General features: G+C 34.8%; 105 protein-coding genes, 7 pseudogenes and 4 other annotated features (1 of these 116 running past the window's edge). Of the genes and pseudogenes, 80 read left to right on the top strand and 32 right to left on the bottom strand.

The features are described from left to right. Positions 1 to 26 precede the first annotated feature (26 nt). From I6L50_RS21165 to I6L50_RS21150, 4 genes and pseudogenes are all read left to right on the top strand, one after another. A pseudogene (locus tag I6L50_RS21165) lies at positions 27 to 440 on the top strand (adenosine deaminase); the annotation flags it as partial. 599 nt (positions 441 to 1,039) lie between these two features. After that, positions 1,040 to 2,848, top strand: coding sequence for a reverse transcriptase/maturase family protein (locus tag I6L50_RS21160; protein ID WP_219302876.1), 1,809 nt, complete (start codon positions 1,040 to 1,042; stop codon positions 2,846 to 2,848). 104 nt (positions 2,849 to 2,952) lie between these two features. Continuing rightward, positions 2,953 to 4,302: pseudogene (locus I6L50_RS21155) on the top strand (adenine deaminase C-terminal domain-containing protein); the annotation flags it as partial. 113 nt (positions 4,303 to 4,415) lie between these two features. Further along, on the top strand, positions 4,416 to 4,937 hold the full coding sequence (locus tag I6L50_RS21150; protein WP_219302874.1) for a hypothetical protein: 522 nt from the start codon (positions 4,416 to 4,418) through the stop codon (positions 4,935 to 4,937). 124 nt (positions 4,938 to 5,061) lie between these two features. Here the strand turns inward: I6L50_RS21150 and I6L50_RS21145 are convergent, their stop codons facing one another. Beyond that, on the bottom strand, positions 5,062 to 6,441 hold the full coding sequence (locus I6L50_RS21145) for a catalase (RefSeq protein WP_219302872.1): 1,380 nt from the start codon (positions 6,439 to 6,441) through the stop codon (positions 5,062 to 5,064). A 271-nt stretch (positions 6,442 to 6,712) separates the two neighbouring features. Between I6L50_RS21145 and I6L50_RS21140 the strand changes: the two genes are divergently transcribed. Both I6L50_RS21140 and I6L50_RS21135 read left to right on the top strand, forming a co-directional pair. Continuing rightward, on the top strand, positions 6,713 to 7,930 hold the full coding sequence (locus tag I6L50_RS21140) for an aspartate aminotransferase family protein (RefSeq protein WP_219302870.1): 1,218 nt from the start codon (positions 6,713 to 6,715) through the stop codon (positions 7,928 to 7,930). Positions 7,931 to 8,233: 303 nt separating this feature from the next. Beyond that, a complete protein-coding gene (locus tag I6L50_RS21135; protein ID WP_219302868.1) occupies positions 8,234 to 9,685 on the top strand; it encodes an MFS transporter in 1,452 nt (483 codons plus the stop codon). Between the two features lie 68 nt (positions 9,686 to 9,753). Here the strand turns inward: I6L50_RS21135 and I6L50_RS21130 are convergent, their stop codons facing one another. The 3 genes from I6L50_RS21130 to I6L50_RS21120 are packed head-to-tail and all read right to left on the bottom strand — an operon-like array spanning position 9,754 to position 12,927. After that, on the bottom strand, positions 9,754 to 10,863 hold the full coding sequence (locus tag I6L50_RS21130; protein WP_219302866.1) for a DUF4018 domain-containing protein: 1,110 nt from the start codon (positions 10,861 to 10,863) through the stop codon (positions 9,754 to 9,756). Continuing rightward, on the bottom strand, positions 10,838 to 12,001 hold the full coding sequence (locus I6L50_RS21125; RefSeq protein ID WP_219302864.1) for a DUF58 domain-containing protein: 1,164 nt from the start codon (positions 11,999 to 12,001) through the stop codon (positions 10,838 to 10,840). Before I6L50_RS21125 ends, I6L50_RS21130 begins: the two co-directional genes overlap by 26 nt. Then, positions 11,998 to 12,927: an AAA family ATPase gene (locus tag I6L50_RS21120; protein WP_003190194.1), complete on the bottom strand. Its 930-nt coding sequence runs from the start codon at positions 12,925 to 12,927 to the stop codon at positions 11,998 to 12,000. Before I6L50_RS21120 ends, I6L50_RS21125 begins: the two co-directional genes overlap by 4 nt. A gap of 204 nt (positions 12,928 to 13,131) precedes the next feature. On the opposite strand from I6L50_RS21120, the gene I6L50_RS21115 reads away from it, so the two are divergent. Further along, positions 13,132 to 13,449, top strand: coding sequence for a PadR family transcriptional regulator (locus I6L50_RS21115; RefSeq protein ID WP_219302862.1), 318 nt, complete (start codon positions 13,132 to 13,134; stop codon positions 13,447 to 13,449). 7 nt (positions 13,450 to 13,456) lie between these two features. Further along, positions 13,457 to 13,984: a DUF2812 domain-containing protein gene (locus I6L50_RS21110; protein WP_219302860.1), complete on the top strand. Its 528-nt coding sequence runs from the start codon at positions 13,457 to 13,459 to the stop codon at positions 13,982 to 13,984. 115 nt (positions 13,985 to 14,099) lie between these two features. Here I6L50_RS21110 and I6L50_RS21105 read toward each other — a convergent pair whose 3' ends face one another. Beyond that, the gene (locus I6L50_RS21105; protein WP_219302859.1) at positions 14,100 to 14,396 is read right to left on the bottom strand and encodes a hypothetical protein; all 297 of its coding nucleotides are present in this window, start codon (positions 14,394 to 14,396) and stop codon (positions 14,100 to 14,102) included. Positions 14,397 to 14,587: 191 nt separating this feature from the next. On the opposite strand from I6L50_RS21105, the gene I6L50_RS21100 reads away from it, so the two are divergent. Further along, on the top strand, positions 14,588 to 15,697 hold the full coding sequence (locus tag I6L50_RS21100; RefSeq protein WP_113937592.1) for a lactonase family protein: 1,110 nt from the start codon (positions 14,588 to 14,590) through the stop codon (positions 15,695 to 15,697). A 166-nt stretch (positions 15,698 to 15,863) separates the two neighbouring features. Here the strand turns inward: I6L50_RS21100 and I6L50_RS21095 are convergent, their stop codons facing one another. After that, positions 15,864 to 16,112: a hypothetical protein gene (locus tag I6L50_RS21095; RefSeq protein ID WP_002013535.1), complete on the bottom strand. Its 249-nt coding sequence runs from the start codon at positions 16,110 to 16,112 to the stop codon at positions 15,864 to 15,866. Positions 16,113 to 16,394: 282 nt separating this feature from the next. Between I6L50_RS21095 and I6L50_RS21090 the strand changes: the two genes are divergently transcribed. The 9 genes from I6L50_RS21090 to I6L50_RS21050 all read left to right on the top strand — a co-directional run bounded on the left by I6L50_RS21090 (position 16,395) and on the right by I6L50_RS21050 (position 22,388). Further along, positions 16,395 to 16,778: a VOC family protein gene (locus I6L50_RS21090; protein WP_113937591.1), complete on the top strand. Its 384-nt coding sequence runs from the start codon at positions 16,395 to 16,397 to the stop codon at positions 16,776 to 16,778. A gap of 15 nt (positions 16,779 to 16,793) precedes the next feature. Beyond that, positions 16,794 to 17,336, top strand: a complete 543-nt coding sequence (locus I6L50_RS21085) for a GNAT family N-acetyltransferase (protein WP_219302857.1) — start codon at positions 16,794 to 16,796, stop codon at positions 17,334 to 17,336. Beyond that, entirely contained in the window at positions 17,336 to 17,923 is a 588-nt protein-coding gene (locus tag I6L50_RS21080; protein WP_219302855.1) for a kinase, read from the top strand. Before I6L50_RS21085 ends, I6L50_RS21080 begins: the two co-directional genes overlap by 1 nt. A 35-nt stretch (positions 17,924 to 17,958) precedes the next feature. Then, positions 17,959 to 18,543 (top strand): HAD-IA family hydrolase, encoded by a 585-nt coding sequence (locus tag I6L50_RS21075; RefSeq protein ID WP_088039644.1) that lies wholly within the window; start codon positions 17,959 to 17,961, stop codon positions 18,541 to 18,543. A 212-nt stretch (positions 18,544 to 18,755) separates the two neighbouring features. Then, positions 18,756 to 19,490 carry a response regulator transcription factor gene (locus tag I6L50_RS21070; RefSeq protein ID WP_219302853.1) on the top strand — a complete coding sequence of 245 codons (735 nt, stop codon included), beginning with the start codon at positions 18,756 to 18,758 and terminating at the stop codon, positions 19,488 to 19,490. Continuing rightward, positions 19,490 to 20,806, top strand: coding sequence for a GHKL domain-containing protein (locus I6L50_RS21065; protein WP_219302851.1), 1,317 nt, complete (start codon positions 19,490 to 19,492; stop codon positions 20,804 to 20,806). The genes I6L50_RS21070 and I6L50_RS21065 overlap by 1 nt, the downstream gene beginning before the upstream one ends. 89 nt (positions 20,807 to 20,895) lie before the next feature. Beyond that, complete coding sequence (locus I6L50_RS21060; RefSeq protein WP_219302849.1) at positions 20,896 to 21,573, top strand: YhfC family intramembrane metalloprotease; 678 nt, start codon at positions 20,896 to 20,898, stop codon at positions 21,571 to 21,573. Between the two features lie 2 nt (positions 21,574 to 21,575). Continuing rightward, positions 21,576 to 21,962 carry a DUF3887 domain-containing protein gene (locus I6L50_RS21055; protein WP_088039640.1) on the top strand — a complete coding sequence of 129 codons (387 nt, stop codon included), beginning with the start codon at positions 21,576 to 21,578 and terminating at the stop codon, positions 21,960 to 21,962. A 114-nt stretch (positions 21,963 to 22,076) separates the two neighbouring features. Then, on the top strand, positions 22,077 to 22,388 hold the full coding sequence (locus I6L50_RS21050) for a hypothetical protein (protein WP_044438217.1): 312 nt from the start codon (positions 22,077 to 22,079) through the stop codon (positions 22,386 to 22,388). A gap of 42 nt (positions 22,389 to 22,430) precedes the next feature. Here the strand turns inward: I6L50_RS21050 and I6L50_RS21045 are convergent, their stop codons facing one another. From I6L50_RS21045 to I6L50_RS21035, 3 genes are all read right to left on the bottom strand, one after another. Continuing rightward, the gene (locus tag I6L50_RS21045; RefSeq protein WP_000974615.1) at positions 22,431 to 22,646 is read right to left on the bottom strand and encodes a helix-turn-helix domain-containing protein; all 216 of its coding nucleotides are present in this window, start codon (positions 22,644 to 22,646) and stop codon (positions 22,431 to 22,433) included. Positions 22,647 to 22,656: 10 nt separating this feature from the next. Further along, positions 22,657 to 23,139 carry a DUF2975 domain-containing protein gene (locus tag I6L50_RS21040; protein ID WP_002032872.1) on the bottom strand — a complete coding sequence of 161 codons (483 nt, stop codon included), beginning with the start codon at positions 23,137 to 23,139 and terminating at the stop codon, positions 22,657 to 22,659. Positions 23,140 to 23,903: 764 nt separating this feature from the next. Continuing rightward, a complete protein-coding gene (locus I6L50_RS21035; protein WP_219302846.1) occupies positions 23,904 to 24,494 on the bottom strand; it encodes a hypothetical protein in 591 nt (196 codons plus the stop codon). 618 nt (positions 24,495 to 25,112) lie between these two features. Here I6L50_RS21035 and desA point away from each other — a divergent pair. Then, positions 25,113 to 26,144 carry a Delta(5) desaturase DesA gene (desA, locus tag I6L50_RS21030; protein WP_219302844.1) on the top strand — a complete coding sequence of 344 codons (1,032 nt, stop codon included), beginning with the start codon at positions 25,113 to 25,115 and terminating at the stop codon, positions 26,142 to 26,144. A 539-nt stretch (positions 26,145 to 26,683) separates the two neighbouring features. Here the strand turns inward: desA and proC are convergent. Beyond that, positions 26,684 to 27,502: a pyrroline-5-carboxylate reductase gene (gene proC / locus I6L50_RS21025; protein ID WP_016091652.1), complete on the bottom strand. Its 819-nt coding sequence runs from the start codon at positions 27,500 to 27,502 to the stop codon at positions 26,684 to 26,686. Positions 27,503 to 27,841: 339 nt separating this feature from the next. Further along, positions 27,842 to 28,052: a binding site (T-box leader), on the top strand. Between the two features lie 299 nt (positions 28,053 to 28,351). Between proC and proB the strand changes: the two genes are divergently transcribed. Both proB and I6L50_RS21015 read left to right on the top strand, forming a co-directional pair. Next, complete coding sequence (gene proB / locus I6L50_RS21020; protein WP_219302842.1) at positions 28,352 to 29,455, top strand: glutamate 5-kinase; 1,104 nt, start codon at positions 28,352 to 28,354, stop codon at positions 29,453 to 29,455. A gap of 103 nt (positions 29,456 to 29,558) precedes the next feature. Further along, positions 29,559 to 30,806, top strand: a complete 1,248-nt coding sequence (locus tag I6L50_RS21015) for a glutamate-5-semialdehyde dehydrogenase (RefSeq protein WP_219302840.1) — start codon at positions 29,559 to 29,561, stop codon at positions 30,804 to 30,806. A 77-nt stretch (positions 30,807 to 30,883) separates the two neighbouring features. Here the strand turns inward: I6L50_RS21015 and I6L50_RS21010 are convergent, their stop codons facing one another. After that, on the bottom strand, positions 30,884 to 32,077 hold the full coding sequence (locus I6L50_RS21010; RefSeq protein ID WP_078203511.1) for a NupC/NupG family nucleoside CNT transporter: 1,194 nt from the start codon (positions 32,075 to 32,077) through the stop codon (positions 30,884 to 30,886). Positions 32,078 to 32,440: 363 nt separating this feature from the next. After that, the gene (locus tag I6L50_RS21005; protein WP_002084845.1) at positions 32,441 to 33,676 is read right to left on the bottom strand and encodes a helix-turn-helix domain-containing protein; all 1,236 of its coding nucleotides are present in this window, start codon (positions 33,674 to 33,676) and stop codon (positions 32,441 to 32,443) included. Between the two features lie 136 nt (positions 33,677 to 33,812). Here I6L50_RS21005 and I6L50_RS21000 point away from each other — a divergent pair, with 136 nt between their 5' ends. After that, complete coding sequence (locus I6L50_RS21000; protein ID WP_219302838.1) at positions 33,813 to 36,101, top strand: glycoside hydrolase family 3 C-terminal domain-containing protein; 2,289 nt, start codon at positions 33,813 to 33,815, stop codon at positions 36,099 to 36,101. A 286-nt stretch (positions 36,102 to 36,387) separates the two neighbouring features. Here the strand turns inward: I6L50_RS21000 and I6L50_RS20995 are convergent, their stop codons facing one another. Next, positions 36,388 to 36,879 carry a DinB family protein gene (locus I6L50_RS20995; protein ID WP_219302836.1) on the bottom strand — a complete coding sequence of 164 codons (492 nt, stop codon included), beginning with the start codon at positions 36,877 to 36,879 and terminating at the stop codon, positions 36,388 to 36,390. A gap of 354 nt (positions 36,880 to 37,233) precedes the next feature. On the opposite strand from I6L50_RS20995, the gene I6L50_RS20990 reads away from it, so the two are divergent. From I6L50_RS20990 to I6L50_RS20965, 6 genes are all read left to right on the top strand, one after another. Next, entirely contained in the window at positions 37,234 to 38,277 is a 1,044-nt protein-coding gene (locus I6L50_RS20990; protein ID WP_219302834.1) for an ArsR/SmtB family transcription factor, read from the top strand. A 57-nt stretch (positions 38,278 to 38,334) separates the two neighbouring features. Beyond that, on the top strand, positions 38,335 to 39,549 hold the full coding sequence (locus tag I6L50_RS20985) for an MFS transporter (protein WP_219302832.1): 1,215 nt from the start codon (positions 38,335 to 38,337) through the stop codon (positions 39,547 to 39,549). A gap of 97 nt (positions 39,550 to 39,646) precedes the next feature. Next, positions 39,647 to 39,973 carry an antibiotic biosynthesis monooxygenase family protein gene (locus I6L50_RS20980; RefSeq protein ID WP_219302830.1) on the top strand — a complete coding sequence of 109 codons (327 nt, stop codon included), beginning with the start codon at positions 39,647 to 39,649 and terminating at the stop codon, positions 39,971 to 39,973. Between the two features lie 184 nt (positions 39,974 to 40,157). Next, positions 40,158 to 40,595, top strand: coding sequence for a VOC family protein (locus tag I6L50_RS20975; protein ID WP_016091644.1), 438 nt, complete (start codon positions 40,158 to 40,160; stop codon positions 40,593 to 40,595). Between the two features lie 191 nt (positions 40,596 to 40,786). Further along, the gene (locus I6L50_RS20970; protein WP_219302828.1) at positions 40,787 to 41,491 is read left to right on the top strand and encodes a nucleotidyltransferase domain-containing protein; all 705 of its coding nucleotides are present in this window, start codon (positions 40,787 to 40,789) and stop codon (positions 41,489 to 41,491) included. A 207-nt stretch (positions 41,492 to 41,698) separates the two neighbouring features. Then, positions 41,699 to 42,118, top strand: coding sequence for a VOC family protein (locus I6L50_RS20965; protein ID WP_002066004.1), 420 nt, complete (start codon positions 41,699 to 41,701; stop codon positions 42,116 to 42,118). 500 nt (positions 42,119 to 42,618) lie between these two features. On the opposite strand, the gene I6L50_RS20960 is transcribed toward I6L50_RS20965, so the two are convergent. The 3 genes from I6L50_RS20960 to I6L50_RS20950 all read right to left on the bottom strand — a co-directional run bounded on the left by I6L50_RS20960 (position 42,619) and on the right by I6L50_RS20950 (position 44,997). Next, a complete protein-coding gene (locus I6L50_RS20960) occupies positions 42,619 to 43,077 on the bottom strand; it encodes an SRPBCC domain-containing protein (protein ID WP_002147085.1) in 459 nt (152 codons plus the stop codon). Positions 43,078 to 43,147: 70 nt separating this feature from the next. Further along, a complete protein-coding gene (locus I6L50_RS20955) occupies positions 43,148 to 44,122 on the bottom strand; it encodes a helix-turn-helix transcriptional regulator (protein WP_219302826.1) in 975 nt (324 codons plus the stop codon). Positions 44,123 to 44,394: 272 nt separating this feature from the next. Beyond that, positions 44,395 to 44,997: a hypothetical protein gene (locus I6L50_RS20950; protein WP_219302824.1), complete on the bottom strand. Its 603-nt coding sequence runs from the start codon at positions 44,995 to 44,997 to the stop codon at positions 44,395 to 44,397. Positions 44,998 to 45,229: 232 nt separating this feature from the next. Between I6L50_RS20950 and I6L50_RS20945 the strand changes: the two genes are divergently transcribed. Continuing rightward, positions 45,230 to 46,006: a class I SAM-dependent methyltransferase gene (locus I6L50_RS20945; protein ID WP_219302822.1), complete on the top strand. Its 777-nt coding sequence runs from the start codon at positions 45,230 to 45,232 to the stop codon at positions 46,004 to 46,006. Between the two features lie 166 nt (positions 46,007 to 46,172). Here I6L50_RS20945 and lsrF read toward each other — a convergent pair whose 3' ends face one another. From lsrF to I6L50_RS20925, 4 genes are read right to left on the bottom strand one after another with little or no spacing between them, the layout of a single operon-like run. Further along, on the bottom strand, positions 46,173 to 46,955 hold the full coding sequence (gene lsrF, locus I6L50_RS20940; protein WP_003190261.1) for a 3-hydroxy-5-phosphonooxypentane-2,4-dione thiolase: 783 nt from the start codon (positions 46,953 to 46,955) through the stop codon (positions 46,173 to 46,175). A 6-nt stretch (positions 46,956 to 46,961) separates the two neighbouring features. Next, positions 46,962 to 47,324: a cupin domain-containing protein gene (locus I6L50_RS20935; RefSeq protein WP_002147097.1), complete on the bottom strand. Its 363-nt coding sequence runs from the start codon at positions 47,322 to 47,324 to the stop codon at positions 46,962 to 46,964. A 25-nt stretch (positions 47,325 to 47,349) separates the two neighbouring features. Then, a complete protein-coding gene (gene lsrK, locus I6L50_RS20930) occupies positions 47,350 to 48,912 on the bottom strand; it encodes an autoinducer-2 kinase (protein WP_219302820.1) in 1,563 nt (520 codons plus the stop codon). Then, positions 48,912 to 49,844 (bottom strand): sugar-binding transcriptional regulator, encoded by a 933-nt coding sequence (locus tag I6L50_RS20925; RefSeq protein WP_219302818.1) that lies wholly within the window; start codon positions 49,842 to 49,844, stop codon positions 48,912 to 48,914. Before I6L50_RS20925 ends, lsrK begins: the two co-directional genes overlap by 1 nt. A 196-nt stretch (positions 49,845 to 50,040) precedes the next feature. On the opposite strand from I6L50_RS20925, the gene I6L50_RS20920 reads away from it, so the two are divergent. From I6L50_RS20920 to lsrB, 4 genes are read left to right on the top strand one after another with little or no spacing between them, the layout of a single operon-like run. Further along, on the top strand, positions 50,041 to 51,534 hold the full coding sequence (locus I6L50_RS20920; protein WP_219302816.1) for a sugar ABC transporter ATP-binding protein: 1,494 nt from the start codon (positions 50,041 to 50,043) through the stop codon (positions 51,532 to 51,534). Further along, complete coding sequence (locus I6L50_RS20915) at positions 51,531 to 52,499, top strand: ABC transporter permease subunit (protein WP_113735809.1); 969 nt, start codon at positions 51,531 to 51,533, stop codon at positions 52,497 to 52,499. The genes I6L50_RS20920 and I6L50_RS20915 overlap by 4 nt, the downstream gene beginning before the upstream one ends. Beyond that, the gene (locus tag I6L50_RS20910) at positions 52,496 to 53,494 is read left to right on the top strand and encodes an ABC transporter permease (RefSeq protein ID WP_219302814.1); all 999 of its coding nucleotides are present in this window, start codon (positions 52,496 to 52,498) and stop codon (positions 53,492 to 53,494) included. Before I6L50_RS20915 ends, I6L50_RS20910 begins: the two co-directional genes overlap by 4 nt. Then, positions 53,491 to 54,534 carry an autoinducer 2 ABC transporter substrate-binding protein LsrB gene (gene lsrB, locus I6L50_RS20905; protein WP_088039619.1) on the top strand — a complete coding sequence of 348 codons (1,044 nt, stop codon included), beginning with the start codon at positions 53,491 to 53,493 and terminating at the stop codon, positions 54,532 to 54,534. The genes I6L50_RS20910 and lsrB overlap by 4 nt, the downstream gene beginning before the upstream one ends. Before the next feature lie 63 nt (positions 54,535 to 54,597). On the opposite strand, the gene I6L50_RS20900 is transcribed toward lsrB, so the two are convergent. After that, positions 54,598 to 56,100, bottom strand: coding sequence for a malate:quinone oxidoreductase (locus I6L50_RS20900; protein ID WP_113937557.1), 1,503 nt, complete (start codon positions 56,098 to 56,100; stop codon positions 54,598 to 54,600). A 423-nt stretch (positions 56,101 to 56,523) separates the two neighbouring features. Here I6L50_RS20900 and I6L50_RS20895 point away from each other — a divergent pair, with 423 nt between their 5' ends. After that, complete coding sequence (locus I6L50_RS20895; RefSeq protein WP_219302812.1) at positions 56,524 to 57,570, top strand: DUF2332 domain-containing protein; 1,047 nt, start codon at positions 56,524 to 56,526, stop codon at positions 57,568 to 57,570. Positions 57,571 to 57,680: 110 nt separating this feature from the next. Next, positions 57,681 to 58,217 (top strand): DinB family protein, encoded by a 537-nt coding sequence (locus I6L50_RS20890; protein ID WP_219302810.1) that lies wholly within the window; start codon positions 57,681 to 57,683, stop codon positions 58,215 to 58,217. Between the two features lie 263 nt (positions 58,218 to 58,480). Here I6L50_RS20890 and I6L50_RS34975 read toward each other — a convergent pair whose 3' ends face one another. Beyond that, entirely contained in the window at positions 58,481 to 58,609 is a 129-nt protein-coding gene (locus I6L50_RS34975; protein ID WP_088039615.1) for a Xaa-Pro dipeptidase, read from the bottom strand. Then, complete coding sequence (locus I6L50_RS20885; protein ID WP_219302808.1) at positions 58,590 to 59,072, bottom strand: hypothetical protein; 483 nt, start codon at positions 59,070 to 59,072, stop codon at positions 58,590 to 58,592. The genes I6L50_RS34975 and I6L50_RS20885 overlap by 20 nt, the downstream gene beginning before the upstream one ends. A gap of 130 nt (positions 59,073 to 59,202) precedes the next feature. On the opposite strand from I6L50_RS20885, the gene I6L50_RS20880 reads away from it, so the two are divergent. The 4 genes from I6L50_RS20880 to I6L50_RS20865 all read left to right on the top strand — a co-directional run bounded on the left by I6L50_RS20880 (position 59,203) and on the right by I6L50_RS20865 (position 63,019). Next, the gene (locus I6L50_RS20880) at positions 59,203 to 59,781 is read left to right on the top strand and encodes a sigma-70 family RNA polymerase sigma factor (RefSeq protein ID WP_088039613.1); all 579 of its coding nucleotides are present in this window, start codon (positions 59,203 to 59,205) and stop codon (positions 59,779 to 59,781) included. After that, entirely contained in the window at positions 59,771 to 60,769 is a 999-nt protein-coding gene (locus I6L50_RS20875) for a hypothetical protein (protein ID WP_088039612.1), read from the top strand. Before I6L50_RS20880 ends, I6L50_RS20875 begins: the two co-directional genes overlap by 11 nt. Before the next feature lie 103 nt (positions 60,770 to 60,872). Then, a complete protein-coding gene (locus I6L50_RS20870) occupies positions 60,873 to 61,457 on the top strand; it encodes a TetR/AcrR family transcriptional regulator (RefSeq protein WP_219302806.1) in 585 nt (194 codons plus the stop codon). A gap of 11 nt (positions 61,458 to 61,468) precedes the next feature. Continuing rightward, the gene (locus tag I6L50_RS20865; protein WP_219302803.1) at positions 61,469 to 63,019 is read left to right on the top strand and encodes an MFS transporter; all 1,551 of its coding nucleotides are present in this window, start codon (positions 61,469 to 61,471) and stop codon (positions 63,017 to 63,019) included. Positions 63,020 to 63,340: 321 nt separating this feature from the next. On the opposite strand, the gene I6L50_RS20860 is transcribed toward I6L50_RS20865, so the two are convergent. The 4 genes from I6L50_RS20860 to I6L50_RS20845 all read right to left on the bottom strand — a co-directional run bounded on the left by I6L50_RS20860 (position 63,341) and on the right by I6L50_RS20845 (position 66,868). Continuing rightward, a complete protein-coding gene (locus I6L50_RS20860; protein ID WP_219302801.1) occupies positions 63,341 to 64,177 on the bottom strand; it encodes a COG4705 family protein in 837 nt (278 codons plus the stop codon). A 217-nt stretch (positions 64,178 to 64,394) separates the two neighbouring features. Continuing rightward, positions 64,395 to 65,732, bottom strand: coding sequence for an FAD-binding oxidoreductase (locus I6L50_RS20855; protein WP_219302799.1), 1,338 nt, complete (start codon positions 65,730 to 65,732; stop codon positions 64,395 to 64,397). A gap of 217 nt (positions 65,733 to 65,949) precedes the next feature. After that, positions 65,950 to 66,435: a GNAT family N-acetyltransferase gene (locus I6L50_RS20850; protein ID WP_088039607.1), complete on the bottom strand. Its 486-nt coding sequence runs from the start codon at positions 66,433 to 66,435 to the stop codon at positions 65,950 to 65,952. Positions 66,436 to 66,487: 52 nt separating this feature from the next. Beyond that, the gene (locus I6L50_RS20845) at positions 66,488 to 66,868 is read right to left on the bottom strand and encodes a VOC family protein (protein WP_002142261.1); all 381 of its coding nucleotides are present in this window, start codon (positions 66,866 to 66,868) and stop codon (positions 66,488 to 66,490) included. Positions 66,869 to 67,129: 261 nt separating this feature from the next. Here I6L50_RS20845 and I6L50_RS20840 point away from each other — a divergent pair, with 261 nt between their 5' ends. From I6L50_RS20840 to I6L50_RS20830, 3 genes and pseudogenes are all read left to right on the top strand, one after another. After that, positions 67,130 to 67,621, top strand: a complete 492-nt coding sequence (locus I6L50_RS20840; protein WP_219302797.1) for a nitroreductase — start codon at positions 67,130 to 67,132, stop codon at positions 67,619 to 67,621. A gap of 216 nt (positions 67,622 to 67,837) precedes the next feature. Beyond that, positions 67,838 to 69,418, top strand: a complete 1,581-nt coding sequence (gene entB, locus I6L50_RS20835) for a cell wall-binding protein EntB (protein ID WP_257475406.1) — start codon at positions 67,838 to 67,840, stop codon at positions 69,416 to 69,418. Positions 69,419 to 69,474: 56 nt separating this feature from the next. Beyond that, positions 69,475 to 69,774, top strand: a pseudogene (locus tag I6L50_RS20830) (hypothetical protein); the annotation flags it as partial. A 29-nt stretch (positions 69,775 to 69,803) separates the two neighbouring features. Here the strand turns inward: I6L50_RS20830 and I6L50_RS20825 are convergent. Next, the gene (locus I6L50_RS20825; RefSeq protein WP_002142252.1) at positions 69,804 to 70,304 is read right to left on the bottom strand and encodes a kinase; all 501 of its coding nucleotides are present in this window, start codon (positions 70,302 to 70,304) and stop codon (positions 69,804 to 69,806) included. Positions 70,305 to 70,524: 220 nt separating this feature from the next. Between I6L50_RS20825 and I6L50_RS20820 the strand changes: the two genes are divergently transcribed. Further along, entirely contained in the window at positions 70,525 to 71,064 is a 540-nt protein-coding gene (locus tag I6L50_RS20820) for a GNAT family N-acetyltransferase (protein WP_219302793.1), read from the top strand. 42 nt (positions 71,065 to 71,106) lie between these two features. Then, entirely contained in the window at positions 71,107 to 71,631 is a 525-nt protein-coding gene (locus tag I6L50_RS20815; protein WP_219302791.1) for a cysteine hydrolase family protein, read from the top strand. A 204-nt stretch (positions 71,632 to 71,835) separates the two neighbouring features. On the opposite strand, the gene I6L50_RS20810 is transcribed toward I6L50_RS20815, so the two are convergent. Next, positions 71,836 to 72,273: a YndM family protein gene (locus tag I6L50_RS20810; RefSeq protein WP_219302789.1), complete on the bottom strand. Its 438-nt coding sequence runs from the start codon at positions 72,271 to 72,273 to the stop codon at positions 71,836 to 71,838. A gap of 150 nt (positions 72,274 to 72,423) precedes the next feature. Here I6L50_RS20810 and I6L50_RS20805 point away from each other — a divergent pair, with 150 nt between their 5' ends. The 15 genes from I6L50_RS20805 (at position 72,424) to ltaS (ending at position 94,286) form a co-directional block, all read left to right on the top strand. Next, on the top strand, positions 72,424 to 75,936 hold the full coding sequence (locus tag I6L50_RS20805; protein WP_219302787.1) for a DUF4020 domain-containing protein: 3,513 nt from the start codon (positions 72,424 to 72,426) through the stop codon (positions 75,934 to 75,936). Between the two features lie 108 nt (positions 75,937 to 76,044). Then, positions 76,045 to 76,281, top strand: a binding site (T-box leader). A 54-nt stretch (positions 76,282 to 76,335) separates the two neighbouring features. After that, positions 76,336 to 76,570, top strand: a binding site (T-box leader). 194 nt (positions 76,571 to 76,764) lie between these two features. Continuing rightward, positions 76,765 to 77,841 (top strand): bifunctional 3-deoxy-7-phosphoheptulonate synthase/chorismate mutase, encoded by a 1,077-nt coding sequence (locus I6L50_RS20800; protein ID WP_002013433.1) that lies wholly within the window; start codon positions 76,765 to 76,767, stop codon positions 77,839 to 77,841. A 9-nt stretch (positions 77,842 to 77,850) separates the two neighbouring features. Then, positions 77,851 to 78,070 (top strand) — a binding site (T-box leader). A gap of 53 nt (positions 78,071 to 78,123) precedes the next feature. Continuing rightward, positions 78,124 to 79,296, top strand: coding sequence for a chorismate synthase (gene aroC, locus I6L50_RS20795; protein ID WP_002013434.1), 1,173 nt, complete (start codon positions 78,124 to 78,126; stop codon positions 79,294 to 79,296). Between the two features lie 18 nt (positions 79,297 to 79,314). Then, a complete protein-coding gene (gene hisC, locus I6L50_RS20790) occupies positions 79,315 to 80,415 on the top strand; it encodes a histidinol-phosphate transaminase (RefSeq protein WP_002136935.1) in 1,101 nt (366 codons plus the stop codon). Beyond that, positions 80,408 to 81,508: a prephenate dehydrogenase gene (gene tyrA / locus I6L50_RS20785; RefSeq protein ID WP_219302785.1), complete on the top strand. Its 1,101-nt coding sequence runs from the start codon at positions 80,408 to 80,410 to the stop codon at positions 81,506 to 81,508. Before hisC ends, tyrA begins: the two co-directional genes overlap by 8 nt. Before the next feature lie 16 nt (positions 81,509 to 81,524). Next, on the top strand, positions 81,525 to 82,814 hold the full coding sequence (gene aroA / locus I6L50_RS20780; protein ID WP_219302783.1) for a 3-phosphoshikimate 1-carboxyvinyltransferase: 1,290 nt from the start codon (positions 81,525 to 81,527) through the stop codon (positions 82,812 to 82,814). 17 nt (positions 82,815 to 82,831) lie between these two features. Further along, positions 82,832 to 83,338 (top strand): STAS/SEC14 domain-containing protein, encoded by a 507-nt coding sequence (locus tag I6L50_RS20775; protein ID WP_219302780.1) that lies wholly within the window; start codon positions 82,832 to 82,834, stop codon positions 83,336 to 83,338. Between the two features lie 290 nt (positions 83,339 to 83,628). Then, positions 83,629 to 84,792, top strand: coding sequence for a GNAT family N-acetyltransferase (locus I6L50_RS20770; protein ID WP_219302778.1), 1,164 nt, complete (start codon positions 83,629 to 83,631; stop codon positions 84,790 to 84,792). 110 nt (positions 84,793 to 84,902) lie between these two features. Further along, positions 84,903 to 85,358: an NUDIX domain-containing protein gene (locus tag I6L50_RS20765; protein WP_219302776.1), complete on the top strand. Its 456-nt coding sequence runs from the start codon at positions 84,903 to 84,905 to the stop codon at positions 85,356 to 85,358. A 126-nt stretch (positions 85,359 to 85,484) separates the two neighbouring features. Then, the gene (locus I6L50_RS20760) at positions 85,485 to 86,051 is read left to right on the top strand and encodes a TetR/AcrR family transcriptional regulator (RefSeq protein WP_002013443.1); all 567 of its coding nucleotides are present in this window, start codon (positions 85,485 to 85,487) and stop codon (positions 86,049 to 86,051) included. Between the two features lie 252 nt (positions 86,052 to 86,303). Next, positions 86,304 to 89,420: an MMPL family transporter gene (locus I6L50_RS20755; protein ID WP_219302774.1), complete on the top strand. Its 3,117-nt coding sequence runs from the start codon at positions 86,304 to 86,306 to the stop codon at positions 89,418 to 89,420. Between the two features lie 312 nt (positions 89,421 to 89,732). Next, the gene (locus tag I6L50_RS20750; RefSeq protein ID WP_002013447.1) at positions 89,733 to 91,358 is read left to right on the top strand and encodes an ABC-F family ATP-binding cassette domain-containing protein; all 1,626 of its coding nucleotides are present in this window, start codon (positions 89,733 to 89,735) and stop codon (positions 91,356 to 91,358) included. Between the two features lie 160 nt (positions 91,359 to 91,518). Further along, positions 91,519 to 91,677 (top strand): SRPBCC family protein, encoded by a 159-nt coding sequence (locus I6L50_RS34970; protein WP_002084908.1) that lies wholly within the window; start codon positions 91,519 to 91,521, stop codon positions 91,675 to 91,677. Positions 91,678 to 91,760: 83 nt separating this feature from the next. Continuing rightward, entirely contained in the window at positions 91,761 to 91,928 is a 168-nt protein-coding gene (locus I6L50_RS34965; RefSeq protein ID WP_257475405.1) for an ATPase, read from the top strand. A gap of 384 nt (positions 91,929 to 92,312) precedes the next feature. Then, positions 92,313 to 94,286 carry a lipoteichoic acid synthase gene (gene ltaS / locus I6L50_RS20740; protein WP_113937537.1) on the top strand — a complete coding sequence of 658 codons (1,974 nt, stop codon included), beginning with the start codon at positions 92,313 to 92,315 and terminating at the stop codon, positions 94,284 to 94,286. Between the two features lie 47 nt (positions 94,287 to 94,333). Here the strand turns inward: ltaS and I6L50_RS20735 are convergent, their stop codons facing one another. After that, positions 94,334 to 95,782, bottom strand: a complete 1,449-nt coding sequence (locus I6L50_RS20735) for a DHA2 family efflux MFS transporter permease subunit (RefSeq protein ID WP_113937536.1) — start codon at positions 95,780 to 95,782, stop codon at positions 94,334 to 94,336. 173 nt (positions 95,783 to 95,955) lie between these two features. Between I6L50_RS20735 and I6L50_RS20730 the strand changes: the two genes are divergently transcribed. The 5 genes from I6L50_RS20730 (at position 95,956) to I6L50_RS20710 (ending at position 101,239) form a co-directional block, all read left to right on the top strand. Next, positions 95,956 to 96,501, top strand: coding sequence for a TetR/AcrR family transcriptional regulator (locus I6L50_RS20730; protein WP_219302772.1), 546 nt, complete (start codon positions 95,956 to 95,958; stop codon positions 96,499 to 96,501). Positions 96,502 to 96,906: 405 nt separating this feature from the next. Continuing rightward, positions 96,907 to 99,012 (top strand): BglG family transcription antiterminator, encoded by a 2,106-nt coding sequence (locus I6L50_RS20725; protein WP_219302770.1) that lies wholly within the window; start codon positions 96,907 to 96,909, stop codon positions 99,010 to 99,012. A 13-nt stretch (positions 99,013 to 99,025) separates the two neighbouring features. After that, positions 99,026 to 99,295: a PTS sugar transporter subunit IIB gene (locus I6L50_RS20720; RefSeq protein ID WP_000757313.1), complete on the top strand. Its 270-nt coding sequence runs from the start codon at positions 99,026 to 99,028 to the stop codon at positions 99,293 to 99,295. A 24-nt stretch (positions 99,296 to 99,319) separates the two neighbouring features. After that, positions 99,320 to 100,591, top strand: a complete 1,272-nt coding sequence (locus tag I6L50_RS20715) for a PTS ascorbate transporter subunit IIC (protein ID WP_219302768.1) — start codon at positions 99,320 to 99,322, stop codon at positions 100,589 to 100,591. 222 nt (positions 100,592 to 100,813) lie between these two features. Further along, complete coding sequence (locus I6L50_RS20710) at positions 100,814 to 101,239, top strand: WapI family immunity protein (RefSeq protein WP_219302766.1); 426 nt, start codon at positions 100,814 to 100,816, stop codon at positions 101,237 to 101,239. 42 nt (positions 101,240 to 101,281) lie between these two features. Here the strand turns inward: I6L50_RS20710 and I6L50_RS20705 are convergent, their stop codons facing one another. Beyond that, positions 101,282 to 102,109, bottom strand: a complete 828-nt coding sequence (locus I6L50_RS20705; RefSeq protein WP_002084916.1) for a peptidoglycan-N-acetylglucosamine deacetylase — start codon at positions 102,107 to 102,109, stop codon at positions 101,282 to 101,284. A gap of 218 nt (positions 102,110 to 102,327) precedes the next feature. On the opposite strand from I6L50_RS20705, the pseudogene I6L50_RS20700 reads away from it, so the two are divergent. From I6L50_RS20700 to I6L50_RS20655, 10 genes and pseudogenes are all read left to right on the top strand, one after another. Then, positions 102,328 to 102,983, top strand: a pseudogene (locus tag I6L50_RS20700) (hypothetical protein). A gap of 147 nt (positions 102,984 to 103,130) precedes the next feature. Then, positions 103,131 to 103,806: pseudogene (locus tag I6L50_RS20695) on the top strand (DNA alkylation repair protein). A 14-nt stretch (positions 103,807 to 103,820) separates the two neighbouring features. Next, positions 103,821 to 104,522, top strand: a complete 702-nt coding sequence (locus I6L50_RS20690; RefSeq protein ID WP_219302764.1) for a nucleotidyltransferase domain-containing protein — start codon at positions 103,821 to 103,823, stop codon at positions 104,520 to 104,522. Between the two features lie 15 nt (positions 104,523 to 104,537). Beyond that, the gene (locus I6L50_RS20685; RefSeq protein ID WP_219302762.1) at positions 104,538 to 105,083 is read left to right on the top strand and encodes a GNAT family N-acetyltransferase; all 546 of its coding nucleotides are present in this window, start codon (positions 104,538 to 104,540) and stop codon (positions 105,081 to 105,083) included. Between the two features lie 34 nt (positions 105,084 to 105,117). Continuing rightward, complete coding sequence (locus I6L50_RS20680; protein WP_219302760.1) at positions 105,118 to 105,618, top strand: GNAT family N-acetyltransferase; 501 nt, start codon at positions 105,118 to 105,120, stop codon at positions 105,616 to 105,618. A 15-nt stretch (positions 105,619 to 105,633) separates the two neighbouring features. After that, complete coding sequence (locus I6L50_RS20675) at positions 105,634 to 106,152, top strand: DinB family protein (protein ID WP_219302758.1); 519 nt, start codon at positions 105,634 to 105,636, stop codon at positions 106,150 to 106,152. Between the two features lie 72 nt (positions 106,153 to 106,224). Next, complete coding sequence (locus I6L50_RS20670) at positions 106,225 to 107,163, top strand: DMT family transporter (protein WP_219302756.1); 939 nt, start codon at positions 106,225 to 106,227, stop codon at positions 107,161 to 107,163. Positions 107,164 to 107,224: 61 nt separating this feature from the next. After that, positions 107,225 to 107,641 (top strand): GNAT family N-acetyltransferase, encoded by a 417-nt coding sequence (locus tag I6L50_RS20665; protein ID WP_219302755.1) that lies wholly within the window; start codon positions 107,225 to 107,227, stop codon positions 107,639 to 107,641. 107 nt (positions 107,642 to 107,748) lie between these two features. Then, complete coding sequence (locus I6L50_RS20660; protein WP_219302753.1) at positions 107,749 to 108,357, top strand: hypothetical protein; 609 nt, start codon at positions 107,749 to 107,751, stop codon at positions 108,355 to 108,357. Between the two features lie 20 nt (positions 108,358 to 108,377). Continuing rightward, positions 108,378 to 109,625, top strand: a complete 1,248-nt coding sequence (locus tag I6L50_RS20655) for a glutathionylspermidine synthase family protein (RefSeq protein WP_219302751.1) — start codon at positions 108,378 to 108,380, stop codon at positions 109,623 to 109,625. 96 nt (positions 109,626 to 109,721) lie between these two features. Here the strand turns inward: I6L50_RS20655 and I6L50_RS20650 are convergent. Then, positions 109,722 to 110,172 (bottom strand): annotated as a pseudogene (locus I6L50_RS20650) (hypothetical protein). A gap of 172 nt (positions 110,173 to 110,344) precedes the next feature. Here I6L50_RS20650 and I6L50_RS20645 point away from each other — a divergent pair. From I6L50_RS20645 to rfbF, 6 genes and pseudogenes are all read left to right on the top strand, one after another. Beyond that, positions 110,345 to 111,145 (top strand): AAC(3) family N-acetyltransferase, encoded by an 801-nt coding sequence (locus I6L50_RS20645; protein WP_125930143.1) that lies wholly within the window; start codon positions 110,345 to 110,347, stop codon positions 111,143 to 111,145. A gap of 12 nt (positions 111,146 to 111,157) precedes the next feature. Continuing rightward, positions 111,158 to 111,847, top strand: coding sequence for a phosphopantothenoylcysteine decarboxylase domain-containing protein (locus I6L50_RS20640; RefSeq protein ID WP_219302749.1), 690 nt, complete (start codon positions 111,158 to 111,160; stop codon positions 111,845 to 111,847). A 183-nt stretch (positions 111,848 to 112,030) separates the two neighbouring features. Next, positions 112,031 to 112,504, top strand: a complete 474-nt coding sequence (locus I6L50_RS20635; RefSeq protein WP_002013416.1) for a tetratricopeptide repeat protein — start codon at positions 112,031 to 112,033, stop codon at positions 112,502 to 112,504. A gap of 12 nt (positions 112,505 to 112,516) precedes the next feature. After that, positions 112,517 to 113,572 carry a hypothetical protein gene (locus I6L50_RS20630; protein WP_219302747.1) on the top strand — a complete coding sequence of 352 codons (1,056 nt, stop codon included), beginning with the start codon at positions 112,517 to 112,519 and terminating at the stop codon, positions 113,570 to 113,572. After that, positions 113,565 to 114,058 (top strand): annotated as a pseudogene (locus I6L50_RS20625) (NUDIX hydrolase). The gene I6L50_RS20630 and the pseudogene I6L50_RS20625 overlap by 8 nt, the downstream one beginning before the upstream one ends. Positions 114,059 to 114,904: 846 nt before the next feature. After that, positions 114,905 to 115,343, top strand: the 5' portion of a protein-coding gene (gene rfbF / locus I6L50_RS20620; protein ID WP_219302745.1) for a glucose-1-phosphate cytidylyltransferase. 344 nt of this gene lie beyond the right edge of the window; the window shows 439 of its 783 coding nt (coding positions 1–439); it begins with the start codon at positions 114,905 to 114,907; its stop codon lies beyond the right edge, outside the window.

Below are 115,343 nucleotides of genomic sequence, written 5' to 3'. Positions count from 1 at the left end.
AGTAAATTGATGTGGAGTGAAATACATTGGGACAAAATCAGTTTAGATGGAGTAACACACAATTACGAGAGCATGTTGAAGTAATAGATGGCACAAGAAGCCCGCACATTTTATTCAAGAATGCAACATATTTAAATTCCTATATGCGCGAGTGGGTGCAAGCAAATATTTGGATCTATGATGACCGCATTATATATGTAGGAGAAAAACTGCCAGAGCAACTACATGAATGTGAAGTGATTGATTGTGATGGAAAGTATGTAGTTCCTAGTTACATTGAACCGCATGCACATCCATATCAATTGTATAATCCAGAAACTTTAGCGAATCATGCGATGCAGTTTGGGACAACAACTTTTATTAATGATAATTTAACTTTATTTTTCACGTTACAACGTGAAGATGCATTTCGTTTATTAGATGAATTTGAAGTGCGCCCATACGGGCATATAAGAAATCTCTGTGGGAAAGAGATAGGAGTCTGCGCTTAACCTATTCGTTACCTTGCTTACCGAAAAAGAGAAATCTGGACGGGACCAGAGCATGTAAGGAAAGCTCTAAGTTGCCCAAATGACCTAGGCACGACTGAAGAGCAAAACGAAACGTTGTAAATAAGGATGAAAGCTAAACTGCTTCAACCATAGTTTAAGAGGGAGTATCGTCGCCCGTGGTGAAAGGGTCATTGATAAGCCACGTTACTTGAGCGTGAGAAAATTTGTCGAATTTCTCATGAAACACACTTAAAAGTGTGGGCAGAACAAAAGTAACTCAACCTGAGCATCAGGAAACAAACGAAGATGGCATCCGATATTACAACGCCCTTGTTCTTATATGTACTAAATGGGGATTACCTAAGTTGGAGTGCCTAGCAAGTAGGCTATTGAGGATGATACCAAGTGTAAAAAGCAAGGTGTGTGGCTCATGAAAATCCAATACGGTAACGGAGCTTTCGTAGTAGTCAGAGCATAGGAAAGCTATGTACAGGGCGAAGGAAAGCAGTCTATTCGACTAATTACAAAGAAGGAAGGAGCGAGAGGCTTTGAGAAATCCTGAAATTGTATTAGGAAATCTAGTAAAACATAGTACAGATAAGAACTATAAATACATGAAAATTTATAGGAATTTGTACAATCCATTATTTTATCTTAACGCCTACCAAAATATTTATGCTAAAGAAGGAAATATGACGATTGGAACAGATAACCAAACAATAGATGGTATGTCCATGAATCGAATACAACGTATTATCGAAAAGATGAAAGATGAATCATATCAGCCGAATCCAGCTCGAAGGGTGTACATTCCAAAAAAGAATGGACAACGAAGGGCATTAGGGATTCCGTCAATAGATGACAAATTGGTACAAGAAGTCCTTAGGAATATTCTGGAATCTATATATGATCCTACTTTTAGCAATCGCTCTCATGGTTTTAGGCCAAATATGAGTTGTCATTCAGCTTTATTGCAAATTAAGGGTTCATTCACAGGATGTAGATGGTTTATTGAAGGGGACATAGAAAAATTCTTCGATAATATCAGTCATCACGTCTTGATAGGAATATTGAGGAAACGAATTCAAGATGAAAAACTCATAGCACTCATATGGAAGTTCTTAAAAGTAGGATACGTGGAAGATTGGAAGTATCACAAAACATATAGTGGTACACCGCAAGGTGGAGTTATAAGTCCAATATTGGCAAACATTTACCTAAATGAACTGGATGAATATATGGAAGAGTTCAAAAAGGATTTTGATATAGGAAAATCTAAAAGAACTAATCCAGAATATAGTCTGATTCAAAAAGAAATTCGTATTCTTAACGAACAAATCCAAAATGAGAAGCAAGAGAAAAAACAAAAAGAGCTGATAAAACAAAGAGCTGAGGCTATTAAAAGTAGAGATAATATGGAAGCAAAACTCCCGGTTGATGAAAAATATAAAAGAATTCAGTATGTAAGATATGCAGATGATTTCCTAATAGGAATAATAGGGAGCAAACAGGATGCAAGAGACATAAAAAAGAATCTCACCGAATTTCTAAGGGATAAATTGAAGCTAACTTTATCCGAGGAAAAAACAAAAATTACTAATACTCGTGAGAAAGTAAGATTTTTAGGATATGACATTAAAATATTAAACGACAATGCGGTGAAAAGAAGAGCAGACGGTCGAAGAACACGCCCATATAAAGGGAAATGTGAATTGTATATGCCCACTCACTCGTTATATCAACGGTTAATGAAAAAAGGCATTATACAGATTTCCCAGCGTACAGGAAAATGGAAACCGATGCATCGATCAGAGCTGTTGGGACTGGATCCGATTGAAATCCTAAGAACTTATAATGGTGAAATTCGAGGCACGTATCAATACTATCAATTGGCAGTAAATGTATGTCATCTAAATAGTTATAAATATTTCTTAGAATATTCGATGTACAAAACTTTAGCTAATAAATATAGGACCACTTTAGCAAAGGCAAAAAAGAAGTTTATGGTAGAAGGCGTTTTTACAATTTTCTATAAAACAAAAAAGGGAATTAAGTCTGAAATACTCTATAATAAAGGGTTTCAAAGACGCAAGACACCGATAAATAATGGGAATGTGAATTATTTTCCAAGTGAGAATCAAAATATGGCATCAACCTCTCTTATTCAACGCCTAATGGCGTATAAATGTGAGTGGTGTAAAAAAGAAACTTCAGATTTAGAAGTGCACCATGTTAGAAAATTAAAAGACCTAAAAGGTAAAAAGTGGTGGGAGAAACAAATGATAGCCCGCCAAAGAAAGACAATGGTGTTATGTAAAAGATGTCATGTTGATTTGCATATGGGCAAACTAGACTGAATAGATGGAGAGCCGTATACCTTGAGAGGGGTACGTACGGTTCGGTGGGGAGTTCTTGGAAACCTATCATAGAAATATGGAAAGGCGCTGGGTTCTTACCTTACAAGATTCCAGCAAGTATGTATTGGTGGTGCCGTTTTGATGGACAAACTGAGCTGCAAAATGGTGAATCTTTATTTAATAGTGAAGAAATAATAGAGTGGCTAAAGCATGAAGCGGTTCTTCAAGGCGGCGAGTTAACAGCATGGCCAAAACTATTAAATGGCGATGATGAGATGTTAAATTGGGTACAGGAAACAAAGCGGTTACAGAAAAAAGTAGAAGGTCATTTTCCCGGTGCGTCTGAATCAACGTTAGCGAAGTTAAAGTTACTAGGTACTGATTGTGATCATGAAGCGATGACAGGACAAGAGGCTTTAACTCGCCTTATGCAAGGGTACACTGTTTCTCTTAGGAATTCTTCAATCCGCCCAGATTTAGAAGTTTTACTGAAAGAATTGTTGGAACTAGGAGTAAAGCAGTTTGATAGATTCATTCTCACTACAGACGGCTCACATCCTTCATTTTATGAAAATGGAATGACAAACGTTATGATTTCTACCGCGATAAAGCAAGGGATTCCGGTAATAGATGCTTACCATATGGCAAGCTATAACATTGCTCGTTATTATAATATGGAACATTTACATGGTTCAATTGCGACAGGTAGAATTGCTAATATTAATATTTTGGAAAGTAAAGAAAATCCGATTCCAATAAGTGTAATTGCAAAGGGTAAGTGGATGAAGCGTGACGGAATAAACAAAAATGCATCATTACATATAGACTGGAGTAAATTCAAAGTAACTCCATTATCATTAGACTGGTCTTTAAAGAAAGAAGATATGATTTTTTCTGAAACAACAGGTATAAAATTATTAAATGATGTTATTTCAAAACCATATGTCACTGAAATCGACTTAAACGGTGAGGAACTTTCTATTGAGCATGATGAATGTTTCCTTATGATGATTGCTCGTGACGGGACGTGGCGAGTGGATACAGTTGTAAAAGGCTTTGCAAATAAATTAGGAGGCCTTGTTAGCTCATATTCCGGTACAGGTGACATCATCCTCATTGGAAAGAGTAAAGAAGATATGCTTACAGCTTTTCATAGGGTAAAAGAGCTTGGCGGGGGAATGGTAATAGCTGAAAAGGATGAAGTATTACACGAAATAGCATTACCGTTGCTCGGGATTATGTCTAATTTAAAAATGAGTGAATTAATACAGGAAGAAAAACAGATGGTGAAATTATTACAAGAGCGTGGCTACGCGTATGACGATCCGGCATTTACGATTTTATTCTTTTCTGCGACGCACTTGCCTTTTATACGAGTAACGCCTATAGGATTATATGATGTGAAAAGTAGTAAGGTACTTGCTTCGCCGATGAAACTGATAAATCAATATTAAAAGCAAAGGTCCTATAAAAAGTCTATTTTATAGGACCTTTCTCATTCTTAGCATAAGAATATCCTAAGCCTCAAATAATATAGTATCTAAATCATTTGAGGTGATACTTAAATATGAAAAAACTATTGTATGTATTAAGTGTATTTATTTTGTGCGTATCTATACAGCATGTGGTACATTCTCAGTCAAATGCACCAAGGTTATCTTCAGATTGTCTGGAAGAAAGTAAAATTCGTGATGAAAAGTATGTGAAAAACATTATGAATGACATTATATCTACATTTGATTTAAAGATTGATGAAAATAGTTTTCGGGAAATTAGTAAAAGAGACCTAGAGGCTGCGCATTTGATGTATGGCGGAAGGGAAAATGATTCTTATTATAATTCGCTAACTAAAGTTTATGATAGTGGTGGATATAGGGGAGAGCCTAGATTATTTGTGAAGGCGCAAGAAGCATTTTTACTTTATAAAGAAATAGACGATACTAATGTAATGAAACGCCTAAACCTTGAAAAAGGGGAATGGATTGTTACCGAAACGAAAAAGAAGCAAGGGAAAATCGTGGAATACAAGCCGTTACAATGTGAAAAAGATTATCTGAAAAAGAGAAATGAATATCATAATATAAAATGATGCAATGAAAATCTTGAAGGGAAAGTTTTCGTAAATAAATGTAAATTAATCGGTAGAAACCACTAGTAAGTTCGCCATAAAAAAACGTCATTTTAATCATTAAAAATGACGTTTTTTTATATTCTTAAAGCCTTTGCATCGCACTCTCAATCCTCTTTGCCAAATCATCTGACACTTCATGGAAATACCCCATAACTGCCTTTCTTATATCTCCGGATATAACTTTCAAATCATTAGCTAAATTTTCAGCGAGATGTTCTTTTTCGATATGTGATAATTTAGCATAAAATTCACCAGGCTGCCCAAAGTCGTCTTTCTTAGTTATAGAAGCTCTTTCAAGTTTTCCTTCAACGTATCTTCCGTCACCGCTAGTTGCTTGATTAGCAGGTGCCCAATTTTGCTGTTGGTTGATCGCTATTTTACGAAATTCAGGTCCAATTCTTCTTCTTTGAGAATCACTATAAATGTTAGCACGCCCTTGCAGCATTTTATCGTCTGATAGTTCTGCACCGTCTAGTAAATTAGAAGGGGAGAAAGCGACCTTTTCTACTTGTTCTTTATAGTTTTCAGGATTTTTATTTAATACCATTTTGCCTACTGGTATAAGAGGATACTCCTTTTCATCCCATACTTTTGTATCATCTAAAGGGTCATAAGAAAGGTGTGTTTCATCTTTAGGATCCATGAGCTGGACATATAAACCATATTCCACTGCTTTACCAGCCTCAATTGCATCATATAAATCTTTCCCGCTATAATCAGGATTTTCGGCGGCCAGTTTATTCGCTTCCTCACTAGTAATGAATTGTACACCTTCAAATGGGTACCAATGATACTTTACATACTTTCGATTACCGTGAGCATTTCTCCAAACATATGTATTTACACTATGTCCTGGGATGTGGCGAAGGCTTTTTACCGTACCGGCATCAGAGAATAGATGGACAACAAAATGAATGGATTCGGGTGCTCTAGCGACAAAGCTCCAAAAGCTATTAGGGTCTATTAAGTTATTTTTAGGTGAAGGTAACAACGCTTGAATTGTTTCAGGGAAACGCATTGGATCACGAACTGAAAAAACAGGAATGTGATTACATAAAAGATCGAAAATGCCTTCATTTGTATAAAATTTTGTAGCAAAACCACGTACATTTCTAGAAGTATCAGGTGTTCCTTTCGTACTAACAGCTAATGAAAATCGAACCATAACAGGAATTTTCTCGTTAGAATTTTGTAAAAAGCTTAGTTTTGTATGTTCAGACATCGGATATATCGTTTGAAAATAACCGAATGCACCAAATCCTTTTGCATGAACAGGCCTTTCTAAAATTTTTTCGTGAATAAATTCTTGTAACGCCTCGTGCAGTACATTATCTTGCTTTAAAATAGGTCCACGTGAACCAACTGTTTGAGAGTGAAGTGTAGCTTGTTCATTACGTTCTCCATTTTCATTAAAGCCTTTCCCTAGTAAAGATTGTCCCTGTTTATCATAGTTTTCATCCATCGATATAGCCTCCAAATATTTTTTCTCCATTGTTACTAAATATGATTTTATAGCCTTGATTATGTATGACACGCAAAGTTCAAAATAGTAACATACCGCTAGATGAAAAAAACGTGTATGTAGTGGACCTGTTGAAATAGAAGAAATTATGGAAAAATGAATATCGGGAAGAAAATTACTATTAAAATTACAATCTTAAAAATGAATTTATATATGACTTTATAGAGAATGAACATAAATAAACACGGAAAATAACTAGGAGGAATTTAAAATGTCGGATTGGTTTCAATTAGATAAAGAATATATGATGCCTACGTATTGTCGTACGAAGGTTGCGATAGAAAGAGGAGAAGGGTGCAAGCTTTATGATGTGGATGGTAAAGAGTATGTAGATTTATTTTCTGGTGTCGGAGTGAACGTATTAGGGTATAATCACCCGAAAATCGTGCAAACGACAATGGAACAAGTTACGAAATCTCTGCATCTCCCATTTCATTTTTTAAACCCAGTTGCGATTGAGTATGCAAAGAAATTAGTTGATTGCTCTTTAAAAAATGGAAAAGTCTTTTTTACAAACTCTGGTACGGAAGCGACAGAAACAACGTTGAAATTAATTGATAAATATAGAGCGAATACGCATGAGGAACGTGAAGGAATCGTAGTGCTGAAGAATAGCTTCCACGGGCGTACGTTAGGGGCACTTCATTTTACGAGACAAGAAAGTGTATATCAAAATTTCCCTAAAACATCGATTCCTGTATATGAAGTAGAGCGCGAGAATATAGAGCAATTAGAAGAAACAATTGTTAAAGAAAATCCAATTGCGATTATGCTAGAGCCTGTATTAGGTAGCGGGGGGATATACCCTTTATCGGGTGAATATTTACATGGTGTTCAAAACTTATGTGATAAATATAATGTCATTCTTATCGTTGATGAAGTTCAAAGTGGTATGGGGAGAACTGGTAAACTATTTGCTTATCAAAATTCCAATATTACACCGGATATTATTCAAATTGGTAAGGGAGCAGGAGGCGGGATACCGCTTGGCGGAATTATTGTAGGTGAAAAGTTATGTGATGTATTTGCACCAGGAGATCACGGCACAACGTTTGCTCATTCTTCAATGGGAACGGCTTTAGGGTTAACGGTTTTAAATACATTGATTGACGATGGTTTAATGCAAGAAGCGTATGAAATGTCACACTATCTAAATGATAAATTGCAAGAAATTCAGAAAGAAAATTCTTATTATATTCAGGAAGTACGTCATGCTGGGATGATGTTTGGAATTAGTTTGAATGATACAAATGAAAACGTAAAGAAACTACAGTTAGAATTAATGGAGAAAGGGATCTTAGTCGATGTTACACAAGGTAACATCATCCGTTTACTTCCTCCATATATAATTACTAAAGAAGAAATTGATGCATTTATTTATGAGTGTATCTCCTGTATTCATAGCTTATCAGCTATAGCGAGTGTTTAAAAAACTTTATAAAAAAGCACCTTATTTTTAATTCAAATAGGAAGAAAATAGGGGTGAAAAAAATAAATTTACGTATTAAAATAAAAAGCTGAAAAAGGTACTCGTATAGCGCCTTCTTCAGCTTTTTAAAATAGTAAATTACTTAACCTAGAAAGCATCTAATTGGACAAATAATTAATTATGTGAAACAATAATAACAGATAAGGAGACGTTGCTTTTCCTTAAGTGCTTCGTATTGAATTTATTCTAGTAAGAGAAGGTGTGCTTAAAGAAGTTAAATTAAATAAGGAGCTGTTTTACTATATGCAACAAAATAATGATTTAAATTTTGAACCTCAAGACGTTAATATTGTCAATTCTAAACAAGCGAAAAAAGCAGTTATTGCTACTGGCATTGGGAATGCAATGGAGTGGTTTGACTTTGGATTATACGCGTATTTAGCGGTAATATTAAGTCAATTATTCTTCTCAGGTGTGGATAATAGTGGTTTGCAACTTGTACTTACATTTGGTACATTTGCAGCGGCCTTTCTCGTTCGACCAATCGGAGGTATTTTCTTTGGTAGAATAGGAGATAAGTATGGCCGAAAGATTGTTTTAAGTACAACTATTATTTTAATGGCACTTTCTACATTATTCATCGCATTACTACCAACCTATGAACAAATTGGTGTATGGGCACCAATACTACTTTTAATTGCTCGAATGATTCAAGGCTTCTCTACAGGCGGCGAATATTCAGGTGCAATGGTTTATATCGCAGAATCTTCTCCAGATAAAAAGCGTGGTATACTCGGTAGTGGTCTTGAAATTGGAACACTCTCAGGTTACATTGCTGCCTCGGTAATTGTTACCATTTTAACGTTATTATTAACAGATGAGCAAATGTTCAGCTGGGGATGGCGTATTCCTTTCTTAATTGCTGCACCAATTGGTTTGGTCGGTTTATATTTACGACGTCATTTAGATGAATCTCCAATCTTTCAAGAGATGGAAAAAGCACAAGAGGAATCTGAAGACAACGAACAATTTTCATTTATGGATATATTAAAATATCACAAAAAAGACTTCTTATTAAGCACAGTAATTGTTGCCTTCTTTAACATTACAAACTATATGATCCTTTCGTATATTCCTTCTTATTTAACACAAGTACTAAAAGTCAAAGAAACAACGGGCTTATTAATTATTTCAATTACGATGGCACTTATGATTCCACTGGCACTTTATTTCGGTAAACTAAGTGATAAAGTAGGTAATAAACGCGTAGTACAAATTGGCTTACTTGGTTTAGCATTATGTTCAATTCCAGCATTTTTATTAATTGGTAACGGACATATTGTAGCCATGTTTGCGGGTATTTTCATTTTAGGTTTCTTCCTTAGTGTATATGAAGGAACATTGCCTTCGTTATTACCAGCGCTCTTTTTCACCGATGTACGTTATCGTGCGCTTTCTATCTCCTTTAATATTTCTGTATCTATATTCGGTGGTACAACGCCGCTTGTATGTTCATACTTAGTTCATGCTACTGGTAATCCACTGGCACCAGCATTTTATTTAACTGGTGTAAGTGTAATTGGATTAATTGTGTTTAGTGTACTGTTTGTCACAACATCAGGACGTGCACTAAAAGGTTCTTATCCTACTGTAGAATCGAAAAAAGAAGCACATCAAATTGCTAAAGAGGATCCTGAAGAAACACTTTGGTGGCATGAAGAATCTTTAGAAATTGAAGCAGGAAAAAAAGCATAATTTGTGAAAAGCAACGTGGACTTTTACACAAAAAGACTCCTAGTTTAATAGGAGTCTTTTTGTATACATCATTTTCTCTTCTTCTTCAAACTCTTCTGATAAGCATAAAGCTTATGAACCTCTTCCTTAAATTTATGCAGAAGTATAGTGTTTTCACCATTTGAATAACGCACTGCATTATACGCGTCTATAATAATATGACTCTGAATATTTACCTCTTCTTCATCATTAATTCTCTCTAGCCAAGCTTCAACAGTTTCTCCTCGTTCACGATTTAAAGGAGGGGATAGTTTACTCTCGAGTTTGAAAATTTCTTTTCGAATTTCGTTATGTGGTGGTTTATTTCGTTTGAACCGTTTTTGGCTAATGCCTTCTTTATCAGTAATGATTGTAGATTCAAAGACAGGCATATTTGGTAAACTCAAATGTTTTCGTTTTTTTACTATTTTCCAAACGACGTAAATAGCGATGGCTGTACAGACTATTATTGTAATGCTATTTATGAGAGTTGGATCAAAAGGACGATGCCCCAGGTCCTCTTTAATTTGAGGATCTTTTAAATTTCCTTTATTCGACCAAAAGTCGTCTGTATCTTTTAATGCAGCTGCCGAGAACAATGGATTTAAAGCATAACCAAATCCTAAGGCAACTACTTGTATGATATAAGAAAAAAGAAGCCGAATATAAGGAAATACCGGAATAAGTAAAGCGCTAATTATTCCAATCGTAATAATAGAAGTGAAACGTAATAGCTGTTGATTACGATTGGAACCTGTTAACCAAAAGGTAATCATAATGTGTAAAGTTAATAGTAACAATTTCCACAATGGTGGAAAGGGGGCATAAAATATAGCTGAAACGACAAACCATACAATACCGCCTAACGATTTTTGTACTGGATATCCCGGTCCAACAGAGTGTACGATAAAGAAAAACAGTGGTAATAATATTGTGCCTAAAATAGTGAAAGGTAGAAATAAAGAACAGCCGATTATTTGAATAACTAACAGTAGTACAAAACCTGTCGTTTTTTTCTTCATAAATTTATGAATAAGAAATACTCCTACATAACCGGTCACTAAAAATATAGCAATACCAATGAGTTCATCTCTTTCCGTTAATAATGAAAGAAGGAGGAGCAGAATAAAGTCATTAACGTGATAGAGCCAAGTTTTCAAGCTTTTCCACCATCCCTTCATTATTAATGAGGAACGTAGGCTGAGATAGAAGAGGGAGCTCCTTTTTCTGCAAACCAATGTATATCATTGTAGATGAGCGTTCCCTTTTTCTCGTTACATAGTGAAGAAATCCTTGTTTCGGAAGTAGCGTACTATCATCTGAAATACGTGCTAATTCTTCTAACGCTTTGGCGTAATGTGTTTGTCCTTCGTTTAATGGTAAAAGCAAAGGGCCGCCTTCTGCTAAAACGCTAATAAATAACTCAAACGGAATTTGATGCTTCGTTGCGTATTGGCAAATGTATGTTGTAAATGAAATAAGGTCTTCTACATTCTCTTTCCAACCAAACCCACGATCAGCAGCTAAAGAAAGACAAATTGTCCAACTATAATTTTTTACAGGTTCATATTGTTTCGCTTGTAACGCCTGCATTTTAGCAGATGCTTTCCAATGAATAGAGCGGAAAGATTCACGTTCATATCGTTTAACACCGATAATGGATGTTTCATCATTGTAAAAAGAGAAATTCGTTCGATACGAACCTGTTAATAGTTGCTGAAGTTCTTGTAAACCGGCTACCTCTTTAGGAGAAGGGTACACAATAATTTCAGCCTTTAACTTATCGAAAACAGGTAAATGTACAGTTAAAAGATGAAAAGGATCTTTTAAAACACATTCGAACTGTTCAATTTGAAACACACCACGCTTCGTTGCGGTTAATGTTAAATCCCATTTTTGCGCTGAATGAGCAGGTTGTGAAAATGGGAAAGAAAATAACGTTTTTGATATTTGTTCAATCCCTTGATCTTTATGCGGTATAAGAGATGAATTTAAATGAAAATAACAAACGCCGTTAACGAGTGGTATATTTGCACCATTTTTTAAATGAATAAAAAACTGTCCAGATTCATCAGGGAAAAGCCGAGTTGTTTGTTTTTCATTTATAACTTGAAATCGTTTCTCTATGTAAGCGACATATTTATAAATGAAAATCGCAAATAAATAGTAGAAGAAAAAGAGAAACATAATAATTCGTTGCGGCAGAAAAAACGTAAATAGTATAGCGCCTGGCACAGTTAATTGAATAATATGGAGTTGGAAAAATAAAGGTACAGTTACAACGCGCTGTCCATTCATGCTTGTTCAATCTCCACAGGTACGTCAACTTCTTTTAAAATCCTTTGCGTGATTTCATTTTTTGTCGTGCGTAAGGCACCTTCCATCGATAAGACGATACGGTGATTCCAAACGGAAGGAACTAAAAATTGTATATCTTCAGGTGTGCAGTATTCTCTGCCGCGTAAAAAGGCTAGTGCTTGAACCGCACGTACTAAAGCTAATGTAGCACGCGGGCTTACACCGTTAGCAATGTAATCATGATTTCTTGTAGCGTGAGCAAGCTTAATAATGTAATGTTCTAACGGTTCTGATACGAAAATTTCTTTCACTTGTTTCTGTGCTTCTAAAATGTCTTCTAAAGAAATGACAGATGTGACGCTTTCTAACGGTGCATTGTTACGAAAACGGCGCATCATTTTTAATTCATCTTCAGGAGACGGATAACCAATTGAAATCGTCATTAAAAAGCGATCAAGTTGTGCATCTGGAAGAGGGAAAGTTCCTTGTGATTCAATCGGGTTTTGCGTCGCAATAACAAAGAATGGTTTCGGAAGAGGAGTAGACTGCTTTTCAAGCGTTACTTGTCGTTCTTCCATCGCTTCTAACAAACTAGATTGTGTTCTCGGCATCGCGCGGTTAATTTCATCTGCGAGTAGTATATTTGTCATAACTGGTCCAAGTCTTAATTCGAATTCACTAGTTTTTGGATTGAAATATTCAATACCTGTTACATCACTCGGAAGTACATCAGGGGTAAATTGAACGCGAGAAAAATTACCACCAATGCTTTTAGAAATTGTTTTTGCTAGTAATGTTTTTCCAGTACCAGGTACGTCTTCAAGCAGTACATGTCCATCAGCAAGCAGTGAAACGAGGAGTAAATCAATTACATTTTCCTTACCGACAAAAACAGATCCTATGTTTTCTTTCAATTTAGTTATCATATGTATCATTCCTTTCAAAATAAAAGCGGATATTTCTATATTTTAACAAATTATTCAGAAAATTGATATGATTTTTTAATTTGAAGAAATGGATATTTAATTTTAAAATTCCACTTGCATATTTTGGAATATGATTATACAATATCGGTATAAGATATATCGAAAGTCGATATATCACGAAGCGATGTATCGGAGGTAGTTATAATGAATGGGAAAGCGCAAAAATACATTCCATTAACTGAGGCGACATATTACATATTGTTGTCACTTGTAAAGCCAATGCATGGTTATGGAATTATGCAAATGGTAGAAGAGATGACAAATGGGGAAGTAAAGCTCGGTCCTGGTACTTTATACGGGAATACGACGAAGTTACTAAAAGAAAAGTTAATTGTTGAAGTTGCCTCTACAGACAGAAAGAAGTGCTATGAGTTAACACCGTTTGGGAGAGAAGTGTTAGAGCTAGAGTATAACAGACTGCAGAGATCTGTAGGGAATGGAAGCAGTATATTAGGGGAGTGAATGGAAGATGGAGACAAAAAGGGTATTTAAATTTTACGCAGGATGGAGTTTAGAAAAAGAGGAAGCCTTTTTAAGAAAAATGCATCAACAAGGCTGGGCGCTAAAAAAGTATAATGTAATGTATACGTTTAAGAAAACTGAGCCGAAAGATGTAATTTATAAAGCAGATTTTAGATTGGTTTATAGAGATTCAAAAGAAAAACAACAAGAGTATTTCGAAATATACGAAATGTCTGGTTGGAAACGCGTAACGAGTTTTACAGGATGGAATTATTTTTGTAAGGAAGTAGAAGAGGTAAATGAATTGCCTGATATATATTCAGACAAGGAAACGAAGATACAAAAGCTTACTGAGTTGTTACAGTTCATTGCAATTATGTTTGCAATGTTAATTCCAGCGCTGTACTTATGTTTTTTTGGAGTATCAGAATCTGGATTATATAAAGGTATGATAGGATTTTTTGTTTTTATATATTTATATATATTTATTAATTTATTTTGGAAAATTAAAAAGTTAAAAAAGGAAATATTGTAACAAATCGTGAAATTTTTAAGAAGATGATTTCGTATTGATTTATGGGAATCATCTTCTTTTGTTATATAAAAAATTCTTTTTGTTCATTCTTTTTTATATAATAAAAACTATGTAATTAAGGCATAGAGCTAACGATAATAAAGATAACACCTGTAACAACACCTAACAAAATCATAAATGATGAGGAAGCTATTAATAATAATGAGCTACCGATTAATATTTTTTTATTAGATTTTTGGTTTTTAAAATGATAATAAAGTAAAAAGCCACAAATAGTTGATCCTATCCATATAAATAGTCCATAGGGAGTCGTTATTTTCTTCCAGTCGAAGATCCAAAAGTAGAGTATGATCATGTGGCAAACTAATAGTAGTAATGCGGATGGAAGCATTAATCTGTTATTAAATATCATTTATTTCACCTCTCTTATGTAAATATTACTAAAAGAGTGTGGAGTTGAAAATATAATATGGAAGTGAATAAGGTTTTCACTTAAAGAAACTACGAGATGAGTAAGAGATATCCCTAAAACAATTTCCATTTTAATGGGAATTTAAATGGAAAAAGAACCATATAAAATTATGAAGGGAGGAGAGTCATAAAATGCAGAGAATGAACAATTATTTTCGTGCTCGTGCGAGTATGGTATACATGATGACTAATAATGAAGTAATGAATCACATTGTTGCTTTTCATATGGATACGAATGGAATGCTCACCTTTGTGGGTTCTTACCGAACTTACGGAAGAGGTACTGGTATAAAGGAAGTTTCTACAGAAACGGCAAACGATGGTATAGATCCTCTAGCATCACAAGGTTCTCTGACTTTGTCCCGTGATGGTCGTTTCCTATTTGCAGTTAACGCAGGCAGCCATAGTATCAGTAGTTTTATCATAGCAGATAACGGGGTGCCGACTTTCGTGGATGTAAAGTCATCAGGAGGTGCTCAGCCCAATAGCATTGGTGTGTATGGTAATCTTCTCTATGTCTCCAATGTAGGTAATGCTGCAAACAATTTTGCATCAAATATTACTGGATTTCACATAGATGATAAGGGAAACCTTACACTTATTCCAGGATCCACTCATGCTCTCAGTACCTTTAATGCTCAGCCCGCACAAGTTCTCTTCACCCCGGATGGTAGTAAAATTGTTGTCTCCGAGCTTACATCAAACCATCTCAGTGTCTTCCATGTAAATAAAGATGGTACGGTTACAGGACCAATTGTTAATGATTCTTACGGTAAAGGCCCATTGGGTGCTTACTTTCTATCGTCCGGAATTCTCTTAGTTACAGAAGCAGTTTCAAATGCGTTGTCATCTTATTCATTGAGCAATGACGGTACTCTTCATGTAATCAGCGGCTCTGTACAAAACGGATATAAAACTGCCTGTTGGGTTATAACAACGAAGGATGAACGTTTTGCCTACACTACGAACACTTTAAGTGGCACCATCTCCACCTACCAAATCGCCCCCAATGGAGTAGTGTCAGTAGTAAGGCATATTACTAGTACACCGCCGGGGACGGCACCGGGTCTTCCGATGGATGTTGGAGTGAGTAAAGATGGACGACATTTTTACACCCTTAATGGAAATCAGGGTACAGTGTCAGTATTTAATATTCAAAGTGATGGTAGTCTAGTAAGGTTGCAGGTTGTTGCTTCATCAAATTTTCCTTACTTTGGGTCGCAAGGCTTAGCTGTTCTTTGATTCTATTGGGCCGCTATATTTGTGTGGAAAAGAAAAATATATGACGGTGTATGAATAGTAGACATGTAGATGAATTAGGAACCTTTGATTAAACAGCAATTGTCCACCTTGCTTATGTAAAATGGAAAAACCCCCTATAAAAAATTGATAGGGGGTAGGGAAATGTTTAAGAGAAAGACTGATTTTGAGCCGGTTTAATAAATTGCTCTGGGTTTTCAACAAGCCCGCATACAGCACATTGGACGCGGTAAGTAGGTCCTTGATAAGCCATATGAAAAGCGTTCATCGTTTCATTCGTGTATTCTTCTTCTACATGACCAGTTTGTGGATTTAATTTTACTGGTTTTACTTGTTGCTCAAGAATATTAAAGCGCGTTCGGTTCGTTTTACAGCTTGGACATAGCATTGGTTCCATATGTATACACCTCCATTTGTAGCATTTCTTAAGCGGTATGATTTTATGCAAGTAAAAAAACTTTCTCAATATAAATAGGTGTTTATTATATTTAAAATTCAGAAAAAATAAAATATAATAAATGTAAGAACTGGTTATGTCCAAACCAAATCTCCTGTTTTATGCCAATAAGCTGGGGGGCCGAGAAATCGGCCTCATTTTTTTGTGCTCATCTCAATAAGGTACAAGGTTTTTAAAAACATTTGTCGAATTTTTAGAGGTGAAGGTTAAGGGGGAATAATTATGAACTTAAAAATGAAATACATTATTTTATATGTAGAAAAGTTTGAGCAATGTCTTCAGTTTTATAAAGAAATTTTAAGATTGCCAATAAGAGCAGAGCACGGTACATATATTGAATTTGAAACAGGAGCAACAGTTTTAGCGATGAATACACGAGAGGATGTTAAGGAGTTAACGGGACTACCTCTTACAGAAGGTGTACTACAATCTTCTCATTTTGAGTTAGGGTTTGTTGTAGAAGATGTAAAGGGAACGATTGAGAAATTAAAAGAACAAGGGGTTAAAGTTCTAGTTGAGCCAATCGTAAAACCGTGGGGACAAACAATTGCTTACATTGCCGATCCAGACGGTAATTATATTGAAATTTGTAGTTCATTAGAATAGAAGGAGAAAAAGAGGATGGGGTTTCCAAAATTAGAGACAGAACGTTTACTATTAAGAGAACTTACACTGTTAGATGCAGAAACGATGTTCCATTATTTTTCAAAAGAATCCGTTATTCGTTATTTTGGGATGGATGCTTTCGAAAATATTGAGCAAGCGAAAACGACAATTCAAACGTTTAGAAAGCGTAATGAAGAGGGAAGCGTATTTCGCTGGGGAATAGAGAAGAAAGGAACGGATCAATTAATTGGTACGTGTGGGTTTCATTTAATTAACAATCATCATAAACGAGCTGAAATTGGTTATGAGCTAGATGATACACATTGGGGGCAAGGATACGCAACCGAAGCACTGCAAGCAATGTTAGCTTACGGATTTGAAACGTTGCAATTTATAAGAATTGCAGCTGTTGTATATATAGAAAATGAAGCTTCCCGTAATTTATTAACAAAAGTCGGATTTCAAGAAGAAGGATTACTTCGAAAATATATGATTCAAAATGATGTTGCTCATGACACGGTCGTTTATTCATTATTAAAAGAAGATTGGAGTAAGTAATGAGCACAAATGAAATAATGAAGGTTATTAAGGAACATAAAGATAAGCGATTTATAATAGGTATAGACGGACTAAGTCGTTCGGGTAAAACAACATTGGTTAAAAAATTAGAAGAAAATATGAAACGAAGTGGAATCTCGTTTCATATTTTTCATATTGACGATCATATTACCGAGCGTAACAAGCGATATAATACAGGATTTGAAGAGTGGTATGAGTACTACAACCTTCAATGGGATATTGATTGGTTGCTGCGAAACCTTTTTCAAAAGTTACAAAGCGACATTGAATTAGAATTACCTTTTTATCATGATGAAACAGATTCATGTGAAATGAAAGAAATACAGCTTCCTTTAGTAGGTGTAATAATTATAGAAGGAGTTTTTCTTCAGCGAAAAGAATGGAGAGATTTCTTTCATTATATGGTGTATTTGGATTGTTCAAGAGAGACAAGGTTTCTACGTGAAAGTCCAGAAACGCAGAAGAATCTTTCAAAATTTCAAAGTAGGTATTGGAAAGCTGAGGAGTATTATTGGGAAGCGGAATCGCCGAGGGATAGGGCGGATTTAGTAATACAAAATATATAAAAATGTAAGTAAGTACAAAATAGAAGGTGTATAAAATGAATATATTATGGGATTTTGATGGGACGTTATTTAATACGTATCCAGCATATACAATGATGCTTTCTGAAATATTAGGTGATGCAGTAGATAAACAAGAAATATACAAAAACTTAAAAATATCATATTCCCACGCAATTCAGTATTACAACATTTCAAGTGCGCAGGAAGAAAAGATTAAGGTTTTGAAGAAAAAGTTTACTCCAAAAGATATGAAACCATTTGAAGATGTCGAAGAGATTTTGAAATTTGCACATAAAAACGTGATTATGACACATAAACATAGGGCAGGAGTTATGGAAATCTTAAAATATTACGGCTGGGACAAATACTTCGTCGATATGGTTACAATTGACGATGGTTTCCCTCGAAAACCAAACTCTTTAGCTTATGATCATTTACATAAAATGCACAATATTGATTTAGCAATTGGAGATAGAGAGTTAGATTTATTACCTGCAAAGGAATTAGGCATTTCCACGTGTATGTTTCAGGGGAAGTGTGATGTAGCGGATTATTCTTTATCGCATTACTCTGAGTTTTTTAAGGTAGTTATTGATAGAGATAAGGAGCTTTCTTTATAAATAGTTTGAATAACCCTCTACTGTTTTCTCGAAAAGTAGAGGTTATTTTCTATGTTTTATAAAAAGCTAAAGCGGATTAATTCTTTCAATTATATAGAAGGAGATTGTTATAACAATTTGAATTATATAGCCATAGATGAATTTGTAGATGGGAGATTGTGTTTTTGCTATTTTTTATGTAAGTAAAAGATTTCTATAAAGCGAGTGATAATATGAGTATTTTCATTTTAGAAGATGATGTCATACAAGCGCAGCAAATGAAGCGGTTAGTTGAAGAGATTTGTGAGAAATATATGTTGCCGTACGATTTTATCGAAGTAACTAGTAAAAGTGAAACTATTATTAAAAACATTCCAAGGGCGACTCATGTACCGATATATTTTTTAGATATTGAGATTAAAAGAGAAGAACGTAAAGGGTTGCAAGTAGCACAAGAGATTCGTAAATATGATACACAAGGGATTATTGTGTTTGTAACAACGCATTCTGAATTCGCACCAATCTCGTATCAATATATGGTATCAGCGCTAACATTTATTGATAAAGGTTTACCTTATGAAGAACGCTATCAAGTTTTTGAACAATGTTTGCTTCAATATGAGGCACGTAATAAGGCTGCTATAACTACGGATGATTTTATTGTTGAAAATAGTAATGCTACTGTGCGAGTGCCATTTCATGCAGTCGAATATATTATGACCGATGAACCACATCGTTTAGCTTTAGTGATGTTAGATCGTATCGTTTATTTTTATGGAACATTAAAAGAGATTGAAATAGTAGATGAACGGTTATTTCGTTGTCATCAATCATATGTCGTGAATACGAAGCAAATGTCTTCTTACGATGCGAAGCAAAAAATGTTAGTTTTAAAAAGTGGGAAACGTATTCCAGTATCACGGCGTTTAGTGAGTAAAGTACGTAACATGTTAAAGGGTGAGATGTAATGTATATTTATGATTTATTTGCAATACTGCTTACTAGTATGAGCCATACGTTTTTATACATTCAATTAATTCGGTACAATAGATTGTCAGTTAGAATGTTAATAACTTTAAGTGCGGTATTCATTATTTTACTCGCGATTGTTGTAACAGTAACGAGATATCCAGAGTTGAATAGTACCATTGTGTTATTTCTAATAAGTTTAGGATTAATGCAAAATGAATTGAAATTTAAGCATAATTTATATTTTGCACTAGTGAGTATGGTGATTATAACGTTAGTGAAAATGTTGCTTTTCGATTTAGGAATGAAAATCTTTATGTTAACGCCATTCAATTTATATTTATGGACAGGTAGCATTATTCACCTTATCGTATCAACCCTTACTTTTATAGGTATTGTATTAGCTCGTAAACGAATTCAAAGCATTGCTCAGTACATAGTAGGAAGTCCACTATATTATATTACTTATATTTTGTTAATTGTCGGGTTTATTATTGAACTAATTTTGACTAGACCATCCACTGATTTTTTAGCAAAGTTAAATCAACAATATGGTGAATTAAGTTACATATCAGCAATTGTATTGTTTTTTATATTACTACTTATTGTATTACTAAGTTCACATTTGGCGAAAGAGAAGTTAGTGGAGGAGCATGAAAAACGTTTAGATAAAGAATTGCTCGATTATGTTGAGAAATTAGAATCGATGCATGATGAATTGGCTAGTTTCCGCCACGATTATATTAATGTGTTACTTGCGTTAGAGGCGGGAATATGTACAAAAAATGTGAATGAAATCGCGCAAGTGTATTATGGCGTTATTACTCCAACTTTAAAATTAATAAACGATTATGAGCTCGATATTGCGAAATTATCTCGTATAAATATACCTGAAGTGAGAAGTGTATTGAGAGCGAAAGTTGGTACTGCCCAGCAACAACAAATAAAAGTAATGCTTGATATACCGGAGAAAATTGAAATTGTTTCGATGACGATCATTTCATTTATTCGCATCATTTCAGTTTTAGTAGACAATGCAATTGAAGAGGCAGTACATAGTAAGGAAAAGATATTGCAAATCGCATTCTTTGAAATGGATTCACGACAATATTTTATTGTACGTAATAGTTCAAAGGATGAAGTGATTGATTTGCAAAAAATTTATGAGAAAAACCATTCAAGTAAAGAAGGGGCTAGAGGATACGGGTTATTCTCATTAAAACGTATTATGAATAAAACAAATAATGCGACGTTAGAAACAACGTATGTAAGTCCTTATTTTACTCAAACATTCATATTAAAAGAGATGAAATGACCATCTATGATGAAAATGAAACCGAATAGGAAAGAACTACATACTTTCTTCACTCGTTTTTATACACTTCAAGTAAGAGGTGAAACGAGATGAATGGTCTTATTTTTACAGCGTGTATAAGTATAGGATTACCGCTTGTTGCACTTTTATATGCTTTTTGGAAGAAACGTTATATCCCGTATATGCTAGGCGTATTGGCATTTGTTGTATCACAAATTTTAATCCGTATACCAATACTGAATTATTTAAATGGAAATAGCACAGCTTTTTCAATGTTTAGTGTCATGCAGCCTATATTATTTGTGATTATGCTTAGTTTGTCAGCTGGTATTTTTGAAGAGATAGCTCGTTTTATTGCAATGCGTTATTTTATGAAACAACGAGATTGGCAGTCTGGATTTTTATTCGGAGTAGGGCATGGTGGTATTGAGGCGGTGTTGATAGTTGGTATCCCGGTAATATCTCTATTATTGTCACAAACAGTCATTCAAAATGGTGACAGTTACTATTTCGGCGGTATTGAGCGCATCTTCGCGATGATATTGCATATTGGACTTTCCTTCATTGTATTACAAGCTGTCGTCCAAAAGAAATTCCGTTATGTTGTATATGCAATTCTCATCCATGGGACCGCAAATGCATTAGCTGGCATTATATCTCTATATGTACCAGGGAAAAACGGGATCATTATGTCAGAAGTTTCAATAGCAATTTGTGCTTTACTCGTTTTTAGTTATAGTTTTATTTTAAAAAGAAAGGGTGTATGAAAATGAGAAGAATGTTACTTATTATTATAAGTGCTATCGCGGCGTTCGCGCTTGCAGCATGTACCGGTAATAAAGTAGATGAAAGTACATCAAAAAACTTTATTCCGAAGGCGGAAGAAATTGTATCATTATTAAATGAAGCAAAGTATAAAGAAGTACATGAAAAATTTGATAGTAAAATGAAATCAGCCTTATCAGAAGAGCAAATGAAAGAACTTACTCCTATAATTGAAAAAGCTGGTACATTCGAAAAAATTGAGAAAAAATCGATTGAAGAAAAAGATGGTTTATATACTGTTATTCTTGTAGCAAAGTATAGTAAAGAACAACGTACCTTTATCGTAACTTATAACGATAAAGAAGAAATAGCTGGGTTAGTAATTAGGTAGAAATGTAATGGCAGATAAGGTGGTTGTGTCCACTTTATCTGTTTTTTTGTTTTAACCAAATTATGGTTATTCATGCTAATATGAACACATAGCTATATAAAAGGGGTGGGTATTATGAAAATCGAAATAGTTCCCAAAAAGAAGTACAGTATAATAAGCTATTTATCTTTACTCATCGGAATTATGTGTTTTTTATTCGTTTTTATAACTCCGACGAGAATAGCGAATGCGGGAAATATAGTTGGAGATTATGTAACGATCGCTCTTACAGGTGTAGGTATTATACTTTCAATAATCACAATGACGAAAAAAACAGAGAAAAAGGGGATAGCTATTATTTCATTAGTACTGTCCTCATCATTTTTTATATTTTGGATCATCGCAATTATTTTAGTTTTGACGGGTCAAGTTAGCTTCGCGCCGTAATGAGCAATAAAAAGAGGCCTTCATTAATAGAAGGACTCTTTTTTATTCGGTATCTTCAGGTTGATATTCTAAAATATCCCCAGGTTGGCATTCTAATGCTTTACAAATAGCATCTAAAGTTGTAATTCTAATTGCTTTTGCTTTTCCATTTTTTAATATAGAAAGGTTAGCCATTGTAATTCCAACCTTCTCCGAAAGCTCTGTTACACTCATTTTTCTTTTAGCTAACATTACATCAATATTAATTATTATTGCCATGTTATTCACCTCAGACCGTTAAATCATTTTCTGATTTTATATCTATCGCATCTTTTAAAAGTCTTTGGAGAACGGCAGCAAAGACTGCGATAACCATTGAAGCAAAGATTAGGAGCATACCAAGTATAATAATACCTGGTGCATCATCTCTCTCTGCTACAAGATAGAAGAGTGGCATACCTACCACATATAAAATACTGATTGTTACTGCGCAGTTTTTTATCTTTTTTAAAGCCCTAACAGATAATTTCGAGAAAGCGTTACCCTTGTCAATGAAGCTTACAAGTTTAAAGGCTTGATATAGAGCAAAATAAAAAGGTATCACGGTTGCATATAGATTGATTAAAACAAGATATTTTATAAATGCAATATCCGGGAACAATTCTGCTGCATATTTCCCTATGTTAGGAACTAAAAATATACATAAAGCAAGAACAGGGATTCCAATCAGAATAATAGCTGTCTTTAAAAAGAGTGTTGATCCTTGTTTCATATAAAGCACCTCATTTATTAATTATCTATTTAATCTAACATGAAATTTATCGTTTAACAATAAATTTTTATTTATTATAATCTTGTTTTTATTGTTAAACCAATTTTGTATTTTAATGAAGATAATCATTCCTTCTTTCTGTAAATGATGTTATGTTAAAAGTAACGATTAAGTCGTTCTTATCCCGCTATTTGTGGGAGTCGGGCTGCCCGTAAAAGCCCGATTGGTGAAGGCTAATAATCAGTGGGGATTGAAAAAACCCCCTCTGATTAAAGTTTCACTTTATAGATAATAATTAATATGATTATACCTTTAGAATTTCTTCAACTACTACAAATAAATGAACAGTAAAAAGCCGATTATCCTTTAGATTACAAGAAATCGGCTTTTTTATATAAAAGATTGCTTAGCGTACGAAAATCGCTTTTTGTTGGCAGTGCCCTGTCACAATCAAGCTGAGAAAAACAAATAATCCAAAACGAGAAAATTCTTAAGTTGATGGATGTGTGATGCTACTCCTATGTTAAGGTTCGAGTCATTTGAAACAGCAACCTCTATATTGAGTGGTGTTAAAGCGACGTATATGATAAAAAAGATGTATCGCTTGTAAAAAAATTGCATCACCTTGAATGAGCTAATACGACAAGAATCCGTTTCGGGCCTAATTAGGGAATGCAGTACAGATCAGTATATAGTATACAAGCATTCCCTTTCTATAAATACGGTATGTTTTTAATATAATTAAAAGAAAATTTTTGTGTTCTTTAATATGATGTGACATAATACCAGTTTTTTTCTATTTTTGTGATTTCTTTATATTCATTATTAAAGTCGTATTTGTTTGGTTTAGTATCATTTGGTGTATAAATAAATCCTGAAAAATTATCTAATATACCACGATAAGTAAAAAAGAAAACAGAAATACCATTTTTATTTTGTTGAATAATTACATCCCCACCGTTTTTGGAAGTGGATGCAAACTGTTTAGGTAAATGAATTTGTCTACTATCATAATGAACATTAGGAGTTAACTCTTTATGTTCTATAAGTGCTATAACTTTTTCACGGTCTTCTTTATAGATAATAAAATCTAAATTTATATAAATCTCATTAAATGGTATACATATCCAAGTAATTACTATGATTAGTTGAACAATTAACGGTTTCCAATTTTTGTATTTAATGAGATGTATGATTGTGAAAATTAATATTAAAAAAAACAATCCATGAACTATTATTGAAAGAAATGGCATAACAAATGGGGTAAGGAATTCAACTAAATACCATTTGAAAAAATGATAAAGTATAAGAGCGAGACCGCTTATTAATGTAATTTTGGTTAAATTCTTATTCAAATTTTGAATCTCCTTTCTATACTAAAAACTATGTGATTTTAGTATGAATATAAAATATGTTTTTTCATAAATTTCCCTTGTTTTCATTTTATTAACTTTGTGTGATTAATATTTTGAATATATCATAGATTTGAAATTAAATAAACGGACATTAAATTTTTACATTTTATATAGAATAAAAGTGAGGGAAGTTTTCAAAATAGACTAGTTTTTTATTTGAAATGTAATTTGATTAGTTTCATGAAATAGATCCAGTTCCGGTAAAATCAATTGCAACAAGTGAACATTACGAGACTAAGAGGAGCATATCAAAGTCGGTGACACCGACTTATGGGACAGTTCACTTCTGATTGTGGAAACGGGGCAGTACAGAAGTGGAAAAATTCTGTGTTTCTTTTTAATTAATGTATTTATTTGGAAAAACTTCGAAATTTCCGGCACAAATGCTCCTTCTATCCTATAATAGAAGCTATTCTGGACGTAAGTAATTTGTAAGGAATGAGTAAGAAAAAAGAGATTTTCATAGTATAAAATATTTATTATACCTACGTATAACACCTGCTACTAATAATGTGTTATAATACGAATTAGCAACATAAAGGAAAGGAATTAGAAAAAATGACCTTACAAAATACTAAAAATTTAAAAAAACAAGTTGCTCCTTTTGAAAAATCAACGGCAAAAAAAAGTGTTTGGCAAATCATCAATACGGTAGTGCCATTTATTATCTTATGGTACCTTGCTTATAAAAGTTTGTCCGTTTCTTATTGGTTAGCATTAGTTCCAGCTGTGTTAGCCGCTGGATTTATGACACGGGTTTTCATTATTTTTCATGATTGTACCCATCATTCTTTCTTTAAAAGCCGTCGTGTAAATAGAATAGTAGGGACATGTATGGGTGTTTTAACTTTATTCCCGTTTGATCAATGGGGGCATGAGCATTCCGTTCATCACGCTACAAGTGGTAATTTGGATAAGCGAGGTACAGGAGATATTTGGACGCTTACAGTGAATGAATATTTAGCAGCGCCATTTAGACTCCGTTTAGCATATCGTTTATATCGCAACCCATTCGTTATGTTTGTGTTAGGTCCGATTTATGTTTTTCTACTTAAAAATAGATTTAACAGAAAAGGTGCTAGAAAGAAGGAACGCATGAACACCTATTTGACGAATGTTTTAATTGTTGCTTTAGTAGGGTTACTTTGCTGGGCAATCGGATGGCAATCGTTTCTTTTAGTACATGGTTCCATATTCTTAATAGCAGGTTCAATAGGTATTTGGCTGTTTTACGTACAGCACACATTCGAGGATTCTTATTTTGAAGAAGATAAAGAGTGGGAATATGTGAAAGCGGCAGTGGAAGGAAGTTCGTTTTATAAACTACCTAAAATCTTGCAATTTTTAACTGGTAATATTGGATTTCATCATGTTCACCATTTAAGTCCAAGAGTACCTAACTATAAACTAGAAGAGGCACACAATAATACGCTTCCTTTAAAGAATGTACCAACGATTACTCTTGCTACAAGTTTGCGGTCACTCCGTTTCCGTCTTTGGGATGAGCAAAACAACAATTTTGTTAGCTTTAAAGACGCCAAAAAATTAGTGAAAAACAATGTTTCTATTCCAGTAAAATCAGAACTATAACTTCATCAAATATGACTGACTCCCCTTAATCATTTTCGATTTAAGGGGAGTTTTTGTTTAACTAGTAGATGCACGATATGGAGAAAACTTAAATGATTTAAATTGTAATGGAGGTGGATTAGGAATAGTAGGTATTAATATTAGAGGACGATAAAAATATTATGTTAACAATTTGAGGCGATTGATATTACTTTTTTCAATAGATATTATGCTTAGTCTCTGAGTATATTTCATCTGGTGTGCATCATGTCTTACAAGAAACGTATGATTTAAAACTTAATACAATCTGCAGCAAATACATATAAAAATGATGTTACCTTAATGATAAAAGGGTATTACGCTATAAAATAAATGATAATAAGAACAGTAAAATTATTTTAAGATAACAAAATACAAAACGGACAAACTCAATTATCCTTGAATTTGTCCGTTCAGTTACTGGTGAAAAAGGAGGAGTATGTAAATGTAATGTACATATAGTCTAAAACTGTTTAAAGATATGTGAATGTATTTAAAGTGGGTTTCTTTACACTTATTTATTACTTTTTAGTTTGCCTAGATAGTTCAACAGACTTTTGCGTACAACGCTGCATAGCTGAAATGATTGCTGTTCGTAAGCCTTTTTCCTCTAATGTTGCTACAGCTTCTATCGTTGTTCCGCCAGGAGAACAAACCATATCTTTCAATGCACCTGGATGTATTCCTGTTTCTAGTACCATTTTTGCAGAGCCTAATACAGCTTGAGCTGCGAATTTATATGCTTGATTTCTTGGCATACCATCTAGTACGGCAGCATCTGCCATCGCTTCTATAATCATATATACGTATGCTGGCGAAGAACCACTTACAGATGTTACAACGTCCATTAATTTTTCGCTTACAATCTCTGTTTGACCAAAGCTATTGAAAATGTTTAGCACATCTTCTAAATCTTTTTCTGTCACCATTTCATTAGGGCATAACGCAGACATTCCTTCTCCAACAAGAGCAGGGGTGTTAGGCATTACTCTTACAACCTTTAATTTTTTAGCAAAAGCTTCTTCAGTACTTTTAATGCTTTTCCCGGCAGCGATCGTTACGACGATAACATCGTTTTTGATTATTTCTTTTATTTCGTTAATGATTGATGCGTATAGGTCTGGTTTAATTGATAAAATTAAAATATCAGCATTTTTAGCTACTTCATTGTTGTCAGTAGTTGTAGTTAGCCCATATTTTTCACTAGCATTTTTTAAATTCGTAGTGTTTAAATCCGAACAAAGAATATTATTTGCAGACACTATCTTTTTGTTTAGCATCCCACCAATCATAGCCATTCCCATATTTCCGCAACCGATGAATCCAATTTGTTTATCCATAATAACTCAATCTTGCTCCTTTTATAATAAATTATATCATTTTGAAATTGTTATCTTAAAATAACAATAACATCTCCATGCAATATAAAGAAACATTCTAAGAGAATATATTCCTTTTTGCAACACCAAAAGTTGAAAATCAATTATATTCGACATTATGTAAATATATACACTTTAATTTTAGGTTTTATGTTGATGAATATGAGGTAAATTTATATCGATTTGTATTTTCATTCAGTAGGGTAATAATTTCATACAAGTAACTTGCCGCTCTATTTATTTTTAAAAATACTTCTTGACACCAAATCAAATTATATCGCATAATATAAAAAATTAAACCGAAAATCGTTGAAGGGAAATAGTACATATGTCTTCTTGCGAAAGAGAGTGGAATTCACCGGCTGAAAGATTCCTCGTATAGAATGTATCGAACCTATCCCTGAGTCTTAAATGAAAGTTTAGGCGTACGCCTGCGTTATAGGCGCCAAGTGGATATCTATGTATATCAATTAAGGTGGTACCGCGGAACAATGACCGTTTCGTCCTTTTTATTTTATTAAGGGCGAAGCGGTCATTTTTATTTTGCCCTTTAGTACTATAGGTGCAGCATTGATGAGGATAGACATAGCTGCAAACTGTATAAATAAAAGTGTAATTTATCCCGCTATTTGCGGGCAGTAAAACTCCCACCTCAAAATTCAGGTGGAACAAAGAAGTTAGGTGGGAGATCAACTGCCCATAAACGCCCGATTGGTGAGGGCTAATAATCAGTGGGGGGATGAACAAAACCCCCACTGATTAAAGTTTCACTTTATAAAAACTTTGATTTTAGACTTGGGGGATAAAAAAGTGAAAAAACAACGAATTGTTGTAAAGATTGGGAGCAGTTCCTTGGCAGCAAGTCATGGAGGCATCTGTAAAGAACAACTTTCAAATCACGTTGCCGCATTGGCTCGATTGAAAGAGGAAGGGCATGAAGTTTTGTTGATTACATCTGGGGCAGTCGCTGCAGGTTTTTCTGCTCTAGGGTATCCTAGCAGACCTGTGACAATTAAAGGGAAACAGGCTGCTGCCGCTGTCGGGCAAAGTTTATTAATGCAGGCATACACGGAGGAATTCCGTAAATATGGTATCGTTACTGCACAACTTTTACTAACGAGAAGTGACTTTTCTAGAAAAGAACAATACAGTAACGCTTACGCTACTTTAGGAGAGCTACTAAATCGTTCCGCTCTTCCTATAATCAATGAAAATGATTCCATTTCTTTAGAAGAGCTGACGTTCGGTGATAATGATATGCTGTCAGCTTTAGTAAGCGGACTTGTTTCGGCAGATATGCTCATGATTTTTACAGATGTGAACGGTTTATATGACCAAAATCCTCAGAAAAATGCGGATGCGAAAAAATATCATTTCCTTCCTGAGGTAACGGAAGAAATTGCTTCTCTTGCTGGAGATGCGGGCTCAAAACTTGGGACTGGCGGTATGAAATCAAAAATCGATGCTGCAAAGACGGCACTATCTCTTGGAGTGAGTGTATTTATCGGAACGGGATGTGAACAGGAGAAGTTTTTAGATGTTATGAAGGGCAAAGGTGATGGAACATATATCGGGAATGCTCCTCAAAAAGTGATTAAGATAAACAAGCAATGGATCGCCTTGCATTCGCTTGTTAGCGGACAAATTGAAGTAGATGCGGGGGCAGCCACTGCCATCATTCAACATGGAAAGAGTCTTCTTCCTGCTGGTGTTACAAATGTGTCAGGATTTTTCCAAGTGGGTGAAGTCGTGGAAGTAATCACGCAACAAGGGCGCGTAATAGGAAAAGGACAATGCACATATAGCGCAGAGGAACTAAAGGATCTAAAAGGTATGCAGAGCCAAGATATTCAAGCAAGAGGGGAAAGGCATAATTATGAAGTCATCCATAGAGATCACTGGGTTTCATTTTAAGAAAAGAGAGCACTCAAATTTTAATGGGCAGGAAAGATTTAGATACTGGTGTTAAATGGTTCTCAAATAAAAACTGATTAACCTTAAAAAGGAGGAAATAAAAATGAATGAAGTGTTGGCAAAGGGGAAAAAGGCGAAAGAAATTGCTAGAGAACTTGTACTTAAATCTACAAATCAAAAAAACGAAGCACTTGCTGCGATTGCTGATCAGATGATAGTAGAAACAGCTTATATTTTAGAGGAAAACAAACGGGATATTGAAGAAGGGAAGGCAAAAGGATTTTCTGATTCTCTTCTTGATCGTCTTATGCTGAATGAACAGCGTATCATTGATATGACTGAAGGTATTAAGCAACTAATTGATTTACGTGATCCTGTTGGAGAATGTGTTAGTGCATGGGAACGACCAAATGGATTATCTATTCAGGAGATGCGCGTACCACTTGGTGTTGTCGGAATGATTTACGAGGCAAGGCCGAATGTGACAGTGGATGCTGCTACAATTTGCTTGAAAACAGGAAACGCAGTAATACTACGTGGTAGTTCTTCTGCTATTCATTCTAACAAAGCCATCGTTAGCGTTATTCACCGAGCGCTTAAACAAACAAGCTTGCCTCCAGAAAGCGTACAGCTCATAGAAGATACAACGCGCGATAGTGCAAAGCAGTTGTTTACATTGAATGAGTACTTGGATGTTCTTATCCCAAGAGGCGGCAAGCAGTTAATAGATACTGTAGTGAGAGAAGCGTCTGTTCCAGTACTTGAAACAGGTGCGGGAAATTGTCATATTTTCATTGATGAAACAGCGGATAAACAAATGGCATTTAATATTATTATAAACGCAAAAACGCAGCGTCCATCTGTATGTAATGCAATTGAAACGATTATACTTCATGAGAATTGGGCGCAACAATTTGGTAGCGAGCTATTTTCTTCCTTGAAGGAAAGAGGCGTGGAGCTACGTGGTGATAATAAAGCATTGGCAATTGATTCTTCTATTGCATTAGCTTCAGAAGAAGACTGGGAAACAGAGTTTTTATCTCTCACACTGGCAGTTAAAGTGGTTTCCACTACGGAAGAAGCGATTCATCATATAAATACGTATGGATCCATGCATTCCGAAGCGATTATTACAGAGAACGAGGAAAACGTCAGTAAGTTTTTCACATCTGTTGATGCGGCTGCACTGTATCATAATGCATCAACTCGTTTTACTGATGGATCTGAATTCGGATTCGGCGCAGAAATTGGCATCAGTACACAAAAGCTACACGTAAGGGGACCAATGGGGCTACCTGCATTGACTTCCACAAAATATGTGATTCGTGGAAATGGACAGATTCGGAGATAAGAATTATAAAAGAACAAGTAATAAGATGAAGACACCCAATTCAGTTTAAGTGTCTTCATCTTATTACAATTATTCATTTACCATACAAAAAGCCCCACAAGCATAGCGCTTAATAAGGAAACAGCCATTCCGCTAACAAGAAGCTTCCAAACATTTTTACCGATTATTGATGATTTTTCCCCGCCAAATAATGAATTGTAAGTTCCATAAATCATACCTACTGTACTAAAGTTTGCAAAAGAAGCTAGAAATGTAGTTGCAACTGCAATTGTATGTGGTTGTAAAGACTTTAGGTTTGATTTTAAATCCATCATTGCAACAAATTCATTCGTTGTTATTTTTATCCCCATTAATTCAGCTACATACATAGCATCTTTTCCTGATAAACCAAGTAAAAAAGCGAAGGGACTAAAGATAATCGAGAAGATTTTTTGAATTGTTAAACCTGTTACAAAAAAGCTCAAAATACCATTTAAACATGCTGTTAAAGCTACATACCCAATTACCATCGCTAAAATAACAATAACCATATTCATCCCAACTAACATACTGTTTGAAATAGTAGAAAAGAAATCTTTTTTTTCATTTTTTGAAGGTGAATAAATAACATCATCTTCTTTAGTAACTTCTACAGGATTTAAAACATTAGCCAAGATTAATGCGTTAATACAGTTTAAAGGAATAGCGCTGAAAATATATGTTGCTGGAACCATTGATAGATAAGCACCAAGAATGGATCCGCTGACGCTACTCATACTCATAATTCCAAAAGTCAACAAACGATTTTCTTTTAACACAGATAATTGATCACGAACAACTGCAAGTGCTTCCGTATTTCCTAAAAACATCATTTGAATGGAAAAGAAGCTTTCTAACTTTGGTAAACGAGAAATCTTTGAAATGATTGCACCAACTTTATCAATAATCCAAGTTAAGATTCCAAAATACGAAAGAATATCAAAAAAAGTGATAACAAAAATGATAGGAAGTAAGGCGCTAAAGAAGAAATCAACTGTTTGATTTTCCATAGCTGAAGGAAATGCAAATCGAATACCTTCATTCGCACATGATAGTAGCCAACTGAAAAATGACGCAATTTTATTAATGATAATACTGCCCAATTTCGTGCCTAACATAAACCACGTAATAAAAAGCTCCAATATTATTAGAATAACAATTGGTCTCCATTTTATTTTTCTTTTATTAGGCGAACATAGGAAAACGATTAATATTACAACGAAAATCCCTAACATATTTAATATGAAATGCATGTCAACAACTCCTTGAGGCTTATCCCGCATTAACAGACAGTAAGACTTCCACCTCAAAATTCGCGAATGCGAGGGAGTTGGTGGGAGTTAACTGCCCATAAATGCCCGATTGGTGAAGGCTAATAATCAGTGGGGATGGACAAAACTCCCACTGATTAAAGTTTCGCTTTATTATTTGTATATAAAAAAGCCTCTATTCTTCCAAATTTGGATTATGATCAGAAGTTATGAAGAATGTAAATTATGTTTGGGATTAGTCTATTTCAATTTATGTACTAAAAATTAATGTTTTTTCGCTTTATAAAGGATACGTATTAATAATGTAAAGCAACAAAATAAATCTATTGGTAGAACGAAGGAGAATTAATAGCTGCATCCATTTTTAAATTGTTTAGGTGAAATACCAGTATGTTTTTTAAAAATCTTTGTAAAATGACTTTGGTCGTGAAAATTTAATAATGTAGAAATTTCGGATATAGAATGTCTCGTATAAGTCATTAACTTTTTTGACTCATCTACTTTGGCACGCTGAATATATTCATTTAGAGAAATTCCAACTTCTTTTTTGAAAAGGGAAGATAGATAACTAGGGTTTAATGTGACTATTTCTGCAAGGATAGTTAGTGTAATATCACCATAAAGATGAGTAAATATATAATTTTGGCATTCGTTTATAGGTTTGGAATGTTGCTGCATTGTACCATTTTTGACACGTTCTGCAAACTCAAGTAAAGCATTCTCCAAAAAAGGGGCAATGGCTTCATTTTTATGTATTTCTTCGAGTTTTTGTATAAATAAATCGCTAAGAGTATATGCGATTTCAGGGAAAAGTCCTCCTTCTATCGCAGATCTAGTTGCAAGTGTAATAGCTGCAATGGCAGAATTTTTTTGGCTTCGCAGGTGACTCGTCTTTGATAACACCCCAAGCTCTCCTGATTCAGGTAATCTCCTTAGATTTTTAATTAAATCATCCTTTTTCCCTTGCTTAATACACTCAAATATTTTCCTCTCAGCTAGTGGATCGATATGAGTTAATGTACTTTGTCGTTGCTCCGATATATGTATTTCAGGCTGTTCAATTTTAAATTCTACCTTTTTTACAAGCATGTTTTTTTGCAGAACATCTGCTATGTTCAATTGTTTCTGATACAGCATGTAATAAAGCACTAAACTTATATTTAAAAAACTCAAATTATTTAATACGGGTAGAGAACGATAATATCGAATCATTTCTTCTTTGTCTATTTTTAGTTGAAGATCATTAACGATACCTTTAATTGATGTTTCTGATAGCCTGGAATAAAGGACGGGTCCAACAATGATGTTCCCACTAATTTGGTCGTTCAAACGCAGATTAATTGCGAAAAAATTTTCAAGAAAGGCTGTCTCTTCTAATGACGGAAAAGTAAAGGGAGGCTGTTCTTTAAATATTTCATTAAGTATCGCCTCTTTTGAAGAATACATAGGGTTATGCTGAATATTGGACGAGATTTCAAATACTAAATCTCCATTGTTATTAAGAAAATAGACAGGTGTTTTATGTACGTCAAAGACTAATTTACAAATATAATATAAATCCTCTAGTTTGGAGAAACTCATTATTTTAACCTCTATTCTTTAAAAATCAGCTAAATTTTTTACCAGTATTCTAAAAAATATACCATAACATCTAAAAAATAATAACTATAATGACATTAAGAAAACGTTTACTTAATTATTTTTTAGGAGGGCTATCATGAAAAGGGATATTAAGAAAATCATTTCACAAATGACATTAGAAGAAAAGGCAAGTCTATGTTCTGGATTAGACTTTTGGAATACAAAAGGGATTGAGCGATTAGGAATTCCTTCAATTATGGTAACTGATGGACCACACGGACTTAGAAAACAGGCAGAGGGAGCAGATCACTTAGGGATTTATAACAGTATTCCAGCGACTTGTTTCCCTTCAGCAGTAGGGTTAGCAAGTACATGGAATAAAGAATTAATAAAACAAGTAGGAGTTGCATTAGGAGAAGAATGTCAGGCTGAAAATGTAGGAGTTCTCCTTGGACCAGGTGCAAATATAAAACGTTCGCCGCTATGCGGAAGAAACTTTGAATATTTTTCAGAGGACCCGTATTTATCATCACAAATGGCTGCAAACCATGTTAAAGGCGTACAAAGTCAAGGGGTTGGAACGTCATTAAAACATTTCGCTGCTAATAATCAGGAGCATCGCAGAATGTCTGTAGATGCAATTGTTGATGAAAGAACATTGCGTGAAATCTATCTTGCTAGCTTTGAAGATGTTATTAAGGAAGCACAGCCTTGGACAGTAATGAGCGCTTACAACAAAGTGAATGGTGAATACGCTTCGGAAAATAACTATTTATTAAATGATATTTTAAAAGATGAATGGGGATTTGAAGGTTTTGTTGTTTCTGATTGGGGTGCAGTAAATGAGCGTGTTGCAAGTCTAGCGAACGGTTTGGAGTTAGAAATGCCTTCAAGCTTTGGAATTGGTGAGAAGAAAATTGTCGATGCAGTTAACTGTGGTGAGCTAGCTGTAGAAAAGCTTGATCAAGCAGCAGAGCGTCTTCTTTACATTATTTTTAAGGCTTATGATAACCAATTAGAAAACGCTGTGTATAGTAAGGACGCACATCATCAGCTTGCAAGAGAAGTTGCAAGTGAAAGTATGGTTATGTTGCAAAATGAAGATTCCATTCTTCCGCTGAAAAAGGAGGGAACGGTAGCAGTAATTGGAGGATTTGCAAAGCAACCACGTTTTCAAGGTGGCGGAAGCTCTCATATTAATCCAACAAATCTTGAAAGTATTCTCGAAGAAATTGAAACGGTATCAGGTGAAAAAACGAACATATTATTTGCCCAAGGCTATGACATTGCCAGTGATGATGTAAATGAAAGCATGGTTAATGAAGCAAAAAAAATAGCAGAGCGAGCAGATACAGCGGTCCTTTTCGTTGGACTTCCAGATCGTTATGAATCTGAAGGCTTTGATCGAAAACATTTACAAATGCCAGAAAATCATGTGCAATTAATTGAGGCTATCGCTGAAGTTCAAAGTAATGTCGTTGTAGTTTTAAGTAACGGTGCTCCAATTGAAATGCCATGGATAGGTAAAGTAAAAGGAATACTTGAAGGCTATTTAGGTGGCCAAGCATTAGGCGGGGCGATTGCCGATATATTATTTGGTGATGCGAATCCAAGCGGGAAATTAGCGGAAACATTCCCGAAAGTGTTAAGCGATAATCCTTCTTACTTAAACTTCCCTGGTGAAGGGGACAAAGTGGAATACAAAGAAGGTGTGTTCGTCGGATACCGTTACTACGATGCGAAAAATATTGAACCGTTGTTCCCATTTGGTTTTGGATTAAGCTATACAAATTTTGAGTATAGTAATCTTTCAATAAATAAGAAAGAGATAACGGATACGGACACTGTTTCTATCAGTGTGAACGTGAAAAATACTGGTAGTAGAGCAGGGAAAGAAATTGTTCAGCTTTATATAAAAGATGTTGAAAGCAGTATGACTCGTCCTGAAAAAGAGCTAAAAGGATTTGAAAAAGTAGAATTGCAACCGGGAGAAGAAAAAACGGTTAGCTTTACTTTAAATAAAAGATCATTTGCTTATTATAATGTTGAATTAAAGGACTGGCATGTTGAAACAGGTGAATTTGAGATTTTAGTAGGAAAGTCTTCAAAAGAGATCGTTTTACATGATAGCATGTATGTTCAATCAACGACTATAATTCAAAAACCAGTGCATCGTAATACGTTACTTGGGGACATATTTACGGACCCAATCTTAGCACCAATCGCAAAAGGGCTTATGGAAAAAGCATTAAAAGACAGTCCATTTGGTAGTATGACTGAAGGGGATAGTGATGCCTCTGAAATGATGGACGCTATGCTGAACTATATGCCATTACGAGCATTAGTGAACTTTAGCGCAGGTGCTTTTACAGAAGAAATGTTGAGTGAAATAATTGGGATATTGAACGATGCGCAGATGAATTGATAAGCGGCGAATGCGAGGAAGTTAGGCGGGAGATAATGGCCCGGAAATGCCTAATTAAAGTTTTACTTTATCCATTGAACATTATTTGTTGAATATTAATTAAGCTTAATAATTCATTGCAGGATGTTTCCCCAGCACGCAAAAAGGCAAATGAGAGTTAGAATCTCATTTGCTTTTTTTGTACTTATTTTGCTAAATGTAGAATCATATGCTTATCTATCATCTTTAATCATTGCTTATCCCGCTATTTGTGGGCAGTAAAACTCCCACTGATTAAAGTTTCACTTTATAAATATGAACGATGAGATGGCCATGAACCTTGGAGTTTACGAAGTTGTATAATTTGACCTGTATGATATGCATCGTGCAATAGGATATTCATATATTGTTGCCAAACTGGTAGAGACGGACTTGGTTGATCCAGTTCTGCTTCTTGAAGGGATGTTAATGAAGATTGTAAGGCATCATGTACTTGGAGTGTTCGCTTCACTGTTTGTTGCCAAGCATCATCATCATTAGGTCCACCTTGGAAAAACGTGTCATCATTATTTTGTGGAGCAACAAATGTGTCATCTTGATGTAAGCGGGAAAGTAAGCGCTCTTTAAAGGTTAGTAAATGGTTTGCATTTTCCCAAATCGTATTACTGGCCTTTCCTTCTGGGTGCCAACATGCTTGTGCAGCGGTAAGATTCTTTAACGCTTCTGATATCGGTGGGTACCATTCTTCTTCGTAAAAAACTTGCTTGACTCCATTTTGCAACATTTCTTTTTTACTCATTCGTATAGCCTCCTTAACTATGAGATAGACCGGCAATAAGTGTTAGAGAAATTAGGTAGAAACGTACCTACTTATCATCTGATTGATGTTTGGAAGTTTCTAAAAGAACAATACGGCGCCGTTGTAGCAATTGCAAAAATAAACTTATGCTTTCAAAATCATTTTTATAAACGTAATAAATTCTCCTTTCTCTTCAATAAACCTGCCTCATAGTTGAACAAGAAAATTAACTGCAGCTTAAATTTAAAACTTGTAGCAATATAAAATTTCAGAAAGTTTTAAAATTCTAAAAAATTAGAAGGTATAATTCGATAAAAATAGAATTAAATACATAGCAAATAAGGAGGGGATAAAATGGAAGTCTTTCACGTGACGAGTAGAAAGAGGGAAACGTACAACGTTGAAATGAAGTATTCGATACTTTTCGAATGCGCACTTGGCATTGCGGCAATTACTCATAAGAGGTTAATCGATACTCTTGAAAAGACTCAAAGTGAATGGGAAGAAATTAGACAATCTTTATCACATGAAATGATAGAGCATTTACAATTTGTTGAGAAGCATAATACATGGAAAGCGTTGCTACAGTTACTGTATGATGGAGATTTTACGGATTTATCTCAGTTTATTCATAATATCAATTCGCTATCGGAAGTAGATTTTAAATATGTGTGCTTACCGTTTTTAGGAGAAATCCATCAAGAAAAAAGACGTTTAGCCGCAAGCGGAGAAGCATCTGTAATACACGAACTAAAGGAGCTGACACATGATCATCAGTTTTTCTCTACGTATATAGAGTTTGTATGTCATGCCGATGTGCGTGAACTAAAAACGCATTTAATTGCCGTTATGACAGGGTGGTATGACAGTGTTGTTAAAAAAGAGGCAGAAGAAATTGTTTCTATACTAGAGCGAGATTATGAAGCGAAAAATGAAATGAATAAAAAGATGCAACCGGAAGAGTTTGTAGAGTGGGCAACAGGTGGCGTTACATATATGCCAGAGCCAAGTGTTCATCACGTACTTCTTATCCCGCAAATTACATACAGACCGTGGAACATAGAAGCTGATATTGAAGATACGAAAGTGTTTCATTATCCAGTCGCAAATGAAAGTATACATCCAGAAGATCCGTATGAGCCGAGTTATTTTTTAGTTCATAAACATAAGGCGCTCGGGGACGAGGCAAGGCTTCGTATTGTAAAACTACTATTTGAACAAGAACGTACGCTGCAAGAAATAACGGAAAGATTACAACTAGGAAAATCGACAGTACACCATCATTTGAAACTTTTACGTTCAGCAAAGTTAGTTGATATTCAAGACGGAAAATATGTATTGAGAAAGAAAGCAGTGCAGTCTTTAGCGAAAGAATTAGATGCATTTTTGAATAGATAATATACAACGAGAATGTACATAAAGGGAGGAATTTAATAGAAAAGTTGGTGAGCTATAGTGAAAAGTGTATTGAAAAACCGTTCATTCTTTTATATGTGGATTGGTAGTGCAATTTCAGAATTAGGCGGGGCTTTCGGGACGTTATGTAATTCAATTCTTGTATATGAGTTAACAGGATCGAAAACAGCATTAAGCAGTATGTGGTTACTATATCTAATTCCTTCTCTCATACTGCAACTTATAAGTGGCCCATTTATTGATAAATGGAGCCGAAAGTGGATTATGATTTTTTCGCAATGGATGCGGGCATCTGTTTTCTTACTGCCTTTGGTGATGCTAGTTACTAGCGGTATAGAAGTTTGGCACATTTACGTTGTCCAAATTATAGTTGGTCTCATTACGCCTCTTTATACCCCTGCGAGCCAAGCGATTACACCAACTGTTGTGAATAAAGAGCAGCTTCAAGACGCGAATGCGTATATTGATGGAATGACTCGTCTTATGATGTTTCTCGCGCCAGTAATAGGTGGTATCGTCATTAAATTTATTGGAATCGAACTTACGCTATCTTTCGTATGTATGTGTTTATTTATAAGCGGAGGATTATTGCTTTTCATAAAAGAAAAGAGGGTACAGCAAGAACTTCGAAAAACGTGGCTAGAGCAGTTTCTTCACGGCTTTACATACTTTTTCACAAAACCAGTTATCGTTTGGCTTGGTATCTTTCTAACATTCGTTCAATTTGGAGTAGGAGTAACGATGGTTACGAATCTTCCTTATATTAAAGACGAACTATCGGCAGGGTATGCTGAATACGGTTATTTTATGGCAGGATTCCCACTTGGCTATGTAGTTGGTTCCATGTTAGTTGGGAAAGTGAAGTATAGAAGCCGTAGATTACTTATGCTTGGAGGATTATTCGTAGGGGGCCTTACTTACATTTCACTAGGTTTAAATAATAGTATTATTATTGCGATTGTAATCGAGGTAATTTCTGGTATTTGCATTTCATTTTTCAATGTTCATAATACGACGATATGCCAACAAACTGTCCCAAATAATATGATAGGAAAAGTATTTTCAGTGCGATTATTTTTCATACGATCGGCAATGCCATTAGGTGTGTTATTAGGGGGAATACTGAGTGAAATGTGGGGAGTGAGAGTACTATACTTTATCATTGGCTCGATTATATGTGTCACTTCTTTAATAGGAATATTGCTCCCGTATTTCAAATTTTTAGATGAGGCGATTGAAGAGAAGTCAGCATAATTCTAAAGATTTGAAACTTTATAATTGAAAATAATTATCATAATCAATTATAATAGAAGAATACTAGTATTCGTATTACAAAGAGGGAGTGGAATATATGTTTATCGAAACGAAAACATTTACAGTAAAAGAAGGTACATCAGATATAGTTGTAGAGCGTTTTACAGGAGAAGGCATTATTGAAAAATTTGAAGGATTCATCGACTTAAGTGTTCTCGTTAAAAAAATAAGACGCGGAGATGAAGAAGTAGTAGTTATGATTCGCTGGGAATCGGAAGAAGCATGGAAAAACTGGGAAACGAGTGAAGAGCATTTAGCTGGACATAGAGCGGGCCGCGGTAAGCCAAAACCAGATCATATCATTAAGGTTGAGCACGGGGTTTATTATGTGAAATCATCGAAATCGGCTTATCAACAGTCGTAAAAATACATTTGTTTAATTATATTCTTTCGAATAAATAACCATCTATCTGCTTACTGATAGATGGTTATTTATATTGAATAAAGAGAATGATTCGCATGCGATGTAAGAAGAATTAACGGACAGGTTAAAACTAGAAATGTTATAATATAAACTCGATTAGTGAGTAAGATTAGGAGGGACAATAATGGTTCAATCGATAGTTCATATTGCATTAGTAGTAAAAGACTATGACGAGGCAATAGAGTTTTATACAAAGAAACTAAATTTCACATTAGTTGAAGATATTTATCAGCCAGAAGAAAACAAACGGTGGGTAGTGGTATCTCCTCCAGGTTCAGTCGGCACAACAATATTACTAGCTAGGGCATCTAAACCTGAGCAAGAGCCCTTTATTGGTAACCAATCAGGCGGTAGAGTATTTCTTTTCTTAAATACTGACGATTTTTGGAGAGATTATAATGAAATGATTTCAAGAGGAATAGAATTTGTGAGAGAACCGAAAGAGCAATCATACGGAATTGTTGCAGTATTTAAGGATTTATACGGGAATTTATGGGATCTGTTGCAACTAAAGGATGATCACCCAATTGCACAAAGAATTAATAGTAAGCAATGTGACTAAGCATTTCACAAGTATGTGAAAATAAAATAGAGCTAGGTATGTAAAAATTAGCAGTGTTTATAATGGAAATGTATGAGAAAAAATATAATTCAATATCGTTTAAAAGGTGTTTGCGTATTTTAGAAACTGAGAAATATCGATATATTCTTATAGGAATTCTATTACGTGCTCAATAACTTTGGAGGGTAAAAATGATAGAAAATCTTTCATTTATTACATATGAAAACCATAAAGAGTTAGTACATAAAATTCTAAATGAATATATAGCTAGGAATGAAGAGTGTGGATTAATGCTCATCGGATCTATAGCAAGAGGTGACGCATACCCCGAATCCGATTTAGATTTATACGTTCTTTTAGAGAATGGACAAAAGAAAGATTTTCATTCTGAAAAGAGAGAAGGTATTTTAATTGAATATAAGTATGCAGATTTTAATAGAATTCAATTAAACTTTAAAAATAATCCAATGGAATTATACTCTTTTCTAGAAGGAGAAATTTTATTTGATAGTAACGGTGAGTTGAAAAGGTTAAAGGAAATAGCTCAACATAAATATGAAAATTATTCTGTTTCTAGTGATAAAGTAAAAGGCATTTCTCATTGGTTACATAGTTCGCTTATTAAAATTCAGGCTGCTTTGAAAGCAAACGATGAGTTAAAAGCTTCATACATAGTTCACACATCAATGTGGACATTGCTAGAGGGAATATGGGCTATTAATAACAGACCAACACCTCCAGCTGGATCTGCTTTGAAATATATTGAAACATTATCTAAAGTACCGACGAATTTTGCAGGTTTTATAAATAAATTGTTTTTAGGTGATACGACAGAGCGTATCTCTTCAGCAGTTTTCTTGATTGAGTGGATTTTACTTAATTTGGAGAATAAATAATATGGCTATAACACTTGTCGATTTATATAGGTAAATCGATACTCCATGTCGAATTTTTCATATGATTGCATTCATTTCGAAAAACGTTCTAAGCTATAGGAAAAAGCATAAGACTATAAAAAAGTCTTAGACGGTATATCTTTCTTTACATATGTAAGTGTTATCAATATGAGTATATATACCCTCTGCTTAAAAGGAGATGAGTAAATGAAGTTAAATCATATGAATCTATGTGTTGATGATTTATCAGAAGCTAGACATTTCTTTGAAACATTTTTTGATTTTCAATTTTTGGAGCAAAAGGGAAAGGCACTTGTAGTAATGAGTGATGAGAGTGGATTTATACTTGTGCTAAGTGATCCAAAAGCATTTAAGGGGAATAAGGAAGTTATGTATCCTGAAGCTTTTCATATTGGTTTTTTAGTGGAAACTTCAAGTGAAGTTGATCAATCATATAATCGTTTAGTAGCTGGTGGCATTGAAATAGACAAGGAACCGTATTCAATGAGAGGTAGTAGTTATGGTTTTTATTTTACAATGTTTAATGGATTGTTAATTGAAGTATCTTGCCTTGACTATAGAGATGGTAAGAAAGTCTCAAAACTGAATGGCACTCATCAAGAATAATTCTTTGAAGGTGTATATATAGCCCCTTATCCAGTTTGGAAAGGGGCTTGTTATCATAATGCTCGTTATTCAAAAAGCTAAATTTAATCATTTGAACTACTCTCATTTAACAGGTTAACTAGCTGTTTTTTTAGTTAAGGTAAATAATAGGGGAAATATGGAGGTATCAATGTGTTGGCTTGAAATAAAGTTTAATCAAAAACACTCCACAAACCCATATTATATGGTAAATAAGAATAATCCATTTTGAAAAGAGATTAATTAAAATGGATTATTCTCTAGCAGTTTTCAGTTATGGTGTTATAAAAAAGTTTAATCATTTTCTCAAAGAAATCAGTTATATAGAAAAATTTTAGGTCACGGTTAAGTTTTTTAAGTCACATTTAAGTTATTTACTTCACAATCAGTGAGCTAGGCCCAAAAACATAATTCTTAAAATACAAATTCGTTCAGGAGCTGAAATCCAATATTTTCTTTCTGTTAAATCATTTATGATGGACCTATGAGATTTCACCAAAGTCTAGTGTACTTCCTGTTTCTACTAAAGTCTTTGTATTATTTAATATCATCCACCAGGCCTTGTTGCTGTTCTCATAATAAGGATCATCTTCTTTCCATTGGTCATGAATGAGTATTAATTTCGTGCATGATCCAATAGGCTTTAGAATATAAGAAATCCTTGACTCAAATGCACGATCATCTTTCATATAAGACTTTCCAGGATAGTGAGTAAATCGAAGTAACTGATTTGGTTCATATTCCAATACGTTTCCGTATACATGCACCGTTTCATTTCCATCTAATCCAGGACCTACATATTCCAAGAGATCGCCCACTTGAAATGTAGATCGAATGATGGACCCATAATAAATTTGTTTTGTACCCTCAGGAGAAATCAATGCCTTCCAAACTGCCTCTGGTGAGCCTGCAATATAAAATTCATACATCAAATTCTTCATGATTTTTATGCCTCCTAAAAATTTAATTCGCTACATGTACATTATAAAAAAACTTCACTGACAATTACGGTCAGTGAAGTGAAGGGTTTTTATAATGATTGAATAATTCAAAGCTGATAGTTGCTAATCTTTCTTGTAATAAAGTTGGTTCCAGAATGCTAATAGATTTACCATAAGGGAGAAGGAGGTAAGGTACAAAAGTATGAATAGACTCTATATCAACCTTAAAAAGGGCTTGATTGTTTTTTCGTTCTATTAAAGCATGGTTAAATAACCAATGCTGACATAAATCATCAAGCGCATGTGGCATGCCTTGGATACGGACAGAAATGAGTTCTTTAAGTTGGTTTGAATCAGGTAAAATGTCTTTTAGAAAGAAAGAACGCGCTGAAAATTCCAAGGGCCGATCAAATTTTTTATCTGTTCTGGATAATGTTTGAATACGATCGATTCGAAAACTTCGAATTTCTTTACGCAGATGGCAATAAGCTACTGTGTACCACTTGCCTTTCCAATAAACAAGACCATAAGGATCAATATGACGTGATTGAGGTTCGATTTCTCCACCCTTACGATAAACAATAAATAACCTATAACTTTCGGCAACAGAAATTTCTAAATCTTGAAGAATAGATTTCAAAGAGGGTTCGACAGTAGGATGGATGACTTCAAACCCTCTTAAATGACGATTGATATGATTCAATTGTTCCTCATTTGTATACATTTTCAATTTAAAAATTGATGTATCTAGTGCTTCACTAAAGGGATACCCTGCATCTATTGCAAATTTTGCAGCATGGACAAGCGCTTTCTGCTCATCCAAATTAAAAAACAAGGGTGCCTTTGTAAACTCATTCAGTAAACTGTACCCACCATTATGCCCTGCATCTGAAATAATTGGTACTCCACTTGCACACAGAGCATCAATATAGCGGTACACCGTACGAATACTGATTTCTAATTCCTCTGCTAATTCCTTAGCAGTCAATTGTTTTCTCGTTTTGAGGAGCCATAAAATAGAAAGCATGTTAACCATTTTAGACATAAATAGACATTCCTTTCGCAAAGATTCAAGATAAGCATTCTACATTAGTATAAAACATTCTGCTTCTCTATTAATCATATTCCAATTACACAATCTGGCCCTGTAGTGGAGTAACTTTATTACTACCCAATAGTTCCTTAATCAGCCTTTCAGTTCCGATCTTCTTTCCATTTTTCACTATAAATACACGCTTTTAGATAAATAGATTAAAAGGGATAAAATAACGCATCTTTTAGTCAGAAATCCGACTTATGAGACAGCTCATTTATTTATTAATCTAATTGAATTTCAAACTCAAGCATAGCTTGATCTTTCATAAATGGCATACTTTGCTCTTTAAATCGTAAGCTTATTCCAGACAAATTATCAGGAAGAGTAGGGGAAACTACAAATTGGTAGCTCACATGTCCATCTGTTCCAGTCCATCCTTCTGCCGAACAATCGTATGTATCACTTATCGATAATTCAACAAGGCTATGTGTATTTTTCTCGTTAAGTGTTTTGTTTTTCGAATCCCATTCTTTATATAAGTAAATTACACTAGCGTTAGAATATTGACGAATAAAGGTTACAGTATACACATCTTCTTTATGTTCATAAGTTTTTAAAACGGGTATATGTTTTTTAAACTTAGTCGGTTCGACGCGAGGTTTAAACTCATCTTCGTCCATCATAGATGAGAATAATGAATTTAAATAATCGGGATATAATCCGTTCTGCTTTGCCCAATTAGAAATGGCTTCATCTGGTGGGAAACCTGGATTCCCATTCGAAAGTTCTTTCCGTTCTTTTAATAAAGAGCAAATTTTTTCATCAATAGAAGATAAGTGTTCATCATAATGATCAGTAGGGCGTTCAAAAGGCATTCGTTGCATAATCATTCCTCTTTTCCTTTATTTTGTTTTCATATTTTATTATAACTGAAACAATTTTCGTTTTTGCAATATAATCAATTAATTTGAATATTTCGAAAAATAGGATGTTTATGTGTTAAAATAAATATAGAAAACCATTTATTAACTATCGGCAGGTTAATAGAAAAAGGGTGTAAATAGTTAATAATGTCACAATTAAAATGCAACTAGATAGTTAGGAGGAATCATTATAATGGATACTACACAACAAAACAGTAATGCATGGGATAAGAAGGTTGAAGAAGGTTCTAGATACACTCAACCTGTAAGTAGTGAGGTTATTGAAAAAAGTAAATCAGGTGAATGGGAAATCACAGTCACCACAGAAAAATCAGTTCCTAGAGATTGGTTTCCAAAGTCATTAGAGGGATTAAAGATACTTTGTTTAGCATCAGGTGGAGGGCAACAAGCACCAGTACTGGCTGCTGCTGGAGCAGATGTAACAGTTACTGATATATCTAAGAAGCAATTGGAACAAGATGAAATGGTAGCGGAACGGGATGGATTAACTTTAAAAACAGTACAAGGAGATATGTCAGACCTTAGTGATTTTGAAGATGAATATTTTGATATTGTCGTAAATCCTGTTTCTAATTTGTTTGTAAAAGATGTTCATCTTGTATGGAATGAGATTTCAAGGGTTTTAAAGAATAAAGGTATTCTTATTTCTGGATTTACAAATCCTTTACTATGGATTTTTGATGACAACCAAGAACAAAAAGGTATTTTGGATGTTAAACATTCAATACCTTCATCAACATTGGATTATTTACCAGAGGATGAAGTTCAAGATTATATAAATCAAACAATAGAATACGCACATACTCTAGAAGATCAAATCCAAGGTCAAGTTGAAGCTGGTTTTGTTATAACGGGTTTTTACGAGGATGATTTTGGTGGAACAAGGATATTAGATAAGCATATTAAAACTTTTATTGCTACAAAAGCTATAAAGTTAAAGGTTGATTAAAATTTTTGGCTCGTTAGTCGAAGAAGGAAACTTGAAAACAATAAAAGTTCAATGTATGTCAAAAAGGATGGCAAGTGCCATCCTTTTCCTTGTGTAGTTTGAGTGTCAAAACAAGTTTTACTCCTCTTAACTGAACCCGTTATAATAAATAGTCCATCTTTTCACCTTAATTTTTCACATCATTATATAGTTCCAGCGCCTCTTTCACATTCAATCTATTTTTAACAATGCCATGTATTGCTTGAATCATCGCAGCCGGATGTTCGGACTGCCATATGTTTCGGCCCATGTCTACTCCGATTGCACCTTCTTGCAGCGCGTTGTACGTAATGTTTAATGCGTCTTCGATTGAATCTAGTTTTGGGCCGCCCGCGATTACGACTGGAGCAGGGCATGTGCTTGTGATTTTTTCGAATCCTTCGCAGTAGTACGTTTTAATAATATCAGCTCCCATTTCAACACATACGCGGGAGGCGAGTGCCAAAAAGCGAGCTTCACGTTTTTGTAGTTCTTTCGCAACGGCGGTAATACCGAGTACTGGCAGGCCGTAATCGTGAGCTTCAGAGACTACGTTTGCGAGATTTGAAACAGTTTGTGTTTCATAGTCTGATCCAACAAAGACAGAAACGCCGACGCCAATTGCGTTTTGTTTTACTGCTTCTTTCACCGGTGTAACAATTGTTTCATTCGCTAAATCTTTGCCTACTACAGTTGCCCCGCCTGATACACGCATAACCATCGGTGTGTTGCAGTTTTCAGGTATACAGGAACTTAATACGCCTCGTGTTAAAAAGAGGGAATCAGTATATGGAAGCAAGTTTTTAACTGTTTCTAACGGTTGTTCAAGTCCGTGAATTGGCCCTAAAAAGTAACCGTGATCTATCGCTAGCATAACCGCTCTGCCATCAGGTAAAATTGTATTTAATCGATTTTTAAATCCCCAAGTCATTAGGAATCACTCCTTCGTTAATGTTGGATTTTCAGTTTGCACTGTATCTTTATTTGGTAAATGTGGTGACTTTATAAAAACAGCTTTAAAAGGCTTATCGGAATGGTTAATAAGATAGTGAGATTCATGAGGGCGAACTTGCAAGACATCTCCTTGTTTTATTGGAATTCTTTCGTTATTTACATAGAAATCTATTTCGCCTTCTAACGCATAGAAGACTTCTTCGCACGTTGTATGATAGTGATTTTGAAACTCTTGTCCAGGCTGAATAACGACTAGGCCAAGATCGATATTTGGACCTTGTATTAAATATTTAGGCCCGTTATCACCGAAGCGATAGGTGAAATCATCTTCATTCACTTTAAGCATAGAAATCACTCCTTTATGTAATGTGTTACAGCGCACCTGGCGCAATCCACATATGTGAGGTGAGCCCTTTATCGGCTAAAGCGAGCTGACTGTCATATACGGTTTTCCATGTTTCATAGAACTCCTTATAGAGTTCATGATTTTCAGTGACTGGCTCGAATGTGTTTTCCCACTGTACAAACTGTTTGGCAGTCTCTGCCATAGATGAATATATTCCAGCGCCAACACCAGCAGCAATTGCAGTTCCTAAAGCAGCTGCTTCTTTCACAACGGGTACTTTTACAGGAATGCCGAGTACGTCTGATAGAATTTGAGGCCATAGTTTTCCTTTAGCACCACCGCCAGCAAAAACAACTTCAGAAGGGAATGTACCTGTGAGATTTTCAATTCGTTTTAAGTTTCCAAGTGTAACGAAGGCGGCATTTTCTTCAATAGCGCGGAACATTTCTTTCTTCCCACATTTGTCAGCATCTAAGCTTAAATTTAAAAAAGAAGGTGCGGCATGACGCCAAGAGATATAGTTCATGACGTTTGAGAAAGTAGGGATAATGCCATGTGAGCCGACAGGTACGTCTTTCGCTTGTTCTTCTAACAATTCATATGCATCTACACCGAGTTTTTCAGCGAGTTTCTTTTCTTCTTGGCAAAAAGCATCTCGAAACCAGCGCATAACGAGGCCTGGGAAAAAGGCGATCGTTTCATATTGCCAAAGTTTAGGAACGACATGGCAATTTACGCGAATCGCAGCATGCGGATCCGTTATTGGTTCAGTAATGTTAACTTCTTGCTGCCAAAAGCTACCCCCGCATATTAATGTTTGATTTTGCTTAACAACTCCAGTTCCGAGTGATGCCATTTGTGCATCTCCGCCGCCAGCAACGACAGGAGTTCCTTCATGTAATCCTGTTAATTCAGCACTTCGTTTTGTGACATTCCCAATAGTTGTACCAGCTTCATTTACTTTTGGAGAAAAGGCTAGAGTAAGACCGCATTGCTCAGCGATGGAGTTATCCCAAGCTCTATTTTGTAAATCGAATATACCGGACGTACATCCATTTGAAGAATCAATTTGCAGTACGCCGCACAATTTATATAAAATCCAATCGTTTAACATCGTAAAGGAATGAATGTTTTTGTACACGTCTGGTTCATGTTTTTTAATCCAAAGTAAGCGAGGTAAAGCACCTAACGAAAAAGTTTGACCGGATTTTCTATATAAATCTTCTTCAATTTCGGAACGTATTTGTTTTAGTTCACTAACTTCCGCTGATGCGCGGCCATCAACATTTGCACAAGCCCATATTTCTTGCCCGTTTTTATCGTATAAAACAAAGCCTTCGCGCATGCTCGTTGCACTTATGCCTTTAATAGAATAGGGGGACGTATTACTTTTTTGCAGCATATCCTTTGTACATTCTTGGACGAGCTGCCAATTTTCTTTTACATCAAAATTCATAGAACCGGGATAACGACTATCGGATTTATGAATCCATTCTTTTTGACTGACTGCAAGTTGATTACCGTTTAAATCAAAAAGGACTGCTCGAATACTTCCTGTACCAGCATCGTAAGCTAATAGAGTAGACATTAAGAGTCACCTTCCTTTCTTAATAAGGAGAGAGCAGTTTCTTCATCGGTAATTAATGTATGAATGAATTTTCCTTTTAAGGCGCCGAAAATTGCGTCTAACTTTTCAGTGCTGCCAGCTACACCAACGACATGTTTCATACTTTGAAGAACAGAGAGTGGTGTGCCGATAAGACGGTTATGATGGGGAAGCTCTAATTGTTTTCCATCAGTATTATAAAATTGACCTAAAATATCTCCGGCTCCGTTCTGACTACGTATATATGTCATTTCATGTAGCGTTAATTTTTCTTCTTTTACAATTGTGGCATCTTGAGATAAACCTCCAATGCCGACTACTGCTGTATGAGCAAGTGAAGCGACGTGAAGCATATCTTTCACGCTCGGTTCTGATAGAATACTTTGTGCCATTTGGGTTGTGGATGCTAGAAAAGGGGTAGGAATGATGTGAAGATCGCCTTGCATGTAGTTCAAGTAGTTTTGTTTTCTCGGAATATAATGGTTAACACCACCTGTAAGGGTAACGATTGAAAGATTCATAGAAGTTTCAAAATGAATGTTTTCTAGCATTTTACTTATCGTTTCGCCCCAGCCAATCCCAAGTAAATTGCCTTGTTGCAATTGAGTTTCTAAATATTGTGCGGCAGCTTTTCCGAGTGAAAATGCATAATCCTCAGTTGGCGTTGGAATAACGAAAGCATCTTTTAGATGGAATTTTTTTATAAGGTCACGTTCGATGCTTAAACAGTGTAAACCAGTACCTTTTATGTGAAATGTGACGACACCTTCCGTCCGTGCTTTATCTAACAACCGAACGACTTTATTTCTTGAAATGTGAAGAAGTGAAGCAATTTCTTGCTGGGTTAATTGATCTTTATAATAGTACCAAGCTACTTTTGTTAACAGATTGTCTTCAAAGCTCAGCTGTGACATGCTCTTCATCCCTTTCAACAATTGACCACTGCTTAAACATATGTGCTCGTTATTTTGTTTATTCCAGTTGAAGCGATAAATAGTCCAGTGAAAAAGTGTTCTAGATATGAAAAAAGAAATATACAATGCTACAAAACAAGTAGAACAAAAAATCATTTTCTCAAAAAATGTTCTGCATAAAGGCAGGTGACAACATGTGGAGAACGTGCCCTTATTACAAGTTACAAAGATGAGTAAATCATTTGCAAATCAACTCGTATTAAAAGAAGTCAATCTACAATTAGAGCGTGGAGACGTATATGCTTTAGTCGGTGGAAATGGTGCCGGGAAATCAACATTAATGAAAATATTAACGGGTTTGCATTCATTCGATTCAGGTGAGATGTTTGTGAAAGGGGAAGTAAAACAGTTTTCAAACACAGCAGAGGCGCATCAACATGGTATTTACTTAATACCACAAGAGCCGCTCATCTTTCCTCATATGACAATTGAAGAGAACATTTGTATCGGAATGAAAGCGAACAAGAAAGAACTGCGAAATAAAATTAATAAGTTGCTAGAGGAATTAGGGTGGAACATTCAACTTCATGAGCTAGGGTTATCGTTATCCATTGCCCAGCAACAATTAGTAGAAATATTGAGAGGATTAATAAGGGAAGCTGAGATTCTTATTTTAGATGAGCCAACATCGACATTAACAACTCACGAAATTAAGAGTCTTTTTGTATTGATAAAAAGTTTAAGAGAAAAAGGAATTGGCATGATATATATTACGCATCGTTTTCCAGAAATCTTTGAAATTGCAAATAAAGTAGCGATTTTGCGTGATGGTATGATTGTTAGTCAGGGAAATGTATCGAGTTATACATATGACTTGCTAATGGAGGGGTTATTGCCGAAAGGTTATAGACTTGAGGAGAAGAAAGAAATTGCACATAAAGAAATAGAGCCTTCGGAAATAATATTAGATGTCACGAATGCGTCAAGCTATGCGTTTCAAAATGTATCATTTACTGTACACGCTGGAGAAGTTGTTGGGATTGCTGGGATCGTTGGATCAGGTAGGACTGAACTAGCTGAATCTTTATGTGGATTAAAGCCTTTGAAATCAGGTTCTGTTTTATTAGATGGGAAATCCATTACAAAGTATTCGGTACATAAGCGAATAAAGGAAGGTATGGTGTATGTACCGGAGGACCGGGTAGGGAATGGTATTTTTTCAATTGCGTCTGTTAAGGAAAATATAACATCTGCATCTTTAAACAGTATGAGTAGCTTCTTTTTAAATAACAAAAAAGAAAGCGCTTTATCAGAATTGTATATAAAACAGTTTAGAATTGTTGTCCCTCATATGAATGAGAAAATGACGTCTTTATCAGGTGGGAACCAACAGAAGGTCGTGCTAGCGAAATATCTTGCATGTAATCCGAAAGTGATTATTCTTGATGAACCGACCCGTGGTATTGATGCGAAAGCAAGATTAGAAGTATACGAAACGATACAAAATTTGAAGAGAAAGGGACTTGCGCTCATATTAATTTCTTCAGATATGGAAGAAATCGCTCAATTAGCGAATCGTGTTTATGTGATGAGAAACGGAGCATTCGTCTCTCATTTGGAGAAGAAGGAAATTTGTATTGATGAAGTTACACGCCTTGCGTACGGAGGAAATGGAGGTGTAACCGAGTGAACCGTTTATTTAAAATGCATGAGACGTCTATTATTATTTTATTACTTCTTTACATAGCCTTCGTTGGAGTGATGAATCCTAGTTTTGTTCAGTTTAGCTCTTTATCTTTAATTATGAAATCAAGCGTTATTTTAGTTATTTTGGCAATTGGTCAATCTTTCGTATTGTTTACGAAAAATATAGATGTATCAGTAGGATCTATTATGGGATTAAGCGCTGCGGTTTGCGGGATGTTGTTAACAGATGGATACAGTGCCTTTATTTCAATATTTGCGGCAATTATACTTGGTGCTCTTATTGGTATGGTAAACGGAATTGGCGTTACGAAATTTCGAGTGCCAGCTATCATTATGACATTAGGAATGCTCGGTATTATTAGAGGTGCAATGTTACTATTCACGGGCGGAAAGTGGATTGAAGATATTCCGAATGAGTATAAACAAATTTCTTCTATTATGATGTTAGGCATTCCGGTAACGGTATGGACCGTTCTTATCATATTACTACTACTATATTTCTTTTTAATGAAAGTACAAATTGGAAGATATTTTTATGCGGTCGGTGATAATGAAGATGGTGCAAGGCTTATTGGAATACATGTAGATAAAGTGAAAATATACGCGTTTATCATATCAGGCATAAGCGCTGGGCTCGCTGGATGTATATTCGTAATGAATATTGGATTCGTTCCAAATCAAACAGGTACAGGGATAGAATTGCAAGTTATCGCCGCTGCTGTTTTAGGTGGTATACATTTAAAAGGAGGAACAGGTTCTATATTTGGAGCGGCATTAGGTGCATTTTTTTTAGAAGTGATAAGCAGTTCACTCGTCTTTTTAAAAATACCTGCATTTTGGAATAGTGCTATTTCAGGATTTTTACTTTTACTCATCATCATATTAGATAGTGTCTTAAAAAAATGGAAGAAACTCCGGCAACTAGAAGAAAGAAGGGTGAATCTATGAGGGGAATACGTAGCTTGTATAGATGGGAAGGGGTTCTTCTCATATTGCTTCTCGTAGAACTCATTCTCTTTAGTTTCATAAATAGTGATTTCTTAAACATTAGTAACCTCCTTTTTAGTATGAACGATTTCCTCATTATTTCAATCGCGGCTATTCCGATGACATTTGTCATTGTAACTGGTGGAATTGATGTATCAGTAGGATCTATTATGGGGCTTACTTCGATTCTTATCGGAGCACTTTGGATGAATGGCATGCCTATACTGTTGGCCGTTATCATTGCGCTCGTAATAAGTTGCATAGCGGGCGGATTAAATGGACTTATTATAAAAATGACAGATGTAGAACCTCTTGTCGTTACACTTGGAACGATGTTTTTATATGCAGGAATCGCCCTTGTTATTTCAGGTGGTTCGGGTGCAGCGGGCTATGAAGGAATAAGTGGTTTACCAGATTCGTATGTGCAAATGGCAAATGGTAGTTTTATCGGTATACCTAATCTATTATGGCTCCTTGTCATTTTAACGATAGTATTTACGATATTGTTTCACCGTACAACATATGGTCGCTACACAAAATTAACTGGCGCAAATGAAAGTACGGCGAGATATTCCGGCATTCGAACGAAGAAAGTAGTGATTATTGCTTACGTACTTTCTGGGTTAGGAGGTGGATTAGGAGGAGCTTTCTTAACAGCGTATTTCGGTTCAGCTCGTGCAGATATTGGAAGTGAAACGATTTTGCCAGTAATTACGGCAGTTGTATTAGGCGGCACACTTATTACAGGCGGAAAAGGGAGTATTATTGGGACAGTACTAGCGAGTATTTTTATAGGACTTATGCAGTACGGTTTGCAAATGACGGGCTTAACGAATGAACAATCTAATGTAGTAATAGGTATTATCCTTATTGTTTCTGTTATTATGAGACATTTCAAATTACAACGATTCACTACGGGGAAAAGAAGGAATTTGCATAAGGGGGAAATGTCATGAAGAGAAAACTGGGGATTGTTATTATTATGTGTATTTGTTTAATCGGTTTAATTGCTTGTTCTAGCCAAACAGCGGATAAGAAAAAAGCAGATGATGTGAAATTTGCATTCATTCCGAAATTAACGGGAGTTGGCTTCTTTACATCAGGCGGTGAAGGTGCAAAAGAGATGGGAGATAAGTTAGGTGTACAAGTGAAATATGATGGACCTTCTGAAGCGAGCGTATCAGGGCAAGTAAAGTATATAAACAATTTTATTAATCAAAACTACGATGCAATTATGGTTTCATCTACGTCAGTTGATGGTCTCTCGCAATCATTACAACGTGCAAAGAAAAAGGGGATGACCGTATTAACGTGGGATTCTGATGTGAATCCGAAAGACCGTTCGTTTTATATTAGCCAAGGTACACCAGACCAACTTGCAAACTTATTAATTGAAATGACTTCCAAGCAAATTGGAGATAAAGGGAAAGTAGCATTCTTTTATTCTAGCCCAACAGTAACAGATCAAAACCAATGGGTAACGAAAGCGAAAGAAATTATTAAAAAGAAATATCCGAACTGGGAAATTGTAACGACGCAGTACGGTGAAAATAATGCACAAAAGTCTTTATCAGTTGGAGAGAACATTTTAAAAACATATCCAGATATTAACGCAGTAATATGTCCAGATGCAACAGCACTACCAGCAATGGCGCAAGCAGCTGAGAATTTGAAAATGGATAAGAAAGTAGTCGTAACGGGATTTTCAACGCCGAACGTTATGCGTGATTATGTAAAACGAGGAACAGTACAACAATTTGGATTATGGGATGTAAAACAACAAGGTGCCCTCGCAACGTATGTTGCAAATGAAATTGTTGTAAAAGGGAAGAAGTTAAAAGTCGGGGATAGCTTTGAAGTAAAAGGAATCGGAAAAGTGAAAGTAGAGCCGAACTCTATTCAAGGGTATGACTATGAGGCAGAAGGAAATGGTATTATCGTATTACCTGAACGAGTTGTATTTACGAAGGATAATATTGATAAGTATACTTTCTAGTAGAAAATAAAAACGTCCGAATATATCGGACGTTTTTATTATGTCGTTTTTTTAATCTATTCATTAATTGTGAACAGCTTCTTTTTCATTTAACCCAAGTGTGCGTCCTGTTGAAGCGTGAAGCTCTTGGAACAGTCTTGGATTTTCCGTAAGTGACACGCCGTAAGAAGGGACCATTTCTTTTATCTTTGGCTCCCATTCTAGTATACGTTCTGGGAAGCATTTTTCTAATACTTCAAGCATAACGTGAACCGCAGTAGAAGCACCTGGAGAAGCACCAAGTAACGCAGCGATTGATCCGTCATTTGCACTAACAACTTCTGTACCAAATTGAAGTGTTCCTTTACCACCTGCATCAGTATCTTTAATTACCTGCACACGTTGTCCAGCAACGACAGTATCCCAATCTTCACTTTTAGCGTTCGGAATAAACTCACGTAATTCTTCCATACGCTTTTCGTGTGATAACATAACTTGTTGGATTAAGTATTTTGTTAATCCCATTTCTTTTACACCGGCTGCTAACATCGTTAAGACGTTATTCGGTTTTACAGAACCAATTAAATCAAGGTTTGAGCCAGTTTTTAAGAATTTAGGTGAGAAGCCTGCAAATGGTCCAAACAGTAAAGCTTTTTTGTTGTCTATATATCTCGTATCAAGGTGAGGTACAGACATTGGCGGAGCACCAACTTTAGCTTTTCCGTATACTTTTGCATGATGCTGCTCTACAACTTTTGGGTTTTTACATACCATAAATAGTCCACTTACTGGGAATCCTCCAATATGTTTTGACTCAGGAATACCAGTCTTTTGAAGTAGAGGTAGACTACCGCCACCGCCGCCGATAAAGACGAATTTCGCAGTATGATGTTCGATTTTGCCACTATTCATATCGTGAACTTTTACTTCCCACAAACCATTCTTCGTGCGTTTAATATTTTCAACACTATGTTTGTAGTTTAGCTCAACATTTTTAGTTTTTAAGTAATCAAATAACATGCGCGTTAACGCACCGAAGTTAACATCTGTTCCAGAGTCAATTTTCGTTGCAGCCATTGGTTCATTAGAGTTACGGCCTTCCATAATGAGTGGAAGCCATTTTTTTAATGTGTCAGGAGCATCAGAAAATTCCATTCCTTGGAATAGAGCGTTTTTTGAAAGCGCTTCAAAACGATTTTTTAGAAACTCTACATTTTTTTCCCCTTGCACCAAACTCATATGAGGTAGTGGCATAATAAAATCTTGTGGATTACGAATTAAGTTTTTCTTAACAAGATACGCCCAAAATTGTCTTGAGAGTTGAAATTGCTCATTTACTTTTACAGCTTTACCAATATCTATAGACCCGTCAGATTTTTCGGATGTATAGTTAAGCTCACATAGCGCAGAATGTCCTGTACCAGCATTATTCCATTCGTTAGAACTTTCTTCTCCGGCATTTGTGAGTTTTTCAAATACTTTAATTTCCCATTCAGGTGCCAATTCTTTAAGTAATGATCCTAACGTTGCGCTCATAATTCCAGCGCCAATTAAGATAACGTCTGTTTTTTGCTGCATGTTGCTCATGATAATCTCTCCATCCCCTATATTGGCAAAAAAGAGTAGGTGTTTTTATATCTAAGCCGTAAAAAGAAAACACCGCCTAGGCCCCACCTAGGTATTTACCTTTTTTGTCTCAATTATATAACCATCTCATACTCTATTATAATAATTAATAGACTAAAATATCTAGTGTTATCTGATAATTTTAAACTATTTAACGCTTTATTTTGTAGAATTCTTCTGCCATAAGGGTAAAAAGCATTGTAGTAAAGCGGAATTTGGAGAAGAATTCCAGTTTGATGTTATCTCAAAAAAACTTACTAATACTTTTATTTTTAAGTTTTAATCTTTGGAAATTTGTAAAAATCTGTTTTTATTACATCTTATTTGAAAAAAATAACAAATGAATGATAAGATTATTCTGAAAATAATTAAGGAGGAATACCAATGCTTACAAAAGAACAAGTCGCAAACTTATTTCGAAACTTTTCTGTGAATGAATGTAAAGGATCTAGTGACTTATACGAATATTTATCAATAAAAATTTCTGAAGATGAGGAAGTTCTTACGTTAGCTTCCTACGCACAACCTGGTCAACCAGTCCCAAACTTATTATTAGGTGCAGTCCATTATTTATTGTTAAAAGGAAAAGAGCACAGTTTAAAAAACTATTATCAAAGTTTAGTTGAAAATGCTGATATAAATTTTGAAAATGCCTTTTACCAATTTAAAGATTTTTGCCATGTATATCGAGAAGAAGTTATCTCTTTATTACAAACGAAACTTGTTCAAACGAATGAAGTAAGACGATGTGCCTATTTATATCCAAGTTTCTGTTACATATTTAATAAAGTGAACAAGCCATTGGCGTTAATAGAAATTGGTACAAGTGCGGGATTACAACTATTTTGGGATCAATATCGTTATTCATATGGAACGGAAGAAGTGTATGGAAATACACAATCGAATGTTCATTTACAATCAGAAATAAAAGGGGAGAAGAAGCCCTCCTTTTTAAAACAAAGTCCACCTGTTATGGAAAGAATCGGACTAGATTTACATGTGAATAATTTAAATGATGAAGAAGATTATTTATGGTTACGCGCGCTTATTTGGCCAGAACATAAAGAAAGACTTGAACTATTCGATCAAGCAGCAACGCTTGTAAAAGAAAAATCAGTACAATTAATTGAAGGGGACGGTGTAGCACTTCTTCCAGCCATTGCGAATCAAATAAGGGAAGATGCTGTAATCTGCATTTTCCATACACACGTCGCAAATCAAATACCTGAAAATGTAAAACATACGCTAGAAAAACAAATTAAAGAAATTGGTGCAAAACGTGATGTATTCCACCTATATAACAACATGTGGGACCGGGACCTTCATATTGATTATTATATTAACGGAAACGAATATTGTGAAACGGTTGGGGAAACGGAAGGGCATGGAGGGTGGTTTAGTTGGAAGCTGGGGGATAAGCCGCTTTGTTAATGTAATCCTATAGGATGGGGACCTTTTGTTTTAAAATTAATTTTTTTGATTAATATGATAATAATTTATGATAAGTTGTATATAAGGATAAAATAAAAAGGATGATAAGCATGCAAAAGAGACCAGAAGCAAATGAATATAACCCGTATTATTCAACGTACATAAACTTAATACCAGATGGAGATATCATACATATTTTAGAGCAACAAATGAAGGAAACGAATCTTTTATTGAAGGATATTTCTGATAGTGAGGGACATTTTAGATATGCTCCTAATAAATGGAGTATAAAAGAAGTAATCGGTCATATTGCGGATACTGAACGTATTATGGCGTATCGATTGCTTTCCATAGCAAGAGGCGAGACAGCAGAACTTCCTGGATATAACGATGATATGTATGTTCTTAGAGCAGCTTTTGATAAGCAATCTATGCAAGATCTTCTTGAGAATTTAACAGTTGTTCGCCAATCTACTATGCATTTGCTTAAAAGTTTAGATAAAGAAGCTTGGTTACAAAGGGGAATTGCGAACAATTCTGAAATCACGGTTCTTGCATTAGCAAACATAATTGCTGGTCATGAGCTTCATCATCGTCAACTTATAAAAGAACGTTATTTGGGTTCTAAGACATATCCAACATGTTAAAATATGAAAATAAAAAGAGAATGATTCATAGGGGATTTTTGAATTATTCTCTTTTTATTTTTCTGCGTATCAGTGGAATTATAAATATTTTTTTACAAGGTCTATTCCTTCTCGTTGATGCTAATAGGGGGCACTATACATGCCCATCAAGCTAAGAGTGGCTATTGGGGTTTGTGTAGCAATGAAACCAAATCACGCAATAAGCATTAACGAACATTAGAAATAGTAAAAATGCCACTTTTTCCTGTTAAAACGGGGTGATTTTAAATTTCAAATTCTTCTTTTACAACAGTCGCTAGTCCATCAATTGATTTACGTAAATTTGTTTCCCCTTGTGCAAGATATACTTTTTTTATTGTGATTTCTGACGGCTTATTTATTAGTAAATTCATCAGGAGTCCAAGTAGCGATTTCATTTCCAGGTGCAGCAACTACAAGCCAATCCTCAAATTGGACCCCAGCTTGCCAGCATTCATAATAGTCATGAAAACCATTTACAAACATGATTTGCCCATTTTCAAATGTAATAATTAAATGCGGAGTTGCCTTACCTAATTGTATGTCTGTAACTTTTTTTCTTCTCATTTCAAATATTCTCTTATATTCTTCTTCCTCAGTATAATCGTCAAATTCATCCTCATTAGATGGATATTTTTCAGGTGGAGTATTAAATAAACACCATTTCGATTCAATGTTGACATGTAATTGTCCATCATAATCCACTGCAGCTTCAAAATCTGTAAAAAGAATCTTTATAGTTGCTGAAGAAATATCAAATTGAACCCCATCAACTTTCGCTCCTATAAAGAGTTGTTTTAATACCTTTTCAGCATAAATTTTGTCTTCTTTGTTCATTATACGAATCCTCCTTTCTGTAAAATATATATTATATTTTTATTGTAATAAATAAATTTTTGTGTAAAATGAACCTTTTGTGTGAAACGGACGAATATAGTGTGAAAGATCATGAGAGGGGAACGTAATTTTGGATGAAGTAGAATTTAAAGAATGGCTATATAAAATGGAGTCCGGAGACCAAGAAGCCTTTCAAGTTATTTATGAATACACCTGTAAAGATATTTATAGAACAGTAGTATTTTTATTAGGGAATCAACACCAAGATGTAGACGATATAGTTAATGAAGTGTACATCAAAATGTGGAAGTCAGTAACGAATTATGATATGAACCGTTCATTTCGTTTTTGGTTACATGGTATCGTTGTAAAACAAGTGCAAGATTGGCGTCGTAAATCGTGGCGGCGATTTCGAATCTTTGAAAAGAAGAAAATGTATGAGCAAGACAGGTCTTATATAATGGATGAGGGCATTTTACATAAAGAAACACGTAATGAATTAGCAGAAGTTGTACAAAAATTATCGTATAAGCATCGTGAAGTCGTTATTATGCGTTATTTCCATGAATATAGCTTAGATGAAATTGCAGTGCTTCTTCAAATCCCTGTTGGCACAGTGAAATCTCGATTACATACAGCGTTAAAACGATTAAGGACAGAAATGGAGCATATGCCAGACATAAGGGAGGGAGAAGTAAATGGATTTTGAAAAATATATAACGAATGAATTGAAAAGAAAAGCGGGATCAATCGAACCAACTGCTAATCTAGAAAATAAAGTACAAACTTCTTTTCATAAATATCAACAAATGAAAAATAAAGGAAAAACTTCTATGAAGAAAAAGTTATTATTTGGCTTTATAGCTGCGGCTGTTCTTATACCAACCGGTACTTTTGCGGGTACAACATTAATGGATAAAATTGTTGGGACACCAGAAGAAGCAAGGCAAGATATGGGAATGACTGAGGATGGTTATAATGGGGTAATGGAACGTATAGAAATTGCTAAAAGTATATTTACAGAAGAGGACTTTGAAAAGTATGTTGCTTTATTACAGGAATCGTACCATTTTTATAAGAAAGTAAGTGTCGTAGAGAATGGAAAAAGACAATATACAGCTACCGATCGTCTAAATGCTGATGAAGAAAAAAGAGATAAAGAGGTAATGGAACAATTAAATACATATGAAGATAGAATAAATCAGCATTTTACCTATACTTTTGAACAAGCTGAAAAAATAACTGGTTTTCCGATTAAGCATCCTACATATATTCCAGTTGGACATCAACTAGTATTTGAAGAGGTAAAAGCCGAAGCGACATTAGGAAAACCTATGCCGCTTATTACGATGAGATATGAAAATCGTAATGTAAAAAAACAGCCACATACTTCAGATGCAGAATTAGGTTTTACAATTCATCTTTTTGAAATCATTGAGGGAGAATATAAAGATTATTTTATTGACAGGCCATTTGATAAACCCTCTGAAAGAGGACCTAATTTTTCTGGAGATATAAAGAAATATAAACTAAATGGGTATGATGTTACATTTGGAGAGTATAAAGTGTCACATGTACGGGCTATGAAAATGGTTGTACCTGCAAAAGAAGGGGAAAATGCATATCAAGTGTATATAAACGATAGTATGTTATCTAAAAAAGAACTGGAGAAAATTTTACTTTCGGTTGTTGAATAGATAATGAAATTTCAGAAAAATGAAAGTAACTAGTTACTTTCATTTTTCTTTTATGATAATATGTTAGTAATCACTTACTTACATATTGGATAGAGGAATAAAAATGGGGAAATTAACAGCGCGAGAGAAAGTTATGGAAGCTGCTACTTTATTATTCGGTGAGAAGGGGTATACAGCGACAACAATTCGTGAAGTGGCAGAAAAAGCTGGGGTAAGCGAATTAACGATATTCCGTAATTTTAAAAATAAGGAGAATCTATTTAGAGAAAGTATTATTTTACGCACGACACCAGTGGCTTTGTTAGAGGAAATAGAAGAGCAATTTATTGGTGATTTACAAAAGGACCTTACGAAAGTGGCAGAAACATATATTCAAATCAATTTGCCGAAGCTAAATTATATTTGGGCTGCGTTAATAGAATCAAGACAAAATAGTGAAATGAAAACGTTACTGCATGAGTTGAATTCACATTTAGTAGATCATTTAGAAACCTATTTAAAACAACTTGGAGAGAAGGGGCATATTGCTTCATGTAACTATCGTTTAATAGCGAATATGTTTTATGGACAACTGTTTTTATACATTATGAATGTTAGTATAGCGGAAGAAGAAATTCAGTTAGAAGAGTATATAGGGACATGTGTAAATTTATTTATGAATGGGATTTTAAATAAAGAAAACGAATAGGGGTAGGGGAATTGAGGAATACATTTGCATTAATTGCTTTAATTGCAGGGTTTTTTATGGCAATTTTAGATTCAAACATTGTGAATATCGCATTACCAGAAATGACAAAGACATTTCATACGTCAATTGACACCATTTCTTGGATTGCTAATAGTTATAACGTTGCCTTTGTATCGTGTTTATTAATTGCAGCACGTCTTGCGGACCAGTTTGGTCGCAAGAAGCTGTATATTATCGGTTTATTAGGGTTTTCTATTAGTTCACTAATGTGCGGTATTGCCACTTCTTTTCATACATTAATAGCCTTTAGGATAATACAAGGAATCTCAGCAGCGGTTATCGTACCAGTTGCTATGCCTCTTGGTCTAAAGTTAGTACCGAAAGAGAAACAAGGTATGATAGGCGGTATTATGGGGGCTTTCGGAGGGTTAGCAGCGGCAATTGGGCCTTCACTAGGTGGTGTTTTAACTGATAAATTGAATTGGAGCTGGGTGTTTTTTATAAATGTCCCAGTAGGTATATTATCTTTAATCTTCGTGATTCTTTGTATTAAAGAATCGTATGATCATACTGCAAGTTCTAAAATAGATTGGGCGGGTATGATTACTTCTGCATCTGCACTATGCTTACTTGTATATGCACTTATACAAGTAAATACAAATCAATTAAGCACGTTAAGCTTAATTCTTCTTTTTATGCTCTCATTAATAAGTTTTATATTATTTTTCATTATCGAAAAGAAAAGTAATAATCCGATGTTACCTTTAAAGTTGTTTTCATATAAAGAGTTTTCAATTTCAAATCTTTCCTTATTTTTCGTTGGTATGGGATTAATGAACTTTCTATTTATACTTGCTTTTTATTTCGTTCAAGTAGAAGGTATGTCTGAGCTACAGTCAGGCTTAATTATTAGTACTTTAGCAATTGTTTCAATGATTGTTACAGGGTTAGTAACACCAATTGCGGCGAAACGAGGTAGTTTATTAATAGGTAGTATAGGGATGATTGCTTTTATTATAGCCTCGTATTTATTTAGTCATATAGATTCAAACTTTACTACATGGGATTATATATGGCGATTAGTGATCGTTGGAATTGGAACAGGGTGCACATTAGCACCATATACAACAACTGCGGTTTTAAGTGTGCCGGCGGAGAAAACAGGTGTTGCTTCAAGCGTATGTAATATCTCTAGAACGGTCGGAAGTATTGTAGGGGTAGCAATACTGGTCATGTTTTTGAATCATCAATTGTTAGTTGAAAAAGAAAAAGTAAATAAAGAAGTAATGACTGTGATTGAAAAAAGTAATGTAACAACTATAGAAAGAGAACAGGTGTTGCAAGCGATGAAAGGAATTGATAAAAAGAAATACAGCATATTAAAGTCTGAAGAGGCTAACAAGTTATACGAACAGATGAAGCAGCAACATAAACAAGGAATTGTATATAGTTTTAATAAAACATTTTTAATGGGTGCAGTTATTTTTACTTTAGCGCTCATTAGTAATGTAGTTAGTATGTATGTTAGTAGGAAAAAAGGTACAATTTCGTTAAAAGGTTAGTTTTGTTTACATAATATTATTATGTAAACAAATTTACGAATGTACACCTAGTTAAATATTTTTACTGTTACTATGGTTACAAAAGTATGGTGTCCGCAGGAGGGATTATATAAGTAAACACAAAAAAATCATAGAGACTTCAGACAGTATTAGGGAAGAATCATCCAACACAAACATATAAAAAGCTCTAGAAGTATTTTTTCCGGATGGAGTAGATTTGTTTTATAAAAAGGCAATACGACCAGTAGTATTGCCTTTTTAAATTTGTACTAACGATTAGGAAATCATGTCACCTATTTTAAGGTTTAGACAAAATATATATTAATTTAGGATCGGGCTCGCGTCTTTTTTCGTCTTAGTCAAATAAATAACTAAGCTCAATATTATTGCGAGGAAGATTACGCTTGTTCCTACCGTACCAAGACCAAGACCACCGGCATCGTGAGGCTGTGATAAATAATCTCCAAAAGAGGCGCCGAAAGGACGAGTTAAAATATAAGCGATCCAAAAGGCCAACACTGCATTTAATTTGAAGCGATAGTAAGCGACGGTTACAGCCCCAATTAATGCGGCAAATATGAGCGCTGAAATCCAGTAACCTAAGTTGAGACTTTCTGCTACGAGATCACCAGCTGCAGTACCTAATGCGAAGGTGAATAGGATAGCCAACCAGTAGAATACTTCACGTTTTGTTGTGTAAATAGAGTGAATGGACAGTGTCTTCTCACTCACATACCAAGCAGTAAAAGTTGCCAGTAGCAAAAGGGTGAAAACGATGGTTGTAGTCTCTAAAGCGACCCCGAAGTTGTCCGTAAGATTGTCGGTGACTAGCGTACCAACAACACTAATTAGCAAAACAGTGAGCCAGTAAACCGAGGGAACATACTTCTTCAACCTGAACTGGAAGAACAGTGTGATGAGCAAGAGAGCACTCATAACAAAGGTCGTTTTAGTCAAGCCGAAGTTCAAGTTTGTATTTAAGAAGTCTGCGCCTGTTTCGCCCACTGTAGTTGCCATGATTTTGATAATCCAGAAGAAAATCGTGACTTCTGGAACTTTGCTCAGCATTTGCCAACCTCGTGATGAAACAGAAGTGACTTCATCAGGAAGAGGGATATTATCTCTATTCTTATTTTGGTCCGTCTCATAATTTTTCATATATGATTCCTCCTTACTAGTTATTTATGTATAAACTGAGTGTAACTAATAAGAATGAGATTCAGATGAAATTAGGATGAAAAGAACATTAAAAAAAGATGAAAAAAGAAATGAAATACATCCAGCATAGAAAAAGAACGATTCTTCCCATAATTTTTATGGGGAAAATCGTTCTTTTTTTGCTAGAAATATAAACTATAAATTTCAGTATCGACTATTAAAAGGGCGGAATACTTTGCGGGAAGTTGAAAATGTTTTTTGGGTCATATTTAGCCTTTACTTCCATTAACCTATCAAAGTTACAGCTATAGTAAGCATCTGGCCAATCTTTAATGGAAAGGTCAGGTGTATTAACGTAAACGCCTTTTGTGTATGGTAACATTGCTAATCGGAAATCTTCGGTCCATCGAATGCTTGCGGCAGCACCTTCTTCTTGATCCCAAGTGGAGAATATTGACATGTTCGAAAGTGCTTTTCGGTAAAAATATGCTGTAGAATCGTTCGATACGTCTGCTACGGCTCCGCCTAAGCCATGGAAAAATAGAGAGGTTGTTGCATGCTGCGGTGAATTGTTTATAAAGTGCTCGATGATCGTGAGTGCTTCTTCAGGCAATAGTGCATACAAATATGGACCTACACTTTTAAATGGTAAAGGCGCTATAGGTTGTGTTGCAGCAATTCGTGTTGCAGCTTCTACCCAAGGTATTTCTTCCATAGTTACTGTTAACGGTGAACCAGCTTGTAATAATGGCTGCAGAAGTGCTTGCAATTCCTGAACTGAACCTAGGAATACTCCTTGCATCAATAACGATGGTTCCACCCCTGAAGACATGAAGAGGGTGCTTGTAAATCGCTTATCAGCGCAAGGAAGAGTGTATTCTTGCCAAGAATTTAGTACAGATTTTAAATCTTTTAAGTCCCAGCTTATTTCCGCAAATCCCACTGTATTAATTTTATGTGTTCGAAACTTGAAGGAAGTACATATTCCAAAGTTACCACCACCCGCACCTCGATATGCCCAGTAGAGATCCGAATTATGATTAGCGTTGGATCGTATAATACAACCGTTCGCGTCAACCATCTCTAGCTCAATTAAATGATCAAGAGTTAATCCCCATGGACGGGAGAGTATACTATGTCCACCGCCTAATGTCACACCTGCAATACCAGGAGTAGGACAAACGCCGCTTGGCACAACTAACCCTTCAGCTGCGAGCGTTTCAGTTAAAGAAAGGTTTCTCCATCCAGTTCCGATTGTAACAGTCCCACCATTATGATCTATTTCTAATTGCTTCATTTCACTTACATCAATTACAATTCCAGCATTGTTAACGGATAACCCTTCGTAATTATGACGACCAGAGCGCATGCGCATAGGTACGTTATGCTGTCTCGACCAGCGAACTGCATTTACTACATCCTGTGTATTTTGAGCAAAGACAATGATTAATGGGAATTTGTTGAAAAATGTGTTGAATTCCTCTCTAGCGGAATTATATTCTGGATTTCCGGGAGTTACGATACGTCCTGTAAGTTCAATATTTTGATTACTCATTTAAGTCTTCTCTCCTTGTCACATAATAAAATAGCTAAAATGTTAGTCGTCAGGTGTAAAATCAAATAGAAAAATAGAACTGACTATACGTTATAAGTAGATGAATGAGTGAGGGGGATTATTCCTAGAATGGGATTTTCGGGCCTATCGGGGAATCGAGATAATAAATAAAAGGCAACACTACATGTATCTCAAATGTAGCATTGCCTTAATAAAGTTAAATATATATACTTAAAATTTCCCCAGGTAATCCATCAATCTCACAAACTACATCTGATGTAAAACCAACGTTTGTTAATATTTTTCGAGAGGGGATATTATTTGGATCGATAATTGCCTTTAGTACGTTTACATCTGTCTGCTTCGCTATTTCAATTAATTCTCTTGCAATATAACTACCATATCTTTTTCCCCAGTGCTCTGGCAAAATCATATACCCAATTTCAGCTTCTTTTACATTATCTTCATTCACTGTTACATGTCCAAGGCCGATAAATTCATTTGTTGCACTGTCATAAACTTTATAAGACCCAAACAGTTTATGCTTTTCATTGCGCCTTAACAATTTTTCATAGTCGTTTTGTGCCTCTTCTAGCGGAATAGCACGCTCTGTAATTTGTGCCATCACTCTTTCATTTGATACGAGCTGGAAATATGGACTAAAATCTGTTGCTTCAAATTTTTTGAAATGCAGTTTATGCATAGGGTTCCTCCAAACGAATTTTTATTTGTTCTTCAGAAAAGATAAACGATAGTTAAATAGTGATCTCTATTTGATTGCCTTCCGGATCACTAATTACACTTTCGTAATAGCCATCTCCAGTGAAACGTGGTCCATTTAATAAAGGAGAACCAGCTTCTTTTAACGTTTTTGTTAGTTCATTTACACGTTCTTCACTTCCAACTGAGAATGCCATATGTGCATAACCAGTAATATTAAGGTTAGGCTCATTTTCTATACCTTTTTTACGCATAAGTTCAAGCCTTGCTCCAGATTCGAACGTAATAAAATAAGATTCAAATTGCTTTGCTTCGTTATGATATAAAGAGTTTGCTTTACCATTAAAGTACTTTGTATAGAAAGTACGCATTAATTCTAAATCATTTACCCAAAGTGCTATATGTTCGATTTTCATTCGTTTCACCAATCCTATCTTTATGTAAATTTGAAAATATGTACTCTGTAATAATTAGCGAAATTCAACAACACTAATTAGATGTTCACTTTATTAAATTTGCATGCATATTGCAAGAAATAAGAATGGACGTTAGGAAAAAGCGGATTGTAATGAAAAAATTTTATTAATGGTATTAGATAATTTTTAAGTCATAACATGCATACAATGTCTAATTAAGTGAATTACGTACGTCAAAATTTCAAATAAGGAGGGACATTTGTGGGGCAATTTGAACAAATGGTGATTGTCGGTATTTCCATGTCTTTTATACTGTCTATTATGATATTAGGGTCTACATATTATAATCCTCGCCTTTGGTTAAATGATTATCCGAAAGATATTCAAAAAGTAGTTTTGCCAAAATCAATAAATGAGAAAAAACAAACATTTTATTTCGGAATTATTTACAATATTATTCTCTTCGGAACGCCTTTAGTTTCTACATATATACTACATCACCATGGAAAATTATTGTATATTGAAGCCTATTTATATACTTTTGGGATTGTAATGATTTTCAATTTAGTAGATTTATTAATAATCGATTGGCTTATATTTTGCTGGATTACTCCGCGGTTTGTTGTTATTCCTAGTACTGAGGGAATGAAAGGATATAAAGACTATAAGTTTCACTTAAGAGGTGCAATAGCTGGAACGCCATTTTTAGCAATTGTAAGTTTATTCTTGGCAGGAATTGCGACAACGATCTAGTGTGAAGTAGAAGGTCATGAAGAGTTTATAGAAGATAAATAGATTTATAATGTATAGAATTAGAAATGAAAATTTGATAATATTGGAGTAGGAAGTTTTAAAAACAGTATATTAAGTGGTATTAATATACTGTTACAAATGTTTTGATACTCTGTGGAATTCCCTAATTTAATGGAAGGATTTCATAGAATTCAAAAAAATGTAATGGAGGCTATTATGAAAAAAATAATTGGCGCAGCAACAGCAACGTTTTTTGGATTGGGGGCATTTACTACAACTGTTACCGCAGAAACGATCGTAACAGCAGATGTACTCAATGTACGTGAAAAACCGACTACAGAATCAAAAGTTGTCGAAAAAGTAAAAAATGGGCAAGAGTTAAAAGTCATAAATACCGAAGATGGGTGGTCAAAAATTGAGTTAAATGGTAAAGAAGTATTTGTAAGTTCGGAGTTTACAAAAGATATTTACCATGTAACAGCAAATTTGTTAAATGTACGTACTGAAGCAAACACAGAATCAGAAATTCTTGGCAGACTGAAACAAGATGATGTAATTGAATCAACACATCAAGTAAAAGATGGCTGGCTGCAATTTGAGTATAAAGGAAAAACAGCTTATGCAAATGTTTCTTTCCTATCAAGTACAGCGCCAATTGAAAAGAAAGCTGAAGAGAAAACGAAGCGAGTAGCGAAAGTACAAAAAGCAGTTAAAGCAAAGGAAGTAGTAAAAACGCAGAAAGAAGCAAAAGTACAAGAAATAGCAAAAGCGAAAGAAACAACAAAAGAGCAGAAAGAAACGAAAGCAGAAGAAATAGTAAAGCCTAAAGAAGAAGCGAAAGTAACAGAGAGAGTAAAAGTTAAGGAAGAAACGAAAGCAGAAGAAATAGTAAAGCCTAAAGAAGAAGCGAAAGTAACAGAGAGAGTAAAAGTTAAGGAAGAAACGAAAGCAGAAGAAATAGCAAAGCCTAAAGAAGAAGCGAAAGTAACAGAGAGAGTAAAAGTTAAGGAAGAAACGAAAGCAGAAGAAATAGCAAAGCCTAAAGAAGAAGCGAAAGTAACAGAAGAAGCAAAAGTGCAAGAAATAGAAAAAGTAAAAGAAGAAGCGAAAGCGCAAGAAATAGCAAAAGCTAAGGAAGAAGCAAAAGTACGAGAAATGGAAAAAGAAAAAGAAGAAGCAAGAGCGCAAGAAATAGCAAGGGCTAAGGAAGAAGCAAAAGTACGAGAAATGGAAAAAGCAAAGGAAGAAGCAAGAGCGCAAGAAATAGCAAAGGCTAAGGAAGAAGCAAAAGCACGAGAAATAGAAAAAGCAAAAGAAGAAGCAAAAGCAAAAGCAAAAGCAAAAGCAAAAGCAAAAGCAAAAGCAAAAGCGCAGGAAATAGCAAAGGCTAAGGAAGAAGCAAAAGCACGAGAAATAGAAAAAGCGAAAGAAGAAGCGAAAGCAAAAGAAGCAACAAAGACACAAGAAGTATCTAAAAATAACACACAGTCTGCTAAACGTGAATTAACGGTAGTAGCGACAGCATATACTGCTGATCCAAGTGAAAATGGTACATATGGTGGACGCGTTTTAACTGCGATGGGTCATGATTTAACGGCAAATCCTAATATGAGAATTATCGCAGTAGATCCGAAGGTAATCCCATTAGGATCTAAAGTATGGGTAGAAGGTTATGGAGAAGCTATTGCTGGTGATACTGGTAGTGCTATTAAAGGAAATCGTATTGATGTTTTAATGGGTTCAAAAAGTAAAGCTATGAACTGGGGAAGACAAACTGTTAAAGTAAAAGTTTTATAATAATTATAGTTATCCAAATAGAAGTCAGTTCTCTTTATTGAGACTGGCTTTTATTTTTAACGAATATGAAAAATGAAGATATACCTACTGATGAAGATAGTTACTGGGAAGCTTTTGACTTATTCGGTTCGGAATATATATGTAGATTGTTAGGAGCGCCTTTATATGGTGATGTTCCAGAAGATTTAGGATGTCCAACTTGTTCGAAAGAGATGAAATATGTTGCTACAATTACACAAGATCTTGAAGAACGGGAACTTATTTCAGTAGTTGATTTCCAGTTTGGGGAAATGAATATATATTATTATGTATGTAAAGATTGTTCCGTTATGAAAACTGAAATTCAAGGAACATAAAAGAATAAGACTGACATAAAAAGTCAGTCTTATTTTTGATGTGTCACATCATTAAGAATCGCATGAAAGATGTCTTTTTGTATGAAATCATCTGTAAAAATAGTTTCTTTATCAACTTCAATTGTATCGTGAGGGTTATACCATTTACTTAATAAATCTTCACCAAACTCATGTCGTTTTTCTCTTGTATTATGTCGTCTAATGGTTTCCTCTAGTGATAAATCGAAGTAATATGTATGTGCGTCGTCAAAATAATGTATTAATTCTTTTAACATATCTCCATATCTACCGCTGTTTAGAATACCTTCTAAAATAACAAATTCACATTTTCCTTTTCCGTACTTCGTAATTTCAAATAGTAAATCATGAGATAAGTTACCCATTGTATCGTGAACTTTTAGCATATCTCTGCGCACAACGTCTTGTGAGACTAGAAGTGTTCCTTGCCCGAAATGCTCTTGCAGTTCTTTTGCAATAGTTGTCTTGCCGCTTGCGGAGTTTCCTCGAAGAATAATTAATGTTGATTTCAAAGTATCATCTCCAAATTGTTTTAGTTTTTTAGGTCCTGTTACAAAAGAACTTCATTATGGGAAACATTCTTTTAGTTAGTTAAATAATAGTTTATGATACTCAGTATAGGTTGAACAGGATAATTTCTTATTGTGGGATTATGCAAGTAAAGCTGTTTGACAAATTTACTATCCGCATATAGAAAAGTTATTATAAGAGTAACTAATAAGGAGGTGACCTATGTTATTCCAAAAGGGACAATTATTAGTTCGATACGTAATAAAAAACGATGCATCTATCATTTCAAAATGGCTAACAAACCCAGAAGTCCTGCAGTATTACGAAGGACGAGATAATCCGCAATCTGTAGAAAAGGTACTTGCCCATTTTATACATAATCCAAACAGTAATGAAAAAAGATGCTTAGTAGAATTTGATGAAATGCCAATCGGTTACATTCAAATGTATCCAGTTGATTCTGAATGGAAAGCGTTATATGGATATGGAGAATCGCAGAATGTATGGGGAATGGACCAATTTATCGGTGAACCGATCTTTTGGAGAAAAGGAATTGGAACAAAACTTGTTCAAGCAGCTATTACATACATTATGGAGAAATTGGGTGCGGAAGCAATCGCGATGGATCCTAGAGTAAATAATGAACGTGCGATAAGCTGTTATGAAAAATGCGGATTTAAAAAGGTGAAGATACTAAAGAAACATGAACTACATGAGGGGAAATTAGAAGATTGTTGGATGGTAGAATATAAACAATTATAATAAATATGCAGGGGCTTATAAAAATAAAGGGAGCTGTGTGAAATGAAAAAGGCATTACTAGTTATTGATGTGCAAGCGGGTATGTATACAGCAGGAATCCCAGTACATAATGGGGAAAAGTTTTTAGAAACGTTGCAAGAGCTCATTGGGGAATGTCGTTCAAATGGTATTCCGGTTATTTATGTACAACATAACGGGCCAAAAGGTCATCCGTTAGAAAAAGGTACAGATGGTTGGAAAGTACATGCGGCGATTGCACCGCGAGAAGGGGAGCTTGTCGTTGAAAAGACGACTCCAGACTCATTCCATAAGACAAACTTAAACGAAGTGTTACGAGGAAAAGGGATTGAGCATGTTATTATTTCAGGAATGCAAACAGAGTACTGTGTTGATACGACAACGCGAAGAGCGTTTAGTGAAGGGTATAAAGTAACATTAGTAAGTGATGCACATAGCACATTTGACACAGATGTATTACGCGCTGAAGATATTGTAAAACATCATAATGTTGTATTTGGATCATTTGCAGATGTTATTACGTTAAAAGATTTAAAAGTAAAAGCGTAATTACAGAAGTTGCTGTCTCTTAATGGGGCAGCTTTTTTATTTGAAGATAGCCTATCAAACGTTGTCGACAAATCGATATTTCTTGTCGAATCGTTGATATAATTTCATTCACCGTATTGATAGTACAAAAAACAAAAAGGAGCGCCACATCGTCAAAAATTCGACTGATGAGACAGCTACTTTTTTGCACCAGTAATTATGGTTTTATTTCTTCTTATCTTTATCCAACACATTCTGTTCTTCAGCAAACTCCGTGCCATATGCAAACCGGCGATTAATTCGAATGTTATCATTGCTGTGCCTTGTGTGGGAATTAGAAAAGCGATGGACGATTACTTCTGATAATGTAAAGACGATGGCAGAAAGGATACTGCCCCATGCAATTTGCATGTAGTTGTCTAATAAAATATTACCAAAAATCCAAACGCTTAAATACGCAAGTAAGAAATCCGTCATAATGGCAGCGGAATTGCCAATTCGATTTAAAATAATTTTATCAACAAACATATAAGAAACGATTGTGACGAAGAGACTAAAAGAAATGATTTGAACGAGCGTTGCTGGGAAAAATAGAGCTAGTCCGATACTAAAAGCGATGATGCATGATATAAATTTGATAAGTATTACAGTAATATCACTCAATATTTACACCTCCCATTTATACATAGTTTTACAATAAATTCAGGAGTTCATACATTGGAACGGTTTAATTTATATAAAACTTTATCATGCTGAAATTTTATCTAAATATTAAAAAAACAATTAAAAAATGTTATAGTGAAATGAGAGCGTATGACATTTTTAGGTAAGGGGGAATCCGGGATGTGGATAACTTCAGAAGTAGAAATTCCAGATGAGTTAATCGATCACCTTGAACAAGGTAAGTTAGTATTATTCGTTGGAGCAGGAGTTTCTATGAAGGGGAAATCAAACTTACCGAATTTCGATGATTTAGTTGATGAAATTTCGAAAGCTTTATATGTCGAAAGGCGTGAGATGACAGAACCCCACGATTATTATCTCGGTAAAATTGCGAAAACGAAAGATGTGCATCAAGTTGCAAGAGACCTCGTTAATATAGAAAAATCAAAACCAAATCCATTACACTATGCGATTCCAAGGCTGTTTCCGTTAGATACGGATGTTCGAATTGTAACGACAAACTTTGATCAACATTTTACGTCTGTAATTACAGAAATGAATAGAGAGCTGAATATTTATTATGCACCTGCTTTACCGACAGGGAGAGCGTTTAAAGGGTTGGCTTACATACATGGGAATGTAGAACAAGAGAAAGAAGCTTTAATTTTAACGGATGGTGATTTTGGAAGGGCTTACTTAACCGAAGGATGGGCGAGACGATTTTTAGTTGATTTATTCTCAAATTACACTGTTTTATTCGTTGGGTATAGTCATAATGATCCTGTAATGAAATATTTAGCAACAGGCTTACCACCGAGTACAAGGCGTTATGCTTTCGTCGCACAAGGTGATAATACATATCATTGGGAGCATTTAGGGATAAGACCGATTGTGTATCCGAATAAAGCAAATAATCATCAGGCGCTTGTGAAAGCGGTGAAGCGGTGGGCGGAATTAATGGGGGATAATTATATTACGAAAAGAATGCGTATTCGTGATATTGTAACCGTTCCTCCATCAGTAGAGCAGGAGCAATTATCCTATATAAAACAGTCAATAAAAAAAATTGAAACCGTTCGGTACTTCGTTGAATTTGCTCGTGATTATGAATGGGTGGAATGGCTTGAAGCAGAAGGGAAACTAAGAAATTTATTTCTGCTTACAGCAAATTATGATGAAGTAGATGAATTGCTTGCGGAATGGTTGGTGGAGCAATTTCTATTTAGTCATCAAAAAGAACTATTTCAATTGATTTTTAAAAATCATTCTAAAATATCCCCGTTATGGTGGCGAACAATTTGTACTTACTTAAACGAAACGAAAGAAACGATGGACCCTTTGTTGTTTGCAAGATGGACATTGCTTTTATTAGAAACAGCAGAGAAAGATAGTAGCTCTATTGAAATGATCACATATTTATTGCAAAAATGTTCTTTCCCTGAGCATAAAGAAATTGGCTTGTTGCTATTAACGTTTATTTTAGATGGGAAACTTAAATTGAAGCGTGTAAGAAGATGGGGAAATGATACGCAAGAGTCGATTGAACTCGAGGAATCGAGTCGTATACCGATGCCTATTTTTTCTCATGTGGAGCGAATTTGGAAAGAGAAAATGAGACCTCATATCGCTTACTACGCAAATCCGATTATGGTTACAGGGTTAGAAAAGATACAACTATTGTCATTAAGACAAAATGCACTGAAAAGAAGAGATAGAGAAATTTCAGAGCAGGAGTTACAGCAAAATGATTTTACATTTTTAATTCAAATTGTAAAAGAGTGTCTTACATATTTATGTGAAAACAATGAGAAAAAAGCAAATCATTATATTACAGAAATGATAGAAACTGATAGTGTACTTCAAAAGCGAATTGCAATTGAAGCAATGATTAATAATGTATTCGTTACAGCGGATGACAAACTGAAGTGGTTGTTACATGTGGATGTTCTGTTAGATTTCACATGTAAACATGAAGTGTTTCAACTTTTAAAGAATTATTACGCAGATGCTTTAGAGGAAACGAAAGAAGAAGTAATTCAACATGTATTAGAGTATCTTGCAGAAGAGAGGGCGTTTGATGCTTGTCTTGTATTAGACTTACTATTCACGTGTGATTCGAATAGTAAGTGTACGGCGGAAGGATACGAGCTAATGAAACAGAAACACCCCCATTTTTCTTCAGATCTATACAGTGTTCCAAAGAAAGAGGCAAATGAACAACGTATTACATGCAATGTAACAGCTGATGGATTACTGCAGCTGAAAGACGATGAAATAATGGAGCAAGTTCGGCAATTTTCAAGAGACGGTGTTTTTGAACAACGCCATTTTTTAGAGATGTTATCAAAAGCGTGTAAATTGAATGTAGAGTGGAGTATTTCGTTTGCTTATCAACTAGTAGGCGTGCACGAAATTAGTAATGAAGTATGGTTTGTATGTATTAGAGAGTGGCGAAATAACCGGAATTTGGCGAATGAACAAATTCAAAAAATCATTCCGTTATTGCAGAAATTTATTAGAAATACTGCTTTTCATTGGTTAATTAGTAGTTTTCTATATGAAATTAGTAATCGATTAGAAGAGTTAGATGAAAATAGTATAAGGATTGTAAAACGCTTTGCTTTTTCTGTACTTCCACAAGTTATGAGAGGGGAATCGGATTTTAAGATTGGAAAACAAGAGTTTTACAATGAATCTATTCAGCATCCTGTTGGGAAGATGACTGCTGTATTACTAAAACTGTTAGCATATGATCATTTATACGATCGCAACGTGTATGAATATTTATTTTTATTTGAGGAGCAGGTAAGGGTTACTTCGGAAAGAACGAACTTCATGTTTGCGCGTTTAACAGCAGATATTACGTTTTTATACCATATTGAGAAGCAATGGTGTCGGAAAAATGTATTACCTTACTTAGATTTAAAGAAAGAAAGTGAGCTTACGAAATATGCGTGGGCGGGATTATGTTATACGCAAATTAATCTACCTTTGTTTACAGAAATAAGACGATATATTAAGTATGCAGTAGAACATTTAGATGCACTACATCCATATACGAGAGAAGCATTTTTAAAATGGCTTAGCTTTGTATTTATTAAATGCGTATTATATTGGGAGCAAAAAACAGATTGGTTATATCCACTTTTGATGCAAGAAAACGAAGAGAATAAAATTAAATTTATGCAGTATTTATGCTACTACGTAAAAACGTTAAGTGGTAAGGAACAACAAAAATTTTGGACAGCGTGGCTTAGTGTGTTTTTAAGAGAACGTCCGAAAATGGGCGTAATAACAACGAGAGAATATATGATGCTTTTACGTATTGTTTTATGCATGGATGAGGTTTTAGAAAAAGGATTAAATATTATTTCTAGTAAATTTCAAGGTGTGGAAGGACAATCTAATCAAGAAGAAATGAAACAGTTGTTTATAGAGATACTTGAAAAGAAAGAGCGTATGAAAGCGTATAAAGAATTGTATGCAAATGTGTTTTTCACTTTACTTCAGACGTGTCAAGAAGCCGATTTACTTGAAAGTGAGATCATACAAATAAAAGAACTATTAACCAGGTATGAAGTAGAAAGACATGTATTAAATTTAATAGAAAATGAAATAATTCGCATCGGAATCGTAACGGAGAATTTACAAGAGGAATCATAGGGCGGAAGTGGAATTTTAAAAAAATATATAAAAAGTTATTGACAGTGTTTTGAAAAGCGTTCTATAATACGAATCATACTTATTCAATTTCAAACACATTTGAATAAACAAAGTGCAATGAAGAGATCACAGTAGTGGTTAGTCTTACTGTAACAGAGAGCTGGTGGTTGGTGTGAACCAGTACAGGGATAATCATGAATTACAGTCTTGGAGCATCTTTTTCGTAGTAAAGATAGTATTGTCTTTATGAAGGAAAAGCGGTCAATTGATCGTTAACAGTGAAGAGAGGTAGACGGAAAGTTAGTCTACAACTAGGGTGGTACCGCGATAAATATCGTCCCTACTGATTTATTCAGTAGGGACTTTTTGTATTTTAGTGGTCCAACTTGAAAATAAAATAGTCACGCGTTGAAAGGAAAAGAAGTAGTTGTTGTTTCCCTGTAACAGAGAGCTGGTGGTTGGTGCGAACCAGTACAAAAACAAGAGCGAATTACAGTCCTGGAGCATCTTTTTCGTAGTAAAGATATGTATCTTTATGAAGGGAAAGACGGTCACATTGATCGTTAACAATGAAGAGAGGTAGACGAAATAAGTCTACAACTAGGGTGGTACCGCGATAAATATCGTCCCTACTGATTGAATCAGTAGGGCTTTTTTGTACAAAAAAGTGGCTTATTAACTAGTAGTTAGTGTCTTTATGGTAATTATTAGTTTAAAATAAGAAGAGGTATCGATTCCACTTTAAATTTGTATAATTAACCAGTTCAGAAAATAGAGAATTTTTTATTCTCTTACTATACTTTTAAAACATTAGAGGAGGATTTCCAAATGGCAAATCACGAATTAGATCAATTACGTAAACAGGTAGATGAAATTAACTTACAATTATTACACCTATTAAACAAACGCGGTGAAATCGTTCAAAAAATTGGAGAGCAAAAACAAGTACAAGGTACGAAACGCTTTGATCCAGTACGTGAGCGTGAAGTACTTGATATGCTTGCAGAGCATAACGAAGGACCATTCGAAACGTCAACGATTCAACATATTTTCAAAACGATTTTCAAAGCTAGCTTAGAATTGCAAGAAGATGATAACCGTAAAGCATTACTAGTTTCACGTAAAAAGAAAAAAGAAAATACAATTGTTAATGTTAAAGGTGAATTGATTGGAAACGGAACACAAACGTTCATTATGGGACCTTGTGCGGTAGAAAGTTTAGAGCAAGTTCGCCAAGTAGGGCAAGCGATGAAAGATCAAGGACTTAAATTAATGCGCGGCGGTGCTTTCAAACCGAGAACATCTCCATACGATTTCCAAGGTTTGGGAGTAGAAGGTTTACAAATTTTACGACAAGTAGCAGATGAGTTCGACTTAGCGATTATTAGTGAAATTTTAAATCCGAATGACGTAGAAATGGCGCTAGAATACGTTGATGTAATTCAAGTTGGAGCACGTAACATGCAAAACTTCGATTTACTACGAGCTGTAGGTAAAGTTAACAAGCCAGTATTACTAAAACGTGGGTTAGCAGCAACAATTGATGAGTTCATTAATGCAGCGGAATACATTATTGCACAAGGTAATGACCAAATTATTCTTTGTGAGCGCGGTATTCGCACATACGAGAGAGCGACACGTAACACATTAGATATTTCAGCAGTACCGATTTTAAAGAAAGAAACACATTTACCAGTTATCGTTGACGTAACACATTCAACAGGACGTAGAGATTTATTATTACCAACAGCGAAAGCGGCACTTGCAATTGGAGCAGATGCAGTAATGGCGGAAGTACATCCAGACCCAGCAGTTGCGTTATCAGATTCTGCGCAACAAATGGATATTCCAGAATTCCATAGATTCATGGATGAGTTAAAAGGTTTCAAAAATAAATTATCTTAATTCCATATCATAAATGCGCTGAAGAGGAAACAGTAGTGCTTATCTCACTGTTAAAGAGAGCTGATGGCCGGTGTGAATCAGTACAAAGGTAAGCATGAATTACAGCCTTGGAGCATCTTTCCCGCCAACTTTTGGAGAGAAAGACGGTCAAACGATCGTTAAAGAAGAAGAGAGGTAGACGAAAGAAGTCTACAACTAGGGTGGTACCGCGATAAACATCGTCCCTACTGAGCGCTCAGTAGGGACTTTTTTGTACAAAAAAATAGTAAAGGGGCAAGAGAAATGAGATACATTACAGCTGGAGAATCACATGGGCCGCAGTTAACAGTTATTTTAGAAGGTGTACCAGCAGGTTTAACATTAACAGCGGAACATATTAATAAAGAATTATTAAGAAGACAAAAAGGGCATGGGCGCGGAAGACGCATGCAAATTGAAACAGATACAGTTGAAATTGCAAGTGGTGTACGTCACGGAATGACACTTGGTTCACCAATTACGTTAATCGTAAAAAATGATGATTTCAAACATTGGACGAAAGTAATGGGTGCTGAACCAATTTCGGAGCAAGAAAGTAAAGAAATGAAACGTACTATAACGAAACCACGTCCAGGACATGCGGATTTAAACGGGGCAATTAAATACGGCCATCGTGATATAAGAAACGTATTAGAGCGCTCTTCTGCAAGAGAAACGACAGTTCGTGTTGCTGCTGGTGCAGTTGCGAAACAAATTTTGAAAGAATTAGGCGTGGAAATTGCAGGGCATGTTCTTGAAATTGGTGGGGTACAAGCGAAGCGTATTTCAAACTTACCAATTGAAGAAATTCAAACGATAACTGAAAACTCACCTGTTCGATGTTTAGATAAAGAAGTAGAACAAGAGATGATGAATGCGATTGATGATGCGAAAAGTAGCGGAGATTCTATAGGCGGTATTGTCGAAGTCATTGCAGAAGGAATGCCAATTGGAGTTGGTAGCTACGTTCATTACGACCGCAAATTAGATGCAAAACTTGCCGGTGCTATTATGAGCGTGAATGCATTTAAAGGTGCTGAGATCGGAATTGGTTTTGAAGCGGCAAGACAGCCAGGAAGTAAAGTGCACGATGAAATTTTATGGGATGAAGAAAAAGGATACACGAGAAATACGAATAATGCCGGCGGTTTAGAAGGCGGTATGACAACAGGTATGCCAATTGTCGTAAGAGGCGTAATGAAGCCAATTCCTACATTATATAAACCGTTAGCAAGCGTAGATATTGATACGAAAGAAGCGTTCCAAGCGAGTATTGAAAGATCTGATAGCTGTGCAGTACCAGCAGCAGGTGTTGTAGCTGAAGCTGTCGTTGCATGGGAACTTGCCGGTGCACTAGTCGAGCAATTCGGAAAAGATCGCATGGAATTACTAAAACAAAATATTTCGCAACATAACAAATACGCAAAAGAATTTTAATGAAAAGGTGGATTTAACATGCGAGTAAAAGATCAACTATCATCATTACAACCGTATAAACCAGGTAAATCACCAGAGCAAATGAAAGAAGTATACGGGAATCATTCATTTGTTAAGTTAGCATCAAATGAAAATCCATTTGGCTGTTCACCTCGTGTTTTAGGAGAATTACAAAAATCGTGGGAGGAACATGCTTTATATCCTGACGGAGGTGCTGAAGTACTCCGTCAAACTATCGCAGAGAAATTACAAGTTCAAATGGAACAAGTGCTTTGTGGTAGTGGTCTTGATGAAGTAATTCAAATTATCAGCCGTGCAGTACTATGTAAAGGAGATAATATTGTTACGGCTGGTGCAACATTCCCACAGTACCGTCATCATGCAATTATTGAAGGCTGTGAAGTGAAAGAAATTGCTTTAAAGAACGGTGTATATGATCTAGATGAAATTTCTTCAGCAGTTGATGAACATACAAAAATCGTATGGATTTGTAATCCGAACAACCCGACAGGCACATATGTGAATGAGCGAAAATTGACTCAATTCATTGAAAGCATTAGTGAAAATACGTTAATTGTCATTGATGAAGCGTACTATGAATACGTAACAGCAAAAGATTTCCCTGAGACATTACCGCTTTTAGAAAAACATAACAACATTCTTGTACTTAGAACGTTTTCTAAAGCGTACGGATTAGCTTCTTTCCGCGTTGGTTATGCGATTGGACAGGAAGAGTTAATCGAGAAATTAAATGTCGTACGTTTGCCATTTAACGTATCTTCATTAGCGCAAAAAGCAGCGACGATTGCTTTTAACGATGCAGCATTTATTGAAGAAATTGTACGTGTTAATACAGAGGGATTACAACAATACGAGAGTTTTTGTACGGAAAATGAAATTCCATTTTATCCGTCGCAAACAAACTTCATCTTCTTACCAGTAGATAATGGGGGAGAGATTTATGAAGCTTGTGCACACTCAGGATTTATTATTCGTCCGTTCCCAAATGGTGTCCGTATTACAATCGGAACTAGGGAACAAAATGAAGGAGTGATTTCAGTGTTAAAACAACACTTTGAAAATAAAAAAGGTAAGTCTCGAGATGAGGCAAATGTGTAAAAAGGTATTATTAATCGGTACTGGATTAATAGGAGGCTCTCTTGCATTAGCGATTAAAAAAGAGCACGATGTAACGATTATCGGTTATGACATATTTAAAGAGCAAGTAGAGCACGCAAAAGAATTACATGTAGTTGATGAAGTAGCAGTAGATTTGCAGCGTGCATGTGAGGAGGCAAATTTAATTGTATTTGCCTCTCCAGTTGAAGAAACGAAAAAGTTGTTACACAAACTTGCATCATTTCATTTACGAGAAGATGTTATAGTGACCGATGTTGGTAGTACAAAAGGAACGATTATGAACGAAGCGGAAGCTTTATTTTCAAAGGAAGTTTCTTTTATTGGTGGACATCCAATGGCAGGTTCTCATAAAACTGGAGTTGAAAGTGCAAAAGCACACCTTTTTGAAAACGCATTTTACATTTTAACGCCAATGAATCACGTACAGGCGGATCAAGTAGACGAGCTAAAAGAATGGTTAAAAGGAACAGGCTCTCATTTTCTTGTATTAAATACAAAAGAACATGATTATATAACAGGAATAGTTAGTCATTTTCCGCACCTAATTGCAGCAGGATTAGTAAAACAAGTTGAGAAACATGCTGGTGATAATCCGCTTATTCATCAACTAGCGGCAGGCGGATTTAAAGATATAACACGTATTGCATCAAGTAGTCCGAAAATGTGGAGTGATATCGTAAAGCAAAATCGCGGGCATTTATTGGAACTATTAGAAGAATGGATTTCAGAAATGGAAGAGCTATATAAGACGGTTTCTAAAGGAGATGCAGGAGAAATACAAAGTTATTTTGCAGATGCGAAAGAATATCGTGACTCTTTACCAGTTCGAAAAAGAGGGGCGATTCCTGCCTATCACGACTTATACGTCGACGTTTTAGATAAAGTAGGGGCATTAGCCCATATCACGAGCATTCTAGCAGAAGAAGAAATTAGTATTACGAACTTGCAAATATTAGAAGCGCGAGAAGGATTGCTCGGAGTTTTACGAATTAGTTTCCAAAGAGAAGAGGATCGAACGCAGGCAAAAATTGCGCTCGGAAAAGAAGAATACCAAACGTATGAAACAATTTAATGAGGAGGGTGACAACGTGAAAGAAAAAAGAGTACAAACTGTAAATAACGGATTGAATGGCACAATTACAATCCCTGGAGATAAATCAATTTCCCATCGCGCTGTCATGTTTGGCGCAATCGCGGAAGGTAAAACAACAATTAAAGGATTTCTTCCTGGTGCGGATTGTTTAAGTACTATTTCTTGTTTTAAAGAAATGGGAGTAGAGATTACACAAAATAGAGACGAAGTTACGGTAATTGGAAAAGGATTAGAAGGTTTGCAAGAGCCAAAAGCTGTATTAGATGTTGGTAATTCTGGTACAACGATCCGATTAATGTCAGGGATTTTGGCTAACACACCATTTTTCTCTTGCGTACAAGGTGATGCGTCTATCGCAAAAAGACCGATGAAACGTGTTACAAATCCATTAAAACAAATGGGCGCAAAAATTGATGGCCGAAAAGAAGGAACATTTACGCCGCTCACAATACGTGGCGGAGATTTAAAAGCAATTGAGTACACTTCACCTGTAGCAAGCGCACAGGTAAAGTCAGCTATTTTACTTGCAGGACTTCGTGCAGAAGGTGTAACAACTGTTACAGAACCACATATTTCCCGCGACCATACGGAAAGAATGCTTGAAGCGTTCGGTGTAAAGGTAACTCGCGTGGGGAAAACTGTAAAACTAGCGGGTGGACAGAAGTTAACAGCAACAGACGTTCATGTGCCAGGTGACGTATCATCAGCGGCATTTTTCTTAGTAGCGGGTGCAATTATCCCAAATAGTAAACTACTATTACAAAATGTGGGAATGAATCCGACTCGTACAGGTATTATTGATGTTCTTGAGAAAATGGGCGCTACGTTTACTGTAGAGCAGATTAACGAAGGAGCATCAGAACCTGCTGCAAATATTACAATTGAAACATCCCCGCTGAAAGGAATCGAAATCGGTGGTGATATCATTCCACGACTGATTGATGAAATCCCAATTATCGCTTTAGCAGCAACACAAGCAGATGGAATTACAGTCATTAAAGATGCACACGAATTAAAAGTAAAAGAAACGAACCGTATTGATACAGTCGTTGCTGAACTAACGAAACTAGGAGCTCGTATTGAAGCGACCGATGACGGAATGATTATTTACGGTAAATGTAAGCTAAAAGGAACTACAGTACATAGTCATGGTGATCACCGCATTGGAATGATGCTTGCGATTGCCGGCTGTATTGCTGAGGGAGAAACAACAATTGAAGATGCAGAAGCAGTAGGTGTATCATATCCTACATTTTTTGAAGAACTACAAACGTTAGCTAAATAAAGTGATGAGAAGCAGATATGCAATGTATCTGCTTTTTTATGTTGGCTTTTTTCGTAAATAATGTTGCTTTATTGTGTAAGAATTTTATCTTTATTGATTTTATGAGATTTTTACGCATAATTGTAACTAAGGGAGAGGATTCCAAGTTGAGTAAACAGAATATCAGCACAACAGTTTCAGGGGATTTAATTGTTACCCATCTAATTGGCAAGATTAATACAGCTGATGTTTATGAATGGTTTAATGGCTTCGAGCAGGTTTGTCAGCAATTCATTTCCGAGGGTCGGAAATACAAATTGTTGGTGGATAGAAAAGGATACACGCCAGATCATTTTTCTGTTCAAAAAGCATGGAAAGATAAGTTCTTCAATGAAAACATTTTGAATCACAGTAAGGCAATTGCGTTTCTCCTTGAAGAAGGGGAGATAATGAATTATTTACAACAATCCAATACAAAAGAATCCGTAAAATTTTTCGATGATTATGAACAAGCATTAATTTGGTTGAATGAATATCCAATATAAAACCTTTATTGAACCAGTTTCTCTCAATCAACTGGTTTTTTTTATGCCCGTAATGTTGCCGTTGTCATAAGTTTCATCACTTTCAATGGTACCTCTTAGCTTCGCAAACCCAAGAGAACGCAAGGTGTTTAATATTCTTATGCCGCCAATAGAAAGCAGTTGAAAAGAGCTTTTATGTTAGAGTGTTTCTAAATCGATACCTTTTGTTGAAACATCCTCGTAATTTCACTTACCGAACTATAATAGTTTGAATTATGATATAATTCAAACGAGGAATGGAGGAGAAATATATGAACGTTATACAATTAAAAGAAGATAAGTTTAGAGAAGCATTACGTTTATCAGAATATGCTTTTCAATATAAAGCAGATGAAGAACGAGTAGAGCAGCAAATTACACGAATGAAGGAAAGCCATCAAATATACGGTATTATGGAAGGAGAAGAGTTAGCTGCAAAGTTGCACTTAATTCCTTTTCATATTTACATAGGAAAAGAAAAGTTTAAAATGGGCGGCGTTGCGGGGGTAGCGACGTATCCGGAATATAGAAGAAGTGGATATGTAAAAGAGTTACTTCAGCATTCACTACAAACTATGAAAAGAGATGGATATAGTGTATCGATGTTACATCCATTTGCCGTTTCATTTTATCGTAAATATGGCTGGGAACTTTGTGCGAATCGAATCGTATGTCAGATGACAAAGAGCGATTTAATAATAAAAAAACAAGTGAATGGTACAGTGAAACGTTTTAGTAAAGATAATCATCCAGAAGAAGTAGAGAATCTATATGAAACATTTGCAGAACGATTTTCTGGTATGTTAGTTCGCGGACGTAAATGGTGGCTACAAGCGGTGTATCATGATTTAACATTGGCAGTTTACTATGATGAAAATAAAACGGCGGCTGGTTACATTTTATACAAAATAGAGAATTCTAAAATGAAAGTAGAAGAATTTGTCCCATTACATAATGAAGCAAGAATTGGTCTTTGGAACTTCATCTGCCAACATGATTCTATGATTAAAAATCTAGAAATGATACTAAGTGAGACAGAACCACTTCTTTACACATTACAAGAACCACGAGTAAAAGCAGAAGTAACTCCATATTTCATGGGAAGAATTGTAGATGTAGAACAGTTTTTCAAACAATATGAATGGAACTGGAACAACGAAGAGCAAGAAGTAATTTTACATATTACAGATTCATTTGCATCGTGGAATAACGTGACGGTTCAACTTAAAAATAATGAAATAACAATCGTTAAAGAAGAAACAGCAAAAGAAAATGGAATTCAAATCGATATTAATGCGTTATCTACTATTATGTTTGGTTACAAGCGACCGCTAGAATTAAATGAAATAGACTTAATAAGCGGTAGCGAAGAGGAGATACGTGCATTTGAGAATGTAGTGCCGGTGCGTAAGCCGTTTATTTATGATTTCTTTTAATTAATGTCATGTGCTATGTATGAGTAACAAAGTACTATAATGATAAACTTTTTATTATAGTACTTTTCTATTTAATAGAGTGAAATCATTGTTTTAGGAGGAAAAGTAAAATGATTAGGCAAGCCGTAGGTGCGGTCGTATTCCAACACAGTGAATTTTTATTGGTACATAAGGTGAAAATTAGCGACATAGATGGAGAATATGCTATGTCAAAGGGGGAATGGGATTTTCCTAAAGGTGGAGTGAAACATACAGATAATGATTTAGAGAGTGCTATTTTGAGAGAGCTGGAAGAAGAAACTGGATCTACAAAGTTTAAAGTTATAAAACAATTTGAAGATAAAATTTGCTTTGGCTTTCCTGAAGAGCTCAAAATGAAAATTGGATATGAAGAGCAAGAAACTACTATGTTTTATGTAGAATATATAGGTGACAGAATAGATTTACATCCAAAAGATAATGAAATAAGTCAAGTTCAATTTTTTAAGATACAAGGTGTATTGAGGGTTTTAAGTCATGATGATACAAAGAAATTTTTTGATGGGATAACGCAAAAAATGTATTAATATCTTAATTGAGTGTGTTATTTGATAAATGCTTCAATAGCGTATTTACACACTTGACTTTTAATCCTTGTAATTTATAATTATAAACGGAATGAATTTTCATTCCTGAAAATTGAGGTGAGAAAAATGGCTAAAAATAAGCAAGAGGATATTTTTGATGCTGCTATAAAACTTTTCGCAGAGCGTGGTTACGATGGTACGACAATTCCGATGATCGCTGAAAAAGCAAATGTCGGCGCGGGTACTATTTATCGCTATTTTGAAAATAAAGAGGCACTCGTTAACTCATTATTTTCAAAAAGCATGCTACAGCTATCTGAAACAATAAAAACTGATTTTCCTGTTGAAGCAAATATTCGAGAACAGTTTAGTCATACGTATAACCGTTTATTTGAATTTGCGAGAAACAATGTGGATGCTTTTCTTTTTACAAATTCTCACTGTGATAGTTATTTTCTTGATGAACAGAGTAAGAAAATATTTGACGATTTTATAGGCTTCTTTATGAATATTATTGAAGATGGAATCGAAAAAGGTTTTCTTCGTCCATTGCCTATAATTGCTTTAATTATTATTGTATATCAACCGCTTGAAAAATTAATAAAAGTAATGGCGACAGGGCAATTAGAATACTCAAAAGAATTAGTAAAAGAATTGGAAGAGAGCTCTTGGAATGCTATTAGAATCATTTGATTCTATAGCTTTATAAGGACAGGAATGAACATTCATTCCTAAATAAATATAAAAAACGATTACAGGAGATGATATATCTGTACAATTAAAGGAATGAATATTCATTCCGCAGGGAGTGATTCAATAGAATTGAAAAATAATTTAATAGGATAATAGGAATGAACGTTCATTCCTAAGTGATATTTTCAAAAATAGGGAATGAATATTCATTCCCTATGCACCATGAAACTCTAATAACAGGAGATGATTCAAATGAGCAAGCTAAAAAGTTGGAGAAGTTTATCTTTTCTATTATGGATAGTTATTACTATTGCAATGGTCGTAACGATGCCTAATATGGATCAGTTAGTGAAGGAAAAAGGGCAAATCACGATTCCAAAAACAGAACAAAGCAGTATTGCTGACAAGATGATAAAAGAAATGGATAAAGAAGGGGCTGAAAAGTATGAAATTATAGCCGTCTTTAATAGTGGAGATAAAAACGCATTAACGAATGAACAGAAAGAGGAAATAACAAAAACGATCAACGCGCTGCAAAATGAAAAAGAGCAATTAGGAATTAAGGAAGTCGTTTCACATTTAGATAATAAAGAACTGGAGAAACAATTAGTTTCTAAAGATAATACGACTATTTTAACGCAAATATCGGTAGATAAAAAACATGGTAAAATATCAAAAATTGCAAATAATCTTCATAAAAAAGTACAAACGAAAGGAGTTACAACGTACTTAACAGGAAGTGATTTAATAGCGGGTGATTTTCTTACATCCTCTCAAGAGGGCGTGAAAAAGACAGAAGTTATTTCGATCATTTTCATTCTTGTAGTATTAATCATTGTATTCCGTTCACCAGTTGTTCCGATTATTTCTCTTCTTACAGTTGGTGTTTCGTATTTAATTTCAATGGGGATTATTGCCCATCTTGTAGATCAATTTAATTTTCCGTTTTCAAACTTTACGCAAGTGTTTGTAGTAGTCGTCCTGTTTGGAGTGGGAACAGACTATAACATTTTATTATATACAAGATTTAAAGAAGAATTAAGTAAACAAGAAAATGCATTTTTGGCTACGAAAGAAACGTTTAAATCGGCAGGTAAAACCGTTTTATATAGCGGGATAGCAGTACTAATTGGCTTTGCATCTCTTGCTTTAGCGAGTTTTAAATTATATCAATCTACTTCAGCAGTAGCAATTGGTGTCGCAGTACCACTACTCGTATTAACCACTTTAAATCCGTTTTTCATGGTGCTATTAGGAAAAGGAATGTTTTATCCAGTTAAAACATTTAAAGGACATGAGGATAGTCGTTTATGGGGATTCTTTGCGAAAAATTCAGTAGCAAGACCATTTATCGCTTTAATTATCGTATTCGTGATATCGATTCCATTCGTATTAAAATATTCTAACACGCTTAATTACAATGATTTATTTGAAGTGGATAATAAATATGAATCAAAAATGGGGATTAACGTAATAGAAGAGCATTTTCCGCCTGGTTTTTCTTCACCAAGTACGTTAGTTATTCAATCGGATAAAAAGTTAGATGAGGCGACTTCTTTACAAACTTTAGATGAACTTACTGATAAAATCTCGAAAGTTAAAGGAGTCTCAGAAGTATATTCACCGACGCGTCCAACTGGAGATAAGATTAAAGAATTATATATAAATAAACAAGCCGGAGAATTGAATACAGGCTTAGGAGATGCAAATGGTGGCATAAAAGAAGTTAATGAAGGATTAACTGATGCGAAAGATAAAATGGGTAGTAATGACTCAAATAGTCTTGCAAATGTTCAAAAGTTAATTGATGGAACAAATGAAGCGAAAAATGGCGTATCAGCATTAGGGACAGCTTTAAATCAATTATCGAATGGAATAAACAATGGAGCACAAGGAGCGAAGCAAATAGAGGATGGGCTAGCATCATTAAACGGAAATATCAATGCCCTGTCAAATGCAACTTCACAGCTTCATGCTGGTTATGAACAGTTAGAAAAAGGTTTAAGTTCGTACGATCAATATTTCGGAAGCATTTCTCAAGCAATTGATGGCGCGAAAAAAGGATATGAACAAATTGAAGTGTTAATGACTAATTTCATTCAAACGAAACCAGAATTAGCAAATGACCCGAACATACAGCAAACATTAGGAATTGCTAAAGAAGCTCAAAAACAATTAACTGGACTTTCAAAAGAATTAAATCAATTGGCGGTGCAGCATAAAGCAGCGATGAATTCATTTAAAGAAGCGAATCAATCGTTACTGAAAGTAGATAACGGTTTAAAAGAAATGAACAATGGAGTTACCAAGTTACAAAAAGGGGCTGCTGAGCTGAACAAAGGATTGAGCGAAGGGGCTACAGGTTCAAAACAAATTGCGAACAAATCGGCTGACTTACAATCTGGATTAACGAAAATAAACGATGGACAAGGACAGTTATTAACTGGACTGAAAGATTTACAAGAAAAGATGGGGCAATTGCAATCAGGTTTATCTAAAAGTACAGAGGGTTTAGGAAAAGTAAGTAACGGTCTAGGTGACGCTCAAAAATATTTAGGAGAGCTAAATGAGTCGAAAAGCTCTGAGAAATTTTATATTCCGAAAGAAGTTTTAGAAGGAGAAGATTTCCAAAAAGCATTGAATACGTACATGTCACATGATAGAAAGACTGCTAAAATGACAATTATTTTAGACGTAAACCCGTATTCAAAAGAAGCGATGCCTATCATTCAAGAAATTAATAAAACGATAGATGGTACGTTAAAGGGAACAGAACTAAATGATGCGAAAAAAGCAATTGGCGGGACAACAGCTAGAAACTTTGATTTAAAAGAAGTAACCGGGCAAGATTTCTTACGTACTGCTACGATTATGTTATTAGGGATTTCGCTTGTATTAATCGTGATTACACGCTCATTCTTAAATTCAATCTTTATTATTGGATCATTAATATTAGCTTACTTTGCTTCACTTGGTATAAGTGAACAAATTAGTTCACACTTATTAAACGTAGAGTCATTAAGCTGGAATGTTCCATTCTTTAGCTTTATAATGATTGTCGCTCTAGGTGTGGATTATAGCATTTTCGTAATGATGCGATACAATGAGCTAGAAGGGGATTCAGTAACGAAAATTGTAAATGCATCTCGTCACATAGGGGGAGTCGTATTATCAGCGGCACTTATTTTAGGCGGAACATTTGCTGCATTAATCCCTTCAGGAGTATTGACGCTAATACAAGTGGCATTAGTTGTTGGCATTGCCCTTATACTATTAGCTTTAATTGTAATGCCGATATTGTTACCAGCTTTAATAGGATTGGCGAGTAAATTGAAGAGTTATAAAGAGAAAATAAGAAATACGAAATAAGAAAAACCTGTAGGGAATGTTTTCTCTACAGGTTTTTTGTATATAAAATATGAAATGAAAAAATGATCTAATGTATTACAGAATGAGAAGCGAATGGGGATATTAGAAAGAGGTCGATGATATACAAAAAATAACTAGGGGAATGGATAAAAACTATTCGATTTCATTGTAGAAAGCTAATCAACCGTTGCTATTCATCCAGCTTCTACTATATAATAGCTATAGTCTACAATAATTGAGTCGTAATATGCGATTTTTTAAGACAATCGGTGAGAAAACGCTGAAATAAGCGGTATTAGTAGGAGGACACAAATGATTACAGTAAGTAACGTTAGTTTGCGTTTCGCAGATCGCAAATTATTTGAAGATGTTAACATAAAATTCACGCCAGGTAATTGCTATGGTTTAATTGGAGCAAACGGTGCTGGTAAATCAACATTTCTAAAGATTTTATCTGGAGAAATTGACCAATCAACAGGTGACATACATATTACGCCAGGTGAGCGTCTAGCAGTATTAAAACAGAATCACTTCGAATATGAAGAGTTCCCTGCACTAGAAACAGTAATGATGGGTCACACACGTCTTTATAAAGTAATGCAAGAGAAAAATGCAATTTACATGAAAGAAGACTTTAGTGATGAAGATGGCATGCGTGCTGCAGAACTTGAAGGTGAGTTCGCTGAGCTAAACGGTTGGGAAGCTGAGTCAGAAGCTGCAATCCTTCTAAAAGGATTAGGTATCGGCGAAGATATTCATGATAAAAAGATGTCTGAATTAACAGGGGCAGAGAAAGTAAAAGTATTACTTGCTCAAGCTTTATTCGGTCAACCTGACATTCTATTACTAGATGAGCCTACCAACCATTTGGACTTAAAAGCGATTCAATGGTTAGAAAACTTCTTAATGAACTTTGATAATACAGTTATCGTTGTATCCCATGACCGTCACTTCTTAAATAAAGTATGTACGCACATGGCTGATCTTGATTTCGGTAAAATTCAATTATACGTTGGTAACTATGACTTCTGGTATGAGTCAAGCCAATTAGCATTAAAACTAACGCAAGATTCTAACAAGAAAAAAGAAGAGAAAGTAAAAGAGTTACAAAACTTTATTGCGCGCTTTAGCTCAAACGCATCTAAAGCGAAGCAAGCAACTTCTCGTAAAAAATTATTAGATAAAATTACATTAGATGATATTAGACCGTCATCACGTCGTTATCCGTTCGTTGGTTTCACACCAGAGCGTGAAGTAGGAAATGACTTATTAACGGTTGAAGGTATTTCTAAAACAATCGACGGAGAAAAAGTATTAGATAATGTGAACTTCACTTTAAATAAAGGTGATAAAGTTGCATTTATCGGCCGTAACGATATTGCAATGACAACATTATTTAAAATTCTTATGGGTGAAATGGAGCCAGATAGCGGTTCATTCAAATGGGGTGTAACAACATCTCAAGCTCATTTCCCAAGAGATAACTCTGAGTACTTCGAGAACAGTGATTACACTTTAATTGATTGGTTACGTCAGTTCTCTCCACAAGATGAATCAGAAAGTTTCTTACGTGGTTTCTTAGGCCGTATGCTATTCTCTGGTGAAGAAGTAAAGAAAAACGTTTCTGTTTTATCTGGAGGAGAAAAAGTTCGTTGTATGTTATCTAAAATGATGTTAAGCGGTGCAAACGTATTAACATTAGATGATCCAACGAACCATTTAGACCTTGAGTCTATTACAGCATTAAACAACGGTTTAATCACATTTAAAGGAACATTACTATTCACTTCTCATGACCATCAGTTCGTACAAACAATTGCAAACCGTATTATCGAAGTAACGCCAAACGGTGTAGTTGATAAGGTAGCGACGTATGATGAGTTCTTAGAAAATGAAGAACTTCAAAAACAAGTTGATGCAATGTACAAAGGTCAATAATGAATGATTAAAACCCCCGCTCTCTTTTATGAGAGCGGGGGTTTTTTAAGTAAACAAATATTCGTTTTAATATAAAGTGGGGGAAGGATTAAAATGAATAATTATTCAAAAATAACATTAGCGAAGGTAAGAAATTTTTGAAGCGTGGATAAACCCTGAAATGATGAAGAAATGGTTTTTTACATTGGAAGGGACGGATAAAGTAACGGGAAATACTCCTGAAGTAGGAGGGAGTTGGGAAATTATTGATCATCGTGGCGGAAAAGATTATCGAGCAATTGGGGAATATATCGAAATGAATCGTCCTAAAAAAAATTAGTATTTACATTAAAAACGCCGCAGTTTAGTGAATTATTAGATAAAAACACAGTTGAAATAAAAGAGAAACAACAAGGATTTAAAATGATATTTTCACAAAATATAATCGTTGCTCATGAAGAAGATTGGACAAAATATGATGTTGAAAAAGCTTTAAAGGGGTGTCATGATGGCTCTGAACATGGTTGGAATGTAATGTTCATGGGACTTGAAGAGTTGTTTAAAAGAAGAGGGAATAGCTACAAAGGATGATAAACGGTAGTCGAAAAAGTGTAGTTTGAGCAAATTGCCCAAACTACACTTTTTATTTTATGAAATTGGGTAGTTTACATGAATGTACCAAAATTGGAGATAGATTAGTTTGCAAATGAGGAAATAAAGGATTATAGTTTGTGGAGTCATAATTAGTGGATGAGCCCCTGGGAGAAAACAGGAAATGTTACAAATGTATTTTGTAAAATAGAAACCAAAGTCAAAATGTTTAAAAAGAAATAGTTGAATAAATAAAAGCTACAAATTATAATTACTAATATTCTTCATATAGTTAAACAAATAAAATCTATTTGAAGAAGAAAAATTAAATAGAGAGACAGACTTATATAAAATAAGCCTTGGATGATCAAAAGAGGTGGAGAGATGCAACAATTTTTATTAAAGAGTAAACGAGTATTAAGTAATCATTTTGGATTTTTCGTATTTGCCGTTATTTTACTTTGGTTAAAAACATATGCAGCATATGTGACAGAATTTAATTTAGGGATATCGAACACAATCCAAAAGTTCTTACTGTTTTTCAACCCGTTAAGCTCAGCAGTTCTATTTTTAGGGCTCGCACTATTCGCGAAAGGGAAACGAGCTTACATTTGGTTAATTATTATTAATTTGCTAATGTCTATACTTTTATATGCCAACGTAGTATATTATCGCTTTTTCAGCGACTTTATTACGTTCCCGACATTAACACAAACGAATAACTTTGGAGATTTAGGTGGTAGTATTTTTGCATTGCTACACTTATATGACCCACTATATTTCTTAGATACAATCATTTTAATTGTTTTAGTCGCAACGAAATTTGTAAATCCTAAACCAATCCGTGTTGCGAAGCATAAATTATCGCTAGTATTTGTAGCAGGTATTTTATTCTTTAGCGTTAACTTAGGTCTGGCAGAATCTGACCGTCCTGAATTGTTAACAAGAACATTTGACCGCAATTATATCGTGAAATATTTAGGGGCGTACAACTTTACGATTTATGATGGTATTCAAAGTGCGAAAGCATCAACAGAACGAGCATTAGCGGATGGAGATAATATGACAGAAGTTAGAAACTATCTTACATCAACTTATGCAAGTCCAAATCCTGAGTATTTCGGTAAAGGAAAAGGAATGAACGTAATTTATATTCATTTAGAGTCATTCCAAAACTTTTTACTAAACTACAAGCTAAATGGTCAAGAGGTTACACCATTCTTAAACTCATTTACAAAAGATGCGAATACGTTATACTTTGATAACTTCTTCCATCAAACAGGACAAGGTAAAACATCTGATGCGGAGTTCATGTTAGAGAACTCAATGTTTGGATTACCGCAAGGATCTGTTTTTACAAATAAAGCTAATAACACGTATCAATCAGCACCAGCTATTTTAGGTCAACAAGGATACACATCAGCAGTGTTCCACGGTAACTACAAAACGTTCTGGAACCGTGATGAAATTTATAAATCGTTTGGTTTTAATAAATTCTTTGATGCGTCATACTATGATATGAACGAAAAAGATGTAGTAAACTATGGGTTAAAAGATAAACCGTTCTTTAATGAATCCATTCCATTATTACAAACGTTAAAACAACCGTTCTATTCAAAATTTATTACGTTATCGAACCATTTCCCTTATCCAATTGATAAAGCGGAAGCGACAATTGAACCAGCGAAAACAGGTGATTCATCTGTAGATACGTATTTCCAAACAGCACGTTATTTAGATGAATCTGTAAAAGGCTTCATGGATTACTTGAAACAATCTGGTTTATACGATAACTCAATTATCGTTATGTACGGTGACCATTACGGTATTTCAGATAATCATGGCGCAGCAATGTCTCAAATAATGGGTAAAGAAATGAACTCATTTGAAAATGCTCAATTACAACGTGTACCATTAATCATTCGCGTACCAGGAATGAAAGGCGGCATACAACATCAATATGGCGGAGAAATTGACGTTCTTCCAACTTTATTACACTTACTAGGTACAGATACAAAGAATTATGTCCAATTCGGATCAGATTTATTATCGCCAGATCATAAACAAGTCGTTCCTTTCCGTAACGGTAACTATGTAAGTCCAACAGTGACTGCACTGAACGGCAAATACTATGATACAGCGACTGGAAATCCAGTAGAATTTACAGACGAAATAAAACAAAATGAACAAATGGTTCAAAAATCACTAAAATACTCTGACCAAGTTGTTAACGGCGACTTATTACGATTCTACACACCAGAAGGCTTCACTCCAGTAGAGCGTTCTAAGTACAACTATAACCATCGTGATAAAAATAAAACGAAGGTGAAGACGACTGAAGACGGGGAAACAAAATAAATAATAAAAAATCCTACTCGTATAGAAAACGAGTAGGATTTTTTGTTTTAAGATTTACTTTCGGATTTTTGGAGTGCTACTTTTTTAGGCATGAAACATGCGATAATCAAAGCTACAAAAGATAAGACTAACATAAATACGTAGGCATCACTTGAGCTGAAGATAGAAGATAATTTCTTTACTTGCATAACTGAAATGTTTCCATTTTCACTAGATAACTGCGAAGCATGTGAAGTTGATTGAATTGTGTATACCGTGATAATAACTGCTGTTCCAATAGCACCTGCTAATTGACGTACGGTATTATTCACTGCAGAACCATGTGAACCCAGTTCTCTTGGTAAAGCGTTTAAACCTGCTGTATTTAAAGGCATCGAAATGAAACTTAGTCCAATGCGTAGAATAATGGTACGAACCATTAAATACATATAAGTGGTGGATTCGGTCAAATCAATTACACCCCACATAGATATAATGATACATATTAAACCTGTAATAAAGAGTGGTTTCGCCCCATATTTATCAAACATTTTGCCTGTGATAGGTGATAAGAAGGCATTAATCACAGCTCCAGGTAATAGAAGTAAGCCTGATTCAAAAGCAGTAAAACCTCGTCCATTTTGCAAGTAAATCGGTAAAAGAATTAAATCAGCATACATAATCATCGTAATGAGTACGTTAATGACTGATGTAAGAGTGAAAATTTTATATTTAAATACGGATAAATTTAATAGTGGATCGCTAGACTTTATTTGACGTAAACAGAATAGGGTTGTAACAATTATTCCGATGATAATTGTAGTAATAACAACTGGATGATCCCATCCTTTACTTCCTGCACTACTAAATCCGAATATAATACAACCAAAGCCAATCGTTGATAAAATGACACTTACGATATCTAATTTTGCTTTTGTTGTCTCAGCAACATTCATTAAATATTTTAGCGCGAGAATAATAACGATTAATACAAATGGAGCTAATCCAATAAATAACCATCTCCATGATACATATTCAATAATAAAGCCAGATAATGTTGGAGCGATGGCTGGCGCGAAAATTATGGCGAAACCGATGGTTCCCATAATACTTCCACGCTTTTCACTAGGGTATAAATATAAAATAACTGTCATCATTAGTGGCATAATAATTCCTGCCCCAACTGCTTGAATCATTCTTCCTGTTAACAAAATGCCAAAATTCATGGCGCATGCGCAGAGAACAGTCCCAATAAACAAAGAGAGCATCGAGCTAATAAATAGCTGCCTTGTTGTAAATCGCTTCATTAAAAATGCCGTAATTGGCACGAGAACACCATTTATGAGCATAAAGCCTGTTGATAGCCATTGAACTGTAGCGGCCGTAACATCAAATACTTCCATTAAATTACTCATCGCTACATTTAATAGCGTCTGATTTAATGTTGATAAAAAACAACCGGAAATGAGCACAATTAATATAATTTTTTTATTTCTTTCTGATATTTCCTTTTGCATTGGTAAACTCCTTCATTGTTGTCTTGATTTATCGACATTGTGTCGATAAAATTAATGGTAACAAAATAAATTTTCTTTGACCATGAACAGTTTTGTTGAAAATGTTCACTACTCGACATAGAAGGTATGCACTGTCGAGTAAGTAAAGAGAAAATCTATAAAGGAGTTTCAAAATGTCTACACCTAAAAAAGAAGATCCTCGTACAGTTCGTTCAAGAGAAATGTTTAAAAATGCTGTTTTTTCTCTCCTATGTGAGAATCCTAGTATTTCAAGCTTAACGGTTCAGAAAGTCGCAACAAAAGCAGGATTAAACCGAACAACCTTTTACTTACATTATCAAGATATTCAAGATTTACTAGACCAAATCACGAATGAGATTTCAAATGAACTTTCAAATAAAATAACCGATTTAATACATGCAAAAGATTTATCAGAAAAACAAAAGCTAACACAATTACTTGATTATTTATATATCCACCGAAATTATTTATTTATAGTATTTAAAATGAATCAATTTGAGGAGCAACTATTTTTATTTTTAAAAGAGTTAATAGAAACGAGAAGAGAGAATACGAAAAAGGATCTGCCTGATGATTATGTTGCGGTTGATATTAAAACAGCTTCATTGGTAGGTATTATCATGTGGTGGATAAGGAATGGACTTCACTTTAGTTCAGATTATATTGCAAATCAAATTTATTTTATGTACAGAGGGTAATGAGTTAAAAATATTTTATGTATCGACACATTGTATTATTAAGTGCGACACCTAAAGAAAAAAGCCCATATCGCTTCGTATAAAGTAGAAGTTATCACATCACTTACTTCATACAGAAAACTGCCCATGAAGGGTTTCAGGAAGAACTGTCGCACTTAGATTGACAAATTGTCTTTAAAATAAAAAATCGTATTGTATAATTTCATATGCCGCATGTATATAGTAAAATTTTTAAATGAAAGTACAATCATTGCACTGTGCATAAACAAGAATTTGGACTTAATTTTAGAAGAGATACAAGATAAGATATTAATAGAAAGCGATTTCAAACTCTAATTTTGCAAAGTTAGTATCTATACTTGCAATTCTATTTAAGAACAAGTATAGAAAGGGTGTATATCATATATGATATTAGATAATCGAAGTATAAGTATTTTACAGCAAATTATTCAAGCAGATAGCTATGTTTCTGTATCTCAATTAATGGAAGTCATACAAGTTTCAAAGCGAACAATTTATTATGATATGAAGAAAATAGAAGATTGGTTAGTTGCAGAGGATTTAAATTCATATGAATATATTCGCCCTTTAGGCTACTGTTTTGATAATGAAACGAAGCAAAGAGTGATAAAAAAGTTAAATGGATTTACAACAAGCCAATATGAATATTCTCCACATGAACGAAAAATATTGCTGGTTCTTTATATACTAACAATGGAGAAAAGGATTCTATTAGAAGACTTAATAGAACTTGTGCAAGTCAGTCGTAATACTGCTCTTGCTGACTTAAAAAAAATAAAAGCAGAGTTAGTGAAGTTTAAGCTCGCATTAAACTTTAATCGTAAACATGGCTACAATATTATAGGGAATGAACATGGAAAACGAAATATATTAATCTTAAATCTTTCACAAATAATTTCAAAGCATGGATGGGAATATTTAATATCGCATGTGAAATATATTACGAATGATAATAAAAATGTAAAAGGTAATAAAGATCACGAGGAACTTCTTATAATAAAAAATATTTTATCAAATTGTGAAGAGCTTTTAGGGGTCCAGTACACAGATGAGGTACTTGAAAGTTTAAGCGTTTACATGTATTTATTCCGCAATCGTATTGTAAATGGAAAATGTGTTGAGATGGAAGATGCTGAAAAGGATGTACTAAGAGAAACAAAACAATTTGAAGCAGCAAAATATATTGCAAAACAGTTTGAAAGAGTATTTTTCGTGGGTTTTCCAATAGATGAAATTTATTATATTACGACTCATTTGTTAGGAGCAAAAGTAAATGCTCAACAAAAAGACTTTGAAAAAAGTGAGATTGATGGAATACATTCAATGGTCGGGTATATGATAAAGGATTTTCAACATTATGCTTGTGTTATATTTCAAGATTTTAAAGGACTTGCTTCAGACCTATATCTGCATATGAAACCGGCATATTATCGTGTAAAGTACGGGATTGAAATAGAAAATCCATTACTTTATACAATCCAGCAAAATTATGAAGAAGTATATACTCTTACAAAAAAAGTAATTCATCATTTTGAAGAATATGTTGGAAAAATAGTTTCAGATGATGAAATGGCATATATTACTATGCACTTTGGTGCTTGGATGAGGAAAGAGGGAATCGTTCCCAGCCCAAGAAAAACCGCGCTACTTGTTTGTCCAAATGGTATTGGTACATCACGTATGTTGCAGTACCAATTAGAGCAAGTGTTTTCAAGTGTAGATATTTTAAAAGCCATTTCAAAGCGGGAATATGAATCAAATACATTTGATGTAGATTGTATTATTACTACAACTGAACTGGAGAAGGGGAAAATTCCTATCTTTATGGTAAATCCAATTTTGACCGATTCCGAAAAAGCATCGTTACTACGAAAAGTCAATGTAGCTTTATATGGCGAAAATCAAAATGATTCAGTTGATATGATGATGGGTATTATCCAAAAATACACAGACATTTTAGATGAAAAATCTTTGAAAAATGAATTGAGAGAGTTTATGAGTGGTCCGGTACATATTGATAAGGAGGAGAAATATAAGCCTATGTTAAACGAGCTATTAACTAGAGAATTTATAGAGCTTGAGAATCACGTTGAGACGTGGGAGGAAGCAATTCGTGTTGCGTCGGAACCTTTATTACAAAGTGGACATATTTCTGAAGAATATATTTCTGAAATGATTGCGAATGTAAAGAAGTTAGGCCCGTATATTGTAATTGCACCTAAAATCGCTATACCTCATGCTCGTCCGGAAGCAGGTGTCAAAAAATTAGGGATGAGTTTATTACAACTAAAAGAGGGTGTGTTATTTTCAGAAAAACAAGAGCATGCTGTAAATTTAATTATTGTATTAGCAGCTATAGATAACGAGACACATTTGAAGGCATTGGCACAATTAAGTGAGATGTTATCTGAACCAACGAACATAGAAATGTTAATGCATTCAAATTCAAAAGATAAAATGCTAGAAATGATAGCTAAATATTCTAATTAAAGGGGAGATTGAAATGAAAAAAGTATTAGTTGTATGTGGAAATGGATTAGGAAGTAGTTTTATTATAGAAATGAATGTAAAGAAAATATTAACTGAACTTGGTATGCAAGCTGAAGTTTCTCATACGGATTTAGCATCAAGTAAATCAGAACAAGCAGATCTATATTTAGGTGCGAAAGATATCATTTGCAACCTTGAAGATGGTACTCGCACAGTTGCTGGATTAACAAACATTCTAGATTTAAATGAAATTAAAGAAGCATTACAAAAACACCTGATGTAGAAACGGTGAAAGGGGAGTAGTGCTATGTTTGATTTAATAATGAAAGATATTTTGGGACAGCCTGCAATATTAGTTGGATTGTTTGCTATGTGTGGTTTACTATTGCAAAAAAAGAATTTTGCAGATACAGTTTCAGGAACATTAAAAACAATTATGGGCTTCGTCGTTTTAGGAGGCGGAGCCACTATATTAATAGGGGCTTTAGATGTTTTTGGTAAAATATTTGATAAAGCATTTCATATTAAAGGGATTATTCCAAATAACGAAGCTGTTGTTGCGATAGCACAGCAAACTTTAGGAACAGAAACGGCATTAATTATGGTATTTGGGATGATTGCTAATTTACTAATTGCACGATTTACAAGATTTAAATATGTATTTTTAACTGGTCATCATACCTTATTCATGGCATGTTTAATTTCAGCTGTATTTTCAACTACAGGGATGAAAGGCGCTTCACTAGTTATTAGTGGGTCTATTATTTTAGGATTACTTATGGTCATTTTTCCAGCTCTACTTCAACCGTATGTTAGAAAAATTACGGGAATGGATGATATCGCAATTGGCCATTTCGGTTCAGTTGGGTATTTAGCAGCAGGATTTGTTGGTAGTAAATTTGGAAATAAGGAAAAATCTACAGAACAAATTAAAGTACCGAAGTCATTAGGGTTTTTACGTGATACATCAGTTTCTATGTCATTAACAATGGCTGTGTTATTCTTTATTGTTGCACCATTTGCTGGGAAAAACTTTATCGAAACAGAATTAAGTAACGGACAAAATTATCTCGTGTATTCATTCATGCAAGCAATTACATTCGCTGCGGGTGTATATATTATTCTAGCTGGTGTCCGTATGTTGATTGCAGAAATTGTCCCTGCATTTAAAGGGATAGCAGATAAACTTGTACCAAATGCCAAACCAGCATTAGATTGTCCAACAATCTTCCCATTCGCGCCAAATGCAGTTATTATTGGCTTTTTAACAAGTTTTATTGCTGGATTACTATCTATGTTTATTCTTCCGTTTATCGGATTAAGTGTAATAGTGCCAGGATTAATCCCTCATTTCTTCACAGGGGCAACAGCTGCTGTATTTGGAAATGCAACTGGAGGAAGACGAGGAGCAATACTTGGAGCTTTTGTAAATGGATTATTAATCTCATTCCTACCAGCTATATTATTACCTATATTAGGTGGATTAGGATTTGAAAATACAACATTCGGTGATTCCGACTTTGCTGTTGTTGGTATTTTAATTAGTGAAATTGCGAAATTGCTAGGGAATTTTTTCTAAATAATAGAGCATAAAAAGACTTGAATTCTAATTATGAATTCAAGTCTTTTTATTTAAATATTAAAGTGTAAGAAAGTGAGGGGATTTGAATAAAAGAAATAGGGATTGGTTTGAAAAGAATGTGTTATGATTGTTTGTAAAATCTTTTGATTTTCCTTGAGGATCAATATTGAAACAGAAAAGTATATTTTCAAAACAGGGTAAAATAAAAGGAGTCTATGCATGAATTTTCAAAATGAAAAAATATCATTACATTTAGAGGTTGTAAATTACCAATATAAAGATGCAAAAGACGAGTGTGATAGAAATTGGTTAAGAGTAAAAGCGAAACTATCAGAAGAAAATAAAGTTTTTGAAACGATGGATCCTTTTTTACAAACATACGATTTACAGTACATGATAAAATGGTTTGAATCTTTACCAAACCCTACATATAACGAACTAGATTTCATAGGACCAAATTTAGCGTTTGAATTTATGGGAGAAAAAGAAGAGGAGTTTCACCTTGTTATTCGCTTATCGCTGGAACTTAAACCCGAATGGTGTAAGGAAGAGGAGTACGAATTTTCTATCAGTATAACTCAAGAGGATAGAGAGAATATGATTCGTTCTATTGAAGAGCAACAAAGGAAATTCCCAAAACGATAAAAAAAGACTTGATAACCTACAAGAGGAAATCAAGTCTTTTTATTACATACGATTATCATGCCAGAAGTTTAATGGGAAGTGTTCGTTCTCATTATAGGCTTCTAATTCATATCCTCTTTCTTTCAGCCCTTTAATAATTCCAGGTACTGCTTTAACTGATTGTGGATGAATATCGTGCATTAGAATAACTTCTGTTGGGTTTGTAGCACCATGTAGAACGTTTTCTACGATTTTAGCAGATGCAGCGTCTACTGGCATTTTGTTGTATTTCCAGTCTAATGAATCAATTGTCCAGTCCCAAACTTTTAAACCATTTTCTACAACTTTGTTGCGAAGGGCTTCATTTAATCCTGGCATTGAGCCGTAAGCTGGACGAGTTAATACTGGTGATTTTCCTAGAACGCCAGCGATTAAGCCTTGGTCTTCTTTCATTTCATCAACGTAATGACCTTCTGTGTAAAGCTTCTTGTAGTTATGAGTCATACTGTGCATCCCAACGTAGTGGCCTTCAGTATTTTCACGTTTTACAAGATCAGGGAAAGCTTTCACGTTTGAACCAATTAGGAAAAATGTTGCTTTTGCATTTTCACTTTTTAACATATCTAAAAGCTCAGCTGTGTATTTTCCAGGACCATCGTCAAATGTTAAGTAAGCGACTTTTCTAACTTGCCCGTTATAGTGCTTTGGAGCTTCTTTCGGAGCAAGGGACGTTTGAATTTCACTTACAAGTTGAACAGATTTCGCTTCATCCTCTGTACTTGCTAGAGCGATATGTGTTGATCCGTAAGCAGCTTCGTATGTAAATAATACCCCAGCGCAAATCAACAGAGCCCTTTTCACTAAAGTTGTCATCCGAATTCCATTGTGCATAATTTTCCTACTCTCTATAAAAGTTCTACTCTACTATATTAGCAATTTTAGAGGGGGAAATGCAAAAAAACTTTTTTACAAGCGCAAAAAAGTTTGTTAAAAAGTATGTAAGATTTCACTGTTTTGCAGGTTTGAAAAAATGAAACAAGAATTAAGTGAATGGAACTGCATGTAAAATGGTTCATTCACGTTTTTTGTTTTAGAAAGGGTGGATAAGTATGAAAAAATTAGCTTGTTTACATGCTCATCATTCAAATATTGAATACATTGACCGAGCATTGCAATCTTTTGGAATCGAAATACTCCATTTTGTAGATCCAATCTTATCACACAGACTAAAAATAGAACGAGAACAAGCACGAAATAATTTAAAAGATATTATAAAGTATATAGCTGAAAGTGATGTGGATACACTTTTAATAACTTGTACAGATTATATCACGTTATTAGATGAGAATTTCAAAATAGACATACCTATATTGAAAATTGATGAGCCATTCTTTGAAATGATTTGTCATGTTGAAGAGCCACAGACAATACTTTTTACAAATAATCGTACGGTTTCAGGAACGATGGAACGTTTAAAACAATACGCTCGGCAGAATAATAAATCCATACAAGTAAAAGTAGAAGTGATAGAAGGGATATTTGAGTTAATTATGCAAGGTCGTAAAGAAGAGCATGATGTTAAATTAGAAAAGTATTTATATGAAATTATGAAAGATAGAAACGAAATGCTTTCAGTTGCACAATTATCGATGGTAGACGCTGCTACAAGGGTAGAAAATATAATAGGAGGAACATAATAAATCCGTTGAATGCGCTTGTGGAGTATTGTATACAGAGTGTGAATGAACAACCGTGTGAAAAATAAGGAAGAGGATGTTTTTTGTTTTAAAGAACATCAATAAAATTTCACATACCGTATTTAAAAAATAAATATAGGAAAACCAAAAAATAATGTAGAATATATCGTACATACATATGTGAAGGCAACAAAATATATAAAAGAGGTGGACCTATGTTACTTGAAGAAGTAATGCAGCAACTAGAAGAATATGGAACAGAACAAAACCGTAAAATCTTTAAAAATCATGGGGCAAAAGAACCGTTATTTGGAGTTAGTTTTGCAAATTTAAAATTGTTGAAAAAGAAGATAAAAAAGGATCATGATTTAGCAATCTCATTATGGGAAACGAAAAATATGGATGCAATGACTTTAGCAACGATGATTTTAGATCCGAAGAAACTAACGTCAGAACAACTAAATAGATGGGTTCAGGATGTTGATTATTATTGTTTAATGGACGTTCTGATGACAGCTATATGTACGTCGCCAATCGTGATAGAAAGAATGGACGAAGTCTGATGATGAATGGATTGGAAGAGCTGGTTGGTCATTATTAGCGAATATCGCAATAAAAAATAAAACGTTAGACGATGACTTTTTCTTACCGTATTTAGAAGAGATTAAAGTTCATATACATAATGAAAAAAATCGTAAAAGAGAAGCGATGAATAGAGCTTTAATTGCGGTAGGGGTTCGAAATGAAAGTTTGGAACAACAAGCAATTAAAATCTCACGTGAAATTGGAAAAGTAGAAGTTGATCACGGTGAAACGTCATGCAAAACACCAAATGCAGAATCCTATATTAAAAAGACACGAGAAAGAGCTGAAAAGAAGAAAGTAAAATAAGAAGGGATAAGATTATGAAACCAATTGAAGCGGCACAAAGTATTATTACATCACAATTTTCGAATTGTGATGTTGCTTTACTAGGGGGAAGTGTTGCTAGAGGAGAGGCTACAAAAACATCTGACCTTGATATTGTAATATTCGACCAAAGTTTGTCATCTTGTTATAGAGAATCTTTCTATAGTAATGGCTGGCCTGTTGAAGTATTCGTACATAATTTTGAAAGGTATAAAACCTTTTTTAAAAGTGATTGTGAGCGCGGGAGACCTTCATTACCTCAATTAGTTTCAGAAGGGATTGTGCTAAAAGGAAAAGATGAAATTGTAGAGATACTTAAAAGAGAAGCGAATGATTTATTAAATAAAGGACCAAAAAAATGGACAGAAGAAACGATGAAGCAGAAGCATTATTTTATTACGGATACTTTGGATGACTTCATTGGTGCAACAAAGAGAGAAGAAGAATTGTTCATCGCCAATTTATTAGCTGATTTAGTACATGAATATGTTTTAAGAGTAAATGGTCAATGGCTTGGAAATTCAAAATGGTTTATTAGGGTGTTAAGAAGGTATGACGAGCAATATGCAGAACATTTTGTAGCGGCTTTTGATCATTTTTATAAAACAGAGGAGAAAAATGAATTAATTAGTTTTATAGAAAATACGCTAGATCAATACGGAGGAAGAGTTTTTGAAGGATTTTCTATAGGGAAATGAAAAGGGGATAGCAAAGTGAATGTACCATTCGTTCAATTAAGAGAATTGACACAAGACGATGTAGAAGATCGATATCAATGGTCATTAGATACAGAAGTAACAAAGCATTTAGTTGTACCAGATCAATATCCACCGTTCACTCATGAAGATACGAGAAGATGGATTGAAGCATGCATAAGTCGAAAGAATGGTTATGAACAACGAGCTATCGTTACAAAGGAAGGTATACACATTGGATGGATAGACCTAAAAAACTTTGATCGAACAAATAAAAATGCTGAACTAGGGATTGCCATTGGAAATAAAGAATATTGGGGTAAAGGATATGGAATGGCAGCACTATACAGTATGTTACAAAGTGGCTTTTCTGTATTCGAATTAGAAAAAATTTGGCTACGAGTAGACGAAGATAATTTACAAGCTAGAAAGAGTTATGAAAAAGCAGGATTTGTTTGTGAAGGAATAATGAGAAATGATCGGTTACGTAAAGGGAAGTTCATTCATCGTTATCGCTATAGTATGTTAAGAGAAGAATACCAATCTTTAAATAGTAGCTTATAAAAATATTATGTTAACTTAAAGGGGCAGGATAAATATGATTCGATTACTTACGAAAGAAGATGCGGAAAAATATTGGGACTTACGTTTACAAGCTTTACAAGTAAATCCAGAGGCATTTGTAACAACTTATGAAGAGGCGATTCGCCAGGAAAATCCTATTAAGCGAGTGGAAAGTAATTTAACAGCTACTACTAGTTGTACATTTGGTGCATTTAATGAAGAAAATCATTTAGTTGGAGTTGTCACTTTACTAACAGAAGAGAGAGCGGCGTATAAACATAAAGGTCATATCGTTGCGATGTATGTAGATGCACAAAACAGGCGGAACGGATTGGCGCGTGAGTTAATTACAAATGCAATTCAAAGAGCGAGGGAAATAAAACTTGAGCAGTTGAACTTAGGTGTTGTATCTACAAACGAACCAGCAAAAAAATTATATGAATCAATGGGTTTTAAAACGTATGGAATTGAAAAGAGAGCTACAAAGATGAATGGTGTATATAGTGATTTCGAATATATGGTGTTGTTTCTTTAAAGGAAGGATATTATCATGAAAGATCTCCATTTAGAAAAAGATATGAACCCCAACGTGGCAATTTTGTATGCGACTGTTCGGGATACATTTGAAAGATTGCAAAGGTTAGTCGAAGGTATTGAAAAGAACGAACTATCCTATAAAGGGTCTGAAAATAATGAAAATAACATTGGACAGCTAATTCAGCATTTAGCAGTAGTCGATTTACACTGGGTGTACCGTTTAAAAGGAGAGGGAGTTCCGCCTGAACTTGAAAAAAAATATGGACCAATGTTGAATGAAATGGGAGAATTGCCTAGTTTAAGAAAGTACAAATTACAAGAATTAATGCTAGATTATGAAGCTGTGCAACATATGTTTTATGAGGAATGTATGAAACTAGCAGAAAATGATTTAACACGAGAAGTTTTTTATGAAAAGGGAGAAAATGCGACTATAAGGTGGGGAATATGGCATATAGCCGATCATAATCGGTACCATCAAGCTCATATTAGTCGATTACGAAAGTTATATAGAAGTAGACCGCATGTATGATTAAATTTTTGAATATTAATTATATTCATTTTGTTATATAGTAGAAAAAGAAACTATATAAGGGGTTTTATAATGAAAGCTATTGCAGTAGGGATATTGGCATCGTTTTTCTTTGCCTTTACCTTTGTGTTAAACCGGTCGATGGACTTAGGGGGCGGGAGTTGGATTTGGAGTGCATCACTACGGTATTACTTTATGGTTCCAATGCTTTTACTTATTGTCATGTATAGAGGGAATTTAAAACAACTCTTGCAATATATGAAAAACAATCCGAAAGAGTGGTTGTTATGGAGTATCGTTGGATTTGGTCTCTTTTATGCACCACTTAGTTTCGCGGGTGCGTTTGGACCGGGGTGGCTTGTTGCTTCAACTTGGCAAATTACAATAGTTGCAGGGATTTTGTTAACACCATTTTTTGCGGTAGACCCATTACATAAAAAACTTCCAATGAAGGAATTAGTAATGTCATGTATTATTTTATTCGGTGTTGTTCTTATGCAAGTAGAACACGCGTCTTCTTTAGGGATTCGTGAAACCATTTTATGTGTGGTTCCTGTACTCATTGCTGCGCTTGCATATCCACTTGGAAATAGAAAAATGATGCAAGTATGTAAGGGCGAATTAGATGTCTTCCAACGAGTTCTCGGTATGACATTAGCAAGTTTACCATTTTGGTTTTTACTATCTGGTTATGAAGTATCAACAGGCGGACTACCGTCAAGTAGTCAAGTTTTCCAATGTTTTATTGTAGCAGTTAGTTCAGGGTTAATCGCAACGGTATTATTCTTCTTTGCGACAGATCTTGTAAAAGATGATCCGCAAAAATTAGCAACAGTCGAGGCGACACAGTCTGGTGAAGTTTTATTTGCATTAGTAGGAGAGCTGATCTGGTTATCGGCTCCAATTCCGTCTTCTTTATCGTGGGTTGGAATGAGTCTTGTAATTGTCGGAATGATACTTCATAGTTATGTAGCTGTAGTTGTGAAAAAAGAAGAGAAAATAACGGCGTAATGAGATTAGCTCTTTTTCAATAAAGAGCTAATCTTTTTTCATGAGAAAGGATGGAGATAGGATGTTACAACGTGTTGAGTATTTAGAAATAGATCCCATTAAAAAAGTATTAAAGCATGCGACCGGTCCGAGTGAAGCAAGCTTATTTAAAGCAGTTTCAATGTATAAAAATGATCAGGCAGTGCTATATAAATATGGGAATAAGGGTTGCATAGGTATAGCGCTAATTCATACAAATAGAGCGAGAATGTGTCACATAGCTGTTGATGAAAAATATCGCAATCAAGGAATTGCACTTCAAATGATTAAAGAAATAATTAGGGAATATGAGTTAACATATATTGAGGCTGAGACAGATACAGAGGCAATCGGATTTTACAAGAAAAGTAACTTTAAGATTGAAAGTCTAGGAGAAAAACATCCAGGGGTGGAAAGATTTCATTGCTATCTCGAGAATGAACAGTTTAAAAGTATGTGAAATATGTAATTTTACATATTTAGTTTAGTTTGAAAAAAATGATATTTACAGTATATAATAAAGATAATTGGAAAAATATAGATAAATAGAAATTAGGTGTATAACCCATGAGAATGGATAAAAGTAAATTTGTGAAAATTGCAGCTTCAATAGGAGTGTCATCTTTTTTATTAACAGGATGTGCTGATAATGATGAAGAGAGTGCACAAAAAGAAAGTAGTGCGGTAAAAACAGATGGTACGAAGCAAGAAAGCGAACAAGAAAAATTAAATTGTGATGATAAAGCGCCAACGACGGGAAATATAGAAAAAGAAGAATTATGTAGAGATAATAATTCACCCGCTTCATTTAATAATGAGAGTTCCCATTTGCCAATACTTCCGTTCGTTGCTGGATATTTATTAGCAAGTAAGACGTCGAATATGTATAATACTGCGAAACCAAATCTTACAAAGGGACCATATGCAAATAATATTATCCCATACCGTGAAAAGGATGAGCGAAGAAGTGGTGGCAGCGGTGGTGGTGGGTATTACGGTGGCACTAGTAGTAATAATGATTCTTCAAAGAAAGTGGATTTGAATAAGCAACAGCCGAACAGTTCAACTAAAGTGACGCCAGATTCAAATACGTCAAAATCATCTACTACACAAACGCCAAAAGTGAATTCTGGTTCAAATGGAATTGGAAACGCAAAAGCACCAGCTGGATCCTAATTTGAAAGGATAATGGAGAAATGTATACAGAAAAAGAACAGGAAGAGTATATGAAAATCTGGTTTTCTCTTGCGGAAGAGGCTGGTAGAAATGGATTTACATGGCCGAGTTTGTTAGAGAGTGAAGAATGGAATCAATATATGGCAACTAGTATGTATCGTATGCCAGTACGTACATATACTGCAATTTCTAAAGCGACAGAAGAAATTATGTATGTGTTATATAAAACATATCAATACATTACAAATACACCAGCACAATTTCAAAAACTTGGTTTTCCACCAGAGACGTGGGAAATTGCAAGAATGAAACATACTGGTTTATTTTCATATTTTACAAGGCTTGATTTCATCGTAAATCATGATGATATTAAATTAATTGAAGTAAATTGCGATACTCCGACAGGTTATTTAGAACCATCTGTCGCTAATGAAGTATTGTGTCGATATCACGATGTGAATCATCCGAATCATATTGAAGAACACGTCGTTCAAGCTTGGGAACAAATTAAACATGATTACAAAATAAGTCCTAACGAAACGATTTATTTTACAGGCTACGATTGGCATGATGAAGATCATCAAACCGTTCAGTTTTTAAGAAGTTATTGTTTACAGCAACAAACCGATTATGTAGCAATACAAGATATCGTTGTTGCAGATGATGGAATATACACCCCGGCAGGCGATAAAATTAAATACTTATATCGTTTATATCCAATTGAATATTTAGTTTCAGATACTGATAAAAATGGTAAAAGAATCGGTCTGCAATTTTTAAATCATATCGCACAAGGAAAGGTGCAAATTATTAACCCGCCGGCTGCTTTTGTTATGCAAAATAAAGGTATGCTCGCATTAATTTGGCAACTTTATGAAGATGAAGTTTTCTTTGAAAAAGAAGAGCGAGAGATCATTAAGAAATACTTCCTTCCAACGTATTTCACAAATAAACGATTCTTAGAAAGAAAAGAATCATATGTTTCAAAACCGTTATTTGGTCGCGAAGGCGGCGGAGTATCTATTTATGACAATGATGAACTATTAGCTGAAGATCAAACAGAGTATTATTTTGAACAACGAAAAATATATCAGCAATATGTAGACATGCCTGACTATACAATTGATACGTGGGATGGACCGTATACTGGTAAACTACTTATCGGTTCTCATTGTATTAGCGGAAGAGCCGCTGGACTGTTTTTACGAGTAGGTGAAAGAATAACAGGGAATTTATCGATGTTTACTGGAGTTACGATTGAAGGGTAGCAACATTTGAATTAAAAGGTAATTAACAAAGAGCGCATCATTTGTGATGGGCTCTTTCATATGAGTATAAAGCTTGAATTAAGAGTGCTAGAGTGATCATTGCTTTGATGTAACGCTTTCATTTTGTTTCATTTCAAAAATTTTCATACCATCTTCATCTACAATTTTAATAGAATCTCTAAGTTTAGGCACACCGATATACATAACAGGGTTTTTTATCTTTTCCTTTGTTTTTTTCAATACGTAAGACGATAACTGATGTATCTTTTTCGTCTGTAACTTCTTTTACTGTAATTTTATCGTTTTTATACTTTTCTCCAAATGCTAAATATACCATCCTTTTTCCTTCACTAATGCTATCGTTTGAGTAATGAATCATAGTTGGATCTTCCTGTGCCTTTTCATATAAGTTTGAAGGGCCATATCCACCTTCGTTATATCTAGATTTTTCTAACACCCAAAAATTTTCATATTCATTATTAGAAAAAGTACAGCCACTTAAGCTAATAATCCCTAATATGAAAAGGGGTAATATACTTTTCTTCATTGTGTGCACCTTCCTTTATTAATTTTAAATAAATACACCATAATTTAACTGTTTCCGATATGATAAGAACGATAGGTCTATAGTAATCTGTATGATTATGTTAAAAATTAAGAAAAATATGATAATATATGTATGTATTAGTTTAAAGCAAAATGGGGGAACAATCGTGAAAATGAATGACATAGTGGCGAATACACAATTTCCAAATACAATCGAAACAATTACAAATGATTTAAAAGCATTAGGGATAGAAAAGGGAATGACAGTTATTGTACATTCTTCATTAAGTTCAATCGGTTGGATATCAGGCGGTGCAGTGGCTGTAGTAGAAGCGTTAATGAAAGTTGTTACAGAAGAAGGAACGATAATTATGCCGACGCAATCTTCGGATTTATCCGATCCAAAACATTGGTCAAGACCACCTGTACCAGAAGAATGGTGGCAAATTATTCGGGATAACGTCCCAGCATTTGATCCACGTATAACACCAACAAGGGCAATGGGAGAAGTAGTTGAATGTTTTCGTACATATCCGAATGTATTGCGCAGTAATCATCCACTCAGTAGTTTTGCAGCATGGGGGCAACACGCAGAAGAAATTACAGCGAATCATTCACTTTCCATAAGTTTTGGTGAAGAATCGCCATTACGAAAAATATACGATTTAGATGGATACATATTATTACTTGGTGTTGGTTATGACTCTAATACGTCTATACATTTATCTGAGGTACGTACAGGTGCACGCGAGTTAATAAAGGTAGGAGCACCTATTATAGAAGAAGGTGTAAGAGTATGGAAAGAATTCGTTGAAATGGATTACGATTCTGATACGTTTGTAGAAATCGGAGTTGAATATGAGCTTAAAGGAACAGTTACGCGTGGGAAGATAGGGAATGCGACGTGCCGTTTTATGAGGCAGCGTGATGCAGTTGACTTTGGAACAGAGTGGTTTCGTGCGAAAAATCAGTAAGGGATGGTTATTATGCAGGAGAAAAAAGTATTAATTACGAGCGGCGGCTGCCTAGAAAAATGGGATCAAGTACGTGGGCATACAAATTTAGCAAAAGGTACGATTGGAAGAATTATTGCGGAAGAGCTAATGACAAAGGGCGCACATGTAATATATTTGCATGGCTATTTCGCTGAGAAGCCAATGGATGTAAATAACCAATTAGAATTGCACCCATTTGAGGGGATTATTGATTTACAAGATAAGATGAAAAGTATTATTACACATGAAAAAGTAGATGCAGTTATTATGGCTGCTGCTGGCTCAGATTGGGTTGTCGAAAAGATTTGTGATCAAGATGGAAATATTCTTAATATGAACGGAAAGATTTCAAGTGACATCGCTCCAATTATTCATTTTCAAAAAGCGCCAAAAGTATTAAAACAAGTAAAGAGTTGGGATCCAGAAACGATACTCGTTGGCTTTAAACTTGAAAGTGACGTAAATGAAGCAGAACTTATTGAAAGAGCAAGTAAAAGAATGGAAGATGCAAAAGCAAGTGTAATGGTAGCAAACTCACCGCATTCTTTATATTCTCGCGGTGCTGTGCATCACGTTATTGGACAAGACGGTAATGTGAAGTTATGTAATGGGAAAGATGAAACTGCAAAAGAAATTGTTAATATGTTAGAGCATTTATGTAATCGTATCACTACTATGTAAATTTAAGCTTTTAGAAAGAGATGCAGTCGCATAGTATGTAATGGAGTTAATATTAAATTAGTGGGGGAACTTAGCCCTCACTAATTATTAAATTGAGTCAATGGAATAAATAGGCCATTAGCTGCTCGTAAATGTGTAATACATGATATATGCATAATGAACATTTTGTGAGGAGTGGATTGTATGGAACATTTATTAAAGCAAGCTATTAAACTTAGAAATGAAAAGAAATATGCGCAGTCTAGAGAGATACTTATAGGATTAACAAACTTTACGAGGGATGCAGAAGTACTATATCAATGCGCTTGGATACATGATGTAATGGGTCTTGAAACGGAGGCGGTTCCGTATTATGAACAGGCAATTGCGAACGGACTTGATGGTGAATCCCTTTGCGGTGCGTATATCGGTCTTGGCAGTACGTATCGTTGTATAGGGGAATATGATAAAGCGATTACTTTATTAGAAGCAGGGATAAAGAAGTTCCCGGAAAATGACGTGATGAAAGTGTTTTTATCATTAGCAAAATATAACGTAAACGAACATGAAGAAGCGATGAAATTACTGTTAGAGACAGTTGTGAAAGTAGATGAGATAAAAGAATTTGAACGTGCTATTTCATTTTATAAAGACCATTTAAATGAGGTTTTTGAATAGAGGAGAGAAGGAATGAATCCATCAATTTCACGAAGGAAAAAAGGCATTTGGATTGGACTCGTATCTTTAATTATGTTATCAAACTATTTATTGTATGCCCTGCCAATAGTGCCAGCTGCCCCGAAAGAAGTAGTCCTCGGTTCATTATTAGATTTTATGTTTGTAATTCCAGTCATCACATATTTCTTTATTATACGGAAAAGATATTCGTTAACGTATATGTTTCCTGTAGTTATAGCTGGATATGTATTCGCAAGATTTATAATTCCTAGTGATTATTTACAAGCTTTTTCATTTATTTCGTATGTAATAGTTGCTGGAGAAATTGTGTTCGTATGTTTTGAACTGTTTCTTATATATAAAATTATAAGAGTACTTCCTAAAATAATAAAACGATATAAAGAATATAGAAGTGAGTATTCTTCATTTTCTTATGCGATTGATGCAGCATTTGATGCTAATATGAAGAGAAGTAAGACAGTAAATATCATTCTAACAGAGTGTAAATTACTCTATTATGCTTTTTTATCGTGGCGTGAAAAAGTATTAGAAAGTGAATCCACATACTCATATCATAAAAAAACCGGTACAATAGGTGTTTATATCATGATTATTCATGCAACATTAATTGAAAGTATCGGTTTTCATTATTTACTTCATCAATGGAATCCAGTAATAGCTTGGGTTTTACTCATCTTAAACATATATGCGATGTTTTATTTTTTAGCTGAAATACAAGCGATGCGTAAAAATCCAATTATCGTTGCGGAAGAAAAAGTGATTATTCAAATTGGATTAGGAAAGAAAATCGTTTTACCATTTACACAAATTGATAACATTGTGTTTTATAAAGGCGAATCTTTAACGAAAGAAGAAGAGAAAGAGGTTCTTGACGCAACTGTTATGGAATTTATAAAGGAACCTCCAACTTTTGAAATAACGTTAAAAGAGCCAATTAAAGCGCAGTTGTCATATGGATTTTCTAAAACAGTAAGTCGTATTCACTTAAATGTAGACGATGAACGGAAATTTTATGATGTAGTTAAGGGAAAGTTAAAACATGAGTAAAGCTCCTAAATATCATCGTGCGTTTGGTGTACGGCATTTGTATCGAAAATAATAGTATTATTAGTAATCGATAAAATTAAAGGGCCATACAGAAACCGATATGATCTACCTGATGGTAGTTTAGAAGATGGGGAATCATTATTAGCTGGACTTCATAGAGAAATAGAAGAAGAGACTGGGCTGAAAGTGAAGGTAGTAAAACAAATAGGTACCATTGATTTTCAATTCCCATCAAAATTTGAGGAGTATACTCATGTACATCATATCGCAGTTCTATACTGCGTTGAAAAATACGATGGTGAATTCATTGTACCTAAACAATTTGAAGGACAGGATTCATTAGGAGCGAGTTGGGTTCCTATAGTAAATATTTCAGAAGAAAACTCATCTCCACTTGTGTGTAGAGCTGTGGAGTGGTTAAAAACGAATGAGCTTCCGTTAGAAGTTAAAAAATATGAATCATGGTTAGTGAAAAGCTCCTTCTAGATAAGAAGGAGCTTTTTTATGAATGGAAATTATATTGTTGTTTTGACAAACTTAACAAAATAAGCAACATAATAATTTTTAATTACTATAATAAGGGGATGCAATTAAAAGCAGAACTGAATCATACAAGGGGAAACAGAGAACATGAATAGATTACGAACATTAGGAATTTAGATTATAGAAAAGGAAATCTGATATGCTTCTACAACAGTTGCTCACACTTGTTCATTACTAGAAAAGCAAGCGCGAAATATAGTTTTATTTCATAAAGTACAGTATCCTTTTACAATGACTGTGAACGATGTAAAACTAACAATCTTTAGAGGAAGTTATACAGTTGCGTGTTATAGGGAAGATCGTCCGTATAATTTCTAAAATGCATAAAATATATAAAATTTCATAGAAATAATTTAAGAATAATTGAATTTATCGGCAGAATCTAATTTTATGTGTTCCACACTGACCTTTGACCACATTCATACTTTTGTAATGTTTGTCGTTGGCCTCACCAAGCCCCTATTCACGGTCATTACATCTGTCAACGCTATTTTTATCAACATGCTCAGAGTGGGATATAAAAAACTTTCTTTGAACTAAAGTATAAGGGAGCAGACATTGACGGAATCATCATACATTTAACGAGAAGCTAAAACTATGATTAGCTTTCGTTCCTTAGACCCACTAACTATGATTCTTACACTGTTTTAAATTGAGAAGATAGCTTGCATGCACCTTCCTGGATTTTGTAGTTTATCTTCTCCAAAAGTAAATTATACAACTATTTAGGTGGCCCGGTAGTTTTCTTTCATTTCTATTTGTGCTGGCAAGGCTGGAATGGAGGTTTATATGAAAGTAGTAATTCTCGCGGGGGGTTTTGGTACTCGCATAAGTGAAGAATCGCATTTACGACCTAAGCCGATGATAGAGATTGGCGATGCACCGATTTTATGGCATATTATGAAGATTTACTCTCATTATGGCTTCAATGAATTCATAATTTGTTGCGGTTACAAGGGACATATGATTAAAGAATACTTTGCCAACTATTACATACACCACAGCGATATGACATTTGACTTTACAGCCGAGAACAAGATGATTGTACATGCAAACGTTGCGGAGCCGTGGAAAGTTACCGTTGTTGATACGGGGTTACACACACAGACTGGTGGACGTATTAAGCGCATCGCGCCCTATATCGGCAATGAGCGATTTATGATGACTTACGGCGACGGAGTCAGTGACATTAATTTGACAAAACTCGTGCAGACGCACGAAAATTCAG

The organism is Bacillus sp. FDAARGOS_1420 (assembly GCF_019344915.1).
Taxonomy (GTDB): domain Bacteria; phylum Bacillota; class Bacilli; order Bacillales; family Bacillaceae_G; genus Bacillus_A; species Bacillus_A mycoides.
Note: the sequence above shows the minus strand (reverse complement) of the source record. Positions and strands in the feature narration are given on the sequence as shown.

Excerpts from the sequence above, each read along its gene's own strand:
- I6L50_RS20710 (WP_219302766.1), top strand. The coding sequence starts at position 100,814 with ATGAATTTTCAAAATGAAAAAATATCATTACATTTAGAGGTTGTAAAT.
- I6L50_RS20725 (WP_219302770.1), top strand. The coding sequence starts at position 96,907 with ATGATATTAGATAATCGAAGTATAAGTATTTTACAGCAAATTATTCAA.
- I6L50_RS20680 (WP_219302760.1), top strand. The coding sequence starts at position 105,118 with ATGATTCGATTACTTACGAAAGAAGATGCGGAAAAATATTGGGACTTA.
- aroC (WP_002013434.1), top strand. The coding sequence starts at position 78,124 with ATGAGATACATTACAGCTGGAGAATCACATGGGCCGCAGTTAACAGTT.
- I6L50_RS21135 (WP_219302868.1), top strand. The coding sequence starts at position 8,234 with ATGCAACAAAATAATGATTTAAATTTTGAACCTCAAGACGTTAATATT.
- I6L50_RS21050 (WP_044438217.1), top strand. The coding sequence starts at position 22,077 with ATGAAAATCGAAATAGTTCCCAAAAAGAAGTACAGTATAATAAGCTAT.
- I6L50_RS20730 (WP_219302772.1), top strand. The coding sequence starts at position 95,956 with ATGTCTACACCTAAAAAAGAAGATCCTCGTACAGTTCGTTCAAGAGAA.
- I6L50_RS20655 (WP_219302751.1), top strand. The coding sequence starts at position 108,378 with ATGTATACAGAAAAAGAACAGGAAGAGTATATGAAAATCTGGTTTTCT.
- I6L50_RS20635 (WP_002013416.1), top strand. The coding sequence starts at position 112,031 with ATGGAACATTTATTAAAGCAAGCTATTAAACTTAGAAATGAAAAGAAA.
- I6L50_RS20765 (WP_219302776.1), top strand. The coding sequence starts at position 84,903 with ATGATTAGGCAAGCCGTAGGTGCGGTCGTATTCCAACACAGTGAATTT.
- lsrB (WP_088039619.1), top strand. The coding sequence starts at position 53,491 with ATGAAGAGAAAACTGGGGATTGTTATTATTATGTGTATTTGTTTAATC.
- I6L50_RS20965 (WP_002066004.1), top strand. The coding sequence starts at position 41,699 with ATGAAGTTAAATCATATGAATCTATGTGTTGATGATTTATCAGAAGCT.
- I6L50_RS20870 (WP_219302806.1), top strand. The coding sequence starts at position 60,873 with ATGGGGAAATTAACAGCGCGAGAGAAAGTTATGGAAGCTGCTACTTTA.
- I6L50_RS20760 (WP_002013443.1), top strand. The coding sequence starts at position 85,485 with ATGGCTAAAAATAAGCAAGAGGATATTTTTGATGCTGCTATAAAACTT.
- I6L50_RS20750 (WP_002013447.1), top strand. The coding sequence starts at position 89,733 with ATGATTACAGTAAGTAACGTTAGTTTGCGTTTCGCAGATCGCAAATTA.
- I6L50_RS20815 (WP_219302791.1), top strand. The coding sequence starts at position 71,107 with ATGAAAAAGGCATTACTAGTTATTGATGTGCAAGCGGGTATGTATACA.
- I6L50_RS20800 (WP_002013433.1), top strand. The coding sequence starts at position 76,765 with ATGGCAAATCACGAATTAGATCAATTACGTAAACAGGTAGATGAAATT.
- ltaS (WP_113937537.1), top strand. The coding sequence starts at position 92,313 with ATGCAACAATTTTTATTAAAGAGTAAACGAGTATTAAGTAATCATTTT.
- I6L50_RS21150 (WP_219302874.1), top strand. The coding sequence starts at position 4,416 with ATGAAAAAACTATTGTATGTATTAAGTGTATTTATTTTGTGCGTATCT.
- I6L50_RS21110 (WP_219302860.1), top strand. The coding sequence starts at position 13,457 with ATGGAGACAAAAAGGGTATTTAAATTTTACGCAGGATGGAGTTTAGAA.
- I6L50_RS20665 (WP_219302755.1), top strand. The coding sequence starts at position 107,225 with ATGTTACAACGTGTTGAGTATTTAGAAATAGATCCCATTAAAAAAGTA.
- I6L50_RS21070 (WP_219302853.1), top strand. The coding sequence starts at position 18,756 with ATGAGTATTTTCATTTTAGAAGATGATGTCATACAAGCGCAGCAAATG.
- I6L50_RS20990 (WP_219302834.1), top strand. The coding sequence starts at position 37,234 with ATGGAAGTCTTTCACGTGACGAGTAGAAAGAGGGAAACGTACAACGTT.
- entB (WP_257475406.1), top strand. The coding sequence starts at position 67,838 with ATGAAAAAAATAATTGGCGCAGCAACAGCAACGTTTTTTGGATTGGGG.
- I6L50_RS20895 (WP_219302812.1), top strand. The coding sequence starts at position 56,524 with ATGCTTACAAAAGAACAAGTCGCAAACTTATTTCGAAACTTTTCTGTG.
- I6L50_RS21080 (WP_219302855.1), top strand. The coding sequence starts at position 17,336 with ATGAGCACAAATGAAATAATGAAGGTTATTAAGGAACATAAAGATAAG.
- I6L50_RS20980 (WP_219302830.1), top strand. The coding sequence starts at position 39,647 with ATGTTTATCGAAACGAAAACATTTACAGTAAAAGAAGGTACATCAGAT.
- desA (WP_219302844.1), top strand. The coding sequence starts at position 25,113 with ATGACCTTACAAAATACTAAAAATTTAAAAAAACAAGTTGCTCCTTTT.
- I6L50_RS21115 (WP_219302862.1), top strand. The coding sequence starts at position 13,132 with ATGAATGGGAAAGCGCAAAAATACATTCCATTAACTGAGGCGACATAT.
- I6L50_RS20775 (WP_219302780.1), top strand. The coding sequence starts at position 82,832 with ATGCAATGTATCTGCTTTTTTATGTTGGCTTTTTTCGTAAATAATGTT.
- I6L50_RS20720 (WP_000757313.1), top strand. The coding sequence starts at position 99,026 with ATGAAAAAAGTATTAGTTGTATGTGGAAATGGATTAGGAAGTAGTTTT.
- I6L50_RS20875 (WP_088039612.1), top strand. The coding sequence starts at position 59,771 with ATGGATTTTGAAAAATATATAACGAATGAATTGAAAAGAAAAGCGGGA.
- I6L50_RS20660 (WP_219302753.1), top strand. The coding sequence starts at position 107,749 with ATGAGAATGGATAAAAGTAAATTTGTGAAAATTGCAGCTTCAATAGGA.
- I6L50_RS21120 (WP_003190194.1), bottom strand. The coding sequence starts at position 12,927 with ATGATAACTAAATTGAAAGAAAACATAGGATCTGTTTTTGTCGGTAAG.
- I6L50_RS20640 (WP_219302749.1), top strand. The coding sequence starts at position 111,158 with ATGCAGGAGAAAAAAGTATTAATTACGAGCGGCGGCTGCCTAGAAAAA.
- I6L50_RS21095 (WP_002013535.1), bottom strand. The coding sequence starts at position 16,112 with ATGGAACCAATGCTATGTCCAAGCTGTAAAACGAACCGAACGCGCTTT.
- I6L50_RS21015 (WP_219302840.1), top strand. The coding sequence starts at position 29,559 with ATGAATGAAGTGTTGGCAAAGGGGAAAAAGGCGAAAGAAATTGCTAGA.
- I6L50_RS20850 (WP_088039607.1), bottom strand. The coding sequence starts at position 66,435 with ATGCATAAACTGCATTTCAAAAAATTTGAAGCAACAGATTTTAGTCCA.
- I6L50_RS20995 (WP_219302836.1), bottom strand. The coding sequence starts at position 36,879 with ATGAGTAAAAAAGAAATGTTGCAAAATGGAGTCAAGCAAGTTTTTTAC.
- I6L50_RS20690 (WP_219302764.1), top strand. The coding sequence starts at position 103,821 with ATGAAACCAATTGAAGCGGCACAAAGTATTATTACATCACAATTTTCG.
- I6L50_RS21125 (WP_219302864.1), bottom strand. The coding sequence starts at position 12,001 with ATGAATGGACAGCGCGTTGTAACTGTACCTTTATTTTTCCAACTCCAT.
- I6L50_RS21010 (WP_078203511.1), bottom strand. The coding sequence starts at position 32,077 with ATGCATTTCATATTAAATATGTTAGGGATTTTCGTTGTAATATTAATC.
- I6L50_RS21060 (WP_219302849.1), top strand. The coding sequence starts at position 20,896 with ATGAATGGTCTTATTTTTACAGCGTGTATAAGTATAGGATTACCGCTT.
- I6L50_RS20950 (WP_219302824.1), bottom strand. The coding sequence starts at position 44,997 with ATGCAACGAATGCCTTTTGAACGCCCTACTGATCATTATGATGAACAC.
- I6L50_RS20955 (WP_219302826.1), bottom strand. The coding sequence starts at position 44,122 with ATGTCTAAAATGGTTAACATGCTTTCTATTTTATGGCTCCTCAAAACG.
- I6L50_RS20910 (WP_219302814.1), top strand. The coding sequence starts at position 52,496 with ATGAGGGGAATACGTAGCTTGTATAGATGGGAAGGGGTTCTTCTCATA.
- I6L50_RS20900 (WP_113937557.1), bottom strand. The coding sequence starts at position 56,100 with ATGAGCAACATGCAGCAAAAAACAGACGTTATCTTAATTGGCGCTGGA.
- I6L50_RS20805 (WP_219302787.1), top strand. The coding sequence starts at position 72,424 with ATGACATTTTTAGGTAAGGGGGAATCCGGGATGTGGATAACTTCAGAA.
- I6L50_RS21145 (WP_219302872.1), bottom strand. The coding sequence starts at position 6,441 with ATGGATGAAAACTATGATAAACAGGGACAATCTTTACTAGGGAAAGGC.
- I6L50_RS21040 (WP_002032872.1), bottom strand. The coding sequence starts at position 23,139 with ATGAAACAAGGATCAACACTCTTTTTAAAGACAGCTATTATTCTGATT.
- I6L50_RS21055 (WP_088039640.1), top strand. The coding sequence starts at position 21,576 with ATGAGAAGAATGTTACTTATTATTATAAGTGCTATCGCGGCGTTCGCG.
- I6L50_RS20975 (WP_016091644.1), top strand. The coding sequence starts at position 40,158 with ATGGTTCAATCGATAGTTCATATTGCATTAGTAGTAAAAGACTATGAC.
- lsrK (WP_219302820.1), bottom strand. The coding sequence starts at position 48,912 with ATGTCTACTCTATTAGCTTACGATGCTGGTACAGGAAGTATTCGAGCA.
- I6L50_RS21065 (WP_219302851.1), top strand. The coding sequence starts at position 19,490 with ATGTATATTTATGATTTATTTGCAATACTGCTTACTAGTATGAGCCAT.
- I6L50_RS34965 (WP_257475405.1), top strand. The coding sequence starts at position 91,761 with ATGATATTTTCACAAAATATAATCGTTGCTCATGAAGAAGATTGGACA.
- I6L50_RS20960 (WP_002147085.1), bottom strand. The coding sequence starts at position 43,077 with ATGAAGAATTTGATGTATGAATTTTATATTGCAGGCTCACCAGAGGCA.
- I6L50_RS21045 (WP_000974615.1), bottom strand. The coding sequence starts at position 22,646 with ATGGCAATAATAATTAATATTGATGTAATGTTAGCTAAAAGAAAAATG.
- I6L50_RS21090 (WP_113937591.1), top strand. The coding sequence starts at position 16,395 with ATGAACTTAAAAATGAAATACATTATTTTATATGTAGAAAAGTTTGAG.
- I6L50_RS20645 (WP_125930143.1), top strand. The coding sequence starts at position 110,345 with ATGAATGACATAGTGGCGAATACACAATTTCCAAATACAATCGAAACA.
- I6L50_RS21105 (WP_219302859.1), bottom strand. The coding sequence starts at position 14,396 with ATGATATTTAATAACAGATTAATGCTTCCATCCGCATTACTACTATTA.
- I6L50_RS20845 (WP_002142261.1), bottom strand. The coding sequence starts at position 66,868 with ATGAAAATCGAACATATAGCACTTTGGGTAAATGATTTAGAATTAATG.
- proC (WP_016091652.1), bottom strand. The coding sequence starts at position 27,502 with ATGGATAAACAAATTGGATTCATCGGTTGCGGAAATATGGGAATGGCT.
- I6L50_RS34970 (WP_002084908.1), top strand. The coding sequence starts at position 91,519 with ATGATGAAGAAATGGTTTTTTACATTGGAAGGGACGGATAAAGTAACG.
- I6L50_RS21100 (WP_113937592.1), top strand. The coding sequence starts at position 14,588 with ATGCAGAGAATGAACAATTATTTTCGTGCTCGTGCGAGTATGGTATAC.
- I6L50_RS20755 (WP_219302774.1), top strand. The coding sequence starts at position 86,304 with ATGAGCAAGCTAAAAAGTTGGAGAAGTTTATCTTTTCTATTATGGATA.
- I6L50_RS20630 (WP_219302747.1), top strand. The coding sequence starts at position 112,517 with ATGAATCCATCAATTTCACGAAGGAAAAAAGGCATTTGGATTGGACTC.
- I6L50_RS20945 (WP_219302822.1), top strand. The coding sequence starts at position 45,230 with ATGGATACTACACAACAAAACAGTAATGCATGGGATAAGAAGGTTGAA.
- I6L50_RS34975 (WP_088039615.1), bottom strand. The coding sequence starts at position 58,609 with ATGAATTTACTAATAAATAAGCCGTCAGAAATCACAATAAAAAAAGTA.
- I6L50_RS20855 (WP_219302799.1), bottom strand. The coding sequence starts at position 65,732 with ATGAGTAATCAAAATATTGAACTTACAGGACGTATCGTAACTCCCGGA.
- I6L50_RS21140 (WP_219302870.1), top strand. The coding sequence starts at position 6,713 with ATGTCGGATTGGTTTCAATTAGATAAAGAATATATGATGCCTACGTAT.
- I6L50_RS20675 (WP_219302758.1), top strand. The coding sequence starts at position 105,634 with ATGAAAGATCTCCATTTAGAAAAAGATATGAACCCCAACGTGGCAATT.
- tyrA (WP_219302785.1), top strand. The coding sequence starts at position 80,408 with ATGTGTAAAAAGGTATTATTAATCGGTACTGGATTAATAGGAGGCTCT.
- hisC (WP_002136935.1), top strand. The coding sequence starts at position 79,315 with ATGCGAGTAAAAGATCAACTATCATCATTACAACCGTATAAACCAGGT.
- I6L50_RS20735 (WP_113937536.1), bottom strand. The coding sequence starts at position 95,782 with ATGCAAAAGGAAATATCAGAAAGAAATAAAAAAATTATATTAATTGTG.
- I6L50_RS20935 (WP_002147097.1), bottom strand. The coding sequence starts at position 47,324 with ATGCTTAAAGTGAATGAAGATGATTTCACCTATCGCTTCGGTGATAAC.
- I6L50_RS21085 (WP_219302857.1), top strand. The coding sequence starts at position 16,794 with ATGGGGTTTCCAAAATTAGAGACAGAACGTTTACTATTAAGAGAACTT.
- I6L50_RS21005 (WP_002084845.1), bottom strand. The coding sequence starts at position 33,676 with ATGAGTTTCTCCAAACTAGAGGATTTATATTATATTTGTAAATTAGTC.
- I6L50_RS20705 (WP_002084916.1), bottom strand. The coding sequence starts at position 102,109 with ATGCACAATGGAATTCGGATGACAACTTTAGTGAAAAGGGCTCTGTTG.
- I6L50_RS20820 (WP_219302793.1), top strand. The coding sequence starts at position 70,525 with ATGTTATTCCAAAAGGGACAATTATTAGTTCGATACGTAATAAAAAAC.
- I6L50_RS20860 (WP_219302801.1), bottom strand. The coding sequence starts at position 64,177 with ATGAAAAATTATGAGACGGACCAAAATAAGAATAGAGATAATATCCCT.
- I6L50_RS20715 (WP_219302768.1), top strand. The coding sequence starts at position 99,320 with ATGTTTGATTTAATAATGAAAGATATTTTGGGACAGCCTGCAATATTA.
- I6L50_RS20925 (WP_219302818.1), bottom strand. The coding sequence starts at position 49,844 with ATGTCACAGCTGAGCTTTGAAGACAATCTGTTAACAAAAGTAGCTTGG.
- I6L50_RS20885 (WP_219302808.1), bottom strand. The coding sequence starts at position 59,072 with ATGAACAAAGAAGACAAAATTTATGCTGAAAAGGTATTAAAACAACTC.
- I6L50_RS21075 (WP_088039644.1), top strand. The coding sequence starts at position 17,959 with ATGAATATATTATGGGATTTTGATGGGACGTTATTTAATACGTATCCA.
- I6L50_RS20890 (WP_219302810.1), top strand. The coding sequence starts at position 57,681 with ATGCAAAAGAGACCAGAAGCAAATGAATATAACCCGTATTATTCAACG.
- I6L50_RS20670 (WP_219302756.1), top strand. The coding sequence starts at position 106,225 with ATGAAAGCTATTGCAGTAGGGATATTGGCATCGTTTTTCTTTGCCTTT.
- I6L50_RS21000 (WP_219302838.1), top strand. The coding sequence starts at position 33,813 with ATGAAAAGGGATATTAAGAAAATCATTTCACAAATGACATTAGAAGAA.
- lsrF (WP_003190261.1), bottom strand. The coding sequence starts at position 46,955 with ATGACTTGGGGATTTAAAAATCGATTAAATACAATTTTACCTGATGGC.
- I6L50_RS20770 (WP_219302778.1), top strand. The coding sequence starts at position 83,629 with ATGAACGTTATACAATTAAAAGAAGATAAGTTTAGAGAAGCATTACGT.
- I6L50_RS20970 (WP_219302828.1), top strand. The coding sequence starts at position 40,787 with ATGATAGAAAATCTTTCATTTATTACATATGAAAACCATAAAGAGTTA.